Origin of the sequence: Buttiauxella sp. BIGb0471 (assembly GCF_024807715.1) — a bacterium.
GTDB classification, from domain to species: Bacteria; Pseudomonadota; Gammaproteobacteria; order Enterobacterales; family Enterobacteriaceae; genus Buttiauxella; species Buttiauxella agrestis.
Genome location: NZ_JANUEU010000001.1, coordinates 461,373 through 576,715 on the forward strand (window position 1 = coordinate 461,373; position 115,343 = coordinate 576,715).

The following is a 115,343-nucleotide window of genomic DNA, read 5'->3' on the forward strand; positions in this document are numbered from 1 at the left end:
GTGCGCGAAGCGGTGCGCTATCTGATTGATTATCAAGGCATCAACAAAGCGCTGATGCCGGGTTATGGCGTGCTGCACCAGCGCCCAATCCAGTCTGGAATGCCTGCCACCTTGCCCAATCCTGGTTACGCGCTGGATATTCCCCGTGCGAAAAAACTGCTGGCCGAAGCGGGTTATCCGGATGGATTCGACACCACCTTGCGCGTGCTGGCGGATCAGCCGTTCCTGAACATCGCCATTGCGGTGCAGTCCACGCTGATGCAGGCGGGGATCAACGCCAAAATTGTCACCGGAACCGGCAACCAGATTTACGGCGCGATGCGTGAGCGTAAGTTCGACATGTTGGTTGGGCGCGGCGGCAGTGGCGTAGAACCGCATCCCCATTCCAGCCTGCGATCGCTGGTCTATAACCCGGATAACAGCGACGCGGCGCGTTTGACTAACTTCCAGGGCTGGCGCACCAGCTTCTACGACAAACAAATTAATCAGCAAATCGACCAGGCGCTGGTCGAACGCGACCCGGCAAAACAGCTCGAGGAATATCAGGCCATTCAGACGCGTTATGACGAGCTGATCCCGGCGTTGCTGCCGCTTTCGCAAATGGTGGACTCGGTGGTGGTGCGCAACGAAGTGCAGAACTACCAACCACACCCGTCGGCCACCACTTTCCTGCGCGATGTTTATAAAACGCCAGTTGAGAATGGGGAGAACAAAGGATGAGCATGATTTTGCTGGCACCGGGCGGCCGCGCCCGGCGTTTTTCAAAGCGCTTAACTCAGGTGTTGATCACCTTGTTTGGGCTGCTGTTGCTGACCTTTTTCATTGGCCGCGTGATGCCTATCGACCCGGTGCTGGCGATTGTCGGCCCGGATGCCGACCAAAGCACCTATCAGCAGGTTTATCACCAACTCGGCTTTGATCAATCTTTGGCAACGCAGTTCTGGATTTACCTCGGCGGCCTGCTGCATGGCGATTTAGGCAACGCGCTGCTGACCGGGAAACCGGTGGTGGATGACATTCTGCGCGTGTTCCCGGCGACGCTGGAACTGGCGACGGTGGCGATTATCGTCGGTGCGGGCCTTGGTATTCCACTAGGCGTTTGGGCGGCGGCGCGTCGCAACAGCGTGGTGGATTACGCGGTGCGTATTATTAGCCTCGCCGGTTATTCGACGCCGATCTTCTGGGTCGGGATGATGGGATTGCTGCTGTTTTACGCCTGGCTGGGTTGGGTGGGTGGCGCAGGGCGCATTGATTTAGCGCTGGATGGCGTTGTGCCGCGCCGCAGCGGTTTGCTGCTGGTGGATGCGCTACTGGCTGGAAACAGCGCGGTGTTTTTCAACGCGCTCAATCACCTGATTCTGCCAGCGTCACTGCTCGGTTTTCACTCAATGGCCTACATCAGCCGAATGACGCGTAGCTTTATGCTGGCGCAGCTGTCGCAGGAATTCATTATTACCGCAAGGGTAAAAGGACTGACCGAACGCCAGGTTATCTGGAACCACGCGTTCCGAAACATTCTGGTGCAACTGTTAACCGTGGTGGCGCTGGCGTACGGCTCGCTGCTCGAAGGTGCGGTGTTAATTGAAACCGTGTTCTCGTGGCCGGGTTTTGGTTCTTATTTAACGGGCAGTTTGCTGCTCGGCGATATGAATGCGGTGATGGGCTGCGTGCTGGTGGTCGGGGTGATCTTCGTGTTGCTCAATCTGCTGTCCGACATGCTCTACCAACTCTTTGATCCGAGGACAAAATCATGACGGTTTCCTTTGGAACACCACAACTGACGGCTGCGGACGAGCGCTCACTGCGCGTTAAACGTGCGGGTCTTCGCGCGGTTGGGTTTATCGGCAAAATGGCGCGTAACCCGCTGACCGCCATTGGCGGGGGGATTGTCTTCTTACTGCTGATGGTGGCGATTTTCGCGCCATGGATAGCGCCGTATAACCCGCTGGTACAAGATTTGAATCGCGCGCTGACGGCACCCAACGCCACGCACTGGTTTGGCACCGACGAATTTGGCCGCGATATCTTCAGCCGCCTGGTTTATGGCTCGCGCATTACGCTCTACATCGTGCTGCTGGTGTCAGTCACCGTTGGCCCGCTGGGTTTACTGCTCGGTGTGACCGCCGGATATTTTGGCGGCAAAGTCGATATGGTGCTGATGCGCATTACCGATATCTTCATCTCGTTCCCAAGCCTGGTGCTGGCGCTGGCGTTTGTGGCCGCACTCGGCCCCGGCCTTGAGCATGTGGTTATCGCGATTACGCTCACTGCGTGGCCGCCGATTGCCCGCCTGGCGCGTGCGGAAACCCTCTCGTTACGGCAGGCCGATTTTATCTCTGCGGTGCGTTTGCAAGGGGCTTCGCCGGTTCGTGTGCTGTGGCGTCACATTGTGCCGCTGTGCATGCCGTCGGTCATCATCCGTATCACCATGAATATGGCGGGCATTATTCTGACGGCTGCCGGGCTTGGCTTTCTGGGTCTTGGCGCACAGCCTCCAGAGCCAGAGTGGGGCGCAATGATCTCCAGCGGGCGCACTTACATGATGGAGTGCTGGTGGGTAGTAACGATTCCGGGGCTGGCGATTTTAATCAACAGTCTGGCATTCAACTTCTTGGGAGACGGCCTACGTGACATCCTCGATCCTCGCAGCGAATAATTCGCCGCAACTGCTTGATGTACGCGACCTGAACGTGACGTTTGTGAACGGTCGCCAGCAAACCCACGCGGTGCGTGGCGTTTCATTCCAGCTCGGGCGCGAGAAACTGGCCATCGTTGGCGAGTCCGGCTCCGGGAAATCCACCGTCGGGCGTGCGCTGTTGCAGCTTCACCCTAAAAAAGCGCAGATCACCGCCGATCGTATGCAATTCGGCGATGTTGATCTGCTCAATGCCACTGACGCACAAATGCGTAATGTGCGTGGCAAACGTATTTCTATGATTATGCAGGACCCGAAATACTCGCTAAACCCTGTGATGTGCGTCGGGGATCAAATTGCGGAAGCGTGGCTGACGCACCATCGCGTCGGGCATAAAGAAGCGAAGCAAAAGGTGCTGGAAATGCTCGAAGTGGTGCGCATTCGTCAGCCTGAACGCGTCTATAACCTCTATCCGCACGAAGTTTCTGGCGGCCAGGGGCAGCGCATCATGATTGCCATGATGTTGATTACCGACCCGGAAATGGTGATTGCCGACGAACCGACTTCCGCGCTCGATGTGTCTGTGCGTTTACAGGTGCTGGCGTTGCTGGATGATTTAGTGCAGTCGCGTGGCCTGGGGCTGATTTTCATCAGCCACGACATTAACCTGGTGCGCAGTTTCTGCGACCGCGTGCTGGTGATGTACGCCGGGCGGGTAGTGGAATCCATTGCCGCAAAAGATTTGGATAATGCGCAGCATCCGTACACGCAGGGGCTTATCAGCGCCTTGCCGGATATGGACAAACGGCGTGCGCATCTGCCGGTACTTCAGCGCCAGGCCAGTTGGCTAACCCAATAAGGAGCAACGAATGTCATCCATGATTGAAGTCAGCCAGCTCAATTTAACCTTTGGCGAAGGGGCGAAAACCAACCAGGTGCTGTTCGATGTGAATTTTAACGTTGGGCACGGCGAGATTTTTGGCCTGGTGGGGGAGTCGGGTTCCGGGAAAACGACCGTACTGAAATGCCTGGCGGGGTTGTTTACCCACTGGCAGGGAAAACTGGTAATTGATGGGACGGAACTCGAGCACAAAATCAGCCGCGAACGGTGCCGCATGGTGCAAATGGTATTTCAGGATCCCTACGGTTCGCTCCATCCGCGCCATACCATTGGCGACATTCTGGAAGAACCGCTGCAAATACATGGTTTCACCGACCGCGACCGCCGCATCAACATGATGCTCGATAAAGTCGGCCTGAACCGGGCGTTTCGCAGCCGTTATCCGCATCAGCTTTCTGGCGGGCAGCGCCAGCGTGTGGCGATTGCACGTGCGCTGATACTTGAACCGGAAGTACTGCTGCTAGATGAGCCTACTTCAGCATTGGATGTTTCGGTGCAGGCAGAAATTCTCAATTTACTTTCGGATTTACAGCAAGAATCGAAACTCACCTATTTAATGGTGACGCACGATTTAGGCGTGATTGCGCATTTATGCCATCGCGTCGGTGTAATGCAACACGGGAAAATTCTTGAGTCACTCAGTACCGATAATTTAATTAGCGGTGCGGCGCAAAATCCTTATACCCAAATGCTGGTGAATGCCAGTCGGCAATATAGCCGTGAAATGGCAAGTCAGGTAGCTCAGTTTTAATTAATGATTGCTTTTAGAAATACCGTGCGTCAGGCAAACCCTGGCGCATTTTTATATGGTTAAGATTAATAATTCTGCTCCTTTCAACTTCCGCGCTCATCACTCTTAATTTTTCATAACCATCTGAATAATATGAAATAAACTATTCTTATATAAGATGTTTTTCTTATATAAGAAAGACGACAAAGATTATTCAGAAAACAAATCTAGGAATTTTCCTAAGAAGCAATAACATGACCATACCTTCTGCAATGTTTCTGCTTAGGGTTATATATCTCATTCTCAACTGCTCAACCTTATCTGTTTATTTATCAGTAACAGGCTTATTTGCTCTGGGATTCCGCATTGCACGATAAGGACGAAGCAACACAACAAGGATAACAAGATGAAAGCTTTATTACCTGTAGTATTCGGCACGGCAGCTTTATTCAGTGGCGCGGCTTTCGCGGAATCAACAAACACCATTACCTTTAAAGGCGAGATCACTGAACAAACCTGCTCGGTGACCGTTAACGGTTCAGATGCTCACCCTGTCGTACTGTTGCCAACCATCTCTAAAAGTGAACTTAAGGACGCTGCTTCTTCGGCAGGGCTGACCACGTTCACTATGGGCGTCAGTGGATGCAGCGTAGACAGCGCCACATTAGAGATTAAAACCTTATTTATCGGCACTAACGTTACCAGTAGCGGAAACCTTGCAACCAGCGGTTCGGCTACTAACGTTGAGCTGCAATTGCTAACCGATGCATCGGGCAGCACGGTTATCGACCTAAGTAACCCAATGGCTGTTGCAGGGATATCTATTCCGGCAGGAGAACAGTCCGGTGAACACGACTACGCAGTGCGCTACTTCTCGCCAACTGGTAATGCTACCGCGGGTGATGTTGTCGCCGCAGTGCAGTACGCGATTTCTTATCTTTAATAGTGCACGGCGTAGGGGATGAAACATGAGTTTAGGGAGAAGTTTGCTTACGTTTGCACTCGTCGGTACCTGTTTAAGCAGCCAGGCAAGTGTTGTGATGACGGGCAACCGTGTGGTGTATCCAGCGGAGGCAAAACAAGTCAGCGTGCAGTTAACCAACCGGGATGACTTTCCAAATGTCATGCAGGCCTGGCTGGACAGCGGCGATGAGCAGTCAACACCGCAAACCGCGCGCGCACCTTTTATTCTGACCCCTCCCATGTTTCGCATGGCCGCGCACAGCGGCCAAACCCTGCGCCTGCAGTTTACCGGCGCGGATTTGCCAAAGGATAAAGAGTCGGTGTTCTGGCTCAATACCTTGCAAATCCCGCCGGTGGCTAAAGGGAGTGAAGCATCCAATCAGATGATCGTGATGCTGCGCAGTCGTATGAAAGTGTTCTGGCGTCCCGCTGGATTACAGGGCTCGCCGGACACGATGAACAAAACGACAACCGCTTCGGTTTCAGGCCGCCAACTGAGCCTCACCAACAACAGCGGCTATTTCGCATCGATTGCCCATGTGGTGGTGACGGTTGCCAATAGATCCGTGACGTTGAGTGGCGAGATGATTGCCCCCGGTGCGACAAAATCATGGCCCTTAGCTGGCACACCTTCGGGTGACAGCGTGCAGATGACATGGATTAACGATCAGGGCGCTTATCTGAGCGGAACACTTCCACTGAAGCATTAGAGGCTTTGCAGGGAAGCAAAATTATGGAAAAACATCACTGGCTGAGCCTTTGCTTGCTGGGTGGATGGGCGTTGCCGTTCGTCTCGCAGGCCGAAAACTACACCTTCGATGAAGCCTTATTGTTGGGGAGCGATTACGGGCAGGGGCTTGCTCGCTTCAACAGCGAGGCTTCAGTGGCTCCGGGGCAATATCTGGTGGATATCTGGCTAAACGGGCGGTTTATCGCCCGTGAAGGAGTGATGTTTCGTGGTGAAGGTGAGGATGTTACGCCTTGTTTGCCGTTGGTTTTTTATGAACAAAATGGTGTGCTGGCATTAAACACGCCCGGCAGCGAAAGCTGTTTAAGCCCTGCGAAACGCGTCGCAGGGGCAAGTTATGTATTTGATAACGCGCTATTACGGCTGGATATTGCCATCCCCCAGGCTGAAATGGTGCAGGTGCCGCATGATTACGTCGCCCCCGAGCAATGGCAGGCGGGGGAAAGCCTGTTGTTTACCAACTACAACAGTAACTTTTATTACAGTGATGCAGGTGGAAGCCAGAGCGAATACGGCTGGTTGGGGCTCACAGCGGGCATTAACTTTGGTTTATGGCAACTGCGCCAGCAATCCTCAGCAAGCTATAGCCGTTATGGGGATAAGAAACGCTACCAGTGGGATAACTTACAAACCTGGCTACAACGCCCGGTTGCAGCGCTGCAAAGCACACTCAGTGCAGGGCAAAGTTACAGTGGTGGCAACCTGTTTAGCAGCATGGCGTTTACTGGCGTCAAACTGGAAACCGACCAACGGATGTGGCCTCAATCCCGACAAGGATACGCACCAGAAATTCGCGGCACGGCAGCAAGCGCCGCGCGTGTGGTCGTCAGCCAGAACGGGCGCACGTTGTACCAAACCAACGTGGCGCAAGGGCCGTTTTTGATTAACGACCTTGCCAGCACCGCCTGGCAGGGCGATTTACAGGTTGATGTGATTGAAGCCGAGGGTAGCCGCAGCCAGTTCACTGTGCCGTTTTCTGCGCTGCCGCTTTCATTGCGCCCGGGGGTCTGGCGCTATAACGCGGTTATTGGCCGTGCGCGTGATTATGATACGGATGACAACTGGTTCGGTGATTTCACCCTTGAACGCGGTATCGCCAATAGCCTGACGGCTAACGGTGGCGTTCGTCTGGGGAAAGAGTACGCCTCCACGGTACTGGGTGGCGTCTGGGCTTCAGAGCTTGGGGCGATTGGTGCGGATGTGACGGCGTCGTCCGCTCAACTCCCGGATGGCAAACAAACGGGCTGGCGTTCACAGCTTTCCTGGAGCCGTTCGTTTAACGCAACCGGTACCAACGTGGCACTGGCGGGCTACCGCTATTCCACTGCCGGATATCGTGATTTCAGTGATGTGCTGGGTGAACGAAATGCGGCTAAAAACAGTGATACCTGGCGTTCGGATACGCTTTCGCAGCGCAACCAGTTTACCGCCACCGTTAACCAGCAATTGGGTGACTATGGCTCGATATGGCTTTCCGGCTCGGTGAGCGATTACTACGGCGAGCGGGGACGCAATACACAGCTCCAGTTTGGTTATGCCAATCAGTGGCGACAAATTAGTTACAACCTGGCCGCGAGCCGCCAGCAAACATTCTGGCGTGATACCACACGACGGGCAGATGGGCAGCCAGCGCAGAATGCCAGACACGGTCAGACGGAAAATATTGTCACGCTGACATTCTCCGTGCCGCTGAAGTTTGGTGAGCGTGAAGATTATCTCTCGCTTTCAACTAGCCATAGTAAAAGCAGTGGCACCAGTTATCAGGCATCGCTGGCAGGCTCCATCACTGAAGACGATAGCGCAAGTTATGCCGTTTCTGCGGGTTACCAGAACGCATCGGGCGAGGCGGCACAAAAGAACTGGAGCGCCTCGCTGCAAAAAATGACTTCCTTTGGCACCCTCAACGGCAGCTATTCGCAGGCAGAAAACTATAAGCAATGGTCAGGTGGAATGCGGGGTGCCGCAGTTGTGCATCGCGGAGGCGTTACGCTTGGACCATGGCTAGGCGACACCTTTGCGCTGGTGGAAGCGAAGGGCGCCGAAGGGGCGCGCGTCAGTAATGGCCAGGGCGCAGCCATCAACGCTCAAGGCTTCGCGCTTGTGCCATCGCTAACTCCCTATCGTTTTAATCATGTTCAGTTAGACACCCGTAATATGGCGGCCGACATTGAGCTTGAGGATAACCAACAACGCGTTGCACCGTATGCCGGAGCCGCAGTGAAATTATCGTTCTCAACGATAAAGGGAGCCGCGGCACTGATTGATGTCACTACACGCCGTGGCTCGCTCCCTGCAGGAGCAGAAGTCTTTGATGAACACAATCAGGTTGTCGGGATGGTGGGGCAGGCAAACCAGGTGTATGCCCGTTTACCGACAACGAAAGGACAGTTGACGGTGCGTTGGGGCGAGGGCCCTGATGAAAGATGCGCTTTTCAATATCAGCTAACAGATGACCAACCTCAGCGGGCGATGATCGCGCTTACAGCTCAGTGTTCGGATGCGTAAGGAAACCATTAAGTGAAAACCAGGACAAAACTCGCGATCGTCATTCTGATGATGTTAAGCGCTACGGCACAGGCGGCATGTGAATACATTATTTACCCGTATACCGGCGCGAATAGTCAATTCGGTTCACACCGCCTGAGTTCGGCCAGTGATGGCAAAGCTGATTCCTGGTGGGGTCACAGTGGGGCCGATGCCAAGAACGGGCAGCTGACCGGCGTGAGTAAATCGATTGATGTCAGCAGCAATAATATTTTCCAACCGCCTGGCACGGTGCTGGCGGCAACTGGGGGCATTCCTTTTACCCAATATGCGCACAAAGGCGGGTGGGACCCTGAACTGGTGTTTTTCCGCTGTACGCCCGATACCGCAGGCCAGCTTTACCAGGCGTTTTCCACCAATGGGGATGACGCCTATGCCGGTTGGTATGAAGCGCAAGATGTGCCGGGGGCTTATCTGACGCTTGCCAGAAATGTGGCGATGCGCATTACGCTGGAAGCGACCGGACAGGTATTCACGGATATCTGGCAGCAGATCGCCATGACTAACCTTGATACGGATAAAGACGGCAACTTTTTAATTAAAGCCAAAAACTTTTCGCCGATTCGTGTGGAGCTGATCAAAACAGCGGATACGCGATATTTTATTAGCTCGGCTGCGACTTACACTTTTGCTGGGGTAAACCCTAATGCTTATGTTGTGTTTCGCGGGCCAGGACTTGATTCGAACGGCATCAAAGTGGGCCAGGCGCATCGTGGCGGTAACTGGGCTGGCTGGTATCACGAATGGCCATCGGTCATTAGCCTTTACAATAATGGGATTACCGTGCGGCGAGGGGCGATTTGCCAGGTGACCCATTTCACACCTTTTGTGCAATTACCAAGAGTCAGTGCCACGGATATCAGAGCTGGGCGCAGCGTCAGTGCACCTTTCTCGCTGGAGTTTGCTTGCGAATCCAATGTGGTTTCAGGGGTTGTCACCAACAAGCAGAACGTCGCACTCGGGTTTCTGGCTCCGGAGGCGAATGTCCTGGCAGCGCAAAAATATGGCCTGATTAGCGGGAATGCGGTGACTCACTTACTTGATGATGCTTACGGCGCACCGGGTCATGCACGGGGTGTTGGCGTCAGGATATTGCGCAATGGTTTCCCGATGAACTTCTTGACCACCGACGTCGCTGGAACAGGCGCAAGCGCGGGTTGGGTGCCTGTGCTGGGGGGCGCGCAGGTGAAAACTGCAACCCAGAGTGGTGTTGATAGCTACCACGAAACATTTGAAGCGCGTCTTGAACGTTTCTCAAGTGATCAAGTGGAAGCAGGGAGGTATCAGGCTCATGCCCAAATCCTTATGCGTCTTCAGTAGATTGCTGTTTTTTTGGCTATGTTTAGCCTTGCCCGCCCAAGCGGTGGTCAACCTGAGTGCCACGCGGGTGGTCTTTGACAAGGGAGCGGCGACCCAATCTATTACGCTTGCTAACAGTGCTGATTATCCGGTGATGGTGCAGGCATGGATTGACGATGGCGACCCTCACGGCATTCCGCAAACTGCCGAATCGCCGTTTGTCGTACTGCCACCCATTTTTCGTCTGGCGCCGCTTGAGCAGCGTTCTGTCAGGCTGCTAACCAGCGCTAAAGGTTTGCCAGATGACCGTGAGTCATTGTTTTGGCTGAATATTTATGAGATTCCGCCTAATCAGCCAGCGGTACAAAATGAAAAAATCCTGCTGGCATTTCGTACGCAGCTGAAAGTGTTTTGGCGTCCAGCTGGAGTGGGGAAACTGACTGAAGATGCGGGAAATCAATTACGTTTTACGCGCTCGGGTGAGGGAGTGACAGTATCCAACCCTACGCCCTGGAATATCTCTTTGGCTGAGGTGGAAATAGCCGGGTATTCTGCTTCGGGAATGACCTTAAGTCCATTTTCGCAGCAGCCGCTCTTTACGTTTAATAAGGTAGATTTACAGGACGGTGTAGTTAAATTTGTCATAATAAACGATGAGGGAAATCAGTGGGGTTATGCTTTGTCGATTAAATAAACAGATCTAATAAGCCTTTACACCCCCAGATCTGAATACGTAAGGAACAGCGTGAATAAACAAATTATCTTGAATGGCGTGGCTGCCTTTCTACCTGAAAAACACAGGATTATCGCTATTAATAGCGACCGACCACCCTTATCACTGAGTATACCTGCGAGTAGATGCCTGGCATTGTTGGTTAATTATCAAGGGGAGGTGGTGCTTCGGGAACACTTTTTCCATGAAGTCTGGGTGAGTAATGGAGCCCAGGTAACCAATAATACCTTCTATCAAAATATTTCCCTTTTGCGCCGGGCATTTAAAGAGTTTGGCCTTAATGAGGACTATATCGTCACCGTCCCAAAGGTCGGGGTCAAACTTGAAAATACCTTGAAAATAACCCGCAGTGAAGAAGTTGAAACCATTGCTACGGAGCGATCACAACCTTCTACGCCTGAGCCAACACCGCCGCGTAAGATTGCGCGCCGTTTGTCTTCTTCGCTCAGTAAGGGACGATTTGGTTTAGGTACAATGGTGCTAGTGCTCTGTTTAGGTGGCACGTCTTTGGCCTGGCAAGGCAGCATGGATAACCGCTTCACAGAATTTAAACCGCTAATAACTCAAAGTAACTGCAGTTATTTTGTGAATTCCGATACCACTGACTATAAAAAACATCGCTTATTTGCGCGTGATTTTAAATTGAATTGTGAAGATTTTCATTATGTCTATTTAACAGCTTATAACAATTTTGCCCGTTTTTCTGCTGTGGCCTGTGAACGTCCATTTAGTGCCTGGCGAAAGAATCACTGTGTCACACATTATGTTATAACGGATAATGGAAATGCGTTTGAAAAATAATACTGCATGGTTATTAGTAGGCTTGCTGATCATCGCATCCTGTATCGCGACGGTTAAGGTATATCTGTATTGGAAGAATACGCATTTTAGCTGTGCTGGGGAATTAACCCTTCATCGTAAAGACAATGTTGCAAATGTTACGATGCAATATGTTTTTAATGGTGATACCGGGGCGGTGATGCTACGGGGTGAGGTTATATCGAACAATACTCTGGTTGAACAAGTAAGCCAGAATGTATTTTTTGATTTTCAGCGTAAGGGAAATGATTATTTTCTCATTTCAAAGTCAGTGACGGATTCAACTGGAAGCCCAACGGATCTCCCATTATTAAAGAGAACATTCCCGCTCTTCTATTTAGAACCCGATGCGAAGTTTTTTCTTAATATCAAACAATTGACTGGCTCCAGCTGGCTTTTTACCACCAGCCGATCGCCTTCTTTGCTTTGCAGCAGTAAATAACCCGTTAACCTAACAGCGGGCAGTTTGGCGGCAGGCGGCAGCTCAGCGCATTGGGATGGATATCAATGCGGAATTTCTGGCTGGTCAGCGGCTCGCCATCAAGGTTAAAGGTAATGTCGTGCGGGGCGGTTATCTCGAACCAGGATGAACGCCCATCAATAATATTGGGGTTGTCGTCTGGTTGCGTCAGCGTTTTAAAAATTGCCGGCAGCAACTCTTCGCCAGTAAAAATACGCAACTCTAATAAACCATCATTAATCAATGCCTGTGGGCAAAGTTCCTGCCCACCACCCGCCTGGCGGCCATTGCCGATACCAATCACCAGCGCATCGCCTTGCCATTCAAAATTTTCACCCCGGATTTCGCAGCGGTCAGGTTTGAGCGTGTCGAGGCGAATCAATCCGTGAACGAAATAGGCGATACCACCGAGTGCGGCTTTCAGTTTTTCAGGTGTTTCGGTAGTGATACGTGTGCCAAAACCACCGGTCGCCATATTGATAAAGAAGGCGGATTCGTTCACTTGTACCAGATCAATAGGCACGCCTTTGCCGACTATTGCCAGTTGCAATGCTTTATCCAGCTCCTGGGGAATGCCGATGCTGGTGGCAAAATCATTCGCGGTGCCTAGCGGGAGAATCCCCAACACCGGGCGGTTTTCAGGATCAAGTTGCGCCAGCGCGGTTGCTACTTCGTTTATTGTGCCGTCGCCGCCGCCAGCAATGACGGTATTGACACCCAAACTGGATGCTTCTTTTACGTAACGAATCGCGTCACCTTGTTCCCAGGTAACGCGGATGTGTAACGTGTAACCCTCGTCACGCATGACTTTTACGGCGCTTCGCAAGATGTCATTGTTGGCACCTTTGCCGTTCAGAATGACGAGTGATGCGGGAAACTGCTCCATGGCGGACCTCAGGAAATGTAGTTGAATTCTGAGTGTATCTTATGTGTGGGATTTGCGGGTAAGAACAGGCTGAGTCTGCGGGGTTTAGCAAAAAAGAAGGCCTGCGAAAGGGAGATTCCACAGGCCAATGAGGTGGTTCTTGGTATATATCATGATGCTTCAAATTGAATGATCAGGATATAGCTAGCATTTATGGGTTATGTTTTTCAGCCCGGCGATAATAACCGCAACAAGCGAAGCGGTATGTGATCGGTTTCTAAGAAATGTCCTGGCGTGAAAAAATACCCCAAATTAACTAGTTAGCATGCGGATCGCGTGAGGTCTGACCGGCTAAATTGCGCATCAGCAGCGCATAATCCAGCGAGACATCTTCCGGCACAGGCATCCATACGGTGTGACCGTCGCCCGGTGCAACGTCAATCGGTTGCGCCTTGGTGTTTTCCAGCACTTCAAGCGTGAAAGTCACGTTACCTTGCGGCGTCATCATTTCCAGGCTGTCACCCAACAAGAATTTGTTTTTGACTTTTACCGCTGCCAGGTCGCCACGGCGTTCACCGGTAAATTCGCCAACAAACTGCTGAGTTTCCGAAACGGAGTGACCGTAATCGTAATTCTGATAAGAATCATGATTATGGCGACGCAAGAAACCTTCGGTGTAACCCCGGTGTGCGAGGCCTTCAAGCGTGGTTAAAAGAGTAGGGTCGAACGGTTTGCCTGCGGCGGCATCGTCAATCGCGCGGCGATAGACCTGAGCGGTACGCGCACAGTAATAATAAGACTTGGTGCGGCCTTCGATTTTCAGCGAGTGGACGCCCATTTTGGTCAGGCGCTCAACGTGTTCAATGGCACGCAAGTCTTTGGAGTTCATGATGTAGGTGCCATGTTCGTCTTCGAACGCCGTCATGTATTCGCCAGGACGCTTGGCTTCTTCCAGCATAAACACCTGGTCAGTGGGTGCGCCTGCGCCCAAAGTTGGTTCAATGTTTTGCACCGGAATTGGCTCATGAAGATGCACGATATTACCGACATCATCTTCTTTGCCTTCTTCAACTTTGTATTCCCAACGGCAGGCGTTGGTGCAAGTGCCCTGGTTCGGGTCACGCTTGTTGATGTAGCCAGAAAGCAGGCAGCGGCCAGAATAGGCCATGCACAGTGCGCCGTGCACGAAGATTTCCAGTTCCATGTCCGGCACTTGCTCACGGACTTCAGCAATCTCTTCCAGAGACAACTCGCGGGACAAAATCACGCGCGTCAGCCCCATTTGTTTCCAGAACTTCACCGTCGCCCAGTTCACAGCGTTCGCCTGTACAGACAGGTGAACATCCATTTCCGGGAACGCTTCACGCACCATCATGATAAGGCCAGGATCGGACATGATCAGCGCATCCGGCCCCATATCAATAACCGGCTTCAGGTCACGGATAAAGGTTTTCAGCTTGGCGTTGTGCGGGGCAATGTTGACTACCACGTAGAATTTTTTACCCAGCTCATGGGCTTCGTTGATGCCGAGCTGGAGATTCTCGTGATTGAATTCGTTATTGCGCACGCGCAGGCTGTAACGCGGCTGGCCCGCGTACACCGCATCGGCACCATAGGCAAAAGCGTAACGCATATTTTTCAGCGTTCCGGCTGGCGAAAGGAGTTCTGGTTTAAACATGGGGATTCTCGTCTGATTTCAGGTCAGAACCACTCCACCCGTCATACTTCAAGTTGCTGGTGCGTTGGCGGCGTTCATTCACCCGAATCACTTACTTGAGTAAGCTCATCGGGATTCACTCTCTTGCCGCCTTCCCCCAACTCGAATTATTTAGGGTTCGATTAAGATGGAATGGTTTAAGGCACAATTTTAGGGCGGGAATTGTAGCGCTAATTGGTTCCAGAAACTACCTTTACGCAATACGGCAGGCGTCGGCTTCCCAGCGATAACCCACACCATAAACGGCGCGGATAAACGACTGTTCTTCATCGAGCGCTTCGAGCTTGCGGCGCAGGTTTTTGATATGGCTGTCGATGGTGCGGTCTGTGACGACGCGGTAATCATCATAAAGCTGGTTCAATAACTGCTCTCGCGAAAACACTTTGCCCGGTTCATGGGACAGCGTTTTCAACAGACGAAATTCCGCAGGCGTTAAATCCAGCAGCTTGTCGCGCCAGCTTGCCTGGAAACGGCCTTCGTCGATGATTAATGGGCTGATTTCGTCAGCCGCCACCGGGTCACGCTGGCGTTTGCAGCGGCGCAAAATCGTTTTCACGCGTGCCACCACTTCTCGCGGGCTGTAGGGTTTGCAGATGTAATCATCGGCACCAATTTCCAGCCCTAAAAGACGGTCGATTTCTTCAATTTTGGCCGTCACCATCACAATCGGAATTTCCGAGAAGCGGCGGATTTCGCGGCACAGCGTCAGGCCGTCGGTGCCTGGCAGCATTAAATCAAGCAGGATTAAATCCGGCGGCGTCTGGCGCACAAACGGCAGCACTTTGTCGCCGTGGGTAATCAATTCCGGGGCATAACCCGCAGCACGTAAGTAATCAATCAACAGTTGCCCGAGCTTCGGCTCGTCTTCAACAATTAAGATGCGCGGTGTGTTTTCGTCAATGGGTAATTCGGTCATACAGGTCTCAACGATTCAGGCTCCAGCGGTAACTCTACTGTAATGCTAACCCCGCCGAAAGGCGAATGCGTGGCGTAAAGCTTGCCGTTATGGGCGGCAACGATGTTCTGGCAAATGGACAAACCGAGGCCAGAACCGCCGCTGGCGCGGTTGCGCGAACCTTCAGCGCGATAAAAACGCTCAAACAGCATGGTTAATTGCTCGTCGCTCACGCCCGGCGTGCTATCGGCAAAGTGCATGATAAATCGCTGATTGACCACTTCGCCGGAAATCACCAACTGGCCGCCTGTGTCGGTGTAACGCAGGCTGTTTTCCAGCAGGTTATTGAATAACTGCATTAAACGGTCGCTGTCACCGAAAATAGTCACGCTGTCGGGCAGCGCCAGGCTGATTTTCAAACCGCGCGAATTGAAACGCTCACGGAATGCCCCGGCGACAATTTCCAGCAGGTTGATGATATCCAAAGACTGTTTCTGATAGGCCAGCGCGCCTTCGTCGGACATCGACAACTGATGCAGGTCATCAACCAGTTTGGTGAGCGTCGCCACTTCCATCTGCAAAGATGCAACAGATTCCGGCGTGAATTTGCGTACGCCATCCTGAATCGCCTCCAGCTCGCCGCGTAAAATCGCCAGCGGGGTGCGCAATTCATGGGAAATATCTGCCATATAGGCGCGGCGCATATTGTGATTTTTCTCAAGCGTGCTGGCGAGTTGGTTAAAGTCCTGCGCCAGTTTGCCGAGTTCATCCTGGCTGGTGGAGTCAACGCGAGTGGAGAAGTCCCCGGCGGCCAGTTTGTGCGTGCCGTCGACCAGTCGTTTGACCGGAGCCAGCAGGCCACGCGCCAGCAGGAAGGTGGCAGCCGCGGCAAGCAGCGTCGCCAGGCCGACGATTATCCAGCTGGTGCGCCGTTGTTGGCGGTCGAAATTAATATCCGTGTTGCGCGTCAGGCGCTCGACCGGGGAGGCGACAACCCAGCCCGCATCACGCCCGTTGACGTTAATCGCCCGGCGCATGCCATCGGTCGGCACCGGGCCACGTGGGCCAACCAGCACTTTGTAATCCTGATCGACGACCCAGAATTGGGTGCGCCAGCCGTGCGGCGGCAGATTGTTGTTTTCCACATCGCCATGCTCGAATGAACGCAACAGCTTGAACATAAAGCGATCGTTATTGCGCAGAAACTGCCAGTTGCCGTGTTGCTCGTACTGTTCGCCCAGCGCGTCGCTCAACATTTCCAGCCGCTGTTCATTGCCGCGCTTGATGTAATCAATAAACCCATGTTCGAAACTGAGCCGCACGCCCCAATGCATGATTGCCAGCACCAGCAGGCAGGTCGAGAAAATCGCGAGGAATAGTTTGCCGGTAATACCAGGCCGCCAGAGCTTCATGAGCTCCTCCTTTTGCGTCGCGCAATCACGACATTTTTAGTGGTGTCTTTCGGGACGCGAGCAAAAATCAGCGCGGGAAGGGCGATAACCAGCGCGATACTCAAATATGTGTACATAAACACGTGGTGAATAACCGCCGGATCGGCCGCCAGGTGGTGATGGCCGTACATGCCCAGCAGAAGCCCAGCGATGGTGACACCAATACTCATGGAAAGCTGCATCACCATCGAAAGCATGCTGTTGCCGGAGCTTGCGAGGTCGTCTGGCAAGTCTTTGAGCGTCAGCGTGTTCATTGACGAGAAGCGCGTGGAGTTCACCATGCCGAGCAAGAACAAGACCACCGGCAGCGCGTAATACCAGCCTAGAAGCGCGGTGGCCATAAACAGCAGGATAACCACCGCTAAACCGAGCGTGGTGGCAACCAGGACGTTGCGATAGCCAAAGCGGTTAACCACCTGCACCACAATGCGTTTCATGCCCATACTGCCGAGCACCATCGGCACCATCATCAGGCCCGCGTGGAAGGGCGAAAAACCGAGGCCGATTTGCAGGAATACCGGCGTCATAAACGGGATCATGCCGCTGCCGATACGGCCGCAAAAACTGCCTAGTAGCCCGAGAGAGAACGTCTGAGTCTTAAAAAGATTGAGGTTAAACAGGGCATTATCGTTGGCTTTGGCGTGCCATAAATAGAGCGCCATTGCCGCCGCACCGCCGCCTACCAACAGCCACACGGTGGAAGGGCTAACACCTAAACCTTTTGCGCCATCAAGGGCAATGGTCAATGCTGCCATGCCAAACGCCAGATAGACAAAGCCCATCATGTCGAATTTGCGCGTCTGCATGGTGTAGTTCGGCATCAGCCACAAGGTGGCGATGGCGCCGATAATGCCAACCGGCAGATTAATCAGGAAGATCCAGTGCCACGAGGCGTATTCCACCAGCACGCCGCCGAGCGCGGGGCCGAGCAATGGGCCGATTTGCCCCGGCAACGTCACAAAGGTCATTGCCGCCATATATTGTTCGCGCGGGACGATTTTCATCACCGTTAAGCGCCCGACGGGCACCATCATCGCTCCGCCGATCCCTTGCACGACTCGCGCCATCACCAGTTCGTTCAGCGTGGACGCGTGGGCGCACAGCAGTGAACCGAGGGTAAACAGCACAATGGCGGTGAAGAAGATATTGCGCACGCCAACGCGGTCCGCCAGCCAGCCGCTCGCGGGTAACATCACCGCCACCGTCAACACATACGACACGATAACCGAGTGCATATGCAGCGGGCTTTCCCCCAGGCTCGCCGCCATAGAGGGCAGGGCGGTGTTGACGATGGTGGTGTCGAGCGATTGCATGAAGAAGCCAAAGGCGACAATCCACAGTTGCCAGCGCACAGCGGCAGGCAATTCGGTCATGGGTTCAATACCTCATCTTTACGAGCTTTACGCGCAAACCGCATCCGCAAACGGTCAAAGAACAGATAAACCACCGGCGTGGTGTACAGCGTCAATAACTGGCTGACGACCAGACCACCTACGATGGTGATCCCCAGCGGTTGGCGTAACTCCGCGCCGTCACCGCTGGTCAGCACCAGCGGCAGTGCGCCAAACAGCGCCGCCAGCGTGGTCATCATGATTGGGCGGAAACGCAACAGGCAGGCCTGGAAAATAGCCTCTTCGGGTTGCAGGTTGCCGTTGCGCTGCGCGTCGATGGCGAAGTCCACCATCATGATGGCGTTTTTCTTCACAATGCCAATTAAGAGCATGATGCCAATGAGCGCGATTAAGCTAAACGGCGCACCAAATATTTCCAGGGCTAACAATGCGCCCACCCCCGCAGAAGGCAGCGTGGAGAGGATCGTCAGCGGGTGAACGTAGCTCTCGTAAAGAATCCCCAACACGATATACACCGTGGCAATAGCCGCGATGATCAGCAGCACCTGGGATTTCATGGTGTCCTGGAACACCTGCGCGGTTCCGGCGTACATGCCGCGTACCGTTGAAGGCACGCCGAGCGCGGTCATCGTACGGTCGATGGCGTCGCTGGCTTCAGAAAGCGACACGCCAGTCGGCAGGTTAAACGACACGGTAGACGCGGCTGAAAGCCCCTGATGGTTGACCGAAAGCGGCGCATTTGCGGGCTGCCATTTCGCAAACCAGGAAAGCGGGATCGCCTTGCCTTCTTTATTGATAACAAACATTTGATCCAGCGCGCTGATGTCTTGCGTATAACGCGAGTCAACTTCCATCACCACTTTGTACTGGTTAAGCGGCTGGTAAATCGTGGAAATCTGCCGCTGACCAAAGGCGTTATTGAGCAGGGCGTTGGCATCTTCCACGCTAATGCCCAGCCGCGCCATGGATTCGCGGTCATAAATCAGATCCATTTCTGCGCCGTTGTTCTGGCTGTCGGAGTTCACGTCCGCAAGCTGCGGCAGTTTGGCCAGTGCCTGGCGAATTTTTGGCTCCCAGGTGCGTAAATCGGCCAGGTTATCGGAAAGCAAAGTGTATTGATAACTGGCGTTGGCCTGGCGACCACCGACACGAATATCCTGCACCGCCATCAAAAACAGGCTGGCTCCCGGCTCTTTTGCCAGAGCTTTACGCAGACGGTCAATCACTTGCTGCGCGGTTTCTTTGCGCTCGGAAAGCGGTTTTAGCGAGATAAACATCATGCCGCTGTTCACCCGCGAGCCACCTGTAAATCCGGTCACGTTTTCCACCGCCGGATCTTCACGAATGATCTTCATAAAGTCCTGAAGTTTGCCGCGCATCGCCTGGAATGAAATGCTTTGGTCGGCCTGGATATTGCCCATTAACCGCCCGGTGTCTTGTTCCGGGAAGAAGGTTTTTGGAATGGCAATATAGAGCCAGACATTCAGCGCAATGGTTGCCAGCAGCACTACGCCGACCAGTTTTGTATGGTTCAGCACCCATTTCAGCGAACGCCCATAGCCTTGCTGCATCGCAATCAGCAAGCGGCCAAAACCACGCTGGCGCGTTGGCGTATGTTGCGGTTTATTTTTGAGCAACCAGCCGCACATCATCGGCGTGAGCGTAATCGACACCACCAGCGAGATACCAATCGCTACCGAAAGCGTGACGGCAAACTCTTTGAATAGTCGCCCCGGCAATCCGCCCATTAACAGCAATGGCAGGAAGACAGCCACCAAAGACAGGCTCATGGAAAGCACCGTAAAACCGACTTCACGCACGCCTTGTAACGCGGCCTGCAACGGTTTAACGCCCGCTTCGAGATGGCGGGAAATATTCTCCAGCACCACGATGGCGTCATCCACTACAAAACCGGTGGCGATGGTCAGCGCCATTAACGACAAGTTATTCAGGCTAAAACCGCACAAATACATGGCGATAAACGTGCCAATCAGCGACACCGGAACGGCAACGGCGGGGATAAGCGTTGCGCGGCCAGAACGCAGGAACAAGAACACCACCAGAATGACCAGCGCGACGGAGATAATCAGCGATTGTTCGACTTCTTCAAGCGAGGCGCGAATCGTCGGCGAGCGGTCCTGGGCAATTTGCAAATCGATTGATGCCGGAATGGTTTCCCGCAGCTCAGGGATTTTCGCCCGGATGCGGTCAACCGTTTCGATGATATTCGCTTCCTGGGATTTACGAATCATCAGCAAAATCGCGGGCTTGGCGTTGGTCATCCCGGCGTTGCGCACGTCCTGCACGGAATCGGTTACGGTGGCGACATCACTCAAATGCACCGCGCCACCGTTGTTGTAGTGAATGATCAGCGGCTGGTATTCGGCGGCGGTTTTAAGTTCGTCATTGGTCTGCAACTGCCAGCGCTGGGAGCCATCCTCCAGCGCACCCTGCGGGCGGCGTACGTTGGCATCACTAATGGACTTGCGAACCGCGTCCAGCGAAACGCCCTGGTTAAACAGCGCCTGCGGGTTAAGCGCGACGCGAACCGCCGGGAGCGAGCTGCCGCCGACATCCACATCACCGACGCCATCAATTTGCGCCACCGTCTGCGCCAGTTGCGTCGAGGCGAAATCATAAAGCTGCCCCTGAGAAAACGTGTCGGAGGTGAGCGTCAGAATAATAATGGGCGCATCGGAAGGGTTGGCTTTGCGATACGTTGGGCGGCTTGGCATGCCGCTGGGCAGCAGACTTTGCGCGGCGTTAATAGCCGCCTGCACGTCACGCGCGGCTCCGTTGATATCGCGATCAAAGGTAAATTCCAGAATGATGCGCGTGCTGCCGAGTGAACTCGACGAGGTCATCTCGTTCACGCCAGCAATGCGCCCGAGTGCGCGTTCCAGCGGTGTAGCCACCGATGACGCCATGGTTTCAGGCGATGCACCGGGGAGTGACGCACTGACCATGATCACCGGGAAATCCACCTGCGGCAGCGGGGCCACAGGCAACAGGCGGAAACCCAGCACGCCGCACAATGTGATGGCGGCGGTCAGTAAAATGGTGGCGACGGGCCGGTAGATGAACAGTGCGAAGAATTTCACAGCACTTCCTCATCACTGTCATGCCGCCCAAAACGGCGGCGCACTGCATGCGACAGGTTATCAAACAGCAGATAGATAACCGGCGTGGTAAACAGCGTTAAGACCTGGCTCACCAGCAGACCACCGACCATGCCGATCCCCAGCGGGCGGCGCAGTTCAGCACCGACACCGGTTGAAAGCATCAGCGGCAGCGCACCCAAAAGAGCGGCAAGCGTGGTCATCAGAATAGGGCGGAAACGCAGCAAACAGGCCTGGTAAATGGCCTCATACGGTTTCATGCCTTGCTCACGTTCAGCCGCCAGCGCGAAGTCGATCATCATGATGGCGTTTTTCTTCACGATACCGATAAGCAAGATGATGCCGATGATGGCAATCACGTCCAGTTCCGCTCCCGCCAGCATTAATGCCATGAGTGCGCCGACGCCTGCGGTTGGCAGCGTGGAAAGAATAGTTATCGGGTGAATAAAACTTTCATACAACACGCCGAGCACGATATACATCGCCACTACGGAGGCGACGATAAGCCAGATAGTGCTGCCCAGGGCATTCTGGAAGGCGAGGGTGCTGCCCTGGAATTGGGTGGTGATATCCGCAGGCATCGCCAGCTCTTTTTCCGCCGCCGTAATCGCTTTAACCGCGTCTTCGAGCGAGTGATCGCTTGTGACGTTAAACGAGAATGTCGTCGACGGGAACTGGTCAAGATGGTTGATAGTCAGCGGCGCAAAACGCTGCTCGATTTTGGCAATCGCACTTAACGGTACGCTGCCACCGTCTGTGCTGGCGAGACGAATATTATCCAGCCCGCTCAGACCCGGCGTGGTGCTGGTGTCGTGTTCAAGCACCACGCGGTACTGGTTGGCCTGGGTGTAAATAGTGGAAATCAGGCGCTGACCAAATGCGTTATACAGGGCGTTATCGACATCTGACATCGAGATGCCAAGGCGGCTGGCGCTGGCTCTGTCAACATTCACATAGGCTACCAGGCCTCTATCCTGCCAGTCGCTGCTGACATCTGCCAGTTGCGGCAAGGTGCGCAGTTTTTCTGTTAACTGCGGCACCCAGGTGCTGAGTTCATCGAGCGATGTGGCCTGCAATGTGAACTGGTACTGCGTCCGGCTCACCGTGGTATCGATGGTTAAGTCCTGAACCGGTTGCAGATACAGTTCGACGCCAGGGACTTTCGCCACGCCATTTTGCAAACGTTCAATCACCACCGGAATACGGTCGTCACGATCGCTTAACGGTTTGAGGTTGATTTGCAAACGTGCGCTATTAAGCGAAGGGTTAGTGCCGTCAACGCCGACAAACGAAGTCAGACTTTCTACCGCTGGATCTTTCAATATGACGTCGGCAACCTGCTGTTGGCGCTGAGCCATATTGGCAAAGGAAACCGACTGCGGCGCTTGCAGCGTGCCCTGAATAATGCCGTTATCCTGAATCGGGAAGAAGCCTTTCGGGATGAAAATCCACAGCACAACGGTGAGTGCCAGGGTGCCAAAAGCCACACCCAACGTGAGCCACGGGTGGTTTAATACGCGGGTTAACATGCGCCCGTAACCGGCAATGACGCGGTCAAAGAAGCGCTCGCTGGCACGGGAAAAACGGTTCTGTTTGCGTAGCGATTCGTGGCTTAACATGCGCGCGCACATCATCGGTGTCAGCGTCAGTGACACCACTGCTGAAATCAGAATCGCGATGGCTAGCGTGACGGCAAATTCGCGGAACAGGCGGCCAACGATATCGCCCATAAACAGCAGCGGAATCAGTACCGCTATTAGCGAGAAGGTCAGCGAGATAATCGTAAAGCCAATTTCTCCTGCCCCTTTGAGCGAGGCGGCGAGCGGTTTCTCACCTTTCTCGATATAACGCGAGATGTTCTCGATAACCACAATCGCATCGTCGACCACAAAACCGGTGGCGATGGTTAATGCCATCAGCGTCAGGTTGTTTATCGAAAAGTCGAGGAACACCATCACTGCAAATGTACCAATCAGTGACAGCGGCACCGCGACAGCAGGGATAATGGTCGCCGGAACGTTGCGCAGGAACAGGTAAATAATCATCACCACCAGGGCGATGGCGAGCATCAGCTCATGCTGCGTGTCACTGACCGAGGCGCGGATATTGGTGGTGCGGTCGCTGAGTAATTTTACTTCGACCGACTTTGGCAAACTTTTGGTTAATGCGGGCAACATCGCACGAATGGCATCGGCGGTGTCGATGATATTGGCACCCGGCTGGCGTTGCACGTTCATTACAATCGCGGGCTGTTTGTTTGCCCAGGCCCCGAGCCACGTGTTTTCAGCACCTTGTTCAACGGTTGCCACATCGCCAAGGCGAATCGGTGCCCCGTTTTGATAGGCGATAATCAAGTTGCGATATTCATCGGCCGACTGCATCTGGTCGTTGGCGGACAGCGTGACGGCGCGTTCGGGGCCATCCAGGCTGCCTTTCGCCGAGTTAACGTTGGCGCTGGTAATCGCGGTGCGCACCGTTTCGCTGGTCAGGCCAAGTGCCGCAATCGCCGGGGCGTTAAGTTTAACGCGTACCGCCGGGCGCTGGCCGCCGGAAAGCGTGACCAGTCCGACGCCGGAAACCTGGGAAATTTTCTGCGCCACACGCGTTTCTACCATGTCTTCAACTTGCGTCATCGGCATGGCGGAGGAGGTCACGGCGAGCGTCATAATCGGCGGGTCGGCCGGGTTCACTTTGCTATAAACCGGCGGGTTGGGCAGGTCGGTCGGCAGTAAATTGGTTGCGGCGTTAATCGCGGCCTGCACTTCCTGCTCGGCGACATCCAGCGGTAAAGAGAGCTGGAATTGCAGCGTCACTACCGATGCACCCCCGGCACTTTGCGACGACATTTGTTTCAGGCCGGACATCTGCCCAAATTGGCGCTCAAGCGGGGCGGTAATCGCTGATGTCACCACATCCGGACTAGCACCTGGATAGAGCGTGACGACCTGAATCGTCGGGTAATCCACTTCTGGCAGTGCAGAAACGGGCAGGAAACGATAGCCGATGATCCCGGCAAGTAAGATAGCCACCATTAATAATGTGGTCGCCACGGGGCGCAGGATAAACAGGCGTGATGGCCCTCCCGTGGCGCTTGGTGGTAGCACCTGCATCAGGAAGTCGCTCCGTTACGTTTGTGTTTTTGCGGGTGTTCAGCTTCATTCGATGGGGAAGCGGCGGTGGCTGATTGCGCTTCTACCACTTCAACTTTTGCACCTTCTGTCAGACGGTCGATGCCGTCAGTGACCACTCGATCCCCGGCGGAAAGCCCGGCGGTAATCACCACTTTTTGGCTGTCCTGAATACCGGTTGTCACCAGGTGTTTACTGACTTTATCTTCGCTGTTAAGCACCCAGACAAAGTTGCCTTCGTTGCCCATTTGCAGCGCAGCTGTTGGAATGACAACTGCATTTTGCTGGGTATCGACCAGCATGCGTGCGTTGACGAACTGGTTAGGGAACAGGGCATCATCTTCATTGTTAAAACGAGCTTTGAGTTTGATGGTGCCGGTGGTGACATCAATCTGATTATCGAGGCTCAGTAATGAACCGCTGCTTAATTTCAGCTTGTTGGTGCGATCCCAGGCCTCAACAACCAGTGTTGCTCCCGCTTTCTGCGCTTTCACGACGGTCGCAATATCGCCTTCCGGCAGGGTGAAAATCAAATCGATAGGGTGTGTTTGTGTCAATACGACAATTCCGGCGGTATCGCTGCTCGAAATCTGGTTGCCGACATCCACCTGTTTCAGGCCCACGCGGCCATCAATTGGCGCGGTAATCCGGCTCCAGTCGAGCTGCAACTGCGCACTGGCGACGGCGGCTTCGTCGGCTTTAATAGTGCCCATTGATTCGTTGACCAGCGCCTGTTGCGCGTCCATTTCCTGGCGTGAAACCAGGTTGGTTTTCACCAACTGTTGAAAGCGAGCCAAATCGCGGCGCGCATTTGCAAGCGTGGCCTGATCTTTTGCCAGTTGTCCCTGAGCTTGGGCTAAGGCAATTTTGAACTGGCTTGGGTCGATTTCTGCGAGTAAATCGCCCGCTTTAACTTGTTGGCCTTCCTGGAAGTGAATCGCCAGCAGTTGCCCATCCACACGACTACGCACCGTGACAGTATTGGCGGCGGTGATGGTGCCAAGACCGGTGAGATAGCGAGGAACGGATTCGCTGGTCGCGGTTGCGGCCTGGACAGGCGCTAATGCACCACGCATTCCCTGCCGTGAACCAGCAGGGCGCTGTTGTGTTGACTGCGAACCAGCGGTTTCGTTATCCGTGCTCGAATGACGCCAGTAAAAAATGGCGGCGATAACGACAATGATGGCGGCTGCAATCGCAAACCCACGTGTGGTGAAAGTGCCTTTCATAGTTGTATTTGTTCTCTTCCTGAAACCATTCGGCCTAATGATACTAGTGTAGAGAGTGAGAGCGGCGGAAAAATGGAGGAAATATGAAGTACTGTATGGATAAGTCTTAGATGGCGGTTTTTTGCGTACATCCTCGAAGGAATGCGGCTAAATGATATCCTGTTTGAATCTTCGCTAATAAACTGTGGTTTATACTTTAAATATAAACTATAGTTTATGAGGCAACGCTATGACATGGAAGATAGTGACGACAAAACGGTTTGAAGAGTGGTTTGATCAGCAAAGTAATGTACTTCAGGAAAGGATGCTTGCGAGTTTGGTGCGGTTACATTTTTTGGGACCTGGATTACCTCGCCCTTTTGCGGACACCATAAAGGGATCGCATTTTACCAATATGAAAGAACTTAGAGTTCAATTTCAAGGTAAGCCCATCAGAGCTTTTTATATTTTTGATTTTCAGCGTAATGCGATTTTGTTGTGTGCCGGGGATAAGTCGAAAAGTAAGCGTTTTTACGAAACGATGGTTAATGTAGCAGACAAAGAGTTTATGGACTGGTTGAGGTTACAGGAGAAATAAGATGAAAAAATTACCCGAGGGTTACACCACATTAGAAGAGCTTATCGCCCGACGCTCTCCAGAGAGCCAGAAGCGAATTGCCGAAGAAACTCAGGAGCTGATTCTCGAATGCTGTCTGCATATGATGCGGGAGCAAAAAGGCTGGTCGCAGCAGCAACTGGCCGAAGTCATGGGTATTAGCCAACCCGCCGTCACTGCAATTGAAAAGCGCGGTAATGAAGTCAAACTAGGGACGCTAAAGCGCTATATCGAGGCGTTGGGCGGCAAGCTTTCGCTGCACATAGAGTTCCCGGACGGGGTGAAACAACTCAGTATTTAAAACGCCGTGAGTTTCCCCACGGCGCATTGATTAATCGCGGAACACCACATCAGCCCAGCGTGCGAGGCCTGCGGTTACGGAGCCGAAATCATCGCCCCCGGCTAATGGAATGCCCGGTAACTGCTGTGCCAGAGCGTGTTTAAGCAGCGGCGAACGCGCACTTCCCCCGGTCAGATAAATGACATCCGGCTTCACGGCGCTGTTTTCCAACGCAAGCGTGACTTGCTCCATGATGCGTTGTAGCGGCTGGCTAATCGCCATTTCCAGTTCTGGTTGGGTAATTTCGCAACCCAGCTCTTTGCTGATAAACGGCAGCATAGTGGCGACTTGTTTGCTGTCGGACAGCGCAATTTTGCTCTCTTCAGCAGCACGCACCAGGCGATAACTGAGTCGCTGACGCCACACTTTTTGCAGGAATGCCACTTTCTCGGGTTCACGCGAATCGCGTACCAACTCGTTTAGCATGCGACCGTTGGCGCTGCTGTAGAAATCGTTTTGCGCAGGCACGTCGTTGATTGCCACCGCATTCCACCACGGCAATACCGGCAGCGCGATACCTTTTTCGGTTTGACCGCCCATTCCCAACAACGGAGAAAGCTGCTTAAACGCCAGCATAATGTCGAGATCGTTACCGCCAACGCGGCAACCGCTGTGGCCGAGCAAACTCTGTTCGCGGTCGCGACGAGCGCGCCATTGCGGCCCCATCAATAACACTGAACAGTCGGTTGTCCCGCCGCCGATATCGACGACCAGCACCTGTTTTTCTTCGGCTAACGTCGCTTCAAAATCAAGCCCTGCGGCGACGGGCTCGAACTGGAACACCACGTCTTTAAAACCTGCGCGATGTGCAGCGCGTTCAAGGATACCTTGCGCCTGTTGGTTTGCTTCATCGCCGCCTAAGCCCTGGAAGTTTATCGGGCGGCCGATCACGGCCTGGGTAATGGGCTCGGCAACCTGGCTTTGTGCCTGTTTGCGAATGTGTAGCATCATGGCGCAAACCAAATCTTCAAACACGGCGACTTGCTGCGGTTTTAAACCGGTGGCACCGAGGAAAGATTTTGGCGATTTAACGAAGTAAACTTCTTCAGGATCTTCCATGTACTGGCGCAGGGAACTCAGCCCGAATTGCACACTGCCTGGCAAAACGTCGATGTCTTCATCGCGGTTAAAGGAGACTGCACGGCGCAACAACGCCTGAGTCTCAGTGCCGGTAGCCGGGACTTCATGATGACGATATAGCCATTCACTGACTGACTCACGCGTCGGGGCGCACAACATTGAAGGAAGCAGCGTCGAGCCGTTTTCCATCTCCAGGGCTTGCGGAACACCATCGCGCATCACTGCCACAGAGCAGTTTGCAGTACCATAATCGAAGCCTATAAATTGCATAAAATCCCCATGCCGGTGAAGAAGGGGGGCGACTTTAGCGGAATGTGACGCATCCGGCAACCGAATATCAAAGCAAGGCATTATTCAACAGCTCAGCCTATGCTATGCCAACCCTACGCAACAGGAACACAGAATGTATCAACTGAGCTACAACCCGCCGTACGACTGGAAGTGGATGTTTGGTTTTCTTGCCGGGCGTGCGGTTAACGGCATAGAGATTGTTACCGAAGAGCAGTATTGTCGCAGCTTTGCTTTGGGGGATCATCAGGGTCTGCTCACGCTGGAACCTGATGAAACCAACTGTACACTCAATGTGACGCTAAGCGAGGGATTGCAGGGCGTTGCGGATGAGGTTTTGCACCGCGTAAAGCAACTGTTGGATCTCGAATGTCAGCCGCACACCATTCTGGAAAGCCTGGGGGATTTGTCGGCGGCACGTCCCGGTTTGCGCTTACCGGGTTGTATGGACACTTTCGAGCAATCTATTCGCGCGATTTTAGGGCAGCTCGTCAGTGTGGCGATGGCGGCGAAACTTACCAGTAAACTGGCGCAGGCTTTTGGCGAACCGCTGGTGGAAAATCCTGAGTGGTTTGTTTTTCCCACGCCCCAAAAGCTGGCCGCGTTACAACCTGAGCAGCTAAAACAGCTCGGAATGCCGTTAAAACGCGGCGAAGCCATTATTCATCTTGCTCAACTCATGGTGAATGGTGAGTTTCCGCTTCACAGCCCTGTGGATGTGGAGAGGGGCGTGAAAGCGTTAACGACGTATCCGGGGATTGGGCGCTGGACGGCAAACTACATTGCGCTAAGGGGCTGGCAAGCCACAGATGTTTTCTTGCCCGATGATTACCTGATTAAGCAACGCTTCCCTGGTATGACGCCCGCGCAAATCCGCCGTTATGCGGAGCGCTGGAAACCCTGGCGCTCCTACGCGCTGTTGCATATCTGGTATAGCGACGGCTGGGTTCCAGCTAGTTAATAGCGAAGTAACTCGAATTGAGCAGCATCTCAAGTGGCAACGGTTGAGTGACTGCTTCACCAAATATCAGATCGACGCCAATTCCTGACAGCGTATCCATCACCATCGGTATATCCGCCGGGCCTGCGATAGTTTGCAGCGTCTGGCGCTGCGCATGACCCTGAATAATCGTCACCATCATTTCGTCCATCAGGTTGCAATGCACGTTCTGAATCAGTTCTTCATCGACAATGATGTAACTGAAGTATTGGCGCGCAACACGTTTAAAGATATCCAGGTCACGCCCCACATGGCTAAGAATCAACTGACAGCCGCTGTCATGCAGCCTTTGGAGGTTTCTTTCGATTTTTTCATCGTCGTTCTGTAGTACTTCGCAATGCACCATCAGGTGCAACAAGCGGGTTGGGAGCGCGCTTCGTGCGAACAGTGCCAGCAATTCGTCAACGACCTTGTCACAAGCCAGGCTGTGAGAGGAGAGGGCAAGGGCGACGCCAAAGCCTTTGTTGGTTACGGACTGAGAAAACTTGCTGAAGAATTCGTTGAAGATCCGCAGATCGAGCGCGCAGTGCAACTCAGCATCGGTGACGGCTGTGCGGAACGTTTTCTCGTCAATGACCACGCCGTCGTTGCCCCAGAAGCGCAGCGAAAGCAGATAGAAACTGGTTGTCTCCGGGATGCGCGGAGGTGCTACGCCAAGGGCAATCATCAAGATCGGGTTATCATTGATGATAGATTTTTGCTCGGCAAGGGTGATGTTTTGGCCATCTTTGCGGATGTCATGCTGGGAAGATTCAAAGACTGTTACCCGGCCACGGCCACCATTTTTTGAGGCATAACAGGCGATATCTGCCTGTGAAAGTACCTCGGATGCCAGGCGATTATCGGCATCAATTTGCGTGATCCCGGCGCTGGCACCAATGCGATGCAAACGCCCGTTCCACGTAAAGTGGTAATCATTGATGCTTTGGATAATCCGTTCCGAAATATGGCGCGCATTGTCAGACGAACAATCCGGCAGCAGCAATCCAAACTCATCGCCGCCCAGGCGCGCGAGGAAATCGCCGGTGCGTAACATACTGAGCATTAAAGAAGAAAGCTCACGCAACAGCGCATCGCCCGCCGCGTGACCCGCGGTATCGTTCACCGCTTTAAAGCGATCGAGGTCGATAAACACTAACGCGTGGCGCTGACGATTTTCTCCGGCACTTTGCAGCAGGCGTTTAAGGTGGTTTTCAAAGCTGACACGGTTTGCCAGATGAGTCAGCCCATCGTGTGAGGCGCTGTAGCTCAGTTGTTTGAGCATTTTACGCGATTCGGTGACGTCCTGAATAACCAGCACCGAGCCAATACTTTGTCCATCAAGTGTGGTCAGCGGTGTGATGCTGTAGTGAATGTCGTAGCTGCCACCGTTGCGGCAATGCAGAACCACATCGTGTTCAATCGTCGCGCGGGAATAATCACCGCTATGAATGTTTTCCATTACCGGGCCGTTGTCACCAAAGGTAATGTGCAGGATTGCCAGAATATGCTGACCAATCGCTTGCTGCTGCGGCCAGCCGCTCAACTTTTCGGCGATCGGATTCATAAAGGTGATATTCATATCCACATCAGTACAAATCACCGCTTCGCCAATCGAGTCCAGCGTAATGTGCAGACGCTCTTTTTCCTGATACAGCGCTTCATTCAGCTGTTTCACTTCGGTCATATCCATGTTGATGCCCAGCAAACGCTCGACGTCACCATTTTTATTCAGTACGCGGTTGGCGAGAGAGCGAATATGGCGAATGCCTTCTTTGACATGAATGCGATATTCCATCTTAAATGGCACGCGAGCCTGCAAGGCATCGCGCACCGTTTTCTCAGCCGCAGGCGCATCATCAGCGACAATACGCTCCAGCCACAATGCGTAGGTGGGTTTCAGGTGCGCCGGAACCTCATAGAGATCAAACATACGTTTGTCCCAACTGATCACATCAGTCCCAAGATCCCATTCCCAGATACCAATACCGCCGGCCTCATTGGCAAGCGTGATGCGCTCCATCAGGCGTTTATTCACCCATTCGGTGTGCTTGAGATCGTTAATGTCTTCGATTTGGGCGATTAAATAGAGTGGCGTGCCGTCAATATCTCGCACAATGGAAACCGCCAGCAGCGCCCACACCACATCACCTTTGCTGGTGTAGTAACGTTTTTCCATCGAATAGCTATTGATACTGCCGCTGACCAACATATTGAGCTGGTGCAAGTCGGCGTGTAAATCTTCCGGGTGCGTGATTTGCTGGAAGGTGAGCGAACGGAGTTGTTCCGCGGTGTAACCGAGGAATTTACTCAGCGATTTATTGACCTGCAACCATTGTCCGTCGGTCGAAACCAGCGCCATACCGATAGCGGAATATTCCATGGCATTACGGAAACGTGCTTCGCTTTCGGTGATGTGTTTTCGTTCTTCGCGAAATGAATACATCACCATGGTCATCACATTGGCAGGCAATAGAATCATCAGGAACGGCAGCCACGGTGCGTTATTCATGACGGTTGTGTGGGGTTGTTGCATGGCGACGTGACTGTTGGTAGCCATCATTAATGAGACCACCATCAGCGTGCCGAGGAAAACAATAAAGGCTTCGAGGCGGGGCAGGCGAATAGCGCTCCACATCAGGAAAACAATAATAAAGGTAAATGGCCACGGCATATAACGCAGGGCGAGGTAACTTAACGTCAGGGTAATGACAAAAGTGAATATTGTTTCTAATAATAATTTTGGATTTTTATGGCGTAAAAGGTAACTGGGTTTAAACAATAACGCGGTGGGCACCAGCGCCAGGCTACCGATGGTTTCGGATAGCATCCAGACGAAAAAAGTTTTTGCAACACTTCCGCCATCAGATCCGGCTAACCATACCGCCAATATACCGCCAACAATCGGCGGGATGACGGCACTGCACATCACCAGCCGAACCCAATTATGCAAATTTTGCAGAGGATTATGCTGTGGCAGCAGGCGGCGCATTAATGTTGCACCAAGCACTGCTTCAATAATATTGATGGCGGTATAGCCCAAATTAATTTCGTTTAGGGGAAATAATAGTGCTGTGGCGCATAAACTCCCCACAGCGCAAACCCCAATAACCATGGGCCAATGACGAAGTGAATTTCGGAATAAAGCTACCATCATGAGAGATGTCGGGAACCAAAGCGGCGCTAAAACAGTTCCAACCAGGGATAATTCGAGTGAATACAGAGTAAATATAAAGCTGAGAAACCCTAATCCCACTGGCAGTACGAAGGAAGGCATTGCGATTAATTCTTTTGTGTTTTGTTTGGTCATTACCGCAAATCCGTTAAGGCGTGCCGCCAGGTGCCATGCCCGGATGCAAATAAAAAGATAAGTTTCGGTTTATGCTAGTACAAACAATTTACATTTCCTATGTCGGTTGGTCATAATTTAACATTAAGAGGTAATAAAAAGTGATATTAGACATACTTATTTTCACCTCTTGATAATTGTCCCTGTAATTGGAAGGGCATTGCTGGATTAACCCTGAAAGCTAAAATCACCCGCCAACGTGCATTACTCTGGTATCAGCGGGCGGATCTCCCTATAATTGCCGCGTTTGACGCATCTGCGTCCCCCTTCCTCAACATTTAAGTCAACAAGGCTCGTTACAACATGACTGACAAGTCCCATCAATGCGTCATCATCGGGATAGCCGGTGCGTCGGCTTCAGGAAAAAGTCTTATTGCCAGCACACTGTATCGCGAACTGCGCGATCAGGTTGGTGATGAACACATTGGTGTCATTCCAGAAGACAGTTACTACAAAGACCAAAGCCATCTTTCGATGGAAGAACGAGTTAAGACCAACTATGACCATCCTAACGCGATGGATCACAATTTGTTGTTCCAACACCTGCAAATGCTTAAAGCCGGAAACCCAATTGAACTCCCGGTTTACAGCTACGTGGAACACACCCGCACGGGTAACACGGTTCATTTAATGCCGAAGAAAGTCATCATTCTGGAAGGGATTTTGTTGTTGACGGATGCCCGTCTGCGCGAAGAGATGAACTTCTCCATTTTTGTTGATACGCCGCTGGATATTTGCCTGATGCGCCGCATGAAGCGTGACGTTAACGAACGTGGCCGCTCCATGGATTCCGTTATGGCTCAATATCAGAAAACCGTTCGCCCGATGTTCTTGCAATTCATTGAACCTTCTAAGCAGTATGCCGATATCATCGTGCCGCGCGGGGGTAAAAACCGTATTGCCATTGATATTCTTAAGGCGAAAATCAGTCAGTTCTTTGAGTAATCTCCAGGCGTAAAAACCACCGTACCTGCAATGTGAAAGACGACGGGTATCATGAAATCCCGCTATTTACCCGTCGTTGCGTGGCTATCTGCGCCGCGCTGTGGCAGGGTAAACAAAACTGAGCTTGAGATAAGGAGCATCTGAAATGCGATTGTGTGACCGCGATATAGAGGCCTGGCTTGATGACGGGCGCTTAACGATTACCCCTCGTCCTCCAGTTGAACGCATTAGCGGTGCTACCGTTGATGTGCGCCTGGGGAATAAATTCCGTACTTTCAGCGGCCATACTGCTCCGTTTATCGACTTAAGCGGACCTAAAGATGAAGTGAGCGAAGCATTAGAGCGCGTGATGAGCGACGAAATTGTTCTCCGCGAAGGCGATGCTTTCTATCTGCATCCAGGCGAACTGGCTTTAGCGGTAACGCTTGAGTCCGTGACCATTCCTGCTGATTTAGTCGGTTGGTTAGATGGCCGTTCATCTTTAGCGCGTTTAGGCTTGATGGTTCACGTTACGGCTCACCGCATCGACCCAGGCTGGCATGGTTGTATCGTCCTGGAGTTCTTTAATTCCGGTAAACTGCCTTTGGCTTTACGTCCTGGTATGATGATTGGTGCGCTAAGCTTTGAACCCCTTTCTGGCCCGGCTGCACGTCCTTACAACAGCCGCCAGGATGCAAAGTATCGCGATCAGCAAGGTGCGGTTGCAAGCCGTATTGATAAGGACTGAGTTCCCATCTGTATGAGGGCTGTATGAAACGATTTATAACCACGCTGATGATATTGCTGGTCGTGCTGGTGGCCGGCCTTTCTGCGTTGGTATTGTTGGTTAATCCCAATGATTTTCGTGCATATATGGTGCGCCAGGTTGAAACCCGTAGCGGTTATCAGCTTCATCTGGATGGCCCGCTGCGTTGGCATGTCTGGCCGCAGCTCAGTATTTTATCAGGGCGTATGTCGCTGACGGCACCAGGGGCAAGCCAGCCATTGGTCAGTGCCGACAACATGCGCCTCGACGTGGCTTTAGTTCCGCTGTTATCCCATCAGTTGAAAGTCCAGCAGGTGATGCTCAAAGGTGCGGTGATTCAACTCACTCCGCAAACTGAAGAGCGTCGTCCGAAAGATGCGCCCGTTGGGCCATCAACCGGCATTACCCCGTCAGGTGAAGACCGTGGCTGGTCGTTTGATATTGCGAAGCTAAAAGTTGCCGATAGTGTGCTGGTGTTCCAGCATGACGGCGATGAACAAATCACCGTGCGCAATATCAATCTGCAAATGGAACAAAATGACAGAAAGCTGGCGCACATTGAGCTGAGCAGCCGCATTAACCGCGATCAGCGCGACCTGAATTTTTCTCTGGTGGCTGACCTCGACGCCAGTAATTACCCTCAACAGCTCACGGCGAATATCTCGAAACTGGATTACCAGTTTCGCGGTGCCGACCTTCCAGTCAGTGGCATTGCCGGGAGTGCGACCTTCGCGGCCAGTTGGTCCGATCCGCAACATCTTCTTGAATTTAGCCAGCTGCAACTGACGGCAAACGATAGCGACCTGCAAGGTAACGGGCGTGTAGTGCTCGAAGATAAGCCTCAATGGCAGCTCGATCTGCGCTCCAGTAAACTGAATCTTGATGCTCTGGTGGCTGAAAATGCCGTAACCAGCACCAACGTCGTGCAGCAGGCGCAACAGCAAAGCAGTTTGCCACGCCCGGTGATTGCCTCCGGCGTAGACGATAACACTTATCAGAGCCTGCGCGGTTTCAGCGCACAAGTGAAAATTGCTGCGGGAAATGTGCGTTGGCGCGGGCTGGACTTCACCGATGTTCAGTCGGCGATGACTAACCAATATGGTTTGCTGAAAGTTTCAGAGCTGGCAGGCAAGTTTGGCAAAGGCAGCATGTCATTCCCCGGCGTTCTGGATGCGCGTAAAAACGAGCCGAGTTTACACTTCAATCCGAAAGTCACTGACATCGAAATTGGGCCGATCCTCACTGCGTTTGATTATCCGATTGCTTTGACAGGATTGCTGTCGATGGATGGCGACTTTAGCGGTGACAAACTCAATGCTGATGCATTCCGCCGCAGCTGGCAGGGCGATGCGAACATCACAATGTCGAATACCACAATGCAGGGGATGAACTTCCAGCAAATGATTCAGCAGGCCGTTGCCCGCAGTAATGGCGATGTGCAGGCCCAGCAAAACTATGACAACGTCACCACGCTTGAAAGTTTTGCAGCGCAGGCGAGCCTTGATAACGGTCAACTCACGCTCGGCAATATGTCGGGCAAGTCTTCAATGCTGGAACTCACGGGCAAAGGGACGCTCGACCTGGTTCAGCAGCAGTGCGACACGCGGTTTAACGTCACGGTGCTGGGAGGCTGGGAAGGGGACAGCAAACTGATTGAAGTGCTGAAAACCACGCCTATTCCGCTTCGGGTTTACGGCCCGTGGCAGAAGCTGAATTACTCTCTGCAAGTGGATCAGGCACTGCGCAAGCAGTTGCAGGGCGAAGCGAAACGTCGGTTGAATGACTGGCTGGATAAGCACAAAGACAGCAAAAATTCGAAAGACGTGAAAGAGTTGCTAAATAATCTGTAGCGTTGTTTTGTAGGGTGGATAAGCCGTAGGCTTCATCCACCATGTATGTCGGATATTGTCGGATGACGGGTTTGTCATCACCCTCAGAGAGAACCGAAAGGTTCTCTCTTTTGTTTTACACCTCAAAATCCATCTCTTCATCATCCTCGAGCGGCACAATTTGCACCTTCTGCACCCGGTGGCTTTCCACTTGCAGCGTGCGCAACAGAAAATCCCCCACCTGGACTGCTTCCCCGCTAACCGGAATATGTTGCAGCAACTCCATCAGCAAACCGGCGATGGTGTGATAGTTACGTTTCTCATCAAGCGGCAGCGGCACATACTGGATTAAATCCTCGAGCGGCATATGCCCGTTGGCCGTCCAGGTGCCATCCGGGTTTTTCTGGATATCATGGCGCGCATCAATCTCTTCGATTTCATTGGGCAAGTTACCAGCGATGGTCTCCATCACGTCACTTAATGTCACCACACCTTCGACGGAACCAAATTCATCGACCACAAAGGCAAAGTGCGTGCGCCCATTGCGAAACTGTTCCAGCGCGGCCAACAGCGGCAGCGTTTCCGGGAATATCAGTGGCTGGCGAATCAATGCCTCAAGATCAAGCGGCTCGCCCTTCAACGACTGCTGGAGCAAATCAATGACGTGCACCACACCTAAAATCTCGTCGCCTTCACCGGTAATCACCACGCGGGTATGCTGATTTTTGTCCAGCAACGCGCGTGTTTGTTCCTCTGGATCGCCAAGTTTGACGTGCTCGACATCATGGCGTGACGTCATGATGCTGCTGACGGTACGCCGGTTCAGATTGAGCACTCGTTCAATCATCAATCGTTCCTGAGGCTCAAAAATTTCATCCTGTTGCGAGTGGTCAGCAATCAACGATGCCGTTTGCGCATCCAGCTCCGCTTCTTCCTTTTTCCCGTTAAGCAGACGTAAAACAGCCTCGGCGGTGCGCTGGCGCAATGACTGGTCGGCTGATAAGAAGCGACGACGATTGAAAATGGCGAGCTGATTCAGGCTCTCAATCATCACCGAGAAACCAATGGCGGCGTACAGATAGCCCTTCGGAATATGGTAGCCAAAACCGTCGGCCACCAGACTAAAGCCAATCATCAGCAGAAAACTCAGGCACAAAATCACGATGGTTGGGTGATTGTTCACAAAGCGCGTCAGAGCTTTGCTGGCAAGCAGCATCAGGCAAATGGCGATGATCACCGCAGCCATCATGACGGGTAAATGGTCGACCATCCCCACAGCGGTAATCACTGAATCGAGAGAAAATACCGCATCGAGAACGACGATTTGCGCGACCACCGGCCAGAAGCGTGCGCCCCGTCGCTGCGTGTGGGATTCGCTGTCTTTACCTTCAAGGCGTTCGTTTAGCTCGACGGTAGCTTTGAATAACAAGAACAGGCCGCCAAACAGCATGATTAAATCCCTGGCGCTGAATGCCAGTTCACCGAGATGAAACAGCGGACGGGTCAGCGTTACCAGCCAGGAAATAGAAGCCAGCAGCAGCAAACGCATTAACATCGCCAGTATCAACCCCGTGACACGAGCACGGTCGCGCTGAGCCGGGGGAAGTTTTTCGGCAAGTATTGCGATAAACACCAGGTTATCGATACCCAGAACCAATTCAATAACGACCAGAGTCACCAGTCCTGCCCAGATTGAGGGGTCGACAATCCATTCCATACGCCGGTCAGTACCTCATTAAAGATGACAAATGTCACAATGAAATGATGGATACTCACTGGGGAAATTGCAATGCCAGATGCGGGAATAATCCATTCATGCCGAATTCTTGTGCCTGCTTCGCTTAATTCCACTTAATAACCAGGGTAAATAATTAATATTTTGCTAAATAAAGGGTAATTGCTTTTTCTTATATTTAAAATTACATGAGATAGTTCTGTATATTCCCTTGCGGCGTATCACTTATTAATTTTCTGTCAATATAAAGAAAATCCTAAACGCGTGTAAATGTGCTGTTAATACTAATCTTAAAAGTCAGGTTCTCCTTCTGTGGAACCTTGCCTGATATAGGGTTAGCTGTAACAATCGATATCGGTGTCTGATATTAGATGTATTTTTTATATTCGCTGAAGCCATGATATTTAACCTGGCACCGCAGGTTTTATTTTCTAAGATAATTCTTTGAATTTAATTTCTGTAACGATTACCCATTATAACTTGTCTTTTTTCAGTAGGTTGGTGACTGTAAGCCAGGGGCGGTAGCATGCCCGAAGGCCAGAGAATAAGCCTCAATTATTCTGTCAATAGGATGTCGGGAAATAAGAGTTTTTTTAGGATTGATGCCAGATATTTCTGCGGCAACCAGGTTTAAATTCAGACCTCATTCAAATACCTAACGAGTCACTTATTTTATTCGCTCAGGATAATTACTCTGCCATAGTGATAAATACTCAATGATAAAATACAAACTTAAATTGATGCCTTTATTGGTGTCAGTAACCCTTATGAGTGGTTGCACAGTGCTCCCCGGTAGCAATATGTCTACGATGGGGAAAGATGTTATCAAGCAACAGGATTCAGACTTTAATCTGGATCGCATGGTTAACGTTTATCCGTTAACACCGCGTCTGGTTGAACAATTACGCGTACGCCCTGCGGTGGCACAGCCAAATATGTCTCTGGACCAGGAGATTGCAGCTTACCAATATCGTGTTGGCCCAGGGGATGTCCTGAACGTCACCGTCTGGGATCACCCGGAACTCACCACACCAGCGGGCCAATATCGTAGCTCAAGCGATGCCGGTAACTGGGTGCAGTCTGACGGCACGATGTTCTATCCGTATGTCGGCAAAGTAAAAGTCACGGGTAAAACCCTTTCTGAAATTCGTAGTGATATTACCAGCCGCCTTGCGACGTACATCGCAGACCCGCAGGTGGACGTTAATATCGCTGGGTTCAGATCTCAAAAAGCCTACGTCTCGGGCCAGGTCAACAAATCAGGGCAACAGGCGATTACCAACGTTCCGCTCACCGTTCTGGATGCGATCAATGCCGCAGGTGGCCTGACCGATGCTGCCGACTGGCGCAACGTGGTGCTGACGCACAATGGCCAGGAAAAGCGCATTTCTCTGCAAGCCCTGATGCAAAACGGCGACCTGAGCCAGAACCATCTTCTGTACCCTGGCGACATTTTATTCGTGCCGCGCAATGACGACCTGAAAGTGTTCGTGATGGGTGAAGTGAAGAAACAAACCACCCTCAAAATGGACTTCAGCGGCATGACGCTAACCGAAGCGCTCGGCCAGGCCGAAGGTCTGGATATGACCTCATCTAACGCTAGCGGCATCTTCGTTATTCGCCCAATCAAAGAGAAGCAGGGCGGCAAAATCGCCAACATTTATCAGCTTGATATGTCTGATGCGACCTCGCTGGTGATGGGCACCGAATTCCAGCTGCAACCTTACGACGTGGTGTATGTGACCACCGCACCAGTCACGCGTTGGAATCGCCTGATCAACCAACTGCTGCCAACCATCAGTGGCGTTCGTTATATGACGGATACCGCCAAAGATATCCATACCTGGTAACGCGCTATGTTCAACAAAATTCTGGTTGTTTGTGTGGGGAATATTTGCCGTTCCCCAACCGCTGAGCGGTTATTAAAAAATTACCATCCGCAGCTTACTGTGACTTCCGCAGGGCTTGGGGCGCTGGTGGGAAAAGGGGCGGATGTGGGCGCTATCCGCGTGGCGGAGCAGCATAACCTCTCGCTTGAGGGGCATTGTGCGAAGCAGGTCTCCGGAAAAATGTGCCGCGAATACGACCTGATCCTCGCCATGGAAAAACGCCATATCTCCGCAATTTGCGAAATGGCTCCAGAGATGCGCGGCAAAGTGATGCTGTTCGGTCACTGGGATGCGGAACGGGAAATTCCCGATCCGTATCGCAAAAGCCACGACGCTTTTGAAGCGGTTTACGGTCTTCTGGACCAGAGCGCTCAGAAATGGGCTAACGCACTCAACGCTCATCAGGGATAACAATGACAGAAAAATCACGCCGTCCGAGCGCCCCGACTGAGGGCAATGACGAAATTGATATTGGCCGATTGTTTGGCACGGTTCTCGAAGCCCGCTGGTGGGTTTTGGGGATCACCGCCGTCTTCGCCATTCTTGCCACCGTCTACGCGATGTTTGCCACACCCATCTATAAAGCCGATGCGCTGGTGCAAATTGAACAAAACGCCGGTAACTCGCTGGTCAACGACATCAGCTCCGCGCTCTCAAACAAACCGCCAGCATCTGCTGCGGAAATGCAGCTGATTCAATCGCGCCTGGTTTTAGGTAAAACGGTTGACGATCTCAACCTTGATATTGCGGTGGAGAAAAACAGCTTCTGGTTATTGGGCGCGGGTTGGGACCGCTTGCAGGGTCGCCAAAATGACACCGTTGTGGTCGATACTTTTGGCCTCCCAGCGGGCCAGGGCAAGAATATCTTCACCGTGGAAGTTACTAGCCCAACGCAATATCAGCTCACCAGTGATAACGGATTTAGCGCCAAAGGGCAGGTCGGGCAAACCCTCAGCAAAGATGGCATCACCATGAACGTGAGTGCGATTAAAGCTGAAGTGGGCGATACCTTTACCGTCACCAAATATTCTACGCTTGGCATGATCAACCAGCTACAGGGCAACCTGGTGGTCGCTGAAAACGGTAAAGATACCGGGGTATTAAGCCTTTCTTACACCGGCGAAGACCGGGATAAAATTCGCGATATCCTCGACAGCATCACGCGCAATTATCTTGAGCAGAACGTACAGCGCAAATCGGAAGAAGCGGCAAAAAGCCTGAAGTTCCTTGCCGAACAATTGCCAGAAGTGCGCACTCGTCTGGATGCCGCGGAAAACAAGCTCAACGCCTATCGCCAACAGCAAGATTCGGTTGATTTGTCGCTTGAAGCGAAATCTGTGCTCGACACCATGGTGAACATTGACGCGCAGCTTAATGAGCTGACCTTCAAAGAAGCCGAAATTTCCAAGCTATATACCAAAGTTCACCCGGCGTACCGCACGCTGCTGGAAAAACGTAAAACGCTGGAAGATGAAAAAGCGCGTCTGAATGGTCGTGTGACGGCCATGCCGAAAACCCAACAAGAAATCGTGCGTTTGACGCGTGATGTGGAATCCGGCCAGCAGGTTTACATGCAATTGCTGAACAAACAGCAAGAGCTGAAAATCACCGAAGCCAGCACCGTGGGCGATGTGCGTATTGTTGATGCGGCGATTGCGCAGCCTGGAATGGTTAAACCGCAACGGGCGTTGATTATTCTCGGCAGCATTATTCTTGGCCTGATGCTTTCTATTATGGGCGTGCTGCTACGTTCGCTCTTCAACCGTGGCATCGAAAGCCCGGCGGTGCTGGAAGAGGCGGGGATTGGTGTTTACGCCAGCATTCCACTTTCTGAATGGCAGAAATCTCGTGATAACGCCACGGTTCGCGGTGTGAAAGCAGCGAAGCGCAATAAACAAAGCCAACTGCTGGCGGTGGGTAATCCCACGGATCTCGCCATCGAAGCCATTCGCAGCCTGCGCACCAGTCTGCACTTCGCCATGATGCAGGCATCGAACAATGTTCTGATGCTCACCGGTGTCAGCCCGTCGATTGGTAAAACCTTTGTCTGCGCCAACCTGGCCGCCGTGATTAGCCAGACCAACAAACGCGTGTTGCTTATCGACTGCGATATGCGCAAAGGCTATACCCACGAACTGCTCGGAACCACCAATAACAACGGCCTGGCCGAAGTGCTGACCGGGCAGGCGGAAATCACCCGCTGTGCGCAAAAAACGTCAGTGCCTAATTTCGACCTCATCCCGCGCGGTGTGGTGCCTTCAAACCCTTCTGAACTGTTGATGAGCGAGCGCTTTGCCGAGCTGATTGCATGGGCAAGCAAGAACTATGACCTGGTGTTGATCGATACCCCGCCAATTCTCGCGGTGACCGATGCTGCCGTTGTGGGCCGCCACGCAGGCACCACGTTGATGGTGGCGCGTTATGCGGTGAACACGCTCAAAGAAGTCGAAACCAGCCTTAGCCGCTTTGAACAAAACGGCGTCAATGTGCGCGGCGTGATCCTGAACTCCATCTTCCGCCGTGCGGCGGGATATGAAGATTACGGTTACTACGAGTACGAATATAAGTCTGATGCGAAATAGTCAGGCATCAGCTGGCGGATGACGCTTTGCTTATCCGCCCTACATTTCACGCCCTGTAGGGTGGATAAGCGATAGCGTCATCCACCAATAAATAAAAACGATTTTCGGGGGAGCGCCATGAATAACCCACTTATCTCTATTTATATGCCGACATGGAACCGTCAGCAGCTGGCAATCCGCGCCATTAAATCCGTGTTGCGCCAGGATTATGAACACTGGGAAATGTTAATCGTTGACGACTGCTCTTCATCCTACGAACAGCTCCAGCGCTTTGTGGAAGAACTCGGTGACGCGCGCGTGCGTTACACCCGCAATGATTTCAACTCCGGCGCGTGTTCAGTGCGTAACCAGGCCATCAGCCAGGCGACGGGCGAATTGATCACGGGTATTGATGACGATGATGAATGGACGCCTAATCGCCTGTCCGTTTTTCTGGAGCACAAACACCAACTGGTGACACACGCCTTTTTATACGCCAACGACTACGTCTGCGAAGGGCAGGTTTATTCCCAGCCCGCCAGCCTGCCGCTGTACCCAAAATCACCGTTTTCACTAAAGCTGTTTTATAAGCGCAATATTATTGGTAATCAGGTGTTTACCTACGCCAGTCGCTTCAAGGCTTGCCTGTTTGATACCACACTGGCTGCGGCTCAGGACTATGACATCTTCCTGCGAATGGTGGTCGAGTACGGTCAACCCTGGAAAGTGGAAGAAGCCACGCAAATTTTGCATGTTAACCACGGTGAAATGCAGATCACCAAATCGCCGAAAAAATTTGCCGGGTACTTCCACTTCTACCGAAAGCACAAAGATAAATTCGACCGGGCCAGCAAGAAATACCAGCTGTTTACCCTCTACCAAATCCGCAATAAACGCATGTCGCTACGCACGTTATTAGCGCTGTTGAGCGTGCGTAACACCAAACGTCTTGCCGACGGACTACGGGGGAAATAACCGTGCTTGAAGATCTGCGCGCAAATTCCTGGAGCCTGCGCCCGTGCTGCATGGTGATGGCTTATCGCATCGCGCATTTTTGCTCGGTGTGGCGCAAAAAAAGCGTCATCAACAATCTCTGGGCGGCACCGGTCATCCTGCTTTATCGCTTTATCACCGAATGCCTGTTTGGCTATGAAATCCAGGCAGGTGCCACCATCGGGCGTCGTTTTACCATTCACCACGGTTATGCCGTCGTCATCAATAAGTTCGTGGTTGCCGGAGACGATTTCACTATTCGTCACGGCGTCACTATCGGCAATCGCAGCAAAAGCAATGATTGCCCGGTGATTGGCAATGGTGTCGAGCTAGGCGCGAATGTGGTGATCATTGGTGATATCACCGTGGGTAATAACGTGGTGGTCGGTGCAGGAAGTGTGGTGCTGGACAACGTGCCGGACAATGCGCTGGTCGTCGGCCAGAAAGCGCAAGTAAAGGTTATAAAATGAATATCTTACAATTCAACGTGCGCCTGGCTGAAGGCGGTGCGGCAGGTGTCGCGCTGGATCTGCATCAGCGTGCTAACGCCGCCGGTTTTAGCTCCCGTTTTATCTATGGTTATGGCAAAGGCGGAAAGAAAAGCGCCAGCCACGATAAATTCCCAGGCGTAGTAAAACACACGCCGCGACTCACATCGATTGCCAACATAATTCTGTTCCGCTTTTTCAACCGCGACCCGTTTGGCAACCTCAATAACCTGTACCGCAAAGTGACCCGCGCTCATGGCCCGGTGGTTCTGCATTTCCATGTGGTCCACAGCTACTGGCTGAATCTCGAAGAGATGGTGACGTTTTGCCAGCGGGTGAAAGCCCATAAAGCAGATGTCACTTTTGTCTGGACGCTACACGACCACTGGAGCATTACCGGACGCTGTGCGTTTCTCGATGGATGCGATGGCTGGAAAACCGGCTGTCAGAAATGCCCGACGCTAAATAACTATCCGCCGGTGAAAACCGATCGCGCCCATTTGCTGGTGGACACCAAACGCCAGTTGTTCCGCGAAATGTTAGCGCTGGGCTGCCAGTTTATCTCCCCGAGCCAGCATGTGGCCGATGCTTTTAACCGTATCTATGGGGCAGGGCGCTGCAAAATTATCAATAACGGAATCGATGTCGCAACCGAAGCGATTCTGGCTGAACTGCCGCTGACGAGTGCGGCGGGTGACAAGCCCAAAGTGGCCGTTGTGGCGCACGATTTACGTTATGACGGTAAAACCAACCAGCAGCTGGTGCAGGCGATGATGGCGCTGGGGGATGAAATTGAACTGCACACCTTCGGGAAATTCTCGCCGTTTAATGGCCCGAACGTCGTGAATCACGGCTACATGACCGACAAAAAAGCGCTGATGAGTGAGCTTAATGAAATGGACTCGCTGGTGTTCAGTTCGCAGGTGGATAACTACCCGCTGATTTTGTGCGAAGCGCTGTCGATTGGCGTGCCGGTTATCGCCACCCAAAGTGACGCCGCCGATGAAGTGCTGCGCAAAGTCGATGGTAAAACCTTTAGCGATATGCGGGTGCTGGAACTGGTGAAAATGCCAAAAGAAGCGCTCGCCCAGCAGGTGTTTGGCAAGGATTTGCAGAGTTTCAAAACTGCGAGCCGCCAGGCGTTCAGTGGACAACAGATGCTGGAGGAATATGTCTCGTTCTATCAGAATCTGTAGTTATCTGCTGCTGCCGTTCATCTATCTGGTGGTCAACGTCAAGTTGGCCTCACTCGGAGAAAGTTTCCCGATAACGATAGTCACCTTCTTGCCCGCCATTCTCTTTTTGTACATTGAACGCATTAGCGTCAAAAAATTGATGATTGCTTTGGGCATCGGTGCGGGACTTACCGCATTTAACTACATCTTTGGTCAATCGCTGGATGCCAGCAAATATGTCACCTCGACATTATTGTTTGTTTATATCGTACTGATCATGGCGATGACGTGGAGCTGCCGCTTCAAAACTATTTCACAACGTAATCACCGTAAGTTATTAAGGTTATTTTATGGCGTCGTCGCCATTATTGTGATGTTGGCAGCAGCGGAAATGGCTCAGATTATTCTCACTGGTGGGAGTAGCCTGATTGAGAAAATTTCGAAGTTTCTTATATACAGTAACAGCTATGTTCTGAACTTTATTAGCTTCGGTGGTAAGCGTACCACGGCTCTTTATTTTGAACCGGCGTTCTTCGCTCTGGCGTTAATCTCAATTTGGCTCAGTATCAAACAGTTCGGTATCAAAACACCAAAAACTGATGGTATGATTCTTTTGGGGATAGTGCTTTCGGGATCGTTTTCAGGGGTAATGACTTTTATCCTGTTCTATTTGCTTGAATGGGCATTTCAATACCTTAATAAAAGTGCAATAAAGAAGAAGTTACCATTAGCGATAATTTCTCTCTCCGTGTTTTTAGTAGGGTTAATATTCGCATTCCCTTATATCGCCACGCGCCTGGGGGATTTGGGAACGGAAGGTTCGTCATCGTATTATCGTATTATTGGCCCTCTGGCGATGGTCGGGCATTCATTGACCAATATTGATGGGGTAGTGCGGTTCGGATCTTTATATGAATATGTCGCATCATTCGGAATCTTTAACGGTGCGGATGTCGGTAAAACAGTAGACAATGGTTTGTATCTGCTAATTATTTATTTTTCATGGTTCGCGGTATTACTGACAATTTGGTATATGTGGAAAGTCATTAAAATGATGCGTACGGCATTTGGTAATAATGAAAATTACCGTGTGCAATTATGGCTCTTTACCCCTGTATCACTGTTTTTTACCGGTTCAATTTTTAGCCCTGAATATGCGTTCTTAATTGTTTGCCCGTTTATTTTACGTAAAGCACTCAATATTACGAACACCTGAGGTCAATAACAATGCTGCTAAGTGTCATCACGGTTGCTTATAAAAATCTTGCCGGAATAGAAAAAACCTGGCAGTCGCTGGCCCATTTAGCGAAGGCGCCTGGTATCACATTTGAGTGGATTGTGGTTGATGGTGGCTCGCAAGATGGTACCGCCGAGTTTCTGGAAAACCTGAATGGGCAGTACAACTTACGTTTCGTGAGTGAGAAAGATAACGGCATTTATGATGCGATGAACAAAGGCATTGTTATGGCTCAGGGCCGTTATGCGTTGTTCCTTAACTCAGGTGATGTTTTCCATCAGGATATCGTAAATGTCTCCCGCCAGCTTGCTGAAAGGCCGTTGACGGAAAATGCCATGATCATTGGCGATGCATTATTAGACTTTGGCGACGGGACAAAAATAGAGCGTCGGGCAAAACAGGGTTGGTATATTTACCACAGTTTGCCCGCAAGCCATCAGGCGATATTTTTCCCTATGGATGGTCTGCTCAAATACCCGTATGACCTGCAATATAAAGTATCTTCGGATTACGCCCTGGCAGCCAAAATGTATAAAAGCGGTTATGCATTTAAACGCGTCAAGGGGATTGTCTCCGAGTTTTCAATGGGCGGTGTTTCTACCACCAATAATATTGAGTTGTGCCGTGATGCGAGAAGCGTGCAGCGCAGAATATTACACGTCCCAGGCTTTATTGCAGAATTGTCTTATAAGCTCCGTTTACGCACCACCGGAAAATCAAAAGCATTATATAACAAAGCCTGATTCTAACAGGAATAACTTATGCAGGAATTAAATGGCTTCTCGGTATCGAAAGGTTTCCGGGGCGCAAACTCTATTAAGGTTCAACTGTGGTGGGCAGTACAAGCAACATTATTTGCCTGGTCACCACAAGTGTTATATCGCTGGCGGGCATTTTTATTACGCTTGTTTGGCGCACGAATCGGTAAAGGTGTTGTGATTCGTCCGTCAGTGAAAATTACTTACCCATGGAAATTAACCCTCGGGGATTATGCCTGGGTCGGCGATGACGCCGTGTTATATACGCTGGGTGAAATTACGATTGGTGCAAATTCTGTCGTTTCACAAAAGTGTTATTTATGTACCGGCAGTCACGATTATATGAGCAAACATTTCGATATTACTGCCACGCCAATTGTTATTGGTGAGAAATGTTGGCTTGCCACGGATGTCTTTGTTTCACCTGGCGTCACGATTGGAAATGGCACCGTCGTCGGTGCTCGCAGCAGTATTTATAAATCATTACCGGCAAATGCCGTTTGCCGGGGAAATCCGGCAGTCGTTATTCGGCAACGCATTATGCCCTCACCCTAACCCTCTCCCCCAGGAGAGGGAATTGGATCGAGTCCCGTTATTCCCCCTCTCCCTCAGGGAGAGGGCTGGGGTGAGGGTGATACACAAATGTTTAAAGAGGAAAATACATTATGACTAAAGTAGCTCTCATCACGGGTGTTACCGGGCAAGACGGCTCTTATCTGGCGGAACTGCTGCTGGAAAAAGGTTATGAAGTTCACGGTATTAAACGTCGCGCATCTTCTTTCAACACCGAACGTGTTGATCATATTTATCAGGATCCGCATTCCGGTAATCCTAAATTCCATCTGCACTACGGTGATCTGACGGACAGCTCGAACCTGACCCGTATTCTTTCCGAAGTGCAGCCGGATGAAGTGTATAACCTCGGCGCAATGAGCCACGTAGCGGTTTCTTTCGAATCTCCGGAATACACCGCTGATGTGGATGCGATGGGAACCTTGCGTCTGCTGGAAGCGATTCGCTTCTTAGGTCTTGAGAAGAAAACCCGTTTCTACCAGGCATCGACGTCTGAGCTGTATGGCCTGGTGCAGGAAACCCCACAGAAAGAAACCACACCTTTCTACCCGCGCTCTCCGTATGCCGTAGCCAAACTTTACGCCTACTGGATCACCGTTAACTACCGCGAATCGTACGGCATGTTTGCCTGTAACGGCATTCTGTTCAACCACGAATCTCCACGCCGTGGCGAAACATTTGTGACTCGCAAAATCACCCGCGCTATCGCCAACATCGCTCAGGGCCTGGAAAAATGCCTGTATCTGGGCAACATGGATTCCCTGCGTGACTGGGGCCATGCCAAAGACTACGTGAAAATGCAGTGGATGATGTTGCAGCAAGACAACCCGGAAGACTTCGTGATTGCGACCGGCGTGCAGTATTCCGTGCGCGAATTCGTGGAAATGGCGGCGGCACAACTGGGCATCAAACTGCGCTTTGAAGGCACCGGCGTTGACGAAAAAGGCATCGTTGTTTCCGTGACCGGCCATGACGCGCCAGGTGTGAAACCAGGCGATGTGATTATCTCCGTTGACCCGCGTTACTTCCGTCCTGCTGAAGTGGAAACCCTGCTGGGCGACCCAACCAAAGCACACGAAAAACTGGGCTGGAAACCAGAAATCACACTGCGTGAAATGGTTGGCGAAATGGTCGCTAAAGACCTTGAAGCGGCGAAAAAGCATTCGTTGCTGAAGTCACACGGCTACGAGGTTGCCATCGCGCTGGAGTCCTGAGCATGAATAAACAACGTATCTTTGTTGCCGGCCATCGTGGGATGGTCGGTTCCGCCATCGTTCGTCAGCTCGAGCAACGTGCAGACGTTGAACTGGTGCTGCGTAACCGCGACGAGCTGAACCTGCTGGATGGCGCGGCTGTTAACGCTTTCTTTGCCGATGCGCGCATCGATCAGGTTTACCTGGCGGCGGCGAAAGTGGGCGGAATTGTTGCTAACAACACGTATCCGGCAGACTTCATCTACGAGAATATGATGATCGAAGCCAACATTATTCACTCTGCGCACACGCACAACGTGAATAAGCTGTTGTTCCTCGGTTCCTCGTGCATTTACCCGAAAATGGCGAACCAGCCGATGGCGGAAAGCGAGCTGCTGCAAGGCACGCTTGAAGCGACCAACGAGCCGTACGCGATTGCCAAAATCGCGGGTATCAAACTGTGCGAGTCTTACAACCGCCAGTTCGGTCGTGATTATCGCTCGGTGATGCCAACCAATTTGTATGGCCCGCACGATAACTTCCACCCGAGCAACTCGCACGTGATTCCGGCGTTGCTGCGTCGTTTCCACGAAGCGACTGCGCAAAACTCGCCTGATGTGGTGGTGTGGGGCAGCGGTACGCCAATGCGTGAGTTCCTGCACGTTGACGATATGGCGGCAGCCAGCATTCATATTATGGAGCTGGCAAGCGAGGTGTGGCAGGAAAATACCCAGCCGATGCTTTCCCATATTAACGTCGGCACCGGTGTGGATTGCACTATCCGCGAACTGGCGCAAACCATCGCCAAAGTGACCGGTTACCGTGGCCGTGTGGTGTTTGATGCCACCAAACCTGATGGCACGCCGCGTAAACTGCTCGACGTGACGCGCTTGCGCCGTCTGGGTTGGTATCCGGAAATCACCCTGGAGCCTGGCCTTGCCAGCACCTACCAGTGGTTCCTCGAAAACCAGCAACGGTTCCGGGGGTAAGTATGTTTTTGAGTGCTGAAGACTTCGCAACCGTTGTCCGCTCCACCCCGCTGATTTCCATCGATTTGATTGTTGAAAATCAGGCAGGAGAATTCCTGCTGGGCTTACGCACTCAGCGCCCGGCGCAGAACTTTTGGTTCGTGCCGGGTGGCCGGGTACAAAAAGACGAAACGCTGGAGCGTGCTTTTGCGCGCTTAACCGAAGCCGAATTAGGCCAGCGGTTTACTCTTTCAGACGGTGAGTTTTACGGCGTGTGGCAGCACTTCTACGACGACAATTTCTCCGGGCCGGATTTCTCAACCCACTATGTGGTGCTGGGGTTCCGTCTGCGCGTGGATGCTGATGCGCTGCAACTGCCGACTGCGCAGCATAACGACTACTGCTGGTTAACGCAGGAAGCACTGCTGGCGACTCAGAACGTCCACGACAACAGCCGCGCTTACTTTCTGACCGACAAGGCAGATAAGGTCATCGGATTATGAAGATTTTGGTCTACGGCATTAACTACTCACCGGAATTAACCGGTATCGGGAAATACACCGGTGAGATGGTTGAGTGGATGACGAGCCAGGGCCATGAGGTGCGGGTCATTACCGCACCACCTTATTACCCGGTATGGGAAGTGCATCCCGATTATTCATCCTGGAAATACAAGAAAGAAGTGGGTGCCGCGACCGTCTGGCGCTGCCCGCTGTATGTGCCAAAACAGCCATCAACGTTAAAGCGTCTGATTCATTTAGGCAGCTTTGCGCTTAGCTCGTTCTTCCCGCTGATTGCTCAACGTCGCTGGAAGCCGGATCGCATTATCGGCGTGGTGCCGACCCTCTTTTGCGTGCCGGGCATGCGCCTGCTCGCAAAATTGAGCGGTGCGCGCACGCTGCTGCATATTCAGGATTACGAAGTCGACGCCATGCTCGGCCTGGGAATGGCGGGCAAAAAACAGGGCAAAGTGGCGAAACTGGCACAGCGCTTTGAACAAAGTGGATTGCACAACGTCGACCATGTTTCGACCATTTCGCGCTCAATGATGAACAAAGCGGCGGAAAAGGGCGTTGATCCCGGCAAAGTGATCTTCTTCCCGAACTGGTCAGAAGTGGAGCGTTTTCGCGCCATCTCCCACGAAGAGATCCTCGCCGTGCGCAACAGCCTGCAACTGCCTGCGGATAAAAAAATCATTCTCTATTCCGGCAACATTGGGGAAAAGCAGGGGCTGGAAACGGTGATTGAAGTGGCGGAGCGTTTTGCTCATCAGCCATACCTGTTTGTGATTGTCGGCCAGGGTGGCGGTAAAGCCCGCCTGCAAAAACTCGCACAGGATAAAGGGCTGCACAACGTGGTGTTCCATCCGCTTCAGCCTTACAACGCGCTACCAGCACTGTTGCGTCTTGCGGATTGCCACCTGGTGATTCAACGCCGGGGTGCCGCCGATGCCGTATTGCCATCGAAACTGACCAATATTCTTGCCGTGGGCGGAAATGCGGTAATTACCGCAGAACCGGATACCGAACTCGGCCAACTTTGCGACGCGTATTCCGGTATTGCCGTGTGTGTAGAGCCTGAGTCGGTTGACGCGTTAGTCGAAGGTATCGAGCGCTGCCTGCAATTGCCAGTACACAACACGGTGGCATGTGAATATGCCGAGCGCACGCTCGAGAAAGACAGCGTGCTGAACCAATTTATTGCAGACATTACTGCATAAGATATCGGGGTTAAATCATGAGTCACAGTCAACTCTACCCAGTCATTATGGCTGGCGGAAACGGTAGCCGGTTGTGGCCGTTGTCCCGCGTACTTTACCCGAAACAGTTCCTGTGCCTGAAAGGCGAACTGACTATGCTGCAAACCACTATCAGCCGCCTGAATGGCGTTGAATGCGAAAGCCCGGTGGTGATTTGCAATGAAGAACACCGTTTTATCGTCGCGGAGCAACTGCGTGAGCTGAACAAGCTGACGGAAAATATTGTGCTGGAACCTGCCGGGCGTAACACCGCTCCGGCCATCGCGCTTGCAGCCCTGGCCGCGGTGCGCAATCAGCCGGAAAACGACCCGCTGATGCTGATTCTTGCAGCAGACCATGTGATTCAGAACGAAGAGGCATTTCGTGACGCCGTGCGTAACGCGCTGCCGTTCGCGGAAGCCGGGAAACTGGTCACGTTTGGCATCGTGCCCGATCTGCCAGAAACCGGTTATGGCTACATTCGCCGTGGCGAACTGGAGAATCCGAACACCCCAGATGTTGACGCTGTGGCCTTTAGCGTGGCGCAGTTTGTCGAAAAACCGGATCTCGACACCGCGCAGGCTTATGTCGCCAGCGGCGAATATTACTGGAACAGCGGCATGTTCCTGTTCCGTGCCGGGCGCTATCTCGAAGAGCTGAAAAAATTCCGCCCGGATATTCTCGTCGCCTGTGAAAAAGCAATGGCGAACATCGACCCGGATCTGGACTTTGTGCGCGTTGACGAAGCGGCGTTCCTGGCCTGCCCGGATGAATCTATCGACTACGCCGTGATGGAAAAAACCGCCGATGCGGTGGTGGTGCCAATGGATGCCGGGTGGAGCGATGTGGGTTCATGGTCTTCTCTTTGGGAAATCAGCACCAAAAACCAGCAGGGCAATGTGCATCACGGCGATGTGATAAGCCACTCTACCGAGAACAGTTATATCTACGCCGAATCCGGCCTGGTCACGACAGTGGGAGTGAAAGATCTGATTGTTGTGCAGACTAAAGACGCCGTGCTGATTGCCGACCGTGACCACGTCCAGAGCGTGAAGAAAGTGGTTGAGCAAATCAAATTCGATGGCCGCCACGAACACCATAACCACCGCGAAGTGTACCGCCCGTGGGGTAAGTACGACTCTATCGACGAAGGCGAGCGTTACCAGGTGAAACGCATCACCGTGAAACCGGGCGAAGGCTTGTCTTTGCAGATGCACCATCACCGCGCCGAGCACTGGATTGTGGTGGCGGGTACCGCGAAAGTCACACTGGGTGAAGAGACAAAATTGCTGGGCGAAAACGAGTCCATCTACATCCCTCTGGGCGTGACGCACTGCCTGGAAAACCCCGGAAAAATCCCGCTCGACCTGATTGAAGTGCGTTCCGGCACTTACCTCGAAGAAGACGACATCGTCCGTTTCGAAGACCGTTACGGGCGTATCTAGCCAATAAAAATTTGATGAGTCCCCGCAGACCACTCTGCGGGTTGGGTAACTGTTGCCCGAAGGAGACTGAAAAGTGCAAAAACTGACCTGCTTTAAAGCCTACGACATCCGTGGAAAGCTCGGTGAAGAGCTGAACGAAGATATCGCAGAACGCATTGGCCGCGCTTATGGCGAGTACCTGAAACCGAAAACTATCGTGCTGGGCGGTGATGTGCGCCTGACCAGCGAAGCATTGAAACTGGCGCTGGCAAAAGGGTTGCAGGATGCGGGCGTGGACGTGCTGGATATCGGCCTGTCCGGCACCGAAGAAATCTATTTCGCTACATGGCATCTGAATATGGACGGCGGCATTGAAGTGACCGCCAGCCACAACCCGATGGACTACAACGGCATGAAACTGGTGCGTGAAGGCGCTCGCCCAATCAGTGGCGACACCGGCCTGCGCGACGTGCAGCGCCTGGCGGAAGCCAACGACTTCCCGCCGGTCGACGCCGCAAAACGTGGCAGCTACCAGAGGATTTCAGTGGTCGAGGCGTATATCGACCATCTGTTCACCTACATCAACGTGGCTAACATCAAACCGCTGAAGCTGGTGATTAACTCCGGTAACGGCGCGGCTGGCCCGATTGTCGATGCCATCGAGGCCCGCTTTAAATCACTCAATGTGCCGCTGACGTTTATCAAAGTGCACAACCAGCCTGACGGCAACTTCCCGAACGGTATCCCGAACCCGTTGCTGCCGGAGTGTCGCGACGACACCCGCAATGCGGTGATTGAACACGGCGCGGATATGGGGATTGCCTTTGACGGCGATTTCGACCGCTGCTTCCTGTTCGATGAGAAAGGGCAGTTTATCGAGGGTTATTACATCGTCGGCCTGCTGGCGGCGGCCTTCCTCGAAAAACAGCCGGGGGCGAAGATTATTCATGACCCGCGCCTGTCGTGGAACACGGTGGATATCGTGGAGCGCGCAGGTGGCACGCCGGTGATGTCGAAAACTGGTCATGCGTTTATCAAAGAACGTATGCGCCAGGAAGATGCGATTTACGGCGGGGAAATGAGCGCCCACCACTATTTCCGTGATTTTGCCTACTGCGACAGCGGGATGATCCCGTGGCTGCTGGTGACGGAACTGCTGTGCCTGAAAGGCAAAACCTTGGGCGAGCTGGTGTGTGACCGCATGGCGGCGTGGCCGGCGAGCGGGGAAATCAACAGCAAGCTGGCGGACCCGAAAGTCGCCATTGAACGCGTACAGCAACACTTTGCGCCGCACGCTGAGGAAGTTGATAACACTGACGGTATCAGCATGGCGTTTGCCGACTGGCGCTTTAACCTGCGCAGCTCGAACACCGAGCCGGTGGTGCGCCTGAATGTGGAATCGCGCAGCGATGAAAAGCTGATGCAGGCGCGAACGCAGGAAATTATGGAACTGTTGAATCAGTGATTGGTGGGGACGGCATCTCCTGGCATTTGTAGGGTGGATAAACGAAGTGTCATCCACCGTGGTGTTGCAAAAACACATGGCGGATGACGCAAGCTTATCCGCCCTACAACGGCAGGAAAGGGGAGCCGTCACTCCTTTAATAAAGGTAAAACGATGACAAACCTAAAAAAGCGCGAGCTGCCAAAAACGAACGCATCGTTGATCTCTATGGTGCAACGTTTTTCCGACATAACCATTATGTTTGTTGGCTTATGGGTAGTGTGTCAGGTCAACGCGTTACCGTTTTTGTACATGCATTTGCTGATGGCGTTGCTGGCCCTCGTTGTCTTCCAGATGATTGGTGGAATAACCGATTTTTATCGTTCCTGGCGTGGCGTGAGAATTTCCAGCGAACTGATGCTCCTGCTGCAAAACTGGACGCTGAGCCTGATTTTCAGCGCCGGACTGCTGGCATTTAACCCGGATTTCGACGGTTCATTCTGGGTTTATCTCGCCTGGTATGTGTTAACCAGTTTCGGCATGGTGATGTGCCGTTCGTTTATTCGTTTCGGTGCCGGTTGGCTGCGCAATATGGGCTACAACACGCGCCGCATTGCTATCGCGGGTTCTATGCCGGTCGGTTACACGCTCGCCGAAAGCTTCCGCAACGAGCCGTGGTTAGGTTTTGATGTGATGGGCGTTTACGACGACGAACAGCCAGAAACAAAACACGGTGATTATGCAGGCTGTTTCGCAGATTTAGTGGAACAGGCGCGGGCAGGGCGCATCGACAACGTCTATATCGCGATGGCGATGAGCGAAGAAGCACGCATTAAAAGCCTGGTGCGCGAACTGACGGATACCACCTGTTCGGTGATGCTGATCCCGGATGTTTTTACCTTCAATATTCTGAACTCCCGCACCGAAGAAGTGAACGGTGTGCCGGTTGTGCCACTGTTTGATACGCCGCTCAACGGCATCAACCGCATCCTGAAACGCCTCGAAGATATCGTGCTTTCGGCGATGATCCTGCTGTTTATTTCCCCGGTGTTGCTGTGTATCAGTGCGGCGGTGAAATTGACGTCTCCTGGCCCGGTTATCTTCCGTCAGACGCGCTATGGCATGGACGGCAAGCCGATCAAGGTGTGGAAATTCCGTTCCATGAAAGTGATGGAAAACGACACGGTCGTCACCCAGGCCACCAAAGGCGATAAGCGTGTGACGCCGGTCGGGAATTTCCTGCGCCGTACCTCTCTTGACGAACTGCCGCAGTTTATCAATGTGCTGATGGGCGAGATGTCGATCGTTGGACCGCGCCCTCACGCGGTGGCGCATAACGAGCAGTATCGCTCGCTAATTGAAGGCTACATGTTGCGCCATAAAGTGAAGCCGGGCATTACAGGCTGGGCGCAAATCAACGGCTGGCGCGGTGAGACCGATACGCTCGAGAAGATGGAAAAACGCGTTGAGTTTGACCTGGAGTACATCCGCGAATGGAGCCTGTGGTTCGACATCAAAATTGTCTTCCTCACCATTTTCAAAGGCTTTGTGAATAAAGCTGCGTATTAAGTGACGAACTTTTTGTAGGTCGGATAAGTACCGCGTCATCCGACAAATAATGGATAACCCAATGAGCCTGAGAGAAAAAACCATCAGCGGCGCGAAATGGTCTGCTATCGCCACGGTCATCATTATTAGCCTTGGCCTGGTGCAGATGACCGTGTTGGCGAGAGTTGTCGACAATCACGAGTTTGGCCTGCTGACTATCTCGCTGGTGATTATCGCGCTGGCCGATACGCTGTCGGATTTTGGCATCGCTAACTCGATTATCCAGCGTAAGGAAATCAGCCACCTCGAACTCACCACGCTGTACTGGCTGAATGTGGGCCTCGGGATCGTGGTATTTGCCGCCGTATTTTTGCTCAGCGATGTTATCGCCTCGGTGCTGCATGCGCCGAAGCTTTCCCCGCTGATTAAAACACTGTCGTTTGCGTTTATCGTCATCCCGCACGGCCAGCAGTTCCGCGCGTTGATGCAAAAAGAGCTGGAGTTTTCAAAGATTGGCTCGATTGAAACGGTTTCAGTGATGGCGGGCTTTACGGTCACGGTGGGGGCGGCGATGTTTTACCCGTTCGCCATGACTGCGATTATCGGTTATCTGGTCAACACCGTGGTGCGTACTTCGCTGTTCGGTTTCTTTGGCCGCAAAATTTACCGCCCTGGCCTGCATTTCTCGCTGAAGTCCGTCGGCTCTAACCTGAAATTTGGCGCGTGGTTGACGGCTGACAGCATTATCAATTACGTGAATACCAATCTTTCTACCCTGGTGCTGGCGCGTATTTTAGGGGCCAGCATCGCCGGGGGTTACAACCTCGCTTATAACGTGGCGGTGGTGCCGCCGATGAAACTGAACCCGATTATCACCCGCGTGCTGTTCCCGGCATTTGCCAAAATCCAGGACGATACCGACAAGTTACGTATCAACTTCTACAAACTGCTGTCGATTGTCGGAATCATCAACTTCCCGGCGCTGCTTGGTCTTTTAGTGGTTTCGAACAATTTTGTGCCGTTGGTATTTGGTGAAAAGTGGCAATTCATTACCCCAATTCTGCAATTGCTGTGCGTGGTGGGGCTGCTGCGATCTATCGGCAACCCGATTGGTTCGCTGCTAATGGCGAAAGCGCGGGTCGATATCAGCTTTAAATTCAACGTCTTCAAAACGTGCCTGTTTATCCCGGCGATTATCGTCGGCGGGCATCTGGCGGGCGCGTTGGGCGTGACGCTCGGCTTCCTGTTTGTGCAGGTGGTGAACACGGTTCTGAGCTACTTCGTGATGATCAAACCGGTGCTTGGCTCCAGTTATCGTCAGTACATTCAGAGTATCTGGCTGCCGTTTTACCTTTCCATTCCAACCATTGTAGTGAGTGCTGCGCTGGGGATAGCCCTGAAAGGGCATATCTCCATCGGCCTGTTACTGGCGACGCAAATTGCTGCGGGCGCACTGGCCTTTATCGTCATGCTGTTGCTTTCGCGTAACGCGCTGGTGGTCGAGATGAAACGTCAGTTCATAAGAAGAGAACCCCATTTGAAAAAGAGGTCTGTATGAAATTATTAATTCTTGGCAACCACACCTGCGGCAACCGTGGTGATAGCGCTATTTTGCGCGGACTTATTGATGCGATTACCACTATTGATGAATCGGTAGACGTTGACGTGATGAGCCGCTACCCGGTGAGTTCCGCCTGGCTGCTGGGCCGCCCGGTGATGGGTGACGGCCTGTATAAACAAATGAAACAGCACAACAATGCCGTCGGTTTGATGGGGCGTGTGAAGAAGGTGCTGCGCCGTAAATATCAACACCAGGTTTTACTGGCAAAGGCCACTGACAACGGGCGTCTGCGCAATATCTCTATCCCGCAGGGCTTTATTGATTTCGTGAAATCGCTGCAAAAATATGACGCCATTATTCAGGTCGGCGGATCGTTTTTTGTCGATTTATACGGTGTTTCGCAGTTCGAGCATGCGCTGTGCAGTTTTATGGCGAAAAAGCCGGTTTACATGATTGGGCACAGCGTGGGGCCATTCCAGGACCCGCAGTTTAATCATCTGGCGAGTTATGTCTTCGGCAATGTGGAGTCGTTGATTTTACGTGAAACCGTCAGCCTTAAATTGATGAACCAAAGCAATATCGACAGCAGCAAAGTCGAGCAGGGAGTGGATACCGCGTGGCTTGTGGACCATCACAACGACAATTTTGTACCGAATTATGCGGTGAATCACTGGCTTAACACCATCAAGCGCAAGAAAACTGTCGCGATTACGTTGCGTGAACTGGCTCCGTTCGACAAGCGCCTCGGCACCACGCAACAGGCCTACGAACAAGCGTTCGCTGCGGTGGTTAATCGCGTGATTGAAGAGGGTTATCAGGTGTTGGCGCTCTCCACCTGTACGGGAATCGATAGCTATAACAAAGATGACCGCATGGTGGCGCTCAATCTGCGTCAGTACGTGAATGACCCAGAGCAATATCATGTGGTGATGGATGAACTCAACGACCTGGAAATGGGCAAGATTCTGGGCGAGTGTGAGCTGACCGTGGGCACACGTCTGCATTCGGCGATTATCTCTATGAACTTCGGCACGCCTGCGATTGCTATCAATTACGAACACAAATCCGCGGGCATCATGCAGCAGTTGGGTTTGCCAGAAATGGCGATTGAAATCCGCCAGCTACTTAACGGTTCGCTCCAGAGTGTGGTTGCGGATGTATTAGGGCAATTGCCTGCCATTAATGAGCGCCTGGCTCATGCGGTGCGCGCTGAACGTGAGGACGGTCTGCGCATGGTGGAGTCGGTATTAACTCGAATTAAGGGGGAAAAATGAAAGTCGGTTTCTTCCTGCTCAAATTCCCGGTGGCATCCGAAACCTTCGTGCTCAACCAGATAACCGCGTTTATCGACATGGGGTACGAGGTGGAAATTGTCGCGATTCAAAAAGGCGATTTGACCAACACGCATTCGGCATTCAAAGAGTACGGGCTTGCGGAGAAAACCACCTGGTTGATGGATGAACCTGCGGGAAAGGTCGCAAAACTGCAATCCCGCGCGTTGAACACGCTGCGTGGCTCGTTACGCCCGCGCACCTGGCGTGCGCTGAATGCAAAACGTTACGGTGAGGAAGCACGCAATCTGATTTTGTCCTCCATTTGCGGCAGCCATCCTCAAACCGTGTGCGCGGATGTGTTTATTGCCCACTTCGGCCCGGCGGGTGTGACGGCGGCCAAACTGCGCGAACTTGGTTTGCTGAAGGGCAAAATCGCCACCGTATTCCACGGTATTGATATTTCAGGCCGCGAAGCCCTGAATCATTACACACCTGAATATCAGAAGCTGTTTACCCGTGGCGATTTAATGCTGCCCATCAGTCAATTATGGGCGGGGCGCTTGCAAAACATGGGCTGCCCGACGGCGAAAATCAGCGTGTCGCGCATGGGCGTCGACATGGAACGCTTTTCACAACGCCCGGTGAAGGCACCTGCCAAAACGCTGGAGATTATCTCGGTGGCCCGGTTGACCGAGAAAAAAGGGCTACACGTCGCTATCGACGCCTGTCTGTTGCTCAAAGAGCGCGGCGTGAAATTTCGCTACAACATTCTCGGCATTGGCCCATGGGAAAAACGCCTGCGCACGCTGATTGAACAATTTCAGCTTGATGATGTGGTGTTTATGCCGGGGTTTAAACCTAACCACGAAGTGAAAGCGATGCTGGATGAAGCCGATGTATTTCTTCTGCCTTCTGTCACGGGCGAAGATGGCGATATGGAAGGCATTCCCGTGGCATTGATGGAAGCGATGGCGGTTGGCATTCCGGTGATTTCTACGGTTCATAGCGGTATTCCTGAACTGATTGATGCCGGGCGTTCAGGCTGGCTGGTGCCAGAAAAAGATGCGACCGCGCTCGCAGATTGCTTACAAGCCTTCGGCAATATCGAGGCCAGCGAGCTGAGACCGATGCTGAACCTGGCTCGCGAAAAAGTTGAAACTGAATTCAACCAGAAAGTGATTTATCAAGAATTAGCTCGTCAGCTACAAACGCTGTAAATCCACCGAGTGAAATATCACGAGGACGTATGCCGAATAAATATCAATCAACTCCCTCCCACTTTTCATCCTCGCGCCGCAAATTGTTAAAAGCCAGCTCAGTGCTGGCCGCGGTACCATTTATCTCCCCTCGCTATGTATTAGCTGCCGCTGGCAAAAACGAGGTCAGCGTCCAAAAGTTCTATCGTGGTGACTGGATTGCCGCCTTCAAACAGGCTTTTTCAACCGCTGATACCGTGACTGTTCCTGCCGATTTAGTCTGCGACAACATCAATACGGCGATCTTTATGCCCGAAGGTAAAACTTTGCAGGTTGCGGGCGGCTTAAAGGGCAACGGTAAAGGGCGCTTTGTGATGCAGGACGGCTGCCAGATTCTGGGTGAGAAGGGCGGGCGATTTAACAATATTACCCTTGATGTGCGTGGGTCAGACTGCACCATCAAAGGGATTGATATGAGCGGATTTGTGCCGGTCACCCAAATCTACATCGGCGGCAAAGAGAAGCGCACGATGCGCAACCTGGTCATAGATCAGATTACGGTACATGATGCGAACTACGCCATTTTGCGGCAAGGGTTCCATAACCGCATGGAAAACGTGAAGATCACTAACGGGCACTTTAGCCATTTGCAGGGCGATGCTATCGAGTGGAATGTGGCGATAAACGACCACGACTTGCAGATCTCCGACCATGTTATTGAGAACATTGACTGCACCAATGGCAAGATAAACTGGGGCATTGGCATTGGGCTTGCGGGGAGCACCTATGACAATGACTACCCCGAGGACCAGGCGGTAAAGAATTTTGTGGTGGCGAACATCACCGGTAGCAACTGCCGCCAACTGGTCCACGTCGAAAACGGCAAACACTTCATTATTCGTAATATAAAGGCACGCAATATTAACCATACCTTCAGTAAGAAAGCGGGGATTGATAATGCTACGGTAGCTATTTATGGCTGTGATAATTTCGTGCTTGATAATATCGAGATGAAAGAGAGTGCCGGATTTTTAATTGGTTATGGTGTGATCAAAGGTAAATATTTATCTATTCCACAAAATTTTAAACTAAATAACATTGTGCTTGATAATACGAATATGCAGTTCAAAAGCCGCGGAATACAGATATCGTCGGGCAATGCGACCTCGTTTGTGGCTATCACTAATGTTGCGATGAAGCGTGCAACCCTTGAGCTGCATAACAAACCGCAACACTTGTTTCTGAGAAACATCGATGTGATGCAGTACGCTAACACTGGGCCTGCGCTGAAGCTGAACTTCGACCTGCGCAAAGACGTGCGTGGGCGTTTTATGGCAAAAGACGAGACGCTGCTGTCGCTCGCCAATGTGCGCGCTGTGAACGAGAAAGGGGATAGTTCGGTAGATATCGACCGGGTTGACCAGCGGTATGTGAATAGTGAGAACCTTAATTTCACATTACCAGGTAATACGCTTTAAGAATGTTTAACTTCAGGCAGAAATGAATGTAAGCATCGTTATTTTTGATTGGGATTTTACTTAGTATCAAAATGGGTAGGCTTTTTGTGCTGGCTATCAAGCTTCAAAAGTTTATAATTCTGCGACAAAATCAGATGCTATAGAGTCACAGCATCTGAACACCTCCCTTGAAATCACACAATTTATGCTCTGGTGACTTCATCGGACAAATTTACTTACTGGGCTTAGTATGAAAGAGAAGGTTATTTTTGTTGGTGCATCTGGCTTCGTTGGAACCCGATTGATTGAAACAGCACATTCTGAATTCGAGATCAAAAATTTAGATAAGCAAGGTAGCCACTTTTATCAAGACATTACTGTTTCCGGGGATGTTCGTGAGCAAGGCTCTCTCGATGACCATTTTGCAGGGCAACAGACCGTCGTGTTACTTGCAGCGGAACACCGTGATGATGTCAGTCCAACCTCGCTTTACTATGATGTGAATGTTCAGGGGACTCGAAACGTTCTTGCTGCAATGGATAAGAATGGTGTCAAAAACATCATCTTTACCAGTTCTGTAGCCGTCTATGGCCTGAACAAAAAAAATCCTGACGAAACCCATCCAATAGATCCCTTCAATCATTATGGTAAGAGCAAATGGCAGGCGGAAGAAGTGCTACGTGCCTGGCACAATGAAGCGCCTGAAGAACGCTCTCTAACCATCATTCGCCCTACCGTTATCTTCGGTGAACGAAACCGTGGGAATGTCTACAACCTCCTCAAACAGATTGCCAGCGGTAAATTTGCGATGGTTGGAGCAGGTAACAATTACAAATCTATGGCTTACGTCGGCAATATTGTTGAGTTCATTAAGTACAAACTCCAGAACGTTCAGCAAGGTTACCAAGTTTACAACTATGTTGATAAACCCGACCTCAACATGAATCAGCTGGTATCGGAAGTTGAAAAAAGTCTGAGCAAAAAAATTCCGTCTGTTCACTTACCTTATGCGGTGGGTATGCTCGGAGGCTTCTGTTTTGACGTGCTGAGCAAAGTGACAGGTAAAAAGTACTCAATCAGTTCTGTACGAGTGAAGAAATTCTGCGCAACAACACAGTTTGATGCCACTAAGGTCCATGGCAGTGGTTTCACCGCGCCGTATACTTTATCCCAGGGCTTAGATCGAACTTTGCAATATGAATTTGTATCCGCTAAAAAAGACGATATCACGTTTGTTTCTGAGTGAGGGAAGGGCGAGCCAGGTCTGATTCAGCGGGAGTAATCTGATTCAGACCTCCCCTTGATGCATGTATTCTACAGGTACGTAGATTTTTACTGACGAGATATAGTCGGTTGAATATCCATCTGACGCTTAGTGATAAGTAAATTTTTGATGGATATGCATTTGCCAGTGGCTATAATCCCTCAACCATTTATAGGTGGGCTGTATATGATTAATTTGAAAGCAGTGATTCCGGTCGCAGGTTTGGGCATGCATATGTTGCCTGCAACAAAAGCAATTCCGAAGGAGATGCTGCCGATCGTTGACAAGCCGATGATTCAATACATTGTTGACGAAATCGTAGCTGCTGGTATCAAAGAAATCGTGCTGGTAACGCACTCTTCAAAGAATGCTGTAGAGAACCATTTCGACACATCTTATGAACTGGAAGCCTTGCTTGAGCAGCGCGTTAAGCGCCAGTTGCTCGCGGAAGTCCAGTCTATCTGCCCTCCGGGCGTGACCATTATGAACGTCCGTCAGGCCCAGCCATTAGGTTTAGGCCATTCAATCTTGTGCGCTCGCCCGGTAGTGGGTGACAACCCATTCGTGGTGGTATTACCTGACGTTATCCTTGATGGCGCTAGTGCGGACCCATTGCGCTATAATTTAGCTGCTATTGTCGAGCGTTTTAAAGAGACGGGCCGCAGCCAGGTTCTGGCAAAACGTATGCCGAACGTAGATTTATCTGAGTACTCAGTGATTACGACCGAAGAGCCACTTCAAAATGACGGGCAAATTGGCCGTATCGTTGATTTTGTGGAAAAACCAGATCAACCACAGACTCTGGATTCTGACGTGGCTGCAGTTGGTCGCTATGTGTTGTCTGCTGATATCTGGGCTGAGCTTGAGAAAACCGAGCCGGGTGCCTGGGGCCGTATCCAGCTTACTGACGCCATCGCTGAACTGAACAAAAAGCAAGCAGTTGAAGCGGCCCTGATGACTGGCGAAAGTTATGACTGCGGTAAGAAAATGGGTTACATGCAGGCGTTTGTTCAGTATGGGCTGCGCAGCCTGAAGGAAGGGGCAAAGTTTAGGGAAGGCATTATCAATTTATTATCAGAGAAGAAATAATCAATTATTTTGAATGAAAAATGATAATATTATCCAATCTCGAATATTATCATTTTTTAATATATTTTCTGCATACGTTTAAATTAGTTACTTAGTAAAGAGTCAACATTAACTTGCAACGCAAGCGCATTGGTAGCTTAAGAGCCAAGGGCGGTAGCGTGGTCGGTGCTCGTTTCGAAATTTTGAACAATATATAATATGCGATATCTCGAAGAGAGGGGTTTTTAGAGTCTCATTTCTTATGTATATATTTTGCGATATTATTTAAAATCAATCAGTGAGGAAAATAGGATTTACATGAAAAGAATAATTACATTTGGTACATTTGATGTTTTCCATGTTGGTCATGTCAATATATTAAAACGAGCACGTGATTTAGGTGACCAACTTATTGTAGGTATATCTTCAGATGCTTTGAATTATTCAAAAAAACAGCGATACCCAATTTATTCGCAAGAAGATCGCGTTGAAATAATATCATCGCTTAGATTTGTAGATGAGGTTTTTATAGAGGAATCTCTCGAGAAAAAACTAGATTATATAAAAAACAATCAAGCAGATGTACTTGTAATGGGTGATGATTGGGAGGGGAAATTTGATTGGGTAAAAACACAGTGTGATGTAGTCTACTTACCAAGAACACCTTCTATTTCTACTACAGAAATAATAGAAATCGTACGTAAAATAAAATAACTATATGATATTTTTGCAATCATCACATTATCAAACAAGTACAATTATGGCTAGCACCAATGAATACTTATAAAAAATATAGAGTGGTGTCTTTATTATCAATCTGTATGTCGTTACTCCGAGTAATAGTCGGGCCTATTACATTACTGGTTCTTGCTAAAAAAATGACTAGCGAAGAACTGGGCTTCTACTATACATTTTTCTCATTAACTGCAATGACTCAACTGCTTGAGGTTGGGATGACTGGAGTTCTTAGACAGTATTACAGTCATTCGTATAATCAAGATAATAGCCAAGATAAAATATCTAATTATTTCATCTTTTCCGTATATTGGTATTTCGCTCTTTCAATCTTATTTTACATATTAGGTACAATAATACCCTTTGTAATGTATAACGACTATCAAGGGCATATGCTGTGGGAAAGGCCATGGTTTTTGTTATTGGCAATTTCATGTTTTAGTCTGATGCTACTACCACTAAATGCAATGTTAGATGGTACGCAAAGGCAACATTTATTAATTAAGGCGAATATTTTAAATCAATTGGCTGTTGCATTATCGCTTTGGGGATTTATTTATACTGGATTTGGGCTATATGCTTTAGGTCTATCTCAGTTAATTGGAATATTGTCATTCTTAACTACGGTTTTTGTGTTGAATAAATTTAGTTGGCGATTAATAAAACTAAATTATAAGGTTTTTAATTTCAAGGAGGTGTTAATTGATTTGTGGCCATTATTAAAAAAAACAAGCGTTGTATGGTTTTTGGGGTATTTTTATTGGAATGGATTTAATATTCTTTCCTTTAAATATTTAGGTGCTGAAATGGCTGGCTTTATTGGCCTTTCCGTAGCGCTTATGAGGGCAGGGCAAAATATTGCAATATCCATACTCAATTCTCAAATGACCTTGTATGCCAATACTATTGCAAAAGGACTGGTAGCAGAATCAAAGAAAATATTTGATAAATATTTCTTTCTATCATTTTGTTTATTGTTATGTGGATATGCTATTTTTTATATGGTGCAATTTTTATTTCCGGAGTTTTTCTTATTTAAAAAAATATTACCCATAAATCAAATGATTTTTGTTTCAATTTTCTTTATATTTACATTTCTAATTTCTGGTTTTGAGGTGTTTATTCGTTGTTTCAAAGTGGAAAAATTTATTTTTACACAATTAGTTAACTCACTATTAACACCGCTATTGTTTTGGACGGGCATTGCATTAAATTTCAAGTATTTTCTTCTTCCTATATTATCTGTTTTGCTTGTTACCATTATGACCGTTTATATAAGCAAGAAATCTTATTCGGGGTTTATAAATGAAAAAAGCAATTAAATATGGAATAAAGTTGATTTCATGGTTGGCGTACCCAGTTGGTTTATTCTTTAAAAGAAATAAAAGGATATGGCTTTTTGGTGGTTACAATGGATTTACAGATAACTCACGATATTTTTTTGAATCTATAAATAAGTACAGTGATATACGATGTGTCTGGATTACAGATGACAAAAAAACATTAAGAATAATAAGGGATGCAGGTTATGAAGCATATCATAAAAAAAGCATTAAGGGGATAATGCTTTGCTATATGGCAAAAGTATATATATATAGTAACTATGTCTCAACTATTAACTTTTATACTTCAGCAGGAGCTACGTTAGTAAATTTATGGCATGGAACACCATTGAAAAAAATTGAATATGATATTATGAAAAAACCCCTAAATAACTTCTTTAATAATGCCGGGTTATTTTATAAATTATTAATGCCTGAGTATCATAAACGGTGCGATATTTTGCTGGCACCAAGTGATTTTGTATATGAATACTTTTTCAAAAGTGCTTTCAGAGCATATGACGAAAATAATGTTATTATAGCTGACCCTCCTCGTATTTCAGCGTTAATTGATAAAGAAAAAGAATATAAAATCATAGGTTCTTGCAACGTACAAAAAATAAAAACGTTCTTATATGCCCCGACTTGGCGAGATGATGGTTCAGATTTTATTAAAAAGTCGGGATTAAATTTTAGTACATTAAATGATTTATTGTCCAAAAATAATGCATTGTTACAAATTCGCTTACATGCGAATACTAAATTAGATATAGATATAACCATGCTTACGAATATATTTATTATTGATAATGGAGAGACCGCTGAAGAAAGCATGCTAAAATCTGATTTTTTAATTACAGACTATTCATCTATATTTTTTGATTATCTTTATTTAGACCGTCCTATTATATTTTTCCCATTTGACTATAATGAGTATCTATCCTCTCGAGATATTTATCTAAATTATAATGATATTGTGCCGGGAGTTAAAGTTTATAACCAAGAAGATCTGATATCTGAAATGCTGAAGATGTTGAAGGGTGACGATGGATATTATGATGTGCGTAAGAATATTACGAATAAATTCTGCTCATTAGAGCGTCGTGATGATTTATATATTATGAAAGAAATTGAAGAGCGCATTAATGAGAATTAAAAAATTACTATTAAGAATAGAATCACAGTTTGTACGGCTAAAACTGAATCATAATGAATTAGCTAATTCTCTCTCCCGAGATCAACGGGATGTATTGACGCTTAAAAATATTGAGTCCGTTATTGAGAATAGAAAGAAGCACCCATCAATATCCGCCGTTTATCGGGTAAGAAATGGTTCACAATATATTGAGCTCTCTATTATATCAGTAGCACCAATATGCAGCGAGATCATTATCGTAGATAATGGTTCTACAGATGGGACACTTGAAATAGTAAAGAGACTTAAGGATGAGCTTAGCAGTATTTGCGATATAAAAATTTTTCATTACAATTCGTCTGTCGCATTGGCCGGGAAAGGATACAGAGATGAAGTTGAAAAATATCCTGAACGATCGTTGGCTAAATATTATAATTATGCATTTTCATTGGCTTCATGTGAGTATGTAATGAAGTGTGATGCTCACTGTATATATACTCCAGCAGGAATAAATAAGATACAATCCAAAATTATAAATTTATACAAAACTAATAATCTATTTACTTTTAGAGGCGTTGAGATTTTCGGTGGGCTACTATCATGTGAGCCTTATTTAATTAAAAAAGGCTGTTTCGAATATTATGATTCAGATACGTTCGAACTGCTAAAATTGAAGTTTAAGCGTTCTTTCAAACAACGGATAATGGGAAGAATATCAACACCATGTTTCATCCATGTTAAAAGAATGTCGTATGTAAAATATGCATTTAAAAAAGAATCTACACCTATAAAATATCTATACAGTAAAGGCGAATAAAAGCGAATGAATGTTAAAACCAAAGTGGTTGATAATATTAATTCTTTTGTGACATTTGTTTGTATATTTGGATTGCTATTAGCTATACTCTTTTCATTATATCCACTATTAATGTTGCCTATTATAGCTGTTATTAGTCCTTTTGCGAATAAGTCAATAAGGCTCTTCTTATCTATAATATCGGTTTCTTTCTTTATAATGTTTTATTCTTCAATAATTCCGTTTTCAGATATTGCAGAGTATATTACTGTTTATCGAGGTATAAACGAAACAGATATATTAGGTTTTGGGAGGTTTGGTGGAGGGATTGAAATTTGCATATTATTTCTTATGCGTATAGTTTATCTTTTTTCAAACGGGAATGAATATGCATTTTTACTAATCTATTTTAGCTTGATTCAGTTGTTGTTATTTACTTTTTGTTTAAGGGTGAATTCAAGACTGGCTTGCCTTTATTTTATTACTTTTAATCTTTCTTATTCGTTTTACTCTTTCAATGTTTATTTTTTACGGAGCATGTTAGCTGCTGTTATACTTCTTAATGCATTTCTTTATGTAAATAAAAAACGTTATCTTTTATATTTTTTAGCCATAACATCCCATGCTTCTTCAGTTTTATTCATAGGGTTATGGGAGTATCTAAAAGACAGGAATAAAAAAATAAAATTCGCGGCGGGTACAATTCTGCTTTCTTTGGTCGCATTTTGTATTATATTTTTGCGTGATAGAATTGAATATTATCTATTTAAAAGCTCCGGAAATTCAATGGGCTATGTTCAAGCAATGACTTTTTTTGTGAATTTTTTGCTATGTTTTATTATTCTCTGGTATTCCAATATTAAAACTGAAGTAGAAGTTAGGAAGGTATTTTTCCTATTAATCGTATTTTTGTTCTTAGCTGCTATAACTTACAATGTACCGCAAAGTTTTGGGATTAGAATTTCACTGTTTCTATATGCGCTTTCTCCATTTTTTATATATCCATTGCTGCGGTCTGAAAAAGTCACGTTAAATAATAAGATTTTATCTTTGTACACAATACTAAGCATTAACACTTTTCTTTTGTTTACAGTTCTGTTTAAAGGGGATGAGATTTCATTTTATATGTTTAATAGTCCATTCGATGAGAATTTACTAGATATTTTCAATAGATGCCTCAGTTCTTTTGCAAAAGGTTATTACTCGGTAATATATTCTCGGGAGTTTTAACGGGTTAGTGTAATTATTGTTAACTGATTCTAATGTGGTAGGTCTAATATATTTTCTTGGTCAGATGCCGTTGCTAGTTAGCCTTTTTTGGATTAAGCAATTTTTCATAAGTGACTGTTGTTAACTTTATGAAAGTCAAATGTGTAAGAAGTTTTATTAAAATTTACATTTTATATTAAATAGGAGGGTTAGCATTTTGGATATAGAAATTGCTTTATCAGTTCTTAATTCTGGTATTAATAATGTCAAATTTAGGAGTGACTTTAAATATTTGGTCATACATCAAATTAGTGATGGCGTAGATTATTCAGATATGGCACGCAGTATGCCTGAAAATGTCAGATATATATCTTCTCATGACGTTGGATTGTCAAGGAGTAGGAATTTAGCCATTAAATATGCACAGTCAGATTATATATGGATTATGGATGATGATGTTTCAATAAAGGATGATGCTAAGCAATACATTCAGAAACTTGCTGAGAAATATAGTGATACCCCATTATTGGTAGTCTCACATACTTTGACCAATGAAAATGAAAATGAAAATGAAAAAATAAAAGTGCTAAATATAGTCTCCGCTACTTGTATTTGTTCAATCGATATGATAATAAAGGTTTCTAAAATTAGAGGCTTATTATTTGATACGAATTTTGGATTAGGCGCCAGATATCCATCAGGGGAGGAATATATATTTGCCTGTAAACTTATTAATTCAGGGCAAAAACTTATTAAATCCAATAAAATCTGTTCATACCACCCTGATATTACTAATGTAAATAATGGTTATCCAGACAAAGATAGTTTAACAACCAAAAAAAATATGTTTTTAACAGCCAATGGTTCTTTTGTAGGACACTTACTCTACATTGCCTTTTTGTTTAAATCTTTATTTAAATGATACGTTATGGAAGTAAGCGCCTAGGGTTTCTATGAATGAAAAGAATATCGATTTTTATAGATGACATTTCCTGTTCTGGCGGTACTGAGCGGGTGGCAACATTTCTTGCTAATGAGTTTTATATCGAAGGTTACGATGTGACATTAATCTCTTTAACAGCAAAAAAAGGTAAGCCTTTTTATGAAATACAGTCTGGTGTTGAATTAATAGTGCTTGGTTCTTCTACTATTAAATCTTTGTTCTCATACTTACGAAAAAAAGATAGTGATGTAATAATTTCTGTATCCATGGGACGATTGTCTTTCAAATTATGCATGTTACTCATGATTCTGAATCTTAAATGCCGCCTTATTTTGAGCGAGCATGTGGCTTTTGAAAAAACGTCAAAACTTATTCGTGCTATGAAATGGTTAAGTTATCAGTTAGCTGATGATTTAGTGTTGTTAACTCAACATGATTATAATTTATTAAAAAAATCTGTACGCGCGCGCGTTAGCATTATTCATAATGCCAGTAATTTTAAACCGGTATCAGATTCTATTTTGTCAGAAAAAAAGAAAATAGTTTTAGCTGTGGGAAGACTCACACATCAGAAAGCATTCGATAAGCTATTACATATTTGGGCTTCAATAAATGATCATCATGGATGGATGCTGCGAATAATTGGTGATGGTGAAATGCAACATGAATTAAATGGCCTAATTTCGAAGCTATGCTTAGAAAACAGCGTCATTTTATTATCGGCCTCTATGTCAATAGCTAAAGAGTATCAAGATGCCAGTTTACTTGCTATGACTTCACGGTATGAGGGATTGCCTTTGGTACTTATTGAGGCTAAATCTTTCGGTGTGCCTGCAATAGCTTTCGATTGTAAAACAGGGCCACGTGAATTAATTAATAATTTTGAAGATGGTATACTTATTCCTGAAGATGATGATAATGAGTATGCACTGCAATTATCACGGCTGATGAACGATAATTCCATGCTAAAATATATGCAAAAAAATGCAATTTCAGATTCAGAAAATTATACAGTTGATAGGATAAGCCGGTATTGGAAAGAGTTGATATTATGAAAACAAAAGAACGAGTTTCAATAATAATGCCGGCTTATAACTCTGCTGCATATATATCCGATAGTATTCTTTCTGTTATCAAACAAGAATTCCAAGATTGGCACCTCTATATTATAGATGACGCCTCGACAGATGACACATCAAAAATAGTAGCATCAATATCTGACTCAGACTCGCGAATTACTTATTTATGTCAATTGAACAATAGAGGTGTGGCAACTGCTCGTAATATTGGAATTGAAAAATGCACAGGTCAATATATTGCATTTTTAGATAGTGATGATATTTGGGAGCCGAGTAAATTAAAGTCACAAGTCTCTTATCTTGATCAAGGGTATGATGTCGTTTGTAGTCATTACGCCCTTTTCATTAATGATCCAGATAACATCATTGATGTTCGAACTGGTCCTTTTAGAATTGATTATTCACGTATGTTGCGCGGAAATTGTATTGGAAATTTAACAGGTATTTATAATCGTCGTAATTTGGGTAAAGTAATACAAAAAAAATGTGGGCATGAGGACTACCTGATGTGGTTAGAGTTATTGAGTTGTTCGGGATATGCCATTTGTGTTCAACAAGTATTAGCACGTTATCGTGTATCATCTAATTCCTTATCGGCCAATAAACTCAAAGCAGCTTCCTGGCAATGGAGTATATATCGTAATCATTTGAAATTTAATTTCATTAAAAGTGCATATTATCTTTCTTGCTATGGTTTAAATGCAGTGCTAAAAAGATGGTGAAAGTGTCATTTATGAATTAACCCAGTTTACTTCATTTGTTTTCCGTTTGATTCGGAAGCTGATTTGTGTATGTAAGTGAAAAAATTACGTACTTTTTGTAGATTAAATGCAATTGACTGTCAGTGGCTCGTTTGTTGAAATTGTAAGGGAAATCATTATACGGATAATTCTGGTGTTCTTGATTTTGAAGTTTAATTTCATTTAAAAATAGGTGCAGAATAATTTATATTAATTGAGATGCTAAAATCAGTATAATTAAAGCTATTCATTTTTGCTATTTTTGCTATTTATAAGTTAACATCTAAGCCACATTTCAAGCCGCGCACTTGCAGCGGTGACCACACCTGACAGGAGTATGTAATGTCCAAACAGCAGATCGGCGTCGTTGGTATGGCAGTGATGGGGCGCAACCTGGCGCTGAACATCGAAAGCCGTGGCTATACCGTTTCCGTGTTCAACCGTTCTGGCGATAAAACTGAAGAAGTTATCGCAGAGAACCCGGGCAAGAAGCTGGTTCCTTACTATACGGTGCAAGAGTTTGTAGAATCGCTTGAAACTCCACGCCGCATCCTGTTGATGGTTAAGGCTGGAGAAGCCACGGACAAGACCATTGATTCTCTCAAGCCATATCTTGAGAAGGGCGATATCTTGATTGATGGTGGTAACACCTTCTTCCTGGATACCATCCGCCGTAACCGTGAACTTTCTGCGGAAGGTTTCAACTTTATCGGTACCGGTGTTTCTGGTGGTGAAGAGGGCGCATTGAAAGGGCCTTCAATTATGCCTGGCGGTCAGAAAGAAGCTTACGAACTGGTTGCCCCAATTCTTAAGCAGATCGCGGCTGTAGCGGAAGATGGCGAACCGTGCGTGACCTATATCGGTGCTGATGGTGCTGGTCACTATGTGAAAATGGTTCACAACGGTATCGAATACGGTGATATGCAATTGATCGCTGAAGCCTATTCACTGCTTAAAAATGGCCTGAATCTGTCGAACGAAGAGTTGGCAACAACCTTTACCGACTGGAACAAAGGCGAGTTAAGCAGTTACCTGATTGACATCACCAAAGACATCTTCACTAAAAAAGATGAAGACGGTCACTACCTGGTTGATGTGATTCTTGATGAAGCCGCTAACAAAGGCACTGGCAAGTGGACTAGCCAGAGCTCGTTGGATTTGGGCGAACCGCTGTCTTTGATCACTGAATCTGTGTTTGCGCGTTATATCTCTTCTTTGAAAGAGCAACGTGTAGCCGCTTCTAAAGTGCTGAGTGGCCCGCAGGCTAAGCCGTTTGCTGGTGATAAATCTGAGTTTGCTGAGAAAGTCCGTCGCGCCTTGTATCTGGGTAAGATTGTTTCTTACGCTCAGGGCTTCTCCCAACTGCGTGCAGCATCTGAAGAGAATAACTGGGATCTTAACTACGGTGAGATTGCTAAGATTTTCCGTGCTGGCTGCATTATCCGTGCTCAGTTCCTGCAGAAAATCACTGATGCTTATGCAGAAAACCCAGCCATTGCAAACTTGCTGTTGGCTCCATACTTCAAGAAAATTGCCGACGAATACCAGCAGGCGCTGCGTGATGTGGTTTCTTACGCAGTTCAGAATGGTATTCCTACTCCTACTTTCTCTGCCGCAATCTCTTACTACGACAGCTACCGTTCAGCGGTTCTGCCTGCCAACCTGATTCAGGCGCAGCGCGACTACTTTGGTGCGCATACCTACAAGCGCACAGACAAAGAAGGCGTGTTCCATACTGAGTGGATGGAAAAGTAATTAACTGTCAGTAAGTTATGATTTAATTTAAAACCAGTGGAGAATGCTCTCCACTGGTTTTTTCATTTTAAAGCATGCGTAAAATTTGCTTTTGTGTTGTAGCTAAAGATAGTTATAACGGTAAAGTTAATTAGATTCACACTATTTGGGGCCTTATGAAAATAATCGTCACAGGCGGAGCAGGCTTTATTGGTTCTGCAGTCGTTCGCCACATTATCGAAGCAACTAATGACGAAGTTATGGTCGTTGACAAGCTGACTTATGCTGGCAATATTGAGTCACTTGCCCCTGTTTCTAATAACGAGCGTTATTCATTCCGCCAGATTGATATTTGTGACCGGGTCGCTTTAGATAGTGCATTTAAGGAGTTTCAACCCGATGCAGTGATGCATCTGGCAGCGGAAAGTCATGTTGACCGTTCCATTGACGGCCCTGCGGCATTTATTGAAACGAATATTGTTGGAACCTATGTGTTGCTGGAGGCCGCGCGACACTACTGGAGCCAGTTAACGTCATCTGCAAAAGAGCATTTCCGCTTCCACCATATTTCAACTGATGAAGTATTCGGCGATCTGCACGACACGGAATCGTTATTCACTGAAACAACACCCTATGCACCAAGTAGCCCTTATTCGGCTTCGAAAGCGTCAAGTGATCATCTGGTCCGCGCCTGGTCGCGCACCTATGGGTTACCAACCCTTGTTACCAATTGTTCAAATAACTATGGTCCGTACCATTTTCCCGAGAAATTGATCCCATTGGTTATTCTCAATGCTCTTGAGGGAAAACCGCTGCCTGTTTATGGCAATGGGTGCCAAATTCGTGATTGGTTATATGTTGAAGATCATGCCAGAGCCCTTTACAAAGTTGTTACCGAAGGCCAACCAGGTGAAACGTATAATATTGGCGGGCATAACGAGCGTAAAAATATCGATGTCGTTAGAACTATCTGCCGTTTGCTTGATGAGATAGTTGCCGAAAAACCTTCGAAAATTGTACGATTTGAAGACTTGATTACCTATGTTACAGACCGTCCAGGCCATGATCTGCGCTATGCTATTGATGCTTCTAAAATTGAACGGGAACTCGGTTGGAAACCCACTGAAACCTTTGAGAGTGGTATCAGGAAAACGGTTGAATGGTATCTGGCAAATGAATCATGGTGGCAACGTGTTAAAGATGGTTCGTATTCAAGAGAACGTTTAGGCCTTAACAGCTAATCAAAAATATAAGGATTTGATATGAAGGGGATTGTTCTGGCAGGTGGATCCGGTACTAGGTTGTATCCGATCACACGGGGTGTCTCGAAGCAACTGCTGCCGATTTATGATAAGCCCATGATTTACTATCCGCTCTCGGTACTTATGCTGGCAGGCATTCGTGATATTTTACTTATTACCACACTTGAAGATCTTCCCTCATTTCAGCGTCTGTTGGGTGACGGCGCTCATTTAGGCATTAATCTGAGTTACGAGATCCAGGCTCGACCAGATGGTCTTGCGCAAGCCTTCATCATCGGTGAGGAATTCATCAATGGTGAAAGCTGCTCTCTGGTGCTCGGCGATAACATCTTCTTTGGCCAGGGTTTTGGCAGCAAACTAGAAATGGTTGCTCAACGCCAAAGTGGAGCAACAGTTTTCGGGTATCAAGTTATGTCTCCAAATCGCTTCGGTGTTGTCGAGTTTGACGAGCAATATCGTGCATTGTCCATTGAAGAAAAACCTGAACACCCTAAATCAAATTGGGCCGTTACCGGACTCTATTTTTACGATAACAAAGTTGTCGATCTGGCGAAGCAAGTTAAGCCGTCAGAAAGGAATGAGCTCGAAATCACGAGTATTAATCAAATGTATCTGGAAATGGGGGAGTTGACTGTAGAGCTATTGGGGCGCGGTTTTGCCTGGCTTGATACGGGCACCCACGATAGCCTGATTGAAGCCTCTCAATTTGTTCATACCATTGAAAAAAGACAGGGGTTCAAAGTCGCTTGCCTTGAAGAAATTGCTTACCGTAAGGGTTGGCTAACTCCCGAACAGGTATTGGACAACGCTAAATCTATGGATAAAACCTTATATGGTCAATATTTAATCCAATTAGTTGGGTCAAATGTTTAATGCCGCTTTACTAAATAAATCAATTCACCGTATATATTAGCAATTAAAAGATTTTACTTTATGCGGACCCAAAACCAGGGTCTGCATGAGCATTGTTTGTTTATTGTTCACTTATTCAATTTTAAGTCATCATACATATTTAATTTTGTATGTTATTTTCGGTTTTATCTGACAAAAATTTGCATTTACCCTCAGGTAATTTTCCATTTATCCGATTATACTTACTTGGTGAAGGTATTCGCATTTTGTGAACAAAATCTCTTAGGGTAATCATGAATCAAGATAACAATAACATGGTGAATAACCACACTAACAGCAACCCGGAATCTATTGATTTAATTGATGTTATTGTGCAGTTGTGGAAAGACAAAGTAACAATCATTGCTTTTACCGTTTTTGCTATCCTTCTTGCAGTAATCTATTTGTTTGTCGCCAAAGAGAAATGGACTTCCACAGCGATTTTTACTCAACCAGACGCTGCTCAAATTGCAACCTATAACAATGCACTAAACGTTATTTACGGAAATTCAGCACCGAACATTAATGATCTCCAGGTACGTGTAGTGACTCGTTTTAGCTCCTCGTTGTCTGCATTGTCGGAAACGCTGGATAACAAGGAACAACCAGAAAAACTCACCATCGAACCCTCTGTGAAAGGTCAGCCTTTACCATTGCAGGTTAGCTATGTGGGGGATTCACCAAAGAACGCTCAGACCCAGCTTGCTAAGTACATTCAACAGGTTGATGAGCAAATTGGTGAGGAGTTGGGTGTCGACCTGACTGACAACATCAAACTGCAAATCTCAACGCTTGAAGATTCCCTGAAGACTCAAGAAACTGTTGCTCAGGAACAAAAAGAACTGCGCATTAAGCAGATAAGTGAGGCGTTGAAATTTGCCAACGAGGCAAAAGTGTCTTCCCCACAGCTGCAGCAGACTTCTGATGTGACTCAGGACACAATGGTTTTATTAGGCAGTGAAGCGTTGTCTTCAATGATTAAAAATGAAGCGACGCGTCCTTTAGTATTTTCACCTGCTTATTATCAGACCAAACAAACCTTGTTGGATATTCAGAATCTGAAGATTGAACCTAAAACAATCCATGCTTATCGCTACGTCATGAAGCCGACATTGCCGATTCGCAGAGATAGCCCGAAACGTGGTCTAACGTTGGTTCTTGCCGCATTGCTGGGTGGAATGATTGGTGCGGGTGTTGTACTGGGTCGTAATGCGATTCGTAATTATAAGCCTCAAGCGTAAACCCTATTAATAAGAAAAAGGCCGCTTTCGCGGCCTCAGATTTGTGACAAACTACAATGAACGGGTTTTGTAGGGTGGATAAGCGATAGCGTCATCCACCATTTACGCCTGTTGTTATAATTGAAAATGTCGGATGACGCTGGCGCTTATCCGACCTACGAAGGGATGTCATCAGTCTTACAGGCCGCTCGTGCGGCCTTTTTTACGTTCGAATATTACCTATGCCTTTCCCGCAAATTCTCAATCACCGCACTCAAATCCAGCTCCTGATCCTGCAACAGCACCAGCAAGTGATAAACCAAATCCGATGCCTCATTCTTCAGCTCAAAGCGGTCATTCACAGTCGCCGCCAGCGCGGTTTCAACGCCTTCTTCTCCGACTTTCTGCGCGATGCGCTTAGTGCCACTCGCATACAACTTGGCGGTATATGAGCTTTCCGGATCGGCAGTTTTGCGCGAGGCCAGCAGTTCCTCTAGCTGATACAAGAAGTGCCAGTCGTGGTGGGTTTCACCAAAACAGCTTGAGGTGCCAAGGTGGCAGGTCGGGCCGATAGGATTCACCAACACCAGAAGCGTGTCGTTATCACAATCAGGCGCGATTTTAACGACATTGAGGAAGTTGCCGGAGGTTTCACCTTTGGTCCACAAACGCTGTTTAGTGCGCGAGAAGAAAGTGACTTTCCCGCTTTCAATCGTTTGTGCCAGCGCCTGCGGGTTCATGTATCCCAACATCAGCACTTCGCCAGATTTTGCGTGTTGAACAATCACCGGCATCAATCCGTCGGTTTTTTCCCAGTCCAGTTGGTTTTGCTGCTCTTGTGTTAGCACACTCTTATCTCCACGCCTTGCTGAGCCAGGTACAACTTCAGCTCGCCAATATTAATAATTTGTTTATGGAACACGGATGCCGCCAGCGCACCGTCAACGTCCGCATCACGGAAGGCTTCGAGGAAGTGTTCCATGGTTCCCGCGCCACCAGAAGCGATCAGCGGGACGTGGCAAACTTCACGTACTTTCTTTAACTGCTCCAGGTCGTAGCCGTTGCGCACCCCGTCCTGGTTCATCATGTTAAGTACGATTTCCCCGGCACCGCGCTTTTGCACTTCCTGCACCCAGTCCACGGTTTCCCACTGCGTTACGCGCGTGCGGCTTTCATCGCCGGTATATTGATTGACGTGATATTTCCCGGTTTCGCTATCAAACCAGGTATCAATTCCCACTACAATACATTGCACGCCAAAACGTTCAGCCAGGCGAGTAATCAGTTCAGGGTCGGCCAGAGCAGGGGAGTTGATAGAGATTTTATCCGCGCCGAAAGACAAAATCTGCGCCGCATCTTCAATCGACTTAATGCCGCCCGCCACGCAGAAAGGAATATCGATGACTTCCGCCACGCGTGACACCCAGCTTTTATCAACTACACGCCCATCGCTGGATGCGGTGATATCGTAAAACACCAGTTCGTCGGCACCCTCGGCAGCGTAACGTTGCGCGAGTGGCACGATGTCGCCGATGATCTCATGGTTGCGGAATTGCACACCTTTGACGACTTGCCCGTCGCGTACGTCCAGGCAAGGAATTATCCGTTTTGCCAGCATGAAATCGCCTCCGTTACGTTGAATTTCCCTTCCAGTAATGCCCGCCCGACAATCACTCCCTGCACACCGGTTCCACGCAGCGCCGCGATATCATTAAGCCCGCCAATGCCCCCGGAAGACTGGAATGCCACTTGCGGGTAGCGCGCGCAAACTTCTTCATAAAGTGAAACGTTTGAACCCGCCAGCGTGCCGTCGCGCGAAATATCGGTGCACAGCACGTGTTTGAGGCCGACGGGGAGATACATTTCCACCAGTTCTTCGAGCGATACGCCAGAGTTCTCTTGCCAGCCGCTTACCGCGACCTGCTTATTGCCTTGTTCGTCGATGCGTACATCGAGCGCCAGCACTAACGCATCGGCACCAAAACGGGTAAACCAGCCTTTCACAATCGCGGGTGATTTCACCGCCGTTGAGCCAACTACGACGCGTGCGACACCTGCTTCAAGCAATGCCGCAACATCTTCTTCAGTACGCACACCACCGCCCACTTGCACAGGTACTTTCACGCCCGCAACCAGCGTTTTAATCAGCGGGATCTGGCGTTTTGCCGGGTCTTTTGCTCCGGTTAAATCCACAAGGTGCAGCACTTGCGCACCTTGCGCTTCGTAATCTTGCAGACGTGGGAGCGGGTCATTGCCGTAATCGCGCTGTTGGCCGTAATCCCCCTGGTGGAGGCGCACCACTGTGCCATCAATTAAATCGAGAGCCGGAATAATCATGGTGCTTACATCTCCAGGAAGTTTTTCAGTAATTTTGCGCCCGCGGCACCCGAGCGCTCCGGGTGGAACTGCACGCCGAAGAAGTTATCTTTTTGCACGGCGGCGGTGAACGCTTCACCGTAACTGGCCTGCGCGATGGTGTTCGCGCAAACGGGCATCGCGTAGCTGTGCACAAAGTAAAAATAATCGCCGTCGTCAATGCCACGGAACAGGCGGTCGCCCGCTTTTGGGTAGACGCGGTTCCAGCCCATATGCGGCAAAGGCAAGCCGTGGTCGGTCATTTTCAACACGGGTTCTTCGATGATGCCGAGCATATCGATGCCATTGCTTTCATCACTGCGAGAGGCCAAAAGCTGCATCCCGAGGCAAATACCGAGCACCGGCTGGGTACAGGCTTTAATCAGCTCGATAAGCTCGCGCTCACGAATCTGATCCATCGCCGCCTGGGCGGTTCCCACGCCGGGCAAAAACAGTTTGTCGGCACGCAACACCACATCCGGGTCGCGGCTCACCAACGGCTCGTAGCCGTGGCGTTGAATCGCCGCTTTCACCGAGTGCAGGTTGGCGCATCCTGTGTCCAGAATCACCACGTTCATTACAACACTCCTTTCGAGGAGGGCAGCGTGTCACCTTCGACGCGAATCGCCTGACGCAGCGTGCGGCCAAAGACTTTGAACAGGCTTTCGACACGGTGGTGGTCGTTTTTGCCTTTGGTTTTCAGATGCAGCGTCACGCCCATGGTGTAAGAGAGCGAACGGAAGAAGTGTTCGACCATTTCAGTGCTTAAATCGCCGACGCGCTGGAAGTTGTACTCGGCCTTGTATTCAAGGTGCGGGCGGCCAGAAATATCCAGCGCGCAGCGGGCCAGGCATTCGTCCATCGGCAGTGTGAAGCCGAAACGTGTAATCCCACGTTTGTCGCCCAGGGCGATTTTCAGCGCTTCGCCCAGTGCCAGGCCGGTGTCTTCAACGGTGTGGTGATCGTCGATATAAAGATCGCCTTTTACGCTGATATCCATACGGAAGCCGCCGTGGGTGGCAATCTGGTCCAGCATGTGGTCGAAGAAACCCACGCCGGTGTTAATTTTGCTGCCGCCTTCGCGGTCAAGCCAGACCTGCACGTCGATTTGCGTTTCTTTGGTAGCGCGTTCCACGTGCGCGTAACGGTCACGTTTGGTCAGTTGGTCGCTGATGGCAGACCAGTTCAGCGTTTCACCGTGGTAACGCAGCCCCTGAATGCCCATGTTCTCGGCCAGTTCAATGTCCGTTGCACGGTCGCCAATCACGTAGCTGTTAGGTTTATCCAGAACACCTTCTTCCAGGTAGCCTTTCACCATCGCCAATTTTGGTTTGCGGCACTCGCAGTTGTCGGCAGGAAGATGCGGGCAAATCAGCACGTCATCAAAGCTCACACCCTGCGAGCTAAACACCTGCATCATCAGGTTGTGCGGGCCATCGAAATCCGGCTGCGGGAAGCTATCCGTCCCTAAACCGTCCTGATTGGTGATCATCACCAGCTTGTAGCCTGCTTTTTGCAATTGCAGCAGGGCGGGGATCACCGCAGGCTCAAACGCCAGTTTGTCCATGCGATCCACCTGGAAATCAGAAGGAGGCTCGGAAATTAAAGTGCCGTCACGGTCGATAAAAAGAATTTTCTGGCTCACACGCCCTCCGTGGCCGTCAGGCCGGGTTGTTCACGCAGCGCAGCAATGGTGCGCTCGCACTCGGTACGGGTGCCGACGGTGATCCGCAGGCAGCCGCTTAACGATGGTTGTTTATTTTGGTCACGTAGGATAATGCCCTGATCCCACAGCGATTTAAATACCGCACTTGAAGCGGTGATGCGGGCCAGCACATAGTTGGTTTCAGAGTCGAAAACTTGCTCAACGCAGGCCACGTCCTGTAATGCCGCGATCAGATATTGGCGATTGACTAAAATTTCGGCCACCCGCTCGCGCATCGCATTGATACCCTGCGGGCTTAACGCCTGAGCGGCGATATCCGCAACTGGCGTAGAAAGCGGGTAAGGGGCGATGACTTTCATCAGCAAGTTAATCACTTCTTCATTTGCCAGAGTAAAACCACAACGCAGGCCAGCCAGCGCAAAGGCTTTGGAAAGCGTGCGCAGCACCACAAGGTGCGGATACTCATTCAACCAGCCAGCGAGCGTCGCCTGCGGGCAAAACTCAATATAGGCTTCGTCCGCAACCACTAAGGCTTTACCGCGAGCCATTTCCAGCAGTACGCGGAAATCTTGCGGATTGATTAACTGCCCCGTCGGGTTATTCGGGCTGCAAACGTAAATGACTTTTACGCCTTCAATATTCTCCGCAATGGCCGGTAAATCGAGCTGCCAGTCTGCCAGTGTTGGTACGACACGGCATTCCACGTTGAAGGCTTCGCTGCTTACGCTATACATCCCGTAAGTTGGCGGGCAGTAGAGAACCGCATCTTTGCCCGGTTCGCAGAATGCGCGAATCAACAGTTCGATACCTTCGTCTGCGCCACGGCTCACCAGAACTTGTTCCGGTTTAACGCCTGCGTATTCGGCGTAACGTTCGATGACCAGTTTTGGCTGGCATTCCGGGTAACGGTTCAGCGTCTGCTGCGTTAATTCAAATTCAACTGAGGTCGGATATTCGTTGGCGTTCAGCCACACATCACCATTGCCACCCAGGCGGCGAGCCGACTGGTAAGGGGTCAGGGCGCGAACGTTCTCACGGGCTAACTCTTCAATGCTCATGCTTGCTCCTTCAGCGCTGCAACACGCAGGGTAACGGCGTTTTTGTGGGCGTCCAGCAGCTCGGCGGCGGCCAGCGTTTCAATGGTTTTAGCAAGGCTTGCGAAACCTTGCGGCGAGAGTTCCTGAACCGTCATGCGTTTCTGGAAATCAGCCAGCCCAAGGCTTGAACACGTTGAGGTGTAACCGTACGTTGGCAGCACATGGTTAGTACCCGAAGCGTAGTCGCCAGCGGATTCCGGTGACCAGTCACCGAGGAACACTGAACCGGCACTGGTGATGCTATCGACCAGATCACGAGCATTACGCGTCTGAATAATCAGGTGCTCTGGGCCGTACTGGTTGGAAATCTCAATGCATTGCTCTAAATCACGGGCCACAATCAGGCGGCTGCTTTCCAGCGCTTTGCGAGCGGTTTCAGCACGCGGAAGTGCGGCAAGTTGGCGTTCAACCGCTTCGGCAACGGCTTGCGCCATCTGCGCATCTGGCGTCAGCAAAATCACCTGCGAGTCCGGGCCGTGTTCTGCTTGAGAAAGCAGGTCGGATGCCACGAAGTCAGGCGTCGCGCCGCTGTCGGCAATCACTAAAACTTCAGACGGGCCAGCAGGCATGTCGATTGCTGCGCCATCAAGACGCTGGCTGACCTGGCGTTTTGCTTCGGTCACAAAAGCGTTGCCTGGCCCAAAAATCTTATCCACTTTCGGGATGCTTTCGGTGCCCAGCGCCAGCGCAGCGATTGCCTGCGCACCACCGACCTGAAACACTTCCTGCACGCCACAAAGTTGCGCGGCATACAAAATTTCATCGGCAATTGGCGGTGGTGAACACAACACCACTTTTTTGCAGCCCGCAATCCGCGCGGGCGTGGCAAGCATCAATACGGTTGAAAATAGCGGTGCTGAACCGCCAGGAATATATAAGCCGACGGACGCCACCGGGCGAGTCACCTGCTGGCACCGCACGCCTGGCATGGTTTCGATATCCACCGGCGCGAGCTGTTGCGCGACGTGGAATTTCTCGATATTCGCCACGGCCACGGCCATCGCGTCTTTAATTTCTGAACCCAGACGCGCTACCGCTGCGGAAATTTCCTGCTCGCTGACTCTGAGTTGCTGCACTTCAGTTTTATCAAACTTTGCGCTGTATTCACGTAGAGCCGCATCACCGTTGGCTTTCACATTATTCAGGATGTCCGCGACCGTGCGGGTAATGCTCTCGGATGCCGAAATTGCCGGGCGCGTCAGCAGTGCATTTTGTGCCGCCGCATCGCATTTATTCCAGTCAATCAACGTATTGAAGTTTGCCATGGTGTTACTCCATCATTTTCTCAATTGGTAACACCAGAATTGAACTGGCACCCAGCGCTTTCAGTTTTTCCATGGTTTCCCAGAACAGCGTTTCACTGCTCACCATATGCATCGCCACACGCTGTTGATCACCTGCGAGCGGCAGAATAGTTGGGCGTTCAGCGCCTGGCAGCAGAGAGATAATCTCGTCCAGACGCTCACTTGGTGCATGCAACATAATGTATTTCGATTCACGCGCCTGAATCACGCCCTGAATACGAGTCATCAGTTTGTCGATAAGCTGTTGTTTAGCTTCTGGCATTTCGCCATCGCGCTGAATCAGGCACGCTTTAGAACGGTAAATCACTTCAACTTCACGCAGGCCGTTGGCTTCAAGTGTTGCACCGGTAGAAACCAGGTCACAAATTGCATCAGCCAGACCCGCACGCGGGGCAACTTCAACTGAACCGTTCAACAAGCAAGATTTGAACTGCACACCTTTGCCATCAAGGTAGCGCTTTAACAGGTGAGGGTAAGAGGTGGCGATACGTTTGTTGTTGAGGCATGCCGGGCCATCCCACGGCTCATCAACAGAAATCGCCAGCGAGAAACGACAACCGCCGAAATCTAAACGACGCAGCGTGTAATAACGAGGATCTTCACCCTGAGCGCGGCGAGTCAGCAACTCTTCTTCCAGCACGTTCTCGCCAATAATGCCCAAATCCACCACGCCGTCCATAATCAAGCCAGGGATATCGTCATCACGGACACGCAGAATGTCGATTGGCATGTTTTCTGCTAACGCAATCAGGCGCTGAGTGTGCAGGTTGATTTTTATGCCACAGCGAGCGAGCAATTCGCGTGAGTCATCGCTCAAACGGCCTGATTTCTGAATAGCTATGCGTAAACGGTTGTTGTCTAACATGTGCAATCTCTCCTGATAAATTCTTGTCTGACGTCCAAAAAAAAGCCCCCGGAAGAAATCTTCCGGGGGCTTATTGACTCGTTCATGCACCAGTGGAAGATTTTTTCATCTTCCAGCACACATCGCCTGAAAGACTAGTCAGGATGATGGTGATGATGGTGGGTAGTATTTTGAACGCGTGTCATAAAATTCTCGTATGAATGTTTATTCATGATGTGCTTTTAACGTAAACCAGATGCAGCGTTGAGCGCAAGGGCTTTTTTCATCCGGGATTAATATTCTGTTTAGCCGCAGTAATTGTCAGTTCCGCTAACGTGGCGTAGCCTAAAAGCAGGGCGAAAAAGAACCGCAGAGAAATATGCTGCATTCCAGGAGACAGGAAATGAAAAAGGTTGCGATTGTCGGGTTAGGCTGGTTGGGAATGCCACTGGCGATGTCATTGTCAGCGCGGGGCTGGCAAGTGACAGGAAGTAAAACCACCCTTGATGGTGTCGAAGCCGCGAGAATGTGCGGAATTGACAGTTATCAATTGCAACTCACGCCCGAACTGATTTGCGATAGCGACGATCTCGACGCGTTGCTTGATGCGGATGCTTTGGTGATAACGCTGCCTGCTCGCCGCACCGGTGAGGGCGACGATTTTTATCTGCAAGCGGTTCAGGAAATTGTTGATAGCGCGCTAGCACATGATATTCCGCGCATCATTTTTACCAGCTCCACGTCGGTTTACGGTGAGACCGAAAGCACCGTGAAAGAAACCTCGCCACTTGAACCGGTGACCGCCAGTGGCCGCGTGCTTAAAGAACTTGAAACCTGGCTGCATGATTTGCCGGGAACCTCGGTCGATATTCTGCGCCTGGCGGGTTTAGTCGGGCCGGAACGCCATCCGGGGCGCTTCCTGGCGGGAAAAGTGGATGTGCAAAACGGCACGCATGGCGTCAACCTGGTGCATCTGGAAGATGTTATTTCAGCTATTACGCTGTTGTTGCAGGCTCCAAAGGGCGGACACATCTATAATTTATGTGCGCCAGATCACCCATCGCGTGCTGAGTTCTACACTCAAATGGCGCGCCAGATGAACCTTGATGCGCCAGTGTTCAGAACTGAAGGGCAAAATGGCCACGGTAAGCTGGTGGATGGCAGCCGTATTTGCAATGAACTTGGGTTTGAATATCAGTATCCAAACCCGCTGGTAATGCCCATGCAGTAACCGCTGTGGGGCATTGCTCGTGACCGAAGGGAACGAGTATGAAACCACTGCTGGATGTATTGATAATTCTCGATACCCTCGATAAAGAAGGGAGCTTTGCTGCGGCGGCAACAAAGCTCTTCAAAACGCCTTCCGCGCTCAGTTACACCGTTCAAAAACTCGAAAACGATCTCAACATTCAAATCCTCGACCGTTCAGGGCACCGTGCACGTTTTACGCGAACAGGTCAGCTTCTGCTGGAAAAAGGCCGCGAAGTGCTGCATTCCGTACGTGAACTCGAACAGCAGGCTATCAAACTGCATCAGGGCTGGGAAAACGAACTGGTGATTGGTGTAGATGACTCTTTTCCATTCTCACTGCTGACCCCGCTGATTGAGGCGTTCTACAAAAGCTACAGCGTGACGCGCCTGAAATTTATCAATGGTGTGCTCGGCGGTTCTTGGGAAGCGCTCACCGAAGGGCGGGCAGATATTATCGTTGGCGCAATGAGTGACCCGCCGTCACTGAGCGGTTTTGGTTTTACCTTGCTTGGGCAACTCGAAAGTGTGTTTGTCGTCGCGCCACATCATCCCCTGGCTGAGATTGAAGAGCCTTTAACGCGCCGTGTGGTGAAACGCAGTCGTGCGGTGATCGTCGGTGACACTTCCCGTCTTGAACCGTCACGTTCGATGCATTTGCTCGAAGATCAGGACGCGATCACCGTTTTTGATTTCAAAACTAAACTCGAGCTGCAAATCAGCGGCATCGGCTGCGGTTATGTTCCGCGTTACATGGCGCAACGCTTTATTGAAAGTGGCGTTTTGGTAGAAAAACGGGTGGTTTCTCATGTGCCGTTTGTTCCGGTATGGATTGGCTGGAACGAGCAGACCGCCGGGCTTGCCAGCGAATGGTGGCGCGAGCAGATAGTCAGCAGTCCGGAGATTGCAGTGGTCTACGGCACCACGGAAAATAATACAAATGGGTGAGTGGCAGGGCGCTGTCGTCACATCTATGGTTAATAGTGGATCGTTATTTCTTCTGAAAGTGTCTTCGCGTTTATTTTTCTTCTCTGCGTTGTTTTGCAGAGTTTTTTTGTGCGCAAGGAGTCTGTATGAAGCAAACCAATCAGCAATGGCAGTCACGGCGTGAGCAGGCGGTTCCTCAGGGAGTCGGCAATGCGTTGCCGGTATACATCGAAAAAGCGAAAAATGCCGAAATTTGGGATGTTGAAGGCAAACGCTATATTGATTTTGCTTCTGGTATTGCGGTGCTCAATACCGGGCATAACCATCCGGCAGTGATTGACGCAGTACGTCAACAGCTTGAAAAATTTACCCATCCTTGTTTCCAGGTCACGCCTTACGGCAATTATATCGAGCTTGCCGAACGGCTGAATAAACTGGTGCCGATAAGCGAACCGTGCCAGACCCTGTTTCTCACCACTGGCGCAGAAGCCGTTGAAAATGCCATTAAAGTGGCGCGAATAGCCACCGGGCGCTCGGCTATTATCGCGTTTCGTGGTGCGTTCCATGGCCGAACTCTTCTGGGAATGGCGTTAACGGGCAAAGTACAGCCGTATAAAAAAGGTTACGGCCCGTTCCCGGCAGGTATTTATCACGCGCCTTATCCAGCGGCATATCTTGGCGTGAGCGACACTCAGGCGCTGGCCTCGCTGGCGGGTATTTTTGCCGCAGACGTGTCACCTGATGAAGTCGCCGCCATTATTATTGAACCGGTACAAGGGGAAGGTGGCTTCTACGCCGCATCGCCTTCCTTTATGAAACAACTGCGTGCGCTGTGCGATAAACACGGCATCGTATTGATTGCTGACGAAATCCAGAGCGGTTTTTGCCGTACCGGTAAAACCTTCGCGATTGAACACAGTGAAGTGGAACCCGATCTCGTCACGATGGCGAAAAGCCTGGCGGGCGGTTTCCCACTTTCGGCGCTGGTCGGTAAGAAATCGTTGTTTGATAAAGCCATGCCGGGCGGGCTTGGCGGTACTTATGCGGGCTCACCCGTGGCGATTGCTGCCGCACTGGCGGTCACTGATATTATTGAGAAGGAAAATCTCAATGCCCGCGCGCAAGAAATTGGTGAGCAAATCACCCGTCGTTTGCACGAAATGGCCGAGCAATTTGACTGTATTGGCGATGTCCGTGGTTATGGCGCAATGATTGCCATGGAACTGGTGGAAGAGCGTGACAGCCATCGTCCAAATAAAGAGTTAACACAAGAACTTGTCAGAGAAGCCGGTAAAAAAGGACTGGTGCTGCTTTCTTGCGGAGTAAGAGCCAATGTGATTCGTTTTCTCGTTCCGTTAACTGCTGAAAAAGAAATTGTTAATGAAGGTCTCAACATCTTGTCATCATGCCTCGAATTAGTGCAAAATACGCGCCTCACTAAATGAGAACAAAAAACCGACGTTAAACGCGTCGGTTATTTTTTTGCATTAAGTTCTAGCAGTCAAACAGGCATCCGCCAAAAAAACCAAGAGGCCGGGCTTCGTACCGGATAGATACTAGCTTTTAAAAAACGACAGTCGTGTCGCCGAGGAAATTCAGATGGGGCAGCTTTTTGCTTTTGCGCAGGTATTCGCCGTTTGGGGGAATGACCATGTCGCTTAACGTCACCGCAGGTGCAAAATCTCGTGTTGAACTCCGTAAGAGCCTGACGCTCATTCCGGTTGTTATGATGGGCCTTGCTTATATGCAGCCTATGACCTTGTTCGATACATTTGGGATTGTATCTGGCCTTACCGACGGACATGTCGCTACGGCTTACGCGTTTGCCCTTGTGGCAATTTTGTTTACCGCGTTAAGTTATGGAAAGCTAGTACGCCGCTTCCCATCAGCGGGTTCCGCCTATACCTACGCTCAAAAAGCTATCCACCCGGTGGTCGGCTTTATGGTGGGCTGGTCGGCGCTGCTTGATTATCTCTTCATGCCGATGATCAACATCCTGCTGGCAAAAATCTATTTTGAAGCCCTGGTGCCGTCGATCCCATCGTGGATATTCGTCGTGCTGCTGGTGGGCTTTATGACTATCTCTAACCTGCGTGGCATCAAAACCGTGGCTAACTTCAATAGCCTCATCGTTGTGCTGCAAATGGTTGTGATGGTGGTAATAACGGGTCTGGTGATTTATGGCGTAGCCAATGGCGAAGGTGCCGGCACGTTAACCAGCACGCGTCCATTCTGGTCTGAACACGCAAACGTGGTGCCGATGATCACCGGTGCGACGATACTGTGCTTCTCGTTCCTCGGCTTTGACGGCATTAGCTCGTTGTCCGAAGAAACGAAAGATGCAGGCCGAGTCATCCCGAAAGCGATTTTCCTGACTGCCCTGATTGGCGGCGTGATCTTCGTGGTGGTGTCTTACTTCCTGCAACTGTACTTCCCGGACATCTCTCGCTTCCATGACCCGGACGCATCACAGCCAGAAATCATGCTCTTCGTGGCAGGCAAAGCCTTCCAGTTCGGCATCCTGATTTTCTCCTGTGTGACGGTTCTGGCTTCTGGTATGGCGGCACATGCAGGCGTTTCTCGCCTGATGTATGTGATGGGTCGTGACGGCGTGTTCCCGGAGCGTTTCTTCGGTTACATTCATCCGAAATGGCGTACCCCGGCGTTGAACGTTGTGCTGGTGGGAATCATTGCTCTGTTCGCGGTGAAATTTGACCTGGTTACAGCAACGGCGCTGATTAACTTCGGTGCGCTGGTGGCGTTTACCTTCGTGAACCTGTCAGTCATTTCCCAGTTCTGGATCCGCGAAGGCCGTAACAAGTCCATCAAAGATCACATCAACTATCTGGTGCTGCCAATCTGTGGCGCGCTGACAGTGGGTGCATTGTGGATTAACCTGGAAGAAAGCTCGATGATTCTGGGGCTGATTTGGGCGGCTATCGGCCTGACCTATCTGGCCTTCGTGACACGTCGCTTCCGTAACCCGGTTCCGCAATTCAACGAAGACTTAGCGTAAAAGCTGAAGACAAAAAAGGCCGCGAAAGCGGCCTTTTTGCTTTTTGTTATCCCACCAAAAACTGCGCATACTCAAACAACGCTTTCAGCAACGCCGTCTTTTCTTTATCGCTTTCATGCAGGTTGTACAGCGCTTCCAGTTCTTGCGCATAGGCTTGCAGCGCTTCCTGAGACAACACTTCACGGCGATGTTCTAACCAGCGCTGTTGTTCTGTTTCATCCAGCGTGCCGGGGAAATTTCTGGCGCGATAGTTAAACAGCAATTTCTCAATGCGTTTATCGGCAAAGGTAATATCCAGCGCCGGTAGATTTTGCGGCTCTGTCTCCAGCACAATGCGCATCGCCGCGCGATCGGCATCGCTGAAGAAGCCATTGTACAATTGAGCATCGACATTATCTGACGGCACAAAAGGCTCGGCCTCAGCAAAAATAGCTACCGCTTTTTCACGCGCGGCGGGGTGTTCGCGCAGTAATTTCAGGTTTTCCAGGCAACGTTTACGGTCGATGCCTAACCGCTCGGCATCTTCCGGGCGCAGGGTATTCGCCACCGCCAGCACCGGGCATTTATTCAGATGTACCAGTTTGATTGGCACCGCCGCAGCATCACCCAGCGCGGCTTTCGGCGTATACAAACGTTCACGCAATGCATCGGCATCCAGTTCGAGCAGCGGAGAAATATCTCCAGCCAAATCCACCATAATCACCGCATTACGGTTATCCGGATGCCAGGCCAGCGGCGCAATCCAACTGGTATTGCCGCGCCACGCACCGAACATTCCCGAAACATGCACCAGCGGTTTCATCTGCGGAATATCAATCAGCGTGGTGAGCTTGTGTTTGGAGCGGTAAGTATAGAGATACTCGAACAGACGCGGCTGGCGTGTTTTAACCAATTGCGCCATGGCGATAGTGGCGTACACATCGGACATCGCATCGTGCGCGTTGGCATGTTCAATTCCGTTGGCTTTGGTTAAATGCTCCAGACGAAAACTCGGCAGCCCATCGTCGTTTTCCGGCCAGACAATCCCTTCAGGACGCAACGCATAACAGGCGCGCATCACATCAAGCAGATCCCAGCGCGAGTTATCGTTCTGCCAGCTCCAGCCATACGGGTCGTAAAAATTACGATAGAAAATATTACGCGTCACTTCATCATCAAAGCGCACATTGTTGTAGCCCACCACACAGGTCTTGGGCTGCGTAAAAATACTGTGGATGCGTTTGGCAAAATCGGCTTCGTTGACTCCCTGAGCCAGCGCGTGCTGCGGTGTAATCCCGGTAATCATCACCGCTTCGGGTTGAGGCAGATAGTCATCAGCGGGTTTGCAGTAAAATACTTCTGGTTCGCCAATGACATTGAACTCGGAATCTGTCCGAATCGCTGCAAATTGCGCGGGGCGGTCAAGCGAAGGACTTTTGCCGAAAGTCTCATAATCATGGAAGAGAAAGGTCGGTTGTTGCGTTGTATTATCCACGGTTTACTCCCGCCCTTGAGTGTTGTTTAACATATTGTTATTAAACTGAAATCCCACTAAAACTCGCTCCATGTTTCAAACTTGTTGGTCAGTCACTGCATCAGTGCATGGTAAACCATTAACAGGCCTCCTGCACCACTGCGGAAGATATTCAAGATGAGTACGCAATGCTATCTATTCATATATTTTTGCAATTTAATTGCGAAAATTATCGCAAACTCCAGTAAAAGAAGCGGCTGAATTTATTGTTACCGAGGGTATATCGTTGAAGATCCGTCTGTTTGCTGTTTGTTCTCTGCTGTCATTATCTGCTCACTCCGCTTTTGCCGACGATATCTTTGTTAACCCGCCATCCCCTCCACAAATTCAGGCGGGTTCCTGGGTGCTGATGGATTACACCACCGGGCAAATTCTGGCTGCGGAAAATGAACATGTGCGACGCAACCCGGCAAGTCTGACGAAATTGATGACGGGCTATGTGGTGGACCGCGCTATTGATAGCGGGCGCATCAAGGCTGACGATATCGTGACAGTGGGCAGAGATGCCTGGGCAAAAGGCAATCCGGTTTTCGACGGTTCATCGCTGATGTTTTTGAAACAAGGCGACAGACTCACCGTTCATGACCTGAGTCGCGGGCTGATTATCGACTCCGGGAACGATGCTTGTGTCGCGCTAGCCGATTACGTTGCTGGCGGGCAGCCGCAATTTGTGGCGATGATGAATAAATACGTGCAGCAATTACGCCTGCGCGATACCCATTTTGAAACGGTACACGGCCTGGATGCACCGGGCCAGCACAGTTCCGCTTACGATCTCGCCGTGCTATCCCGCGCCATTATTCATGGCGAACCTGATTTTTATCATATGTATAGCGAGCGCAGCCTGACCTGGAATGGCATCACACAACAGAACCGTAATGGCCTGTTGTGGGACAAAGGCTTGAACGTCGATGGCCTGAAAACCGGTCACACCGCGAGTGCCGGGTTCAATCTTATTGCGTCGAGTGTTGATGGCGAGCGCCGTTTAATTGCTGTGGTGATGGGGGCTGAAAGCCCGAAAGGGCGTGAAGATCAGGCGCGCAAATTACTGCACTGGGGTCAGGATAATTTCGATACCGTTCAGGTTCTGCATAAAGGTAAGAAAATTGGCACCGAGACAATCTGGTACGGTGATCAAAAGAAAGTCGAAGTCGGAACCAATCAGGATGTCTATCTGGCGCTGCCAAAATCTGAAGTGCCTAATATTAAAGCTAAATATGTCCTCGATAAGCCTGAGCTTGAAGCCCCTATCGCCGCTAACCAGCGTGTTGGTGAAATTGAACTGTTTGACCGCGATAAACTGATTGCGCACTGGCCGCTGGTGACGCTGGCTGATGTCAAAAAGGGCAGTGCATGGTCACGCTTCAGCGATTATCTGAGCCACAAACTGTAAATTAATTGAAGGATGCAACCGGGGTCGGCAGTTATGCCGGCCCTTTTTTTTGCCTGTACTAAGATCTACAGGCGAAAGATTCGCGAAAAGCGATCGTGCTCGCAAAGTAACCACATCACCCTGACAAAGGATTGTTTTCCTGCAATTTATCGGTGTATAAATATACAGTGTTTTTAAACGAGTCAGGAGGTCATATGGAATTTAACGTACAACAAGTGCATGAGCGGAAAGTAGCGGGTTTTCATATGGTAGGGCCGTGGGAAAAAACGGTTCATCAAGGGTTTGAACAGCTTTCACTGTGGGTGAAAACACACAAAATTGTCGGTGAAGAGTGGCTGGCGGTTTATTACGATAACCCAGACGTCGTGCCTGCGGAAAAGCTGCGCTGCGATACCGTAGTATCGGTGGCTGAAAACTTCACCGTGCCTGAAAACAGTGAAGGCGTTATCACCACCAAAATAGAAGCCGGGCAGTATGCGGTGGCGCGCGCCCGTGTCGATGACGGTGATTTTGCCAAGCCGTGGAACCTGTTCTTCGACAGCCTGTTGGCTGACAACCGCTATCAAATGGCACCGAAAGCCTGCTTTGAACACTATCTTAACGATGGTTCAGAAAGCGGGGTCTGGGAAATAGATATGTATATACCTGTCATCCTTTAAATTGCAGGGGTGTAGGCTGCACTCACTTACCCGAATCACTTACTTGAGTAAGCTCATCGGGATAAGTTCTCTGGCCGCCTACCTGCAACTTAAATGCTAACGGGTAAATTCCCGTGGCAGATCAAGTCTGATGCTAAAGGGGGCGCAAGCCCCCTAACTTTGTGATGCCCCCTCAAAAAAAACAGGTACAATCCCGTTTTTGTTTTTCAGGAGACCCGGGTGTGCGCCCCGACAAATCATTAAGCCCGTTTGAGCTCCGCGTTTATCGCCACTACCGAGTTGTGCACGGTATCCGTATCGCGCTGGCATTTGTGCTCACCTTTCTTATTGTCCATCTTCTGAAAGTGCCAGAAGGGACATGGCCATTAATCACCCTCGTGGTGGTGATGGGGCCCATTTCCTTTTGGGGAAACGTTGTCCCGCGTGCATTTGAGCGTATTGGTGGCACCATTTGTGGTGCAACTATGGGCCTGGTTGCGCTCAGACTAGAGCTGTTTTCGCTGCCTTTGATGTTGGTGTGGTGTGCGCTGGCGATGTTTATCTGCGGCTATCTGGCCCTGGGTAAAAGGCCCTATCAGGCTTTGCTGATTGGTATCACACTTGCCGTGGTGGTGGGAGCGCCCGCAGGCGACATGGAAATCGCGATGTGGCGTAGCGGTGACGTTATCTTCGGTTCATTACTGGCGATGCTCTTCACCAGCATTTACCCGCAGCGCGCGTTTATCCACTGGCGTATTCAAATGGCGAATTTCGTCACGGCCTTTGGTCGGGTCTACAACGCCGGTTTTTCTCCGAACCTGGTGGAACGCCCACACCTGGAAAAGCATTTGCGCCAGGTATTAAGTGATGTGGTCAGAATGCGTGCTTTGATTGGCCCGAGCAGCAAAGAAACCCACATTCAAAAAACCATCTTTGAAGCGATTCAAACCGTCAGCCGTAACATGGTGTGCACGCTCGAGCTGCAAATTAACGCTTACTGGGCGTCGCGTGAAAGCCACTTCCTGATGATCAATGCACTCACACTGCGTGACACTCAGCAGATGACGCAACGCACACTCGCGGCAATTGCCCTGGCATTGCATGACGGAAACCCGTCGCCGATTTCTGCCAATAACGAAAAACTAACCGAAATCGTCAGTGAGTTGCGCCAGTTGATGCAAGAGGGGCCGAACGGGAAACTTCAGGAAACCCCAATTCATGGCTACGTCTGGTTGAGCCTTGAGCTTGCCCGTCAACTGGAATTGCTCTCACAGTTGATCTGCCGCGCGTTACGCAAATAATTGCTTAGTCTGATATGAATTGCTGGTTTCGATTCAGCACTATTTGAGGTTAAGATAGCGAAAGAGACCCATCGCCTGTATGTTCGGGTTGCAGCTAATCACCATGCAGCTTGAAGAATGACATTGTCAGCGGCCGTCGCTACCTTTAAGGTAAGCTTATGACCGTTAACTTAATGAATCGTTGTTTTAACGAATCCAAGTATGAAATTAGCAGGGGTATAAAAATGGAACCAACCAAACCATCTTTCCAGGACGTGCTTGAGTTTGTGCGTCTGTTCCGTCGTAAAAACAAACTGCAACGTGAAATCCAGGACGTGCAGAAAAAGATCCGTGATAACTCAAAACGCGTTCTGCTGCTGGACAACCTGAGCGATTACATCAAGCCGGGTATGAGCATCGAAGCTATTCAGGGCATCATCGCCAGCATGAAAACCGACTACGAAGACCGCGTTGATGACTACATCATCAAAAACGCTGAGCTGTCTAAAGAGCGTCGTGAAATTTCCAAAAAATTGAAAGTGATGGGTGAAATCAAGGCCGATTAAAATTTACCCGTCATACTTCGGGCTGCCTCTGCGTTGGCTGTGTTCACTTACCGCCTTGATGCAACTCGAATTATCTAGGGTAAATAGTGTTGATTTTGGAAACCGCCATTCATGGCGGTTTTTTTTCGCCTCAATTCAACGCACGCCGCCTGCTACCATCTTCACCAGATGTTGCCGCGGGTAATGCACATCAATAGCCAACTGATTAATCTGCCAGCGTAATTTCTCAGCATCATGTTTGCGAACATCCAGCATCAGCCCCACAGCGCTTCCGCTGTGCGCCACGTTCACGCCGAATAAATCAAATGCTTCGACCAGCGCCAACAGCTGCGAAAACATCGGCTTTGCCAGCAACGCCTGGCTGGCGATCGCGCTTTGCGTGGCAGCTTCTCCCAACAAGCGGGGATCTTGCATCCCGCAACTTTGTTGCAAGCGAAGCCACGCATCATCGAGCGCTGCGGCATTGCTGATTAATGTAGATTCGCGCTGATGACGACGATATTCCTCAGTCAGAATCGTCGTATCACTTTCAAGTAACAGGATATCCACTGCTGGCGCGGGCTGGCAGCTAAACTGAGTCTGTGCATTCAGATGGGAAAACAGCGTCGGCAAGACAAAAATCGTGCTGTCGGTCGGTTCAATGTTTACGCATAAAGCGGCAAGGGTAGATTCGCTGAGTGTTTCACCCAAATGCCGGGCGGTTGCCACTGCTGTTGCGGCAATATCTGCGGTGCTGCTCGCCAGACCTTTACCCACTGGAATGGTGGACTCCAGAGCCGTGCTCAGGCTATTTGCTAATGCTGCGGGATAGCCGAAATACGCCACCACCTGTTCCAGCATCTGGCGCATACGTGGCCGCTCTTCGCCAGACTGCACGCCTTCGCGGACTTCAACGGTGCTAAACCAGTCGATAGGGCATGAAACCAGCTTTTCGCTGCCGCCAATCCAACCCTGAATTAATTCGCCGCAGGACGCCGGGCAGCGCGCTTCAGCCATAACGGTGGCAACTCTCTTTCATCGTGGATCTCATTTTGTTTTCTTCGCCACAAGCCTTAAAAAATCAATAAAAATTGTTATAGCGCAACACTCGCTATCTATTAGCTTTTACACTGTTCGAGCTTTTATATATTCATGCGCATGATAATTTGAGTGTCATGCACGATACAACTGACTCGTTTATGCCATGTCTTTACCCGTTCTTATTTGGGGTGAATATGGCTGGGAAGGAGGTGTAATTCCTCCGCAGCCCCCGCTGCTGTGATGCCGACGAACCCGCGAAACCACTGATCTCACGATTGGGAAGGGCGGGCGAGAATGAAGCTAAGCCAGAAGACCGACGAATCATTTAATTTAAACAACTCCTTCGGTGGGAAGTCAGTTGTCATCAGTTGCGTGCGGCTTCCGGTTGCACGCACGTGCTGACATCCGCTTTTTGCCGAAAGTAATAAGGCAACTATGGCAGGGGCAGCGAAACACGCATTCGTCATTGCAGGCACCAGCAGCGGCTGTGGCAAAACCACCGTCACGCTTGGGCTGCTCCGCGCCTTAATGGCGCGTCATCTGCGCGTCCAACCTTTCAAAATCGGCCCCGATTATCTCGATAGCGGCTGGCACAGTGCGGTGTCAGGCGTGACCTCGCGCAATCTCGACGCGTTTATGTTGCCGACTCCCACGCTCAATGGTTTGTTTAACCAACAAATGCAGCAGGCCGATGTGGCGGTTATCGAAGGCGTGATGGGGCTTTATGACGGCTACGGCACAGACCCGAACTATTGCAGCAGCGCCGCCATGGCAAAGCAGCTCGGCTGCCCGGTCATTTTGCTGGTGGATGGCAAAGCTGTCTCCACTTCTATCGCCGCCACGGTTATGGGCTTCCAGCGGTTTGACCCGTCGTTAAACATCGCGGGCGTCATCCTTAATCGCGTCAACAGCGATAGCCATTATCAGTTGCTGGCCGAGGCGATTACTCGTTACTGCGGTCTGCCCGTGCTGGGGCGAGTGCCGGTCATGGCGGATGTGGCATTGCCATCACGCCATCTTGGCCTGGTTCCGGCACAAGAAAATGACCCTCAGGATGAACGCTGGCAGCAGCTTGCAAAACAGCTTGAAGAAACCGTTAACATCGACCATCTGCTGGCGTTATCGCGCCTTCACTCAATGCCAGAGGGCAAAGCGCCGACCTTACCGGATGCGGCTTTAGCCGATGGATTAACCCTCGCGCTGGCCAAAGACGAAGCCTTTAACTTTTATTACCCGGATAACCTCGACATGCTCGAGCAGGCCGGAGTGAAAATTCAGCGCTTCAGCCCACTTCATGACGCTACCGTTCCCGATTGCCAGATGATCTGGCTGGGTGGGGGTTATCCCGAAGTGCATGCCGCCACGCTCGCCGCAAATTTCAAAATGCATGAATCCCTGAAACAAGCCCATCAGCGCCGCATCCCACTGTATGCCGAATGCGGCGGGTTGATGTATCTGGGCGAATCGTTGACCGACGGCGAGGGTGAAACTCACGCCATGTGCGGCGTATTACCAGGCCACAGTCAGATGGGCAAGCGCCTGACCCGGTTTGGCTACTGCGAAGCCACCGCGCGACAAGACACCTTGCTGGCAAGCAAAGGCGAAACCCTGCGTGGACACGAATTTCACTACTCCGATTTCAGCGGCCCATTACCGGCGGCTCTCGACTGCTGCAAATGGCGCGATGGTGTGGCGATTTCCCGCTGGCAGGGCGGCTTCCAACACGAGGCCACTTTCGCCAGCTACCTGCATGTGCATTTCGCCCAGCGCCCGGAAATGCTCAATCGTTGGTTGAAACTGGCGAGGAGCTCTCAATGACGATACTGGCGTGGGCTATTGCGTGGTTACTGGATTACTGGCTCGGCGACCCGCAGAACTGGCCGCATCCGGTGCGTTGGATGGGCAATCTGATTAACGGTTTACAGCGCCTAATCCGCCGATTCTGCAAAAGCGACCGCGCACTGAAAATCGGGGGCGGCGTGTTGTGGCTGTTGGTGGTTGGCACCACCTGGGGCGTGAGTTGGGGGGTATTGCATCTCGCAAATCTGGTGCATCCGTGGCTTGGCTGGCTGGTTGAAGTGTGGATGATTTACACCGTGTTGGCTGCACGTTGCCTGAGCGATGCCGCGCTTGAGGTCTACCGCGCCCTGAAAAATGGAACGCTTGAGCAGAGTCGCGAAAAACTCTCGTGGATTGTCGGGCGCGATACCTCGCAACTGGAACGCCCGCAAATTACCCGCGCGGTAGTGGAAACCGTGGCGGAAAACAGCGTCGATGGCGTCATCGCGCCATTGTTTTTCCTGATGATTGGCGGCGCACCGTTAGCCATGACCTACAAAGCGATCAACACCCTGGATTCGATGGTCGGCTACAAAACGCAAAAATACCGCGCCATCGGTTTTGTCAGCGCGAAACTCGACGATGTCGCCAACTTTATTCCCGCACGCCTGAGCTGGCTGCTTCTCGCCATCGCGGCCTTTTGCTTAGGCGCGAATCATCGCCAGGCGTTTCGTATTGGCTGGCGCGATCGCTATCAGCACAGCAGCCCGAATTGCGCATGGCCTGAGGCAACGGTCGCGGGCGCGTTAGGCATCCGGCTCGGCGGCCCTAACACCTATTTTGGCGAACGGGTAGAGAAACCCTGGATTGGCGATGAGCAACGCGGCATCGCGCTTGAAGACATTCCGCGCACCATTCAACTCATGATGCTGGCTTCTCTGCTCGCTTTGCTGCTGTTTGCCGCACTGCGCACTCTCGCACTGGGCATAGCTTAAGGACTCACGATGAATTACCTGCAACAACCACAGCTTATTGAACAACATAGTTTTGAAATCATCAGCGACATTATTGCCGCCGAGCACCCGGACTATCGTTTCAACGACGCTATTCAGGAGGCGATGATCAAGCGCGTTATTCACACCACGGCCGATTTCGAGTGGCTGGATATTCTGTGGTTCTCGCCTGATGTCATTGAACAACTTAGCAAAAGTTTGCAGCGCGGTTGCACGTGGTACACCGACACGACGATGGCGTTGTCCGGAATCAACAAAACGGTATTGGAGCAATTTGGTTGCAGTTATCGCTGCTATATCAGCGACCCGCGCGTCGTGGCGCTTGCCAAAGAGCAGGGCGTGACCCGTTCGATGGCGGCGGTGGATGTCGCCTTGCAGGAAGAAGGTGAAAAGATTTTTGTTTTCGGTAACGCCCCCACTGCGCTGTTTCGCCTGCTGGAAAAAGGGGCGAAACCTGCTGCCGTGATCGGTGTACCGGTCGGGTTTGTCGGTGCTGAAGAATCTAAAGAAGCGCTAGTTGAAAGCGGCCTGCCAGCCATTGCGGCGCGCGGACGCAAAGGGGGCAGCAATGTTGCCGCTGCCATTGTTAACGCATTGCTTTACCGCCTGAGGGAGTCGGCGTGAGCGAGCAGCAATCCGATTGCGTATGGCATAAAGGCAAGGCGTATCGCAAAGGTTACACCACCGGATCGTGTGCTACCGCGGCGGCAAAAGTCGCGGCGTTGATGGTGTTGCGCCAGCACGTTATCGACCAGGTTTCGATCATTACACCTTCTGGTGTCACGCTGCATCTCAATGTCGAAATGCCGATGATTGAAGGCCAGCAGGCAACCGCCGCGATTCGCAAAGACGGTGGCGATGACGTTGACGCCACCCACGGGATGCTGATTTTTGCCCGTGTGCAGCTTAATGACAGCGGGGCTATCGCGCTGCGCGGCGGCACCGGCGTGGGCAAAGTGACGCGCAAAGGTATCGGTTTGCCTATTGGCGACTCGGCGATTAATCGCACGCCACGTCAAACTATCGAAGCGGCGGTACGTGAAGTGATCGGCGCGGAACGGGGCGCGGATATCGAAATCTTTGCCCCGGAAGGTGAAGAGCGGGCAAAGAAAACCTACAACCATCGGCTCGGTATTTTGGGCGGCATTTCGATTATTGGCACCACCGGCATTGTGATGCCGATGTCCGAAGAGAGCTGGAAACGCTCGCTGGCGCTGGAGCTGGAAATGAAACGCGCCGCTGGGCTGGATAAAGTCATCCTGGTGCCGGGCAATCACGGCGAACGCTTCGTGCGCGAGCAACTACAACTCGATAGCGAATGCGTGGTGACGATGAGCAACTTCGTCGGCTACATGATTCAGGAAGCGGTGCGTCTGGAATATCGCCACATCGTGTTGATCGGTCACCCCGGCAAACTGGTGAAAGTCGCCGCCGGAATTTTCCACACCCATAGCCATATTGCCGACGGGCGCATGGAAACCCTGGTCGCGCACCTGGCGTTGATGGGCGCACCGTTTGAATTGCTCACGGCTGTTAGCGATTGCGACACCACCGAAGCCGCACTGGAAATCATCACCGAACAGGGCTGGCAGGGCGTGTTTGAGCGCCTGGCATCTCGCATTTGTGAGCGCGTGGAAGAGATGCTGCGCTTTACGCAATCGCCGCCAAAATGCGACGCCATTATGTTCTCGTTTGATAACCAGGTGTTGGGCAGCAACCGTCCGCTGGTGGAAATAGTGGAGGATCTACGATGCTGACCGTCGTTGGAATTGGTCCAGGCGCTGCGCACATGCTGACGCTTCAGGCGCAAGCCGCTATTAACGACGCGCAAATTCTGGTCGGTGGCGCGCGCCAGCTGGCATTGTTCGCGCACGGCAACGCGCAAACGCGGCTGTTGGATAGCGACCTCGACGGCTTAATCGACTGGTTGCGCGAGCGCATCACTGAACGAGTGGTGGTATTGGCCTCGGGCGACCCGCTGATTTATGGCATCGGCAAACTTTTATCTGCGAATTTCTCACCCGCAGAACTGCACATCATCCCCGGCATTAGCTCGATTCAATATCTGTGCGCCAAAGCGGCGGTAGATATGAATGACTTATGGATAACCAGCAGCCACGGACGTGAGCCTGATTTTAATGCCGTCGCGGCGCACCAAAAAGTGGCAATGGTGACTGACCAAATCATCAATCCCTATGCCATCGCCCAGGCCATGCTGAAGCGTGGCTTCAATCCTGTTTTCATTATTGGCGAGAACTTATCGTCAGCAGATGAACGAATCCACCGCCTGCGAGCCGCTGATGTGGCGCACTCTTATGCGATGAACGTGGTGCTTATTCTCAATGAAAGATGATCTGTTTTTACGCGGCGCACGCGTGCCGATGACCAAAGAAGTGGTGCGCACTCAGGCGCTGGATCGTTTGCAGCTTCAGAATGCTCGACACTTTATCGACATCGGCGCAGGAACGGGCAGCGTTTCGCTTGAGGCTGCAATTCGCTACCCGCAATTACGCGTCACGGCGATCGAACGCAACCCCGACGCGCTGGCCTTAATGGCAGAAAACCGCGAAATTTTTGCCTGCCCGAACGTGGACATTATCAGCGCGTACGCGCCAGTGGAGCTGGATGTCATGGCTGACGCGGTGTTCATCGGCGGCAGCGGAGGGCAACTCACCGAACTTATCGACTGGTCGCTGGCGCATTTGCACCCCGGCGGACGGCTGGTGATGACCTTTATCCTGCTCGAAAATTTAACCTGCGCGCTAACTCACCTTGAGCAGTGTGCGATTGGTGATTTCGACTGCCTGCAACTGCAAGTTTCCACGCTGTCAACGCTTGGCAGCGGCCACTATTTCAAACCGAACAACCCCACTTATCTGATTTCATGCCTGAAGGAACAACGCCATGACTGATTTATTTGATACCCGCAAAGTCTGGTTTGTGGGGGCAGGGCCGGGCGATAAAGAGCTTATCACCCTCAAAGGCTACCGCGTGCTGCAACAGGCACAAGTGGTTATCTACGCCGGATCGCTGATCAACCCTGAGCTGCTCGATTATTGCCAGGCGGGCACCGAATGCCATGACAGCGCCGCGCTCAACCTTGAGCAAATTATCGCGCTGATGGAAAACGGCGTGAAAGCCGGGAAGCTTGTGGTGCGCCTGCAAACGGGCGATCTCTCCCTTTACGGCTCGATTCGTGAACAGGGCGAAATGCTCACGAAGCTCGGGATCGGCTACGTTTCGGTGCCGGGCGTCAGCGCATTTTTAGGCGCTGCCGCGCAACTGGGGGTGGAATATACGGTCCCGGAAGTCTCACAAAGCCTGATTATCACGCGCATCGAAGGCCGCACGCCGATGCCGCCGCTCGAACAGCTTGAATCTTTCGCCCGTCACCAGACTTCTATGGCGATTTTCCTTTCAGTGCAGCGCATTAACCGCGTGGCGGAACGGCTGATTGAAGGCGGTTATCCCGCCGATACGCCAGTCGCAGTCGTTTACAAAGCCACGTGGCCGGACTGCCAGGAATTACGCGGCACCCTGACTGACATCGCCGACAAAGTGCGCGAGGCGGGGATCCGCAAAACCGCGCTGATTATGGTCGGCGCGTTTCTTGGCGAGGAGTATCACTACTCAAAACTCTACGACGCAGGATTCAGCCATGAATACCGCAAAGCCTGAGTCGATTGCCCTATTTTGCCTGACGCCCGGCGGCGTGGCGCTGGCTCAGCGCCTGCAAACGGCGCTGCCGCTCACCTGTTTTACCAGTGAAAAACTGCTGCAACCGGGTTTTATCCCGTTTGGGGAAAGCTTTGCGCAAACGGTAGAACAGGCATTTAGCCAATATTCCGCGCTGGTTTTTATCGCCGCGACGGGGATCGTGGTGCGCGTGATTGCGCCATGGGTAAACGACAAATTACACGACCCGGCGGTGGTGGTGATGGACGAGCGCGGCGAGCACGTCATCAGCTTGCTTTCCGGCCATCTCGGTGGGGCGAACGAACTCACTCGCCAGCTCGCGGGCATTTTAGATGCCGACCCGGTGATCACCACCGCAACCGATGTTAACCAACTGGCGGCACTCGATACGCTGGCGGCAAATCTTGATGCCACTATGAAAGATTTCCGCCTCGCGGTGAAAACCGTTAATCAAATGCTGGTGAGCAAGCAGCGCGTTGGCCTGTGGTGGGATGCCGATTTTGCGAAGACTGCCGCGCTTTACGACACTCGCGGTTTTATCCCGGTCAATAGCCTTGATGCGCTGCCAGAGCTGGATGCGCTGGTGTGCGTCACGCTGCGCGCCGAACTGGCAGAGCTTAATATTCCGCTGTTTAAGCTGGTGCCAAAGCGCGTAGTGGCGGGGATGGGTTGTCGCCGTGATACCCCGCTGCAAATCGTCAGCGAACTGTTAAATCAGCAACTGGCAGACAACCATTTTGACCCACTGGCCTTGAGCGCTATCGGCAGCGTCACCCTTAAACAGGATGAAACCGCGCTGCTGGCACTGGCGGAAAAGCATCAGGTTCCCTTCAAAATTTTTAGCGTTGACCAACTGAGCGAACACGAACAGCGCTTTCCGGTATCGGAATTCGTGCGCGACACCATTGGCGTTGGCAGCGTCTCACAACCGGCTGCGTGGCTGATGAGCGACGGCAAGCTGGTGGGTAGCACCCTGAAACAGCAGGGCGTCACCATAACTTTAGGAGTTTCAGACAGATGTTAACGGTAATCGGTATTGGCCCTGGCAGTGAAGCCATGATGACGCAGGAGGCGATTGCCGCCCTGCAAGAGGCTGAAATTGTCGTCGGCTATAAAACCTATACCCACCTGGTCAAGCCGTTAACGGGTGATAAACAGGTCATCAAAACCGGCATGTGCAAAGAGATTGAACGCTGCCAGACCGCCATCGAACTGGCGCAGGCCGGGCACAAAGTGGCGCTCATTAGCAGCGGCGATGCGGGCATTTACGGCATGGCAGGCCTGGTGCTGGAGCTGGTGACTTCGCAACAACTCGATATCGAAGTGCGGCTGGTGGCGGGCATTACTGCCAGTATTGCCGCCGCTTCACTGCTCGGTGCGCCACTGATGCATGATTTCTGTCATATCAGCCTCAGCGATTTGCTGACGCCATGGCCGGTGATTGAAAAACGCATCATCGCTGCGGCCTCGGCTGATTTTGTTATTTGCTTCTACAACCCGCGCAGTCGTGGCCGCGAAGGCCATCTGGCACGCGCATTCGAATTGATGCGCGAATTTACCAACCCGCATACGCCAGTGGGCGTGGTGAAAGCCGCGGGACGTAAGAAAGAACAGAAATGGCTGACCACTTTTGGTGAGATGGATTTTGAGCCGGTGGATATGACCAGCCTGGTGATTGTCGGCAACAAAACCACCTTTGTGCGCGATGGTCTGATGATCACCCCACGAGGCTACGAGCTGTGAGTGAACTTCTCGCTCCCGTAGGTCGGATAAGCGAAGTGTCATCCGACACGATGTCCTCTGGAGCGGTTCTGGTCTTCGGCGGCACCAGCGATGCGCGGTTTATCTGCCAGATCCTCGATGAACACCGCATTTTGTACACGCTTTCGGTGGCGACGGCGGTGGGGGAAGCCCTGGCAGGAAAGATCGGCGGGCAGATTCGCATCGGGCGTATCGACAGCGCTGAAATCGCCGATTTTCTGGTAAGCCATGCGGTGCGCTGGGTGATTGACGCCTCGCATCCCTACGCGGAATTGCTTAGTCGCAACATTACCCAGGCCTGCGAAATCGCTGGTGTAACGCTCAGCCGGTACCAGCGCCGCAGCGAACTTCATGATCTGGAGCATCCGTTGTTGCACAAAGTGGCGAACCTGCAAGCCGCCTGCACCGTGGCGCAAAAATTTGGCCCACGCGTATTGCTGACCACCGGCAGCAAAGAACTTGCCGCGTATCAGCAAGGTCTGCCGGGTAAAACGCTGCTGGCACGCGTGCTGCCCACAAGCGAAGTGATGGCCGAATGCGAGGCGCTGGGGTTGGGAGTGGACAATATCATCGCGCTACGCGGCCCGTTTAGCGCCGAGTTTAACGCCGCCACCTATGACTTTTGCTCGCCAGATGTGGTGATAACCAAAGAGTCCGGGGCAGAAGGTGGCTATCTCGACAAGGTCAATCCTGCGCTGGTTCGAGGCATTCCTTGCGTAGTGGTGACGCGCCCGCAACCGCTGGTGAGTGGCCCCGAATTACTTGAAAGCCGTGAAGATGTGAGCCGCCGCGTAACGCGCTGGCTGCAAGAGAGAAAATAATGAAAAAAGCCCTGTTAGTGATCAGTTTTGGCACCAGTTACCACGACACCTGTGCCAAAAATATTGTTGCCTGTGAAGAGGAACTTAGCCGCGCGTTTGCCGACCGTGACCGCTTCCGCGCTTTTACCTCTGGCATGATTATTCGCAAGTTGAAAAACCGCGATAACCTGGAAATTGACTCACCGGCTCAGGCGCTACAGCGCCTCGCGGCAATGGGTTATCAGGACGTCGCCGTGCAATCTCTGCATGTGATTAATGGCGACGAGTACGAAAAAATCTCCCGCGAAGTGCAGGCCCACAGTCACTTGTTCCAGCGCCTGGCGTTAGGCACGGCGTTGCTAAGTGATTTCAACGATTACGACCTGTTGCTTAACGCGCTGCAAAGTCAGATGCCTGCGCTTGCAGCGGACGAACGCGTGGTGTTTATGGGCCACGGTGCCAGCCACCATGCGTTTTCTGCCTATGCCTGCCTCGATCATTTAATGGCGGCACGCCAGATTCCCGCGCGCGTGGGTGCAGTGGAAAGCTACCCGGAAATCGATCTTATTGTGCGCGGTTTACAGCAAGAAAACGTGCGCAAAGTCCACCTGATGCCGCTGATGTTAGTCGCAGGCGATCACGCGATTAATGACATGGCGTCAGACGAAGAAGACTCCTGGAAGACTCAGTTGCAGGAAGCGGGTATTGAAGCGCAGCCGTGGTTGCAAGGTCTGGGAGAAAACCCGCAAATTCGGGCGATGTTCGTCAACCATTTGCAGCGTGCGCTGGAAAAAACACAAGAGGTGGCGGCATGAGTGGCCGTTTATACGCCCTCGGTACTGGCCCTGGCGCCAGCGACCTGATCACCGTTCGTGCGGCGCGCATAATTGGAAAACTCGATGTGCTGTATGCCCCGGCAGGGCGCAAAGGCGGCGACAGCCTGGCGCTGTCCATCGTGCGTGAATACCTCAGTGAAACGACCGAAATACGCACCTGTCACTTCCCGATGAGTGCTGATAACGATGAAAAAGCGGTGGTGTGGGATGAAACCGCCGCCGCCCTGGTTCATGAAGTGGAGCAGGGCAAGCAGGTCGGGTTTATCACGCTTGGTGATTCGATGTTATTTAGCACCTGGGTGTTTTTGCTGGCACGCATAGGCAACCCGGAATGGCTGGAAATCGTCCCCGGTGTGACCTCGTTTGCCGCGATTGCTTCGCGTGCGCAGTTGCCATTAGCGATGGAACAACAGTCATTGGCGGTGATGTCCTGCACCGCATCACATCAGGCGTTGAGCGAAGCATTACGCGCCCATGACTGCGTGGTGCTGATGAAAGTGTATGGCCGTTTTGCGCAAATCAAAGCGCTGCTGCAACACCTTGGAATCATCCAGCATGCGGTGTTAATGGCGGAAGCGACACTGCCGGGCGAGCAATGCTGGCGGGATCTGGAAGAGGTGCCGGACGACCAAAAGCTGCCGTATTTTTCGACCATTTTGGTGAATAAGCAGTGGCGTGGATGAAAATTCTGGTGGATGACGCTAACGCTTATCCACCCTACAACACCGAACCCGTAGGTCGGATAAGCGCAAGCGTCATCCGACATGAATATGCAAAGGAACATCATGGAATCGTTACTTAAAAAACTGTCGCTAAGCGGCCTTGGCATGGGGATGCTATTGCTCATCGTGCCGCAAGAAGCGTACGCCATGCACATTATGGAAGGTTTCTTGCCGCCCATGTGGGCGCTGGCCTGGTGGATTTTGTTCCTGCCGTGTCTGTACGTCGGGCTGGTGCGTTTGCGCCAGATTGTGGCCCATGACAGCAACCAGAAGGTGCTGCTGGCACTCTGCGGTGCGTTTATTTTCGTGCTCTCGGCGCTGAAAATCCCCTCGGTCACTGGAAGCTGCTCGCACCCAACAGGCGTTGGCCTTGCGGTGATTTTATTTGGCCCTGGTGTGGTGGCGGTTTTGGGCGCGATTGTGCTGCTGTTCCAGGCATTACTGTTGGCACACGGTGGCCTGACCACGCTTGGCGCAAACGGTATGTCGATGGCGGTGATCGGCCCGGTCGTCGGTTATCTGGTGTGGAAACTGGCATGCAAAGCCGGGTTCCGTCGCGATGTGAGCGTCTTCTTGTGCGCGATGATTGCTGACTTAACCACCTACTTTGTGACCTCCATTCAGCTTGGTGTAGCATTCCCCGACCCGCACTTTGGCATTACCGGTTCCTCAACGAAATTCATGGGCATCTTCTGCCTGACGCAAATCCCGATTGCCATTGCCGAAGGTTTGCTCACGGTCATGATTTACGACCAGTTGACCAAACGACAACTGCTTCCAGCCCGGAGCCAATAACATGAAAAAGACCCTGATTTTGCTCGCCCTGGTGGTGGGATTAATGATTGCGCCGTTCTTTATCTCTCATGGCGGCGAATACGGTGGCTCTGACGACCAGGCTGAAGGCCAGATTTTAGTCGTCGCACCGCACTACAAACCGTGGTTCCAGCCGCTGTATGAACCGGCCAGTAGCGAAATAGAAAGCCTGCTGTTTACTCTGCAAGGTTCAATCGGTACGGCGGTGATTTTCTACATTCTGGGTTATTACCGGGGCCGCCGCGAAGACCATGCTGGGGATTGATAAACTCAGCTATCAAAGCCGCTGGTGCCGCGTCTCGCCGTTGCGTAAATTTGCGCTGTATCTGCTGATGATGGTGCTGGCGTTTGCGCTCCCGCCGGTCGGCCAGGCGGTTTTACTGCTGGTGATTGCGATTTTCACCTGTTGGCTGCTGCGCGTCGGGCCAGTGCGATATTTGCGTTGGCTCGCGGTGCCTCTGGGCTTTTTGCTGTTCGGTGTGGTGACGATTATTTTCAGCGCTTCACATCATGCGCAGGCGCTTTTATGGAGCGTGCCGCTTGGCACCTTGCATATCGGCATTGATACGCAAGGAATTGGGGTCGCAAACCAGACGTTCTGGCGCAGCCTTGCCGCGCTCGCCGCCACTTACTGGCTGGTGTTGAATCTGCCGTTTCCGCAATTGATCATCCTGCTGCAACGCTTACGGGTTCCGCGCCTGCTCACTGAGCAAATCCTGCTCACCTGGCGTTTTATTTTTATCCTGTTAGACGAAGCGCAGGCCATTCACCGTGCTCAGTCTTTGCGTTTCGGTTATCGTACCTTGCCCGGCGGATACCGATCGCTTGCCATGTTAATCAGCATGCTGTTTTCACGCGTGCTGCTGCGCTACCAGCAAATGGTCACGACGCTGGATGTCAAACTTTACCAGGGTGATTTCCACCTGTGAGAACCGCACCGATGCTCGCAACCCATAATTTATCTTTTCACTATCAAGATGAACCCGTTCTGCACGATCTGACTTTCGACTTTGGCGCGTTCGCGGTGACGGGGATTGTTGGCGAAAACGGCTGCGGTAAATCCACCTTGTTTATGAACCTCAATGGCGTTTTGCGCCCGCAGCAGGGGGCGGTGTTGTGGCAGGGCAAACCTTTAAATTACAGTAAAGCCGGGCTAATCGAGCATCGCCAGCGCGTCACTACCGTGTTTCAGGACCCGGAACAGCAAATCTTTTATACCGATATCGATAGCGATATCGCGTTTAGCCTGCGCAATCTTGGCGTCGATGAAAGTGAAATTTCCCGTCGCGTAGAGCGTGCCATTCAGCTGGTCGACGCGCAGTCTTTTCGCCACAAACCGATTCAATATTTAAGCCACGGGCAGAAGAAACGCGTGGCGATTGCCGGGGCGCTGGTGATGGAAGCTGACTACTTACTGCTCGACGAACCGACCGCCGGGCTGGACCCAAGCGGTCGCCAGCAGATGATCGAGATCATCGCCCGAATCGCCGCGCAGGGAAAGCATGTAGTCATCTCAAGCCATGACATCGACTTGATTTATGAAGTCTGCGGCGGCGTGTACGTGATGAACGGCGGTAAAATCATCGCCCAGGGTGAGCCAGGCGAAGTGTTTAGCCAGGCTGAAATGTTACGCAAAGCCGGTTTAGTCCAGCCGTGGCTGGTCAAATTACACAGCGAACTTGGCTTCCCGCTGTGCAAGACAGAAACTCAATTATTCAACGCCTTGCGCGTTGCAAAGGAAGCATGATGAGCCTCGCAATCATGGTGCAGGGCACCGCCTCGGACGTGGGCAAAAGTATGCTGGTGGCCGGTTTTTGCCGCATTTTCGCTCAGGATGGCCATCGTACGGCACCGTTTAAATCGCAAAATATGGCGCTCAATTCGGGCATCACACCCGATGGCAAAGAGATGGGCAGGGCGCAGATATTCCAGGCCGAAGCGGCAGGTATTGCCCCCGATGTGCGCATGAATCCGGTGTTGCTCAAGCCGACCAGCGATTGCAAAGCGCAGGTGGTGTTGATGGGCAAAGTCGCCACTAACATGGACGCCGTGACCTATCACAACTACAAACCGCAGCTCAAATCGCAAATCCGCGAAGTCTATCAAAGCCTGGCGGCAGAACACGACGTGTTGGTGCTTGAAGGGGCGGGCAGCCCGGCGGAAATCAATTTACGCGACCGCGATATCGTCAACATGGGTATGGCGGAACTGGCGGAATGCCCGGTGATTCTGGTGGCAGATATTGACCGTGGCGGCGTGTTTGCGGCGATTTACGGCACCATCGCGCTGCTGCTGGAACATGAAAAGTGGCGCGTCAAAGGTGTGATTATCAATAAATTTCGCGGCGATGTGGCGTTGCTCTATTCCGGCATTGAACAGATTGAAGCGCTAACTGGCGTGCCGGTTTTAGGCGTGATGCCGTGGCTGAATGTCGATCTCGAAGATGAAGATAGTGTAGTGCTGGAACGCGGCAAATATGACGCGGTGACGGAAAAAGACCTGGATATCGCGGTGCTGCAACTGCCGTATATGTCGAACTTCACTGACTTTAACGCGTTGGCTGCACAGCCGGATGTGCGCCTGCGTTATGTAGCCAGGCCAGATGAACTACTAAACAGCGATCTGGTGATTGTACCGGGCAGCAAAAACACGCTCGGCGATCTGCGCTGGCTGCGTGAAAACGGCCTCGAACAGGCCCTGCTCTCGCATCACCACAACAACGGCGCGGTGCTGGGGATTTGCGGCGGTTATCAGATGCTCGGGCAACACATTTACGACGCCGTGGAATCCGGGCTTGGCGAGATGGCAGGCATCGGGCTGCTCGATGTCGTCACGCGTTTTGCCAGTGAAAAAACCACCACCCGCGTTGCCGGGCAGGTTCAGGCCGATTTACCGGGCGTGTTTGCTGCCAGCGCAGGTTTGACACTGCAGGGCTACGAAATCCATATGGGCGAAACACAGCGCGGCGAAAATACCGCACCCTTTGCCACCTTCACGGAGTGCAATACTCAGCCTTATCATAATCTTGATGGCGCAATCAGCGACGATGGACGCGTGCTGGGCACGTATCTGCATGGCGTGTTTGATAGCGGCGAGTTTACCCGCAGCCTGCTCGACAGCCTGCGTCTGCGCAAAGGGCTGAATGCCTGGCAAGGTGATGTCTTCGATTACCAACAGCATAAAGAAACCCAGTTTAATATTCTGGCCGATGCCATGCGTGAACATATTGATATCGAAAAGATTTACCAGATTATGCGCGAGCATCAGGAGCAAGCTGTATGAAACTCGTTACCGGCGGTGCACGCAGCGGAAAAAGCCGCCACGCGGAACAACTGGCGGCAAATTTTGCGCGTGTGCTGTACATCGCCACCTCGAAAATCTTCGACAGTGAAATGGAACAACGCATCCAGCATCATCGCGACAGCCGCCCGGCGCACTGGCGCACCGTTGAACAATATCGTGATTTAAACCTCGTGATTAACGAGCATAACTCGGCGCATGAAGCCGTGCTGCTGGAGTGCATCACCACGCTGATTACCAACGTGATGTATGACGCGGCGGGCGCAACACCCGAGGACGACTGGGATTTTGAAACGATGGAGCAGGTGGTGAATCAGCAGATCGACATTTTGCTCGCCGCCTGCGAAGCCAGCCCGGCAGAAGTGATTCTGGTGACGAACGAAGTCGGGATGGGGATTGTGCCGGAAAACCGCCTGGCGCGGCATTTCCGTGATATTGCCGGGCGCGTAAATCAACGTCTGGCGCAACGTGCCGATGAAGTCTGGCTGGTCGTTTCAGGGATTGGAGTGAAAATTAAATGATAGTTCGCCTGTTTTTCGCCACTTTGCAGTTTATGAGCCGCATTCCGGTGCGTGCGCGTTGGGCCGATGGCATCGAAACTCACCAATATGTGCGCGGCATTGTGACGTTCCCCTTTGTCGGTCTGCTGCTTGGTGCAATTGCTGGCGTGGTGTTTACGCTGTTGCAACCGTGGGCGGGTTTACCTTTGGCCGCAATGGGTTACGTGCTGGCTCTCGCATTATTGACCGGTGGTTTCCATCTTGATGGCCTGGCTGATACTTGCGATGGAATTTTCTCGGCGCGTACTCGAGACCGCATGCTGGAAATCATGCGCGATAGCCGTCTTGGCACTCATGGCGGGCTGGCGCTGATCTTTGTGATTGTGACCAAAGTACTGGTGGTCAGCGAGCTGGCCCTACGCGATGGCAACATGCTGGCGGTGTTAGCGGCGGCTTCCGTTGCCGGGCGCAGTGCCTGTGTGCTGCTGATGTACAACCACAAGTATGCGCGTGAAAAAGGACTGGGCAATCTGTTTATCGGCAAAGTGACGGGCACACAGGCGCTGCTGACGCTGGTTGGCGGTGCGGTGTTGTGCACGGTTCTGTTGCCGACTTCCGGGCTGCTGGCGCTGGCTATCACAATACTAGCGATGTATGGCCTCGGCCTGATGTTGAAGCGCACGCTTGGCGGGCAAACCGGCGACACGCTGGGGGCCGCGATTGAATTAGGCGAGCTGGTGTTTTTGTTGGCACTGCTGCGTTGATTTGCCGGATGACGCTGCGCTTTTCCGACCTACGAAATGAGCTTTGGTAGGGTGGATAAGCGCAGCGTCATCCACCATTTTGTAAGGCTCTAAAGAGAATAAAATGCAAACACTAAACTCCCTTTTGGCAATGATTTCCCCGCTTGATAGCGATGCAATGGCTCGTGCACAACAGCACATTGATGGCCTGTTAAAGCCTTTCGGTAGCCTTGGGCGACTGGAGGTATTAGCAGTGCAACTGGCAGGAATGCCAGGCATGAAAAACGGCCTGAACACAAAACGCAAATCAATCTTCGTGATGTGCGCCGACCACGGCGTATATGCTGAAGGCGTGGCGATTTCCCCGCAAATTGTGACCGCTATTCAGGCGATGAACATGACTCGCCATAACACAGGCGTATGCGTTTTAGGCGCGACCGTGGGGGCGGATATTCATGTGGTCGATGTCGGTATCGACAGCGATGCTCTGCCTGGCGTGCTGGATATGAAAGTGGCACGCGGCAGCGGCAACATCGCCCAAGGCCCGGCGATGAGTCGTGAGCAAGCCGAAGACTTGCTGCTGGCAACCATGCAATTGACCATGGCTAAGGCCGCAGAAGGCGTCACGCTGTTTGGCGTAGGCGAACTGGGTATGGCGAACACCACACCTGCGGCGGCGATGGTCAGCGTGTTAACCGATAGCTCGCCCGATGATGTCGTAGGCATGGGCGCGAATTTCCCGAGTGACAAACTGCACCACAAAATCGCTGTGGTACGCCAGGCGATTGAAACAAATCAGCCAGATGCCGCAGACGGTATTGATGTGCTGGCGAAAGTGGGTGGTTTTGATCTCGTTGGCATGACGGGCGTGATGCTGGGTGCGGCGGCGGCGGGGCTGCCTGTTGTTCTCGATGGTTTCCTCTCGTATGCCTCAGCACTCGCGGCATGCCAGATTGCACCGGGCGTGCGTGAATATCTGATTCCTTCGCATTTATCGGCGGAGAAAGGTGCGGTGATTGCGATGAGCAAGTTAGGGCTGGAGCCGTATTTGCAGATGGGCATGCGTCTGGGCGAGGGCAGCGGTGCCGCGCTGGCGATGCATTTAGTGGATGCGGCGTGCGCGATGCATAACGAGATGGGGTCGCTGGCAGACAGCAATATTGTGTTGCCGGGGTGAGTTCAAATTGATCGGGCTATTTTATTTGCTATTTTGAACCCGGGCAGTGCTCAAAATCCTCACGTACTACGTGTACGCTCCGGTTTTTCCGCGCTGTCCGAGTCCAAACTAGCTGCAACAATTACGCCCTGAGATCGGCGTTTGTCGATCACAACCTCTCGCCGTTCCTGGCGGCTCGACCCGGCCTTCCGGTCAAAACGGAGGCAATTTAATCACCGGCGCCAGGATTGCCAAGGAGAGGGCGTTCTCTCCTTGGCACGTTCACCGTTAGCCGAAATATGAGGGATCGAAGAACGTTCAGGTGAACGGAAAATCACCGTTCCGCCATAGGCATTCCCCCTCGGGTGAATGGAAAACTTCGATCCCTAAAAAATTAGCTAACTTTTACCAGCGTCCGCCCCTGAACCGCATTGTTCATAATGTCATCGGCAAATTTCGGTGCCTGCTCAAGCCCGATCTCCGTCGTCGCCGTTTCATAGAAACCCTCCGGCAGCAATTTGGCCAGACGCTCCCACGCGGCAATACGGCGCTCAATTGGCGCACTCACCGAATCCACACCTTGCAGGCGCACGTTACGCAGAATAAATGGCATCACAGTTGTTGGCAGCGAGAAACCACCTGCCAGACCACAGGCCGCAACACAACCGGAATAGTTCATCTGCGCCAGCAGTTTCGCCAGCACATTACCGCCGACGGTATCTACCGCACCGGCCCACACTTGTTTTTCCAGCGGGCGAGTTTCAGCAAATTCACTGCGCGGCAGAATGCGGCTGGCACCTAACTGGCGCAGATAGTCGTGAGTGGATTCACGACCAGAAACCGCCACCACTTGATAACCCAAAGCATGGAGCAAGGCGATGGCGGTGCTGCCCACGCCGCCGCTGGCGCCCGTTACCACCACTTCGCCACTTGCAGGGGTTACGCCTGCTTCTTCCAGTGCCATCACGCACAACATGGCGGTGAAGCCTGCTGTACCGACAATCATTGCTTTGCGTGCGGTTAAGCCCGCAGGCAGTGGCACCAGCCATTCGGATTTCACGCGTGCTTGTTCTGCCAGGCCGCCCCAATGATTTTCGCCCACGCCCCAGCCGGTCAATACGACTTCCTGACCTGCGCTGAAATTAGCATCATCGCTACTCGCCACGCGGCCTGCGAAATCAATCCCCGGCACCATCGGGAAGTTGCGGATGATTTTGCCTTTGCCGGTGATCGCCAGCGCATCTTTATAGTTCAGACTTGACCATTCAACGTTGACCAGCACATTTCCCAACTCTTCAGCCGGAACGGCAATTTGTTTTACTTCCGCCTGAGTCTGGCCTTCAACTTGTTCAAGTACGACTGCTTTCATAGTGAATCCTCATTCTATGAACCGGGTATTCCGGTTGAGATGTATCTGATGCCCAACACGGTATACCCGTCGCGCCTGAGAATAAAGAACACAGACCCCATTACTTGCGTAAACGCCTGCTTTTTAGCAGGTTATAAGATTTTCCTATTTTAACTTTTGACCCTGCCGCTCGTATGTTTGAAACAAAAGTTTCTAACTGTTGTGACAAACGTTTCACATTAGCCTTTAAGGAGATAAGCATGCGTATTTTACGACTGACGACCGCAGTAGCCCTGGCACTGGTAAGTGCGCATGCGAGCGCGCTGGATAAGCTCAAATTGCAGCTCGACTGGATGCCCAACGGCGGCGATAAAGCGTTCGTTTTTGTGGGTGTTCAGGAAGGGTTTTACGCCGAAGAAGGGCTGGATGTGACCATTTTACCGGGGCGGGGCAGCAGCGACACGCTGACCAAAATCGCTTCGGGTGCGGCGGATATCGGCACTGGCGGGATTGCGTCATTAATGATGGCGCAGGCCGAAGGCGGTATTCCAGTGAAAGCCATTATGAGCATCTACTCAAAACAGCCTGATGCGATTTACTCCTGGCAGGGTAGCGGCGTGACTGACATGAAAAGCCTGAAAGGCAAAACGTTGGGTATCCCGACGTTCTCAGCCTCGAACGCGCTATTGCCCATCATGCTGCAAAACAACGGCGTTGATCCTGACAGCGTAAAACAGATCAAAGCCGATCCTGGCACGCTGGTGCCGATGCTGGCGCAGGGGCGCGTTGACGGCGTGGTGGTGTGGTCAACCAACCGCCCGAGTATTGAAGCCACGCTGACTCAGGTCGGAAAAAAACCGTTTGAACTGGCGTGGACCGATTACGGCCTCGATGGTTATGGCCTGTCGTTTTTCGCTTCAGATAAATTAATTAATGAGAAGCCCGATGTGGTGGCGCGCTTCCTGCGGGCGGCGAAAAAGTCTATCGAGTTTAGCCTCGCGCACCCGGATAAAGCCGCGGCGGACCAAAAAGCCATGGTGCCAGAAGCTGACGTCGCGATGCTGGAAGCCGATTTCAATGTCACAAAACCGCTGATTAATAATGAAATCAGTCAGAAGGATGGGCTGGGCCAATTCGATCCGGTGCTGTTAAAACACACCTGGGAGTGGGTCGCAAAATCAATGAAATATCCGCTGGATAAAGTGAACCCGGAAACGCTGGTTGACCGTCGATATCTCGCTAAGTAAGGGAATGCCATGCAGCCTGTTATAGAGTTGAGTGATGTTAATCAAACGTTTATATCCGCCGATGGCACTCAGGTTACCGCGCTCGATAAAGTGAATCTGACGCTGCGCCGCCATGAATTTGTCTCGTTTATTGGCCCGTCAGGCTGCGGGAAATCGACCATCTTGCGTTTGATTGCCGGGCTGCTCAAACCAAGCAGCGGCGTGATTTCTGTTTATGGCAAGCCTGTGACCGAACCGCGTGACGAAATGGGTTTTGTGTTCCAGAAACCGACGCTGCTGCCGTGGCTTAACGTGCTCGATAACATCACCTTTCCGATGAAGCACAAATATGGTCGCGTCGATGCCAAAGATATTGCGCGTGGGCATGAACTGCTGGAAATGACCGGCCTGACGCACTTTGCAGGCAAACGCCCG

Annotated in this window: 106 protein-coding genes, 1 riboswitch and 1 other annotated feature (2 of these 108 cut by a window edge); of the genes, 83 read left to right on the top strand and 23 right to left on the bottom strand. The window is 50.9% G+C overall.

What is annotated here, in order from left to right:
- The 12 genes from M2371_RS02115 to M2371_RS02170 form a co-directional block, all read left to right on the top strand.
- Positions 1–720 carry the 3' end of an ABC transporter substrate-binding protein gene (locus tag M2371_RS02115; RefSeq protein ID WP_259266752.1) on the top strand. 912 nt of this gene lie to the left of the window's left edge, so only the last 720 of its 1,632 coding nucleotides appear in the window; its start codon lies off the left edge, out of view; it ends in the stop codon at positions 718–720.
- A complete protein-coding gene (locus M2371_RS02120; protein WP_259266753.1) occupies positions 717–1,754 on the top strand; it encodes an ABC transporter permease in 1,038 nt (345 codons plus the stop codon). Before M2371_RS02115 ends, M2371_RS02120 begins: the two co-directional genes overlap by 4 nt.
- Positions 1,751–2,656 (top strand): ABC transporter permease, encoded by a 906-nt coding sequence (locus M2371_RS02125; RefSeq protein WP_034496802.1) that lies wholly within the window; start codon positions 1,751–1,753, stop codon positions 2,654–2,656. The genes M2371_RS02120 and M2371_RS02125 overlap by 4 nt, the downstream gene beginning before the upstream one ends.
- On the top strand, positions 2,628–3,494 hold the full coding sequence (locus tag M2371_RS02130) for an ABC transporter ATP-binding protein (protein WP_115627856.1): 867 nt from the start codon (positions 2,628–2,630) through the stop codon (positions 3,492–3,494). The genes M2371_RS02125 and M2371_RS02130 overlap by 29 nt, the downstream gene beginning before the upstream one ends.
- A gap of 19 nt (positions 3,495–3,513) precedes the next feature.
- Positions 3,514–4,287, top strand: a complete 774-nt coding sequence (locus M2371_RS02135; RefSeq protein ID WP_034496816.1) for an ABC transporter ATP-binding protein — start codon at positions 3,514–3,516, stop codon at positions 4,285–4,287.
- 385 nt (positions 4,288–4,672) lie between these two features.
- The gene (locus tag M2371_RS02140) at positions 4,673–5,209 is read left to right on the top strand and encodes a fimbrial protein (RefSeq protein WP_259266754.1); all 537 of its coding nucleotides are present in this window, start codon (positions 4,673–4,675) and stop codon (positions 5,207–5,209) included.
- Between the two features lie 25 nt (positions 5,210–5,234).
- Positions 5,235–5,939 carry a molecular chaperone gene (locus M2371_RS02145; RefSeq protein ID WP_259266755.1) on the top strand — a complete coding sequence of 235 codons (705 nt, stop codon included), beginning with the start codon at positions 5,235–5,237 and terminating at the stop codon, positions 5,937–5,939.
- 23 nt (positions 5,940–5,962) lie between these two features.
- Positions 5,963–8,482, top strand: coding sequence for a fimbria/pilus outer membrane usher protein (locus tag M2371_RS02150; RefSeq protein WP_259266756.1), 2,520 nt, complete (start codon positions 5,963–5,965; stop codon positions 8,480–8,482).
- Between the two features lie 12 nt (positions 8,483–8,494).
- Positions 8,495–9,841, top strand: a complete 1,347-nt coding sequence (locus M2371_RS02155) for a fimbrial protein (protein WP_259266757.1) — start codon at positions 8,495–8,497, stop codon at positions 9,839–9,841.
- The gene (locus tag M2371_RS02160) at positions 9,813–10,514 is read left to right on the top strand and encodes a molecular chaperone (protein WP_259266758.1); all 702 of its coding nucleotides are present in this window, start codon (positions 9,813–9,815) and stop codon (positions 10,512–10,514) included. The genes M2371_RS02155 and M2371_RS02160 overlap by 29 nt, the downstream gene beginning before the upstream one ends.
- 51 nt (positions 10,515–10,565) lie before the next feature.
- A complete protein-coding gene (locus M2371_RS02165; protein ID WP_172893692.1) occupies positions 10,566–11,354 on the top strand; it encodes a winged helix-turn-helix domain-containing protein in 789 nt (262 codons plus the stop codon).
- Entirely contained in the window at positions 11,344–11,814 is a 471-nt protein-coding gene (locus M2371_RS02170) for a hypothetical protein (protein WP_172893693.1), read from the top strand. Before M2371_RS02165 ends, M2371_RS02170 begins: the two co-directional genes overlap by 11 nt.
- 4 nt (positions 11,815–11,818) lie before the next feature.
- On the opposite strand, the gene yegS is transcribed toward M2371_RS02170, so the two are convergent.
- The 8 genes from yegS to M2371_RS02210 form a co-directional block, all read right to left on the bottom strand.
- A complete protein-coding gene (yegS, locus tag M2371_RS02175) occupies positions 11,819–12,718 on the bottom strand; it encodes a lipid kinase YegS (protein ID WP_259266759.1) in 900 nt (299 codons plus the stop codon).
- A gap of 295 nt (positions 12,719–13,013) precedes the next feature.
- Positions 13,014–14,375, bottom strand: a complete 1,362-nt coding sequence (gene yegQ, locus M2371_RS02180) for a tRNA 5-hydroxyuridine modification protein YegQ (RefSeq protein ID WP_034496690.1) — start codon at positions 14,373–14,375, stop codon at positions 13,014–13,016.
- A gap of 232 nt (positions 14,376–14,607) precedes the next feature.
- Positions 14,608–15,330 (bottom strand): two-component system response regulator BaeR, encoded by a 723-nt coding sequence (baeR, locus tag M2371_RS02185; RefSeq protein WP_064512272.1) that lies wholly within the window; start codon positions 15,328–15,330, stop codon positions 14,608–14,610.
- Complete coding sequence (baeS, locus tag M2371_RS02190; protein ID WP_115627858.1) at positions 15,327–16,721, bottom strand: two-component system sensor histidine kinase BaeS; 1,395 nt, start codon at positions 16,719–16,721, stop codon at positions 15,327–15,329. Before baeS ends, baeR begins: the two co-directional genes overlap by 4 nt.
- Positions 16,718–18,133, bottom strand: coding sequence for an MFS transporter (locus tag M2371_RS02195; protein ID WP_172893696.1), 1,416 nt, complete (start codon positions 18,131–18,133; stop codon positions 16,718–16,720). Before M2371_RS02195 ends, baeS begins: the two co-directional genes overlap by 4 nt.
- Positions 18,130–21,213, bottom strand: coding sequence for a multidrug efflux RND transporter permease subunit MdtC (gene mdtC / locus M2371_RS02200; RefSeq protein ID WP_259266760.1), 3,084 nt, complete (start codon positions 21,211–21,213; stop codon positions 18,130–18,132). Before mdtC ends, M2371_RS02195 begins: the two co-directional genes overlap by 4 nt.
- Complete coding sequence (locus M2371_RS02205) at positions 21,210–24,341, bottom strand: MdtB/MuxB family multidrug efflux RND transporter permease subunit (RefSeq protein ID WP_259266761.1); 3,132 nt, start codon at positions 24,339–24,341, stop codon at positions 21,210–21,212. Before M2371_RS02205 ends, mdtC begins: the two co-directional genes overlap by 4 nt.
- Positions 24,341–25,588, bottom strand: coding sequence for an MdtA/MuxA family multidrug efflux RND transporter periplasmic adaptor subunit (locus M2371_RS02210; RefSeq protein ID WP_259266762.1), 1,248 nt, complete (start codon positions 25,586–25,588; stop codon positions 24,341–24,343). The genes M2371_RS02205 and M2371_RS02210 overlap by 1 nt, the downstream gene beginning before the upstream one ends.
- Before the next feature lie 229 nt (positions 25,589–25,817).
- On the opposite strand from M2371_RS02210, the gene M2371_RS02215 reads away from it, so the two are divergent.
- Both M2371_RS02215 and M2371_RS02220 read left to right on the top strand, forming a co-directional pair.
- Positions 25,818–26,165 carry a type II toxin-antitoxin system RelE/ParE family toxin gene (locus tag M2371_RS02215; protein ID WP_172893699.1) on the top strand — a complete coding sequence of 116 codons (348 nt, stop codon included), beginning with the start codon at positions 25,818–25,820 and terminating at the stop codon, positions 26,163–26,165.
- Position 26,166: 1 nt separating this feature from the next.
- Complete coding sequence (locus M2371_RS02220; protein ID WP_172893700.1) at positions 26,167–26,484, top strand: helix-turn-helix domain-containing protein; 318 nt, start codon at positions 26,167–26,169, stop codon at positions 26,482–26,484.
- A gap of 30 nt (positions 26,485–26,514) precedes the next feature.
- On the opposite strand, the gene yegD is transcribed toward M2371_RS02220, so the two are convergent.
- Entirely contained in the window at positions 26,515–27,873 is a 1,359-nt protein-coding gene (gene yegD, locus M2371_RS02225) for a molecular chaperone (RefSeq protein WP_259266763.1), read from the bottom strand.
- Positions 27,874–28,006: 133 nt separating this feature from the next.
- On the opposite strand from yegD, the gene alkA reads away from it, so the two are divergent.
- Positions 28,007–28,852, top strand: a complete 846-nt coding sequence (gene alkA / locus M2371_RS02230) for a DNA-3-methyladenine glycosylase 2 (protein WP_259266764.1) — start codon at positions 28,007–28,009, stop codon at positions 28,850–28,852.
- Here alkA and M2371_RS02235 read toward each other — a convergent pair.
- Positions 28,845–32,180, bottom strand: coding sequence for a diguanylate cyclase (locus M2371_RS02235; protein ID WP_259266765.1), 3,336 nt, complete (start codon positions 32,178–32,180; stop codon positions 28,845–28,847). The genes alkA and M2371_RS02235 overlap by 8 nt on opposite strands.
- A 342-nt stretch (positions 32,181–32,522) precedes the next feature.
- Between M2371_RS02235 and udk the strand changes: the two genes are divergently transcribed.
- The 3 genes from udk (at position 32,523) to asmA (ending at position 35,759) form a co-directional block, all read left to right on the top strand.
- Positions 32,523–33,164: a uridine kinase gene (gene udk, locus M2371_RS02240; protein WP_034496665.1), complete on the top strand. Its 642-nt coding sequence runs from the start codon at positions 32,523–32,525 to the stop codon at positions 33,162–33,164.
- A gap of 145 nt (positions 33,165–33,309) precedes the next feature.
- Positions 33,310–33,891: a dCTP deaminase gene (dcd, locus tag M2371_RS02245; RefSeq protein ID WP_034496664.1), complete on the top strand. Its 582-nt coding sequence runs from the start codon at positions 33,310–33,312 to the stop codon at positions 33,889–33,891.
- 23 nt (positions 33,892–33,914) lie between these two features.
- On the top strand, positions 33,915–35,759 hold the full coding sequence (gene asmA, locus M2371_RS02250) for an outer membrane assembly protein AsmA (protein WP_259266766.1): 1,845 nt from the start codon (positions 33,915–33,917) through the stop codon (positions 35,757–35,759).
- Positions 35,760–35,874: 115 nt separating this feature from the next.
- Here asmA and M2371_RS02255 read toward each other — a convergent pair whose 3' ends face one another.
- Positions 35,875–37,455, bottom strand: a complete 1,581-nt coding sequence (locus M2371_RS02255; RefSeq protein WP_259266767.1) for a TerC family protein — start codon at positions 37,453–37,455, stop codon at positions 35,875–35,877.
- 734 nt (positions 37,456–38,189) lie between these two features.
- Here M2371_RS02255 and M2371_RS02260 point away from each other — a divergent pair.
- The 34 genes from M2371_RS02260 to wzzB all read left to right on the top strand — a co-directional run bounded on the left by M2371_RS02260 (position 38,190) and on the right by wzzB (position 76,369).
- Positions 38,190–39,323, top strand: a complete 1,134-nt coding sequence (locus M2371_RS02260) for a polysaccharide export protein (RefSeq protein WP_034496656.1) — start codon at positions 38,190–38,192, stop codon at positions 39,321–39,323.
- 6 nt (positions 39,324–39,329) lie between these two features.
- Positions 39,330–39,773 (top strand): low molecular weight protein-tyrosine-phosphatase Wzb, encoded by a 444-nt coding sequence (gene wzb / locus M2371_RS02265; protein ID WP_034496653.1) that lies wholly within the window; start codon positions 39,330–39,332, stop codon positions 39,771–39,773.
- Positions 39,774–39,775: 2 nt separating this feature from the next.
- Positions 39,776–41,944 carry a tyrosine-protein kinase Wzc gene (gene wzc, locus M2371_RS02270; RefSeq protein WP_259266768.1) on the top strand — a complete coding sequence of 723 codons (2,169 nt, stop codon included), beginning with the start codon at positions 39,776–39,778 and terminating at the stop codon, positions 41,942–41,944.
- A 117-nt stretch (positions 41,945–42,061) separates the two neighbouring features.
- Entirely contained in the window at positions 42,062–42,898 is an 837-nt protein-coding gene (gene wcaA, locus M2371_RS02275) for a colanic acid biosynthesis glycosyltransferase WcaA (RefSeq protein WP_034496648.1), read from the top strand.
- Between the two features lie 2 nt (positions 42,899–42,900).
- A complete protein-coding gene (gene wcaB, locus M2371_RS02280) occupies positions 42,901–43,386 on the top strand; it encodes a colanic acid biosynthesis acetyltransferase WcaB (protein WP_034496645.1) in 486 nt (161 codons plus the stop codon).
- Positions 43,383–44,600, top strand: coding sequence for a colanic acid biosynthesis glycosyltransferase WcaC (gene wcaC, locus M2371_RS02285; RefSeq protein WP_259266769.1), 1,218 nt, complete (start codon positions 43,383–43,385; stop codon positions 44,598–44,600). Before wcaB ends, wcaC begins: the two co-directional genes overlap by 4 nt.
- Entirely contained in the window at positions 44,575–45,795 is a 1,221-nt protein-coding gene (wcaD, locus tag M2371_RS02290) for a colanic acid polymerase WcaD (RefSeq protein ID WP_259266770.1), read from the top strand. The genes wcaC and wcaD overlap by 26 nt, the downstream gene beginning before the upstream one ends.
- Positions 45,796–45,806: 11 nt before the next feature.
- Positions 45,807–46,559: a colanic acid biosynthesis glycosyltransferase WcaE gene (gene wcaE, locus M2371_RS02295; protein WP_259266771.1), complete on the top strand. Its 753-nt coding sequence runs from the start codon at positions 45,807–45,809 to the stop codon at positions 46,557–46,559.
- Positions 46,560–46,577: 18 nt separating this feature from the next.
- On the top strand, positions 46,578–47,129 hold the full coding sequence (gene wcaF, locus M2371_RS02300; RefSeq protein ID WP_259266772.1) for a colanic acid biosynthesis acetyltransferase WcaF: 552 nt from the start codon (positions 46,578–46,580) through the stop codon (positions 47,127–47,129).
- A 110-nt stretch (positions 47,130–47,239) separates the two neighbouring features.
- Positions 47,240–48,361 (top strand): GDP-mannose 4,6-dehydratase, encoded by a 1,122-nt coding sequence (gene gmd, locus M2371_RS02305; RefSeq protein ID WP_034496631.1) that lies wholly within the window; start codon positions 47,240–47,242, stop codon positions 48,359–48,361.
- A 2-nt stretch (positions 48,362–48,363) separates the two neighbouring features.
- Positions 48,364–49,329 carry a GDP-L-fucose synthase gene (locus M2371_RS02310; protein ID WP_172893710.1) on the top strand — a complete coding sequence of 322 codons (966 nt, stop codon included), beginning with the start codon at positions 48,364–48,366 and terminating at the stop codon, positions 49,327–49,329.
- Between the two features lie 2 nt (positions 49,330–49,331).
- Positions 49,332–49,811 (top strand): GDP-mannose mannosyl hydrolase, encoded by a 480-nt coding sequence (locus tag M2371_RS02315; RefSeq protein WP_172893711.1) that lies wholly within the window; start codon positions 49,332–49,334, stop codon positions 49,809–49,811.
- On the top strand, positions 49,808–51,028 hold the full coding sequence (gene wcaI, locus M2371_RS02320) for a colanic acid biosynthesis fucosyltransferase WcaI (RefSeq protein ID WP_259266773.1): 1,221 nt from the start codon (positions 49,808–49,810) through the stop codon (positions 51,026–51,028). Before M2371_RS02315 ends, wcaI begins: the two co-directional genes overlap by 4 nt.
- A 17-nt stretch (positions 51,029–51,045) precedes the next feature.
- Positions 51,046–52,491, top strand: coding sequence for a mannose-1-phosphate guanyltransferase (cpsB, locus tag M2371_RS02325; protein ID WP_172893713.1), 1,446 nt, complete (start codon positions 51,046–51,048; stop codon positions 52,489–52,491).
- A 73-nt stretch (positions 52,492–52,564) separates the two neighbouring features.
- A complete protein-coding gene (gene cpsG / locus M2371_RS02330; protein WP_259266774.1) occupies positions 52,565–53,935 on the top strand; it encodes a colanic acid biosynthesis phosphomannomutase CpsG in 1,371 nt (456 codons plus the stop codon).
- A gap of 153 nt (positions 53,936–54,088) precedes the next feature.
- The gene (gene wcaJ / locus M2371_RS02335) at positions 54,089–55,483 is read left to right on the top strand and encodes an undecaprenyl-phosphate glucose phosphotransferase (RefSeq protein WP_115627879.1); all 1,395 of its coding nucleotides are present in this window, start codon (positions 54,089–54,091) and stop codon (positions 55,481–55,483) included.
- 61 nt (positions 55,484–55,544) lie between these two features.
- On the top strand, positions 55,545–57,020 hold the full coding sequence (locus M2371_RS02340) for an MOP flippase family protein (protein ID WP_259266775.1): 1,476 nt from the start codon (positions 55,545–55,547) through the stop codon (positions 57,018–57,020).
- A complete protein-coding gene (wcaK, locus tag M2371_RS02345) occupies positions 57,017–58,297 on the top strand; it encodes a colanic acid biosynthesis pyruvyl transferase WcaK (RefSeq protein WP_259266776.1) in 1,281 nt (426 codons plus the stop codon). The genes M2371_RS02340 and wcaK overlap by 4 nt, the downstream gene beginning before the upstream one ends.
- Positions 58,294–59,514, top strand: coding sequence for a colanic acid biosynthesis glycosyltransferase WcaL (gene wcaL / locus M2371_RS02350; protein WP_259266777.1), 1,221 nt, complete (start codon positions 58,294–58,296; stop codon positions 59,512–59,514). Before wcaK ends, wcaL begins: the two co-directional genes overlap by 4 nt.
- A 29-nt stretch (positions 59,515–59,543) precedes the next feature.
- The gene (wcaM, locus tag M2371_RS02355) at positions 59,544–60,971 is read left to right on the top strand and encodes a colanic acid biosynthesis protein WcaM (RefSeq protein WP_259266778.1); all 1,428 of its coding nucleotides are present in this window, start codon (positions 59,544–59,546) and stop codon (positions 60,969–60,971) included.
- 229 nt (positions 60,972–61,200) lie between these two features.
- Positions 61,201–62,196: an NAD-dependent epimerase/dehydratase family protein gene (locus tag M2371_RS02360; protein WP_259266779.1), complete on the top strand. Its 996-nt coding sequence runs from the start codon at positions 61,201–61,203 to the stop codon at positions 62,194–62,196.
- 204 nt (positions 62,197–62,400) lie between these two features.
- Positions 62,401–63,303 carry a UTP--glucose-1-phosphate uridylyltransferase GalF gene (galF, locus tag M2371_RS02365; protein WP_259266780.1) on the top strand — a complete coding sequence of 301 codons (903 nt, stop codon included), beginning with the start codon at positions 62,401–62,403 and terminating at the stop codon, positions 63,301–63,303.
- 297 nt (positions 63,304–63,600) lie between these two features.
- Complete coding sequence (locus M2371_RS02370; protein ID WP_259266781.1) at positions 63,601–63,996, top strand: adenylyltransferase/cytidyltransferase family protein; 396 nt, start codon at positions 63,601–63,603, stop codon at positions 63,994–63,996.
- A 59-nt stretch (positions 63,997–64,055) separates the two neighbouring features.
- Positions 64,056–65,339 carry an O81 family O-antigen flippase gene (locus M2371_RS02375; protein ID WP_259266782.1) on the top strand — a complete coding sequence of 428 codons (1,284 nt, stop codon included), beginning with the start codon at positions 64,056–64,058 and terminating at the stop codon, positions 65,337–65,339.
- Positions 65,323–66,495, top strand: a complete 1,173-nt coding sequence (locus M2371_RS02380) for a CDP-glycerol glycerophosphotransferase family protein (protein ID WP_259266783.1) — start codon at positions 65,323–65,325, stop codon at positions 66,493–66,495. Before M2371_RS02375 ends, M2371_RS02380 begins: the two co-directional genes overlap by 17 nt.
- Positions 66,485–67,291, top strand: a complete 807-nt coding sequence (locus M2371_RS02385; RefSeq protein ID WP_259266784.1) for a glycosyltransferase — start codon at positions 66,485–66,487, stop codon at positions 67,289–67,291. The genes M2371_RS02380 and M2371_RS02385 overlap by 11 nt, the downstream gene beginning before the upstream one ends.
- A 6-nt stretch (positions 67,292–67,297) precedes the next feature.
- On the top strand, positions 67,298–68,500 hold the full coding sequence (locus tag M2371_RS02390; protein ID WP_259266785.1) for an EpsG family protein: 1,203 nt from the start codon (positions 67,298–67,300) through the stop codon (positions 68,498–68,500).
- Between the two features lie 196 nt (positions 68,501–68,696).
- The gene (locus M2371_RS02395; protein ID WP_259266786.1) at positions 68,697–69,401 is read left to right on the top strand and encodes a glycosyltransferase; all 705 of its coding nucleotides are present in this window, start codon (positions 68,697–68,699) and stop codon (positions 69,399–69,401) included.
- 35 nt (positions 69,402–69,436) lie between these two features.
- Positions 69,437–70,477 (top strand): glycosyltransferase family 4 protein, encoded by a 1,041-nt coding sequence (locus M2371_RS02400; protein WP_259266787.1) that lies wholly within the window; start codon positions 69,437–69,439, stop codon positions 70,475–70,477.
- Complete coding sequence (locus tag M2371_RS02405) at positions 70,474–71,223, top strand: glycosyltransferase family 2 protein (protein WP_259266788.1); 750 nt, start codon at positions 70,474–70,476, stop codon at positions 71,221–71,223. Before M2371_RS02400 ends, M2371_RS02405 begins: the two co-directional genes overlap by 4 nt.
- 360 nt (positions 71,224–71,583) lie before the next feature.
- Complete coding sequence (gndA, locus tag M2371_RS02410) at positions 71,584–72,996, top strand: NADP-dependent phosphogluconate dehydrogenase (protein WP_259266789.1); 1,413 nt, start codon at positions 71,584–71,586, stop codon at positions 72,994–72,996.
- Positions 72,997–73,151: 155 nt separating this feature from the next.
- Positions 73,152–74,216 (top strand): dTDP-glucose 4,6-dehydratase, encoded by a 1,065-nt coding sequence (gene rfbB / locus M2371_RS02415; RefSeq protein WP_259266790.1) that lies wholly within the window; start codon positions 73,152–73,154, stop codon positions 74,214–74,216.
- A gap of 21 nt (positions 74,217–74,237) precedes the next feature.
- Positions 74,238–75,110, top strand: coding sequence for a glucose-1-phosphate thymidylyltransferase RfbA (rfbA, locus tag M2371_RS02420; protein ID WP_259266791.1), 873 nt, complete (start codon positions 74,238–74,240; stop codon positions 75,108–75,110).
- 272 nt (positions 75,111–75,382) lie between these two features.
- Positions 75,383–76,369 (top strand): LPS O-antigen chain length determinant protein WzzB, encoded by a 987-nt coding sequence (gene wzzB / locus M2371_RS02425; RefSeq protein ID WP_259266792.1) that lies wholly within the window; start codon positions 75,383–75,385, stop codon positions 76,367–76,369.
- Positions 76,370–76,584: 215 nt separating this feature from the next.
- On the opposite strand, the gene hisIE is transcribed toward wzzB, so the two are convergent.
- From hisIE to hisL, 9 genes are all read right to left on the bottom strand, one after another.
- Positions 76,585–77,196 (bottom strand): bifunctional phosphoribosyl-AMP cyclohydrolase/phosphoribosyl-ATP diphosphatase HisIE, encoded by a 612-nt coding sequence (gene hisIE, locus M2371_RS02430; RefSeq protein ID WP_259266793.1) that lies wholly within the window; start codon positions 77,194–77,196, stop codon positions 76,585–76,587.
- Positions 77,190–77,966, bottom strand: a complete 777-nt coding sequence (gene hisF, locus M2371_RS02435; RefSeq protein WP_034496545.1) for an imidazole glycerol phosphate synthase subunit HisF — start codon at positions 77,964–77,966, stop codon at positions 77,190–77,192. Before hisF ends, hisIE begins: the two co-directional genes overlap by 7 nt.
- Positions 77,948–78,685 (bottom strand): 1-(5-phosphoribosyl)-5-[(5-phosphoribosylamino)methylideneamino]imidazole-4-carboxamide isomerase, encoded by a 738-nt coding sequence (gene hisA, locus M2371_RS02440; protein WP_259266794.1) that lies wholly within the window; start codon positions 78,683–78,685, stop codon positions 77,948–77,950. The genes hisF and hisA overlap by 19 nt, the downstream gene beginning before the upstream one ends.
- A gap of 5 nt (positions 78,686–78,690) precedes the next feature.
- A complete protein-coding gene (hisH, locus tag M2371_RS02445; RefSeq protein WP_172893737.1) occupies positions 78,691–79,281 on the bottom strand; it encodes an imidazole glycerol phosphate synthase subunit HisH in 591 nt (196 codons plus the stop codon).
- Positions 79,281–80,348: a bifunctional histidinol-phosphatase/imidazoleglycerol-phosphate dehydratase HisB gene (gene hisB, locus M2371_RS02450; RefSeq protein ID WP_259266795.1), complete on the bottom strand. Its 1,068-nt coding sequence runs from the start codon at positions 80,346–80,348 to the stop codon at positions 79,281–79,283. The genes hisH and hisB overlap by 1 nt, the downstream gene beginning before the upstream one ends.
- A complete protein-coding gene (hisC, locus tag M2371_RS02455; protein ID WP_259266796.1) occupies positions 80,345–81,427 on the bottom strand; it encodes a histidinol-phosphate transaminase in 1,083 nt (360 codons plus the stop codon). Before hisC ends, hisB begins: the two co-directional genes overlap by 4 nt.
- Positions 81,424–82,731 carry a histidinol dehydrogenase gene (gene hisD / locus M2371_RS02460; RefSeq protein ID WP_259266797.1) on the bottom strand — a complete coding sequence of 436 codons (1,308 nt, stop codon included), beginning with the start codon at positions 82,729–82,731 and terminating at the stop codon, positions 81,424–81,426. Before hisD ends, hisC begins: the two co-directional genes overlap by 4 nt.
- A gap of 4 nt (positions 82,732–82,735) precedes the next feature.
- The gene (hisG, locus tag M2371_RS02465) at positions 82,736–83,635 is read right to left on the bottom strand and encodes an ATP phosphoribosyltransferase (protein WP_115627908.1); all 900 of its coding nucleotides are present in this window, start codon (positions 83,633–83,635) and stop codon (positions 82,736–82,738) included.
- Positions 83,636–83,671: 36 nt separating this feature from the next.
- Positions 83,672–83,794: a sequence feature (His leader region), on the bottom strand.
- Positions 83,770–83,820, bottom strand: a complete 51-nt coding sequence (hisL, locus tag M2371_RS02470) for a his operon leader peptide (protein ID WP_197969191.1) — start codon at positions 83,818–83,820, stop codon at positions 83,770–83,772. Its footprint overlaps the feature before it by 25 nt.
- Positions 83,821–84,017: 197 nt before the next feature.
- Here hisL and M2371_RS02475 point away from each other — a divergent pair, with 197 nt between their 5' ends.
- The 5 genes from M2371_RS02475 to M2371_RS02490 all read left to right on the top strand — a co-directional run bounded on the left by M2371_RS02475 (position 84,018) and on the right by M2371_RS02490 (position 88,805).
- Positions 84,018–84,845 carry an SDR family oxidoreductase gene (locus M2371_RS02475; RefSeq protein WP_034496526.1) on the top strand — a complete coding sequence of 276 codons (828 nt, stop codon included), beginning with the start codon at positions 84,018–84,020 and terminating at the stop codon, positions 84,843–84,845.
- Between the two features lie 38 nt (positions 84,846–84,883).
- A complete protein-coding gene (locus M2371_RS02480) occupies positions 84,884–85,810 on the top strand; it encodes a LysR substrate-binding domain-containing protein (RefSeq protein ID WP_034496523.1) in 927 nt (308 codons plus the stop codon).
- A 125-nt stretch (positions 85,811–85,935) separates the two neighbouring features.
- Positions 85,936–87,234 (top strand): 4-aminobutyrate--2-oxoglutarate transaminase, encoded by a 1,299-nt coding sequence (gabT, locus tag M2371_RS02485; protein WP_259266798.1) that lies wholly within the window; start codon positions 85,936–85,938, stop codon positions 87,232–87,234.
- Positions 87,235–87,388: 154 nt separating this feature from the next.
- Positions 87,389–87,451 (top strand): membrane protein YoeI, encoded by a 63-nt coding sequence (gene yoeI / locus M2371_RS21610; RefSeq protein ID WP_115631794.1) that lies wholly within the window; start codon positions 87,389–87,391, stop codon positions 87,449–87,451.
- Positions 87,441–88,805 (top strand): APC family permease, encoded by a 1,365-nt coding sequence (locus M2371_RS02490; RefSeq protein WP_034496566.1) that lies wholly within the window; start codon positions 87,441–87,443, stop codon positions 88,803–88,805. The genes yoeI and M2371_RS02490 overlap by 11 nt, the downstream gene beginning before the upstream one ends.
- Before the next feature lie 46 nt (positions 88,806–88,851).
- Here the strand turns inward: M2371_RS02490 and sbcB are convergent, their stop codons facing one another.
- Positions 88,852–90,279 (bottom strand): exodeoxyribonuclease I, encoded by a 1,428-nt coding sequence (sbcB, locus tag M2371_RS02495; protein ID WP_259266799.1) that lies wholly within the window; start codon positions 90,277–90,279, stop codon positions 88,852–88,854.
- 265 nt (positions 90,280–90,544) lie between these two features.
- Here sbcB and dacD point away from each other — a divergent pair, with 265 nt between their 5' ends.
- From dacD to M2371_RS02515, 4 genes are all read left to right on the top strand, one after another.
- Positions 90,545–91,711, top strand: coding sequence for a serine-type D-Ala-D-Ala carboxypeptidase DacD (gene dacD, locus M2371_RS02500; RefSeq protein ID WP_034496517.1), 1,167 nt, complete (start codon positions 90,545–90,547; stop codon positions 91,709–91,711).
- A 194-nt stretch (positions 91,712–91,905) separates the two neighbouring features.
- Complete coding sequence (gene sbmC, locus M2371_RS02505) at positions 91,906–92,370, top strand: DNA gyrase inhibitor SbmC (protein WP_172893744.1); 465 nt, start codon at positions 91,906–91,908, stop codon at positions 92,368–92,370.
- 221 nt (positions 92,371–92,591) lie between these two features.
- On the top strand, positions 92,592–93,650 hold the full coding sequence (locus M2371_RS02510) for an FUSC family protein (RefSeq protein ID WP_259266800.1): 1,059 nt from the start codon (positions 92,592–92,594) through the stop codon (positions 93,648–93,650).
- Between the two features lie 224 nt (positions 93,651–93,874).
- Positions 93,875–94,195, top strand: a complete 321-nt coding sequence (locus tag M2371_RS02515) for a DUF496 family protein (protein WP_034496514.1) — start codon at positions 93,875–93,877, stop codon at positions 94,193–94,195.
- 135 nt (positions 94,196–94,330) lie between these two features.
- On the opposite strand, the gene M2371_RS02520 is transcribed toward M2371_RS02515, so the two are convergent.
- Positions 94,331–95,191, bottom strand: a complete 861-nt coding sequence (locus M2371_RS02520) for a GHMP kinase (protein ID WP_259266801.1) — start codon at positions 95,189–95,191, stop codon at positions 94,331–94,333.
- 180 nt (positions 95,192–95,371) lie between these two features.
- Positions 95,372–95,552, top strand: a riboswitch (cobalamin riboswitch).
- Positions 95,553–95,650: 98 nt separating this feature from the next.
- Between M2371_RS02520 and M2371_RS02525 the strand changes: the two genes are divergently transcribed.
- From M2371_RS02525 to cobT, 20 genes are all read left to right on the top strand, one after another.
- Positions 95,651–97,033, top strand: a complete 1,383-nt coding sequence (locus M2371_RS02525) for a cobyrinate a,c-diamide synthase (RefSeq protein ID WP_259266802.1) — start codon at positions 95,651–95,653, stop codon at positions 97,031–97,033.
- Complete coding sequence (gene cbiB, locus M2371_RS02530) at positions 97,030–97,989, top strand: adenosylcobinamide-phosphate synthase CbiB (protein WP_259266803.1); 960 nt, start codon at positions 97,030–97,032, stop codon at positions 97,987–97,989. Before M2371_RS02525 ends, cbiB begins: the two co-directional genes overlap by 4 nt.
- Before the next feature lie 9 nt (positions 97,990–97,998).
- Positions 97,999–98,631 (top strand): cobalt-precorrin-8 methylmutase, encoded by a 633-nt coding sequence (locus tag M2371_RS02535; protein WP_259266804.1) that lies wholly within the window; start codon positions 97,999–98,001, stop codon positions 98,629–98,631.
- The gene (gene cbiD / locus M2371_RS02540; protein WP_259266805.1) at positions 98,628–99,764 is read left to right on the top strand and encodes a cobalt-precorrin-5B (C(1))-methyltransferase CbiD; all 1,137 of its coding nucleotides are present in this window, start codon (positions 98,628–98,630) and stop codon (positions 99,762–99,764) included. The genes M2371_RS02535 and cbiD overlap by 4 nt, the downstream gene beginning before the upstream one ends.
- Complete coding sequence (locus M2371_RS02545; RefSeq protein ID WP_259266806.1) at positions 99,758–100,360, top strand: cobalt-precorrin-7 (C(5))-methyltransferase; 603 nt, start codon at positions 99,758–99,760, stop codon at positions 100,358–100,360. The genes cbiD and M2371_RS02545 overlap by 7 nt, the downstream gene beginning before the upstream one ends.
- Positions 100,350–100,919 carry a decarboxylating cobalt-precorrin-6B (C(15))-methyltransferase gene (locus M2371_RS02550; protein WP_259266807.1) on the top strand — a complete coding sequence of 190 codons (570 nt, stop codon included), beginning with the start codon at positions 100,350–100,352 and terminating at the stop codon, positions 100,917–100,919. Before M2371_RS02545 ends, M2371_RS02550 begins: the two co-directional genes overlap by 11 nt.
- Positions 100,912–101,685 (top strand): cobalt-precorrin-4 methyltransferase, encoded by a 774-nt coding sequence (locus tag M2371_RS02555; RefSeq protein WP_259266808.1) that lies wholly within the window; start codon positions 100,912–100,914, stop codon positions 101,683–101,685. The genes M2371_RS02550 and M2371_RS02555 overlap by 8 nt, the downstream gene beginning before the upstream one ends.
- On the top strand, positions 101,666–102,727 hold the full coding sequence (gene cbiG, locus M2371_RS02560) for a cobalt-precorrin 5A hydrolase (RefSeq protein WP_259266809.1): 1,062 nt from the start codon (positions 101,666–101,668) through the stop codon (positions 102,725–102,727). The genes M2371_RS02555 and cbiG overlap by 20 nt, the downstream gene beginning before the upstream one ends.
- On the top strand, positions 102,721–103,446 hold the full coding sequence (locus M2371_RS02565; protein WP_259266810.1) for a precorrin-3B C(17)-methyltransferase: 726 nt from the start codon (positions 102,721–102,723) through the stop codon (positions 103,444–103,446). The genes cbiG and M2371_RS02565 overlap by 7 nt, the downstream gene beginning before the upstream one ends.
- A gap of 50 nt (positions 103,447–103,496) precedes the next feature.
- Positions 103,497–104,285 carry a cobalt-precorrin-6A reductase gene (locus tag M2371_RS02570; RefSeq protein WP_259267255.1) on the top strand — a complete coding sequence of 263 codons (789 nt, stop codon included), beginning with the start codon at positions 103,497–103,499 and terminating at the stop codon, positions 104,283–104,285.
- The gene (locus M2371_RS02575) at positions 104,285–105,079 is read left to right on the top strand and encodes a sirohydrochlorin cobaltochelatase (RefSeq protein WP_259266811.1); all 795 of its coding nucleotides are present in this window, start codon (positions 104,285–104,287) and stop codon (positions 105,077–105,079) included. The genes M2371_RS02570 and M2371_RS02575 overlap by 1 nt, the downstream gene beginning before the upstream one ends.
- Entirely contained in the window at positions 105,076–105,783 is a 708-nt protein-coding gene (locus tag M2371_RS02580) for a cobalt-factor II C(20)-methyltransferase (protein ID WP_259266812.1), read from the top strand. Before M2371_RS02575 ends, M2371_RS02580 begins: the two co-directional genes overlap by 4 nt.
- A gap of 102 nt (positions 105,784–105,885) precedes the next feature.
- Entirely contained in the window at positions 105,886–106,617 is a 732-nt protein-coding gene (gene cbiM / locus M2371_RS02585; RefSeq protein WP_259266813.1) for a cobalt ECF transporter S component CbiM, read from the top strand.
- A 1-nt stretch (position 106,618) separates the two neighbouring features.
- Complete coding sequence (locus M2371_RS02590; RefSeq protein ID WP_259266814.1) at positions 106,619–106,900, top strand: energy-coupling factor ABC transporter substrate-binding protein; 282 nt, start codon at positions 106,619–106,621, stop codon at positions 106,898–106,900.
- Positions 106,887–107,564: an energy-coupling factor ABC transporter transmembrane protein gene (locus M2371_RS02595; protein ID WP_259266815.1), complete on the top strand. Its 678-nt coding sequence runs from the start codon at positions 106,887–106,889 to the stop codon at positions 107,562–107,564. Before M2371_RS02590 ends, M2371_RS02595 begins: the two co-directional genes overlap by 14 nt.
- 11 nt (positions 107,565–107,575) lie before the next feature.
- Complete coding sequence (locus tag M2371_RS02600; RefSeq protein WP_259267256.1) at positions 107,576–108,382, top strand: ATP-binding cassette domain-containing protein; 807 nt, start codon at positions 107,576–107,578, stop codon at positions 108,380–108,382.
- Positions 108,382–109,917 carry a cobyric acid synthase gene (locus M2371_RS02605; protein ID WP_259266816.1) on the top strand — a complete coding sequence of 512 codons (1,536 nt, stop codon included), beginning with the start codon at positions 108,382–108,384 and terminating at the stop codon, positions 109,915–109,917. The genes M2371_RS02600 and M2371_RS02605 overlap by 1 nt, the downstream gene beginning before the upstream one ends.
- Entirely contained in the window at positions 109,914–110,456 is a 543-nt protein-coding gene (gene cobU, locus M2371_RS02610) for a bifunctional adenosylcobinamide kinase/adenosylcobinamide-phosphate guanylyltransferase (protein WP_259266817.1), read from the top strand. The genes M2371_RS02605 and cobU overlap by 4 nt, the downstream gene beginning before the upstream one ends.
- Positions 110,456–111,199: an adenosylcobinamide-GDP ribazoletransferase gene (gene cobS / locus M2371_RS02615; protein WP_259267257.1), complete on the top strand. Its 744-nt coding sequence runs from the start codon at positions 110,456–110,458 to the stop codon at positions 111,197–111,199. Before cobU ends, cobS begins: the two co-directional genes overlap by 1 nt.
- A 103-nt stretch (positions 111,200–111,302) precedes the next feature.
- Positions 111,303–112,355, top strand: coding sequence for a nicotinate-nucleotide--dimethylbenzimidazole phosphoribosyltransferase (gene cobT / locus M2371_RS02620; protein WP_259266818.1), 1,053 nt, complete (start codon positions 111,303–111,305; stop codon positions 112,353–112,355).
- Between the two features lie 373 nt (positions 112,356–112,728).
- Here the strand turns inward: cobT and M2371_RS02625 are convergent, their stop codons facing one another.
- Positions 112,729–113,703, bottom strand: coding sequence for an MDR family oxidoreductase (locus M2371_RS02625; RefSeq protein ID WP_259266819.1), 975 nt, complete (start codon positions 113,701–113,703; stop codon positions 112,729–112,731).
- Positions 113,704–113,942: 239 nt separating this feature from the next.
- Between M2371_RS02625 and M2371_RS02630 the strand changes: the two genes are divergently transcribed.
- Positions 113,943–114,929 (top strand): ABC transporter substrate-binding protein, encoded by a 987-nt coding sequence (locus M2371_RS02630; RefSeq protein WP_259266820.1) that lies wholly within the window; start codon positions 113,943–113,945, stop codon positions 114,927–114,929.
- A 9-nt stretch (positions 114,930–114,938) separates the two neighbouring features.
- Positions 114,939–115,343 carry the 5' portion of an ABC transporter ATP-binding protein gene (locus M2371_RS02635; protein WP_172893762.1) on the top strand. Its footprint extends 375 nt past the window's final position, so 405 of the gene's 780 nt are visible here — the first part of the coding sequence; it begins with the start codon at positions 114,939–114,941; its stop codon lies off the right edge, out of view.

Coding starts and splice junctions, on each gene's coding strand:
- wcaJ (WP_115627879.1), top strand. CDS start 54,089: ATGACAAACCTAAAAAAGCGCGAGCTGCCAAAAACGAACGCATCGTTG.
- M2371_RS02575 (WP_259266811.1), top strand. CDS start 104,285: ATGAAAAAAGCCCTGTTAGTGATCAGTTTTGGCACCAGTTACCACGAC.
- galF (WP_259266780.1), top strand. CDS start 62,401: ATGATTAATTTGAAAGCAGTGATTCCGGTCGCAGGTTTGGGCATGCAT.
- cpsB (WP_172893713.1), top strand. CDS start 51,046: ATGAGTCACAGTCAACTCTACCCAGTCATTATGGCTGGCGGAAACGGT.
- M2371_RS02145 (WP_259266755.1), top strand. CDS start 5,235: ATGAGTTTAGGGAGAAGTTTGCTTACGTTTGCACTCGTCGGTACCTGT.
- yegQ (WP_034496690.1), bottom strand. CDS start 14,375: ATGTTTAAACCAGAACTCCTTTCGCCAGCCGGAACGCTGAAAAATATG.
- M2371_RS02600 (WP_259267256.1), top strand. CDS start 107,576: ATGCTCGCAACCCATAATTTATCTTTTCACTATCAAGATGAACCCGTT.
- wcaD (WP_259266770.1), top strand. CDS start 44,575: ATGTCTCGTTCTATCAGAATCTGTAGTTATCTGCTGCTGCCGTTCATC.
- yegS (WP_259266759.1), bottom strand. CDS start 12,718: ATGGAGCAGTTTCCCGCATCACTCGTCATTCTGAACGGCAAAGGTGCC.
- wzb (WP_034496653.1), top strand. CDS start 39,330: ATGTTCAACAAAATTCTGGTTGTTTGTGTGGGGAATATTTGCCGTTCC.
- hisD (WP_259266797.1), bottom strand. CDS start 82,731: ATGGCAAACTTCAATACGTTGATTGACTGGAATAAATGCGATGCGGCG.
- hisG (WP_115627908.1), bottom strand. CDS start 83,635: ATGTTAGACAACAACCGTTTACGCATAGCTATTCAGAAATCAGGCCGT.
- hisH (WP_172893737.1), bottom strand. CDS start 79,281: ATGAACGTGGTGATTCTGGACACAGGATGCGCCAACCTGCACTCGGTG.
- M2371_RS02380 (WP_259266783.1), top strand. CDS start 65,323: ATGAAAAAAGCAATTAAATATGGAATAAAGTTGATTTCATGGTTGGCG.
- M2371_RS02370 (WP_259266781.1), top strand. CDS start 63,601: ATGAAAAGAATAATTACATTTGGTACATTTGATGTTTTCCATGTTGGT.
- gmd (WP_034496631.1), top strand. CDS start 47,240: ATGACTAAAGTAGCTCTCATCACGGGTGTTACCGGGCAAGACGGCTCT.
- M2371_RS02545 (WP_259266806.1), top strand. CDS start 99,758: ATGCTGACCGTCGTTGGAATTGGTCCAGGCGCTGCGCACATGCTGACG.
- M2371_RS02565 (WP_259266810.1), top strand. CDS start 102,721: ATGTTAACGGTAATCGGTATTGGCCCTGGCAGTGAAGCCATGATGACG.
- M2371_RS02580 (WP_259266812.1), top strand. CDS start 105,076: ATGAGTGGCCGTTTATACGCCCTCGGTACTGGCCCTGGCGCCAGCGAC.
- M2371_RS02605 (WP_259266816.1), top strand. CDS start 108,382: ATGAGCCTCGCAATCATGGTGCAGGGCACCGCCTCGGACGTGGGCAAA.
- M2371_RS02150 (WP_259266756.1), top strand. CDS start 5,963: ATGGAAAAACATCACTGGCTGAGCCTTTGCTTGCTGGGTGGATGGGCG.
- wcaC (WP_259266769.1), top strand. CDS start 43,383: ATGAATATCTTACAATTCAACGTGCGCCTGGCTGAAGGCGGTGCGGCA.
- M2371_RS02340 (WP_259266775.1), top strand. CDS start 55,545: ATGAGCCTGAGAGAAAAAACCATCAGCGGCGCGAAATGGTCTGCTATC.
- M2371_RS02255 (WP_259266767.1), bottom strand. CDS start 37,455: ATGGAATGGATTGTCGACCCCTCAATCTGGGCAGGACTGGTGACTCTG.
- rfbB (WP_259266790.1), top strand. CDS start 73,152: ATGAAAATAATCGTCACAGGCGGAGCAGGCTTTATTGGTTCTGCAGTC.
- baeS (WP_115627858.1), bottom strand. CDS start 16,721: ATGAAGCTCTGGCGGCCTGGTATTACCGGCAAACTATTCCTCGCGATT.
- M2371_RS02525 (WP_259266802.1), top strand. CDS start 95,651: ATGGCAGGGGCAGCGAAACACGCATTCGTCATTGCAGGCACCAGCAGC.
- M2371_RS02195 (WP_172893696.1), bottom strand. CDS start 18,133: ATGACCGAATTGCCTGCCGCTGTGCGCTGGCAACTGTGGATTGTCGCC.
- gabT (WP_259266798.1), top strand. CDS start 85,936: ATGAAGCAAACCAATCAGCAATGGCAGTCACGGCGTGAGCAGGCGGTT.
- M2371_RS02310 (WP_172893710.1), top strand. CDS start 48,364: ATGAATAAACAACGTATCTTTGTTGCCGGCCATCGTGGGATGGTCGGT.
- M2371_RS02120 (WP_259266753.1), top strand. CDS start 717: ATGAGCATGATTTTGCTGGCACCGGGCGGCCGCGCCCGGCGTTTTTCA.
- wcaA (WP_034496648.1), top strand. CDS start 42,062: ATGAATAACCCACTTATCTCTATTTATATGCCGACATGGAACCGTCAG.
- M2371_RS02570 (WP_259267255.1), top strand. CDS start 103,497: ATGTCCTCTGGAGCGGTTCTGGTCTTCGGCGGCACCAGCGATGCGCGG.
- M2371_RS02475 (WP_034496526.1), top strand. CDS start 84,018: ATGAAAAAGGTTGCGATTGTCGGGTTAGGCTGGTTGGGAATGCCACTG.
- sbmC (WP_172893744.1), top strand. CDS start 91,906: ATGGAATTTAACGTACAACAAGTGCATGAGCGGAAAGTAGCGGGTTTT.
- M2371_RS02390 (WP_259266785.1), top strand. CDS start 67,298: ATGAATGTTAAAACCAAAGTGGTTGATAATATTAATTCTTTTGTGACA.
- M2371_RS02630 (WP_259266820.1), top strand. CDS start 113,943: ATGCGTATTTTACGACTGACGACCGCAGTAGCCCTGGCACTGGTAAGT.
- rfbA (WP_259266791.1), top strand. CDS start 74,238: ATGAAGGGGATTGTTCTGGCAGGTGGATCCGGTACTAGGTTGTATCCG.
- wcaF (WP_259266772.1), top strand. CDS start 46,578: ATGCAGGAATTAAATGGCTTCTCGGTATCGAAAGGTTTCCGGGGCGCA.
- M2371_RS02535 (WP_259266804.1), top strand. CDS start 97,999: ATGAATTACCTGCAACAACCACAGCTTATTGAACAACATAGTTTTGAA.
- M2371_RS02140 (WP_259266754.1), top strand. CDS start 4,673: ATGAAAGCTTTATTACCTGTAGTATTCGGCACGGCAGCTTTATTCAGT.
- wcaE (WP_259266771.1), top strand. CDS start 45,807: ATGCTGCTAAGTGTCATCACGGTTGCTTATAAAAATCTTGCCGGAATA.
- M2371_RS02405 (WP_259266788.1), top strand. CDS start 70,474: ATGAAAACAAAAGAACGAGTTTCAATAATAATGCCGGCTTATAACTCT.
- M2371_RS02135 (WP_034496816.1), top strand. CDS start 3,514: ATGATTGAAGTCAGCCAGCTCAATTTAACCTTTGGCGAAGGGGCGAAA.
- M2371_RS02160 (WP_259266758.1), top strand. CDS start 9,813: ATGCCCAAATCCTTATGCGTCTTCAGTAGATTGCTGTTTTTTTGGCTA.
- cobU (WP_259266817.1), top strand. CDS start 109,914: ATGAAACTCGTTACCGGCGGTGCACGCAGCGGAAAAAGCCGCCACGCG.
- wcaI (WP_259266773.1), top strand. CDS start 49,808: ATGAAGATTTTGGTCTACGGCATTAACTACTCACCGGAATTAACCGGT.
- cbiM (WP_259266813.1), top strand. CDS start 105,886: ATGGAATCGTTACTTAAAAAACTGTCGCTAAGCGGCCTTGGCATGGGG.
- hisF (WP_034496545.1), bottom strand. CDS start 77,966: ATGCTGGCAAAACGGATAATTCCTTGCCTGGACGTACGCGACGGGCAA.
- M2371_RS02385 (WP_259266784.1), top strand. CDS start 66,485: ATGAGAATTAAAAAATTACTATTAAGAATAGAATCACAGTTTGTACGG.
- M2371_RS02595 (WP_259266815.1), top strand. CDS start 106,887: ATGCTGGGGATTGATAAACTCAGCTATCAAAGCCGCTGGTGCCGCGTC.
- baeR (WP_064512272.1), bottom strand. CDS start 15,330: ATGACCGAATTACCCATTGACGAAAACACACCGCGCATCTTAATTGTT.
- wcaK (WP_259266776.1), top strand. CDS start 57,017: ATGAAATTATTAATTCTTGGCAACCACACCTGCGGCAACCGTGGTGAT.
- M2371_RS02315 (WP_172893711.1), top strand. CDS start 49,332: ATGTTTTTGAGTGCTGAAGACTTCGCAACCGTTGTCCGCTCCACCCCG.
- M2371_RS02400 (WP_259266787.1), top strand. CDS start 69,437: ATGAAAAGAATATCGATTTTTATAGATGACATTTCCTGTTCTGGCGGT.
- M2371_RS02205 (WP_259266761.1), bottom strand. CDS start 24,341: ATGCAGGTGCTACCACCAAGCGCCACGGGAGGGCCATCACGCCTGTTT.
- alkA (WP_259266764.1), top strand. CDS start 28,007: ATGTATCAACTGAGCTACAACCCGCCGTACGACTGGAAGTGGATGTTT.
- udk (WP_034496665.1), top strand. CDS start 32,523: ATGACTGACAAGTCCCATCAATGCGTCATCATCGGGATAGCCGGTGCG.
- M2371_RS02375 (WP_259266782.1), top strand. CDS start 64,056: ATGAATACTTATAAAAAATATAGAGTGGTGTCTTTATTATCAATCTGT.
- wzzB (WP_259266792.1), top strand. CDS start 75,383: ATGAATCAAGATAACAATAACATGGTGAATAACCACACTAACAGCAAC.
- M2371_RS02260 (WP_034496656.1), top strand. CDS start 38,190: ATGATAAAATACAAACTTAAATTGATGCCTTTATTGGTGTCAGTAACC.
- M2371_RS02210 (WP_259266762.1), bottom strand. CDS start 25,588: ATGAAAGGCACTTTCACCACACGTGGGTTTGCGATTGCAGCCGCCATC.
- dcd (WP_034496664.1), top strand. CDS start 33,310: ATGCGATTGTGTGACCGCGATATAGAGGCCTGGCTTGATGACGGGCGC.
- M2371_RS02550 (WP_259266807.1), top strand. CDS start 100,350: ATGAAAGATGATCTGTTTTTACGCGGCGCACGCGTGCCGATGACCAAA.
- cobT (WP_259266818.1), top strand. CDS start 111,303: ATGCAAACACTAAACTCCCTTTTGGCAATGATTTCCCCGCTTGATAGC.
- cbiB (WP_259266803.1), top strand. CDS start 97,030: ATGACGATACTGGCGTGGGCTATTGCGTGGTTACTGGATTACTGGCTC.
- M2371_RS02235 (WP_259266765.1), bottom strand. CDS start 32,180: ATGACCAAACAAAACACAAAAGAATTAATCGCAATGCCTTCCTTCGTA.
- wcaM (WP_259266778.1), top strand. CDS start 59,544: ATGCCGAATAAATATCAATCAACTCCCTCCCACTTTTCATCCTCGCGC.
- wzc (WP_259266768.1), top strand. CDS start 39,776: ATGACAGAAAAATCACGCCGTCCGAGCGCCCCGACTGAGGGCAATGAC.
- M2371_RS02490 (WP_034496566.1), top strand. CDS start 87,441: ATGTCGCTTAACGTCACCGCAGGTGCAAAATCTCGTGTTGAACTCCGT.
- M2371_RS02625 (WP_259266819.1), bottom strand. CDS start 113,703: ATGAAAGCAGTCGTACTTGAACAAGTTGAAGGCCAGACTCAGGCGGAA.
- M2371_RS02220 (WP_172893700.1), top strand. CDS start 26,167: ATGAAAAAATTACCCGAGGGTTACACCACATTAGAAGAGCTTATCGCC.
- M2371_RS02480 (WP_034496523.1), top strand. CDS start 84,884: ATGAAACCACTGCTGGATGTATTGATAATTCTCGATACCCTCGATAAA.
- asmA (WP_259266766.1), top strand. CDS start 33,915: ATGAAACGATTTATAACCACGCTGATGATATTGCTGGTCGTGCTGGTG.
- hisC (WP_259266796.1), bottom strand. CDS start 81,427: ATGAGCATTGAAGAGTTAGCCCGTGAGAACGTTCGCGCCCTGACCCCT.
- wcaL (WP_259266777.1), top strand. CDS start 58,294: ATGAAAGTCGGTTTCTTCCTGCTCAAATTCCCGGTGGCATCCGAAACC.
- yegD (WP_259266763.1), bottom strand. CDS start 27,873: ATGCAATTTATAGGCTTCGATTATGGTACTGCAAACTGCTCTGTGGCA.
- M2371_RS02125 (WP_034496802.1), top strand. CDS start 1,751: ATGACGGTTTCCTTTGGAACACCACAACTGACGGCTGCGGACGAGCGC.
- M2371_RS02520 (WP_259266801.1), bottom strand. CDS start 95,191: ATGGCTGAAGCGCGCTGCCCGGCGTCCTGCGGCGAATTAATTCAGGGT.
- M2371_RS02515 (WP_034496514.1), top strand. CDS start 93,875: ATGGAACCAACCAAACCATCTTTCCAGGACGTGCTTGAGTTTGTGCGT.
- M2371_RS02555 (WP_259266808.1), top strand. CDS start 100,912: ATGACTGATTTATTTGATACCCGCAAAGTCTGGTTTGTGGGGGCAGGG.
- hisA (WP_259266794.1), bottom strand. CDS start 78,685: ATGATTATTCCGGCTCTCGATTTAATTGATGGCACAGTGGTGCGCCTC.
- M2371_RS02360 (WP_259266779.1), top strand. CDS start 61,201: ATGAAAGAGAAGGTTATTTTTGTTGGTGCATCTGGCTTCGTTGGAACC.
- cbiG (WP_259266809.1), top strand. CDS start 101,666: ATGAATACCGCAAAGCCTGAGTCGATTGCCCTATTTTGCCTGACGCCC.
- M2371_RS02590 (WP_259266814.1), top strand. CDS start 106,619: ATGAAAAAGACCCTGATTTTGCTCGCCCTGGTGGTGGGATTAATGATT.
- M2371_RS02215 (WP_172893699.1), top strand. CDS start 25,818: ATGACATGGAAGATAGTGACGACAAAACGGTTTGAAGAGTGGTTTGAT.
- gndA (WP_259266789.1), top strand. CDS start 71,584: ATGTCCAAACAGCAGATCGGCGTCGTTGGTATGGCAGTGATGGGGCGC.